Below are 94,247 nucleotides of genomic sequence, written 5' to 3'. Positions count from 1 at the left end.
CAGCAGCGTTTCGTCCACCGTCAGCGTCGGTTCCGTGCCGGTGGTACTGATGCTCGGCCCGTCGTCCTTGAACACCAGGTTCTGCCCGATGTTCAGGGTCGCTTGGGCGCTGTCGCCGTCCTTGTCGGTAATGGTCGCGGTCAGGGTCACCAGGTTGTCCGAAGTCAAACTCGTCGAGTCATCCGGATTGCTGGCGTTGGCATGCACCACGGCCCGGCTCTGGTCCAGCGTGACGCTGCCATTGGCGGCCACGCTGACCGTGAACACCAGCTGGTTGGTGAGGGCCGTACGCCCTTCCACCACCGCGCCATTGAGCGACAGGTTCACCGCCTCGCCCGTGGCCGTGTCGGTCAGCCCGGAGGCTCCCGCCACCACGCCCAGCGCATAGCTCAGCGTACCGGCCCCATCGGCACCAAACGCCGAGTTGAAGTTGGCGGCAAAGCTCTGGCTGGCGTTGGTCGCCAGTACCGTCTCGTCCACCGTCAGTGTCGGCTCCACGCCGGTGGTGGTGATGCTTGGCCCATCGTCCTTGAACACCAGGTTCTGCCCGATGTTCAGCGTCGCCAAGGCACTGTCGCCGTCCCTGTCGGTCTTGGTTGCCGTCAGTGTCACCAGGTTGTCCGAGGTCAAGCTCGTCGAATCATCCGGATTGCTGGCGTTGGCATGCACCACCGCCCGGCTCTGGTCGAGCGTGACGCTGCCATTGGCCGCCACGCTGACCGTGAACACCAGCTGGTTGGTGAGGGCCGTACGCCCTTCCACCACCGCGCCATTGAGCGACAGGTTTACCGCCTGGCCAGTCTCCGTGTCCGTCAGCCCGGAGGCTCCGGCCACCACGTTCAGCGCATAGGTCAGCGTGCCCGCCCCATCGGCGCCAAACGCCGAGTTGAAGTTGGCGGCAAAGCTCTGGGTCGCGTTGGTCGCCAGTACCGTTTCGTCCACGGTCAGCGTCGGCTCCACGCCGGTGCTGCTGATGTTCGGCCCGTCATCGTCGAAGATGATCTTGGAGCCGATTTCGGTTTTTGTAATAGAGGCCTGGACCAACTTGAAGCCACCGATATCGAAATCGGCGTGGTTATTGCCCTTGGCGTCGACGGCCGCTCCGTTCTCGACGAGTACGCGGTTGTGATCCGACGTTGTGGTGTACTGAATCTGGTAGCCGGCCAAAACGCCGGTGATGGTTGCAACCCCGCCAACAGTACTGATGACAATGCTCGGACTATTCACCGATCCGTCTGAGTTCTCGACCACCTGCCCGGTGCTTTTATTGATGACGCGAATATTGGTGATTGCAACCGACGTATCACCGGCATATCCGTTGATGAAATTCACGCCAGGTTCAGACGCGGTGCTGAATGCGCTGATTTTTACCACAGCACTCTTGCCGCTTTGCAACTGCACGACGTCGAAACTGGCCGATTTCGCATTGAAGACGCCGGTAAAGTCGACGTTGGATTCAACATCGGCTTCGTTCTGGTCCAGGTTGGGAATGGTCACATTCTGCCTGGCACCCGTGACGAACGAAAAACGGATACCCTCCTGTTCCGTGATCATCTGATTGTTGGTGCCGAAGGTGGTGGGGCCACCGGCCTGGCTGGTATTGATCGTGTCGCCAGTCGTGATATTGGCGCCGCTTGACTGGTCTGCAGGGTCCTTGCCGGTGGCGATGATGGTGGGGTCCGTGATCCGCAACACACCACCGTCGTTGACAACGGTCGGGGTCGCCGTCGTAAACATCAGAAAGAGGTTCTGACCCGAGGGCGCATTGGCCAGACTGAACTCCAGGTCCTGGCTGGCTCCGATGAAAACCTTATTCAGCAGATTGAGCGAATCATCGGCGTTCGTAGCATCTGTATGCCGCAGCGGTTGGTACTCCACGGTCCAGATCTTGCCGCCCGTGACCGGCGAACCGGTTTCTTCTATAAAGGCTGCGAACACGATCGCGCCGCTTGCGCTCCCGGCTCGGCCCAGAACGATGTTGTTGTTCGTATCCGTATAGAGAAGGATGCTGATGCCGTCGAGGGTAAACAGCCCGCTGACCACACCACTGAGCGGTGCGCCATTGCTGTCGACGAAGCTGACATCGGTAATGCTGGCTCCGGGTGCAGAGGTGATGGTGAACGCATTGCTGCCTGTATTGCCCACGGCACCAGTAAAGCCGCTCAAGGCCGCCCCCGTTGCGGTGCCTGCCCCAAGTCCGGTCAAACGGCTAGCGAAGGTCGTGGGCAGGGACGTCACCAGAATGTCGTTGTCGTCAGCGTCTCCCACTGGGCCTGGAGTGGCCGTGCCGTTCTGCAACCCGGCCGTTTCGTCCAGGGTCACGTCCTCGCCGGTCGCCACGACGCTCAAAACACTGTCCGTAAAGGACGCTGTCGCCACGGCGTCGTCACCGGTGCCGAGCACACCGTCGGCGCCCGCAGAGGTCGCGGTGAGCAGAAACGTCGCGCCTGCCGAGTCGTCGGGATTCACGTACCACGAGGTGGTGACGCTGCCGTTGACCTGGCCGTCGAGATCGCCGGCACCGCCGTCGGTCACGGACCAGGGCTCGTGCCCCGCGCCCATATTGGTATTGAGTACGTCGTCGGATGTACCCCACACACCATCCGCGCCGGCACCGACGGCGTGGTCCACTTCGAGCGTCACGGTGCTGCCGGCGGCGAAACCGCTGGCCGTGATGATGGCGGTACTGCCGGGTGCGTAGTCTTCAAGGTTGGTGGTGACGGTCGGAATGTAGGTAAAAGTCCAGTCGTGGCTGACCGGTGAAGGATGGTCACCGGCGTTATTGGCCAGGTCATTCGTTAGCGATGAGGTTTTCTTGCGCATAGTCATGACTTTCTCCTGAGCGGGTCCAGTCATCGGGGGTCGACCTTGGACCATTTTCTGATCTATTGGTCACAACTATGAACAAGCACCGCAGGATGCACATCGGCCGATACTCCCAGGTGGGATGGGAGTTTCAGACTACTTGGGAGAGGAGGAGGAGGTTGCGAAGGTAGAGTTGATGGCTTCGATAAATCCCGGGCACCAGGATTTGTCGAACTTTATCTACAGGTCATGAAAATGAAGTGTTGAAACAGGCGGGGGAGCTGCGAAATATGGTGTCCCAGGGCAGGTTCGAACTGCCAGCCTTCCCCTTAGGAGTTTGAGGGTCCATCAGATAACCATCCTTTACCAACGTTACTTAACCTATACAAAACAGGGGTTTCAGCCGATACTTGCCTTTATTGGCTATCACCAATATTCACGAGTTTTGATAGCCCATGCTAGCCGGGCGATAGCCCAGAACAGATAGCTATAGGCGCTGATGATCAATGGAAAGGTTCAAACTCACCAAGACCACCGTGACCGCACTCCCCCTCCCTGAAACCGGCAAGCGCCTAACCGTGTACGACACGCAAATTCCCAAGCTGGCGGTGCGAGTGACTGCCAGCGGATCAAAGTCGTTCTATGTCGTCAAACGCACAGGTACGTCGATGGCGTGGGTGAAGCTAGGCACATTCCCAGACATGACAGTTGAGCAAGCGCGCACAGAAGCCACACTAATCCTTGGTGAGTTCGCCGCCGGAGCCGACCCTGCAAAAGCCCGACGCGCCGTCCGGGGCGAACCTACATTCGAAGAAATGTTCGAGCGCTTTTTAGTTGAAAGAAAGAAGCGTGATGGCACTCCGCTAACCGAGAAAACAAAGCGCAATTATCGAGACGTAAGTCGTATCTACCTTGGCCCGATCAAGAACCGGAAACTCAGCGATGTATCACGGAGCGAAGTGAAGGCCATCCACACCAAGGCAAGCAAAGTCAGCCACGCGCAAGCGGACCGAGCGGCAATCTTGATCTCATCAATCTTCAACTTTGCTGCCGACCTCGAGATTTTCACAGGTCTAAATCCTGCCAGCCGCATTCAAAAAAACCCAGCACCTTCCCGCGATCGGTTTGCCCTCGCTGATGAGCTTCCCCAGCTTTTCACTGCTATTGATGAATCAACTTTGCGCGACTTCTTCCTGATCGCCCTACTGACTGGCGCTCGGCGGTCAAACGTACAGGCAATGACATGGCGTGATTTGTATCTCGATGAGGGCGTATGGCGCTTGTCGATGACAAAAAATGGCACACCGCAGAACGTCACTCTTTCACCTGAAGCCGTCGACATACTGCGAATGCGTCGAAAACACTCCGACACATCGCCCTTCGTTTTTCCAAGCACCGGCAAGACCGGTCACCTGGTCGAACCGAAAAAGGCCTGGGCCACCGTTCTTAAGCGAGCCAGCATTCGCCGCTTAATGGATCAGTTGCAAGCTGAAGGGAAAATACCTCCTGAAGAGCGTCAACATGCAGACCAATTGCTTGCAGCTGCACCTGCCAAAGCAGAAAAGCGCTACAGAGCTCTTGCTGACTCCCTTCAAATTCACCCAGCAAGCTATGACATGACCGATCTGCGCATTCACGATCTGCGTCGCACTCTAGGCAGCTGGCAGGCGAAAACAGGCGCATCGCTGGCGATTATCGGCAAGAGTTTGAACCACAAAACGCAACAGGCAACAGCGGTCTACGCTCGACTGGACCTTGACCCGGTACGGCAGGCGGTAAACACCGCAACCACTGCAATGCTTGATGCTGGACGCCCAAAAGAGATCACTAGTTCATCCCACAACCACCCAGCGGAGCCCACCAATTGAGTCGCCTTCCTGCGAAGTACCGACTGCTGAAACGACTGGACCAACAGCAGGCGACCCAGGCCGTCGCGGAGGTGACAGGCGTAGAGATTGACGTATTTACGTTGGCACAGAGTTGTTCTGATGCAGGCACGCCGGCTACGGTTGAATTGCCACTGATGGGAACCACAATGTGGCACGGCCCCCAACGTCGAGATTTCAGCGGTTTGCATAGAATCACTGCCGCTCGAAAAGGTGACCCATACTATGACTTCAAAGCCTCGATAACGATCGAGGCAGACGGCCTTTCTTGGGAAACATCAATCGATTTGATGCAACGCCCCATGTGGTTCACGCCACTGGCCTTGGAGGCGCTGATTGATCGACTGTCTGACTACAAGGCTCAGAGCTCCGGCCTGCTCCAACTGCAGGAGATATTAGAGCAGGAACGTATCGCGCGACGGGCACTGGAGGAAGAACGAGAAGCTCGACTTACTGCTGAGGCCCCTCCCAAGCCATCATACATTCTTGTAATCAGCGCATTGCTGGAACTGCTAAAAGATCCCGTTGAGCACGCCCGACCGAACGGGAGACCCCAGAGCGCAATTATTGGGGAAATTTTGGACAGATTCCCTTTACACGGGCTCAGCGAGCGCAATCTGGAGGAAGTTTTTTCAGAGGCAAATAAGGCTCGTAAAAAAATCGAGTGATACACCGCAAATAAGCATGGAAAAAATCGACTGCGGTAACGCCTACCGCAGTTGCGGTGTATTTCAGTCTCGATTTACCGATCATAGCCCCAGCACATTAATCAACATGGGGCTTTCCGAATGACCACCACAAACGTCGAAACGATCAAAATTGAAATTGCAGTAGCTCTCGGCTACGACCCCTCCAGGCCACCAAACCAGATTGACGACAAGCAGGCTGCCGTTGCCCTGGGGGTAAAGGCAAGCACGCTTGCGGTCTGGCGTTCCACCGGGCGGTACGACCTCCCCTTCGCCAAAGTTGGCCGCCTGGTGCGCTACCGCTTGGCCGACCTTGCTAAGTTCATCGACAGCCGCACTGCCGGCCACACCGCTTAACCATTCGTGGTGATATGACTCTAATTGGCAGCACTCTGCCAGCCCGATCTTGGCCGATCGGCCTGAATAGCAGGTCTCCATTATGTCGCCTGCGCAGCCCCTCATAAGGGTATCGACGAATCCCGGTCGATCAACCTCTGCGCAGACCGCGCCCTTATGGCCAAGGTAAGGAGAAACGACGTGCAATACCAATACCCCATAACTCACCCTCATGTCGCATCTGGCAATTCCCGCCAAGCGCCGCCCTCTACGCCGCCGATCGAAAGGCTCGTGCAGAAAGCGACGCTGAGCGGGGGTGCCAAATGAGCGACGATCGACTCCAAAAGATCGTGGATGCGGGGGCTCGTAATGACTGGCACGAGTATGACCGCCTGCTGGCCGAGCAAGAAATTGCAGACTGGGCTCCTGAGCTTCTGAACAGGGCTGTGGAAGTAGCTACACAGTTTGGCTGCATGCTGGAGCGCTCGGCCGATGGCATTGGCACCGGACCAAATAACATGGGTGGGATCCGGATCAAGGAGCGCAAGACAGGTCGCATCCTGGCTGGCCGGCGATACGAACTTGAACCTACTGGCGTGCTTGCGCATTTCGGGATCGGGTTGTGAACGCTTTGGCGGTCCTACGTCACGATGTGTCCACACTGCCCCGGCAAACATGCTGATCGAAAGCATGACCTAGCTGGCAGTTTTCGCACTGACGTTCGTAACGTTATTCCCAGAGTGGTCTTTTGCCTGAATTGCAAAATTCTAGACCGTCGTGACGCACACAATGCGACAGCTGATGAATCACCATCAAGCTCGCATGAGGATCCGCTATGAACCAATTTATTCGCACTGAGCAAGTCGCCACGATGATTGGTGTGTCTCGAAGAACGCTGGAGCGCATGGTCGCCGCCGGTAGCTTCATTAAACCGATCAAGCTGACAGCTCGCACATTGGGCTGGGAAAAGGCAACGCTGGAAGAATATCTGAAGGAACGCTCGAAATGCGCCCAACAATAATTCCAGGCAAAAAAAATCCGGCTGCGCGGCCGGATCCTTCGCTCAAATTCACCTCGGCAGAAACCTTGATGAATCTAACAAATTTGAATAACGATATTGGCACTACTACCAAACATGTGCAAGCCATTTTGGCTCCGCTCGCCAGCACCATTGATCAATGGTGCACCGCTCAACACCTTGACCATGTGCGCTGCGAGCCCGAAGAATTCGACTGCACCCACAGCGAGTTCCTACGCTATGCAATCAAATTGTGCGGTGGCCAAGATCTGGCACTTTGCGATGTTCGCGATACTGATGGACATCACTTTCAAGTCGCTGGGCCCTCATACGGCCTTACAAAAGCACTCCGGGACAAGCGTTCCGATGGTGTGGACACTGGTTTGCCCGTCGTATGGATCTGCCCCGTAACAGGGCGCGCATTTCCGATCAGCTCGCTCGGGCACCTTTTGGATGTGGTCGCCAGCTACGCACATCGTAGCGCTCGCAAGGCGGCGTCCGTATGAATGCCGCCATCGACGACCTGTTCACCACGATGCGTGAACGCGGTATTGAACCCTCCGGCCAGCTGAAAATGGATGGCACCCTTGAGCGGTTCCACATCCAGGGCGACCGCGTGGGTTCCACCAACGGTTGGGCCAATATCCATCTGGACGAAAACCCAGCCGGCGCCTTCGGTTGTTTTAAACGCTATGGCGACCATAAGTTTTCATGGAAGTCCAAGCAGCAAACAAAACCCATGACCGCCGCCGAACTGCAACAGCAGCGCGAGGAATGGGCACGCCGCAAGGACGAACAGAACGCTGCCGCCGCAAAGCGTCACGCTGATGCAGCTGCGCGTGCGCAGTCGATCTGGGACGCCGCCAAACCGGCTGGCGATGACTTCCCGTACCTGGTGCGCAAAGGCGTCAAGGCCCATGGCCTGCGCGTTGGCCGTTGGGAATTCATCAACGCCGAAACCGGCGAAATTCGCGTGCTGACCAACAATGCGTTGCTGGTCCCGCTGTGCGACAAGACCCGCAAGGTTCACAGCCTTCAGGGCATTTTCACCGGCAAGATCCTGGGCAAGGGCGAAGGCGCTCGCGACAAGGACTACCTGAAGCACGGCGCCAAACACGGCCTGTTCCACGCCATCGGCAAGCCGCAGCTGTTCGACGGTCGCCCGGTGTTCATCATCTGCGAAGGCTACGCTACTGGCGCGACCATTCACGAAGCGACTAATCACATTATTTTGGTCGCGTTCGACACAAGCAACCTGATGGCGGTCGCCGAGGCGATTCGCGAAAGCAAGCCAGACGCGATCATCCTGCTGGCAGCGGACAACGACCAGTGGACCACCACGCCGATCAACAACCCGGGCGTGCACTTCGCCCGCGCTGCGGTCAAGGCTGTTAACGGCCTGATGGCGGTGCCACCGTTCGCCAGTGCTTATGGCGTGCAGGATGACCGCGGCAAGTGGTCCGGCCCGACCGACTTTAACGATCTGGCCCAGCGCGACGGCAACGACGCTGTCGCGGCGATCATCGCCGCCACACTGAACGCCTTACTGGTGCCAGCCAATGAGCCGGAATACATCCCGGACGATATTGACCTGCCGTGGGATGACATGGGCACTCCGGTCGGCTTCGATCAGTCCAACATGGGCGCCGACTTGCCCCCAACCACTGAACTGCCGCCGGAAAAGCCGCAGCCACCCAGCACCCCGGAAAAGCCGGGCGATGAAGACCCGCTGACCAACAACGGCTATTTCACCATTCTGGGCTACGACCACGACCGTTACTTCGTGTACGTCCACGGCAAAAACCAAGTCATGGAGTACACGGCGGCCAAATTGTCGACGGCATCGAGTCTGATCGAGCTGGATAGCCTTCAGCACTGGGAGCTGGAATACCCGAAGAAAGGCGGCGGCATCAATGCCTTGGCTGCCGCAGACAAGATCATCCAGCTCGCTCAGCGCCGTGGGATCTACACTCCCGATCGCATCCGTGGCCGTGGCGTGTGGCTCGACAAAGGTCGGCTGGTGTTCCACCTCGGCAATCGTCTCAGCGTCGACGGCGAGGCCATCCGGCTCTCTAGCATCCAAGGCTCCCGCTTCGTGTACGAGGCCGGCGGCGAGATGCGCGCACCTGCCGAAGTGGCGTTGACAGACGAGGAAGGCGCATGGCTTGTCGAGACAGCTGAGCTGTACAACTGGGAACAGCGGGGCGCCGGCATCCTGATGGCGGGCTGGGCGTTTCTGGCGCCGATCTGTGGTGCCTTGGACTGGCGGCCTCACGTCTGGATCAGTGGTGAGGCTGGTACCGGTAAAAGTTCGCTGCAGAAGCAGTATCTACTGAGCCTGATTGATAAGGGCTGGGCTCTCAACGCCCAGGGCGACAGCACCGAGGCAGGCATTCGTCAGTCCCTGGGACTGGACGCTCGTCCGGTCTTAGTCGACGAGGCGGAAACCGGGGCAGAGAATAAATCCCGAATGCAGGGAGTACTGACCCTGATCCGCCAAAGCTCGTCCGAGGGCGGGGCACAAACGTTTAGGGGCACAGTTAGCGGCCGGGCCATGGCCTACCAGGTGCGCTCGATGTTTTGTCTGGTAGCCGTGGCACCGAACCTGACTCGTGCGACCGACATCGACCGCCTGACCCGCCTGGAGATGGTCAAGGGCGACACCTGGAAAACCAACGGCCTTTCCGACCGCCTGGCTAAGATGGATGCCGACGAGACACTGAGTCAGCGGGTTTTCGCACGAGCCATGAAGATGCTGCGGGTAGTGCGCGAGTCGGCCAAGGTTTTCGCCCGTGTGGCGGGTCAGCACTTCGGCCGCCAGCGTGATGGCGACCAGTTCGGTACGCTGATGGCGGGTGCCTGGTGCATGCAGAAGAGCTACGTGCCTTCCGAGTTGGAGGCCATGGTGATGATCAGAGGCTGCGACTGGGCCGCTCTGGGTGCTGGCGTATCGATCGACGGTAACGATGGTAGGGTCGCGCTGAACGCCATCCTCAGCTCGCACATCAAGGTCGACAACCGTCCCTACAGCGTGGGCCAGTTGCTGGAGATCATCTTCGCCAGCCCACCCACGAACCACTCAGGCGACCTGCCAAGCTACGAGATGGCGACCCATGCCCTCACCCTGCACGGGATCCGCCTCTCCGATGGAGAGTCACCGCGCCGGCTGCTGTTCTCGATGAATTGCCGCGAGCTGGTGGTGCTGGTCGAAGGAACCGACTTCGAAACCGACCTGATCGGCCGTCTGGCCCGCCTGCCAAGTGCGTGGAAATCGAAGGTCAAGAAGAAGGGCGAGCCAGGGCCAGTCGAGAAGGTCAGGTTTGCAGGTGCTCCGACGCGCTACGTGTCGGTGGCCTTGGATGTGGTCCTCGGCACCGATGAGCCAGAGGACGATGGCAAACCATTCTGATCAACAAGCTGCAGAATTGAGCCTGCCTCGTGCGGGCTTTTTTGCGCCTGGCGATCAGCCGTCACCTGGGCAGCGTCGGTGCCACCGAGCAGATCCATGTTGCCGGTGGACAAACAGCTCGCCAGTTGAGCGCATGGCCCTTTGGCAGGGGTCAATCATCAGACTCGGTGCAAAGTCGTAGCAATTCTCATTTGCGTGATTTAGGGGGCGTTTCTGTTCCCACTTCGAGACTTGTTCCCACACCTGCTCCCAACCCATGGGAACGCTGGAGACCGCGTATTACAAGGGATACGGCGATTTGTTCCCATGTTCCAATCAATCCTGAGGACAGACCTATACAAAATAGAAATATACCCTCCTAGCCAGAAATATAGATAGTAGGCTAACGGTATGACTCTCCTATACATCTATCTGTTTTTTTATATGGGAACATGGGAACAGGAGGGTGGAAAACCCCGTGTTCATTGGGCTTTGGCTGTTCCCATCTCCAAAAGCTTGATGGGAACAGGGTGGGAACATGGGAACAAGCCTTAGGGCAGCGATTGAAGGCCCAGCCACACACCTGGCGAATGGGGATTTCGCGCTGATGCGAGCCATATGGACACCAGCGGCCCTCTCCACAGAAGTTTTCCGGGTGACAAGGTGCCAGCGCTCCCTGGCGTGACGCTACGATCATGGGACGCCCACCATAGGCCCGCGAGACCATAGCCATGACCGCCGATACGCCAGGCCCAATCCAGCCAATCCAGATCCGCCGCGAGGCCGCACGAACCCTTTACGTAACCACACCAATGACCCTGGCGGAAGTAGCGGCCCAGGTCGATTGCAGTGAGCGCACGATGAAGCGCTGGAGCGCTGCTGATGGCGGTTGGAAGAAGGCTGGCGGGCCGAAGTTGACCGAGCGAGCCCATGGGATCGCCGATCGCATGGCAAAGGTTGCAGCGGAGTTGGAGGCCGCCCAGGTGCCGGCAGAGGATCGCCTAGCTGCCATGGCAGAGGCACGGGAGGATATAGCTGCCGATGATCGTGCTCAGTTGCTCGTGGCGCACCGAAATCAGCTTAAAGTCGTGGACGGCCTACTAAGCGAGGCGGTTCGATCCAGGAGCGATAACGGAGCTCGGCTGGCCTGGCGAGTGGCCCAGACGCTCGCTATCAAACAACGAGCCGAGCGCTTGGCCTGGGGCCTGGATAATGGCGAGCAGGACCAGACCATTGTGATCGAGCGCAGCTGACAGCCAACGAACTTCAATGACCCAAGACGATGAGACCATGAGCGTTTTACACACGCTGGGCCGGATGCCGTCCTTCGTGACAGGCAAAAAACGACCCAATATAGCCAGAAGCAGCCACTGGCGGAACGCCTAGCCAGACAAGAGCGTTCGCTCTTATAGCCTCGTTATCAGAGCCAGAAGATTCTACGCAAGGGCCAGCCCACTCACTGAGCGTAACAGTCTAAATATAATTTAAAATTTATATTTGCGGAGTTTTCCTCGCTTGTGTTGGAAATAGTTATTTCCCCTGATTTTATATATTGCAAATTGGTCCTTGGATGTTTCTCAAACCAAAACTCTCGCTCCCATTTGTGCTCAGAAAAGCTATGCAGCACCAAGTACGTTGTAGGCTCGCTCATTGGCTTGAGTTTTGATTTTAAATCCTCACTAATTCTCTTATCTTGTTTGTAGGTGTCTATCTGCGCTTGCGTTAGTGTGTACCAGTCATCCAGTGATACCATGACCAGGCTAGAGCGGGAGTCTGATCCATATAGGCCCGCCAAGTGGCAGTGCTGCTTTGCAAAGTCATGATTAACGGAAAACGGGATCGTCCTTGTAATCTCTGGCTGCAAAGATTCTTTGACTTCAGCCAGCATGCGTCGAGATACGATTTTAAGAGAGGGGTCAAGGCTAGTATAAATTTCTTTAATACCGCTGCCTGATAGCCTGATATCTTCATAATAAATAAAATACAGCGCGGTAGTTATTATGGCTGCCGCTCCAAGCAAGTTAAATGCGCGCACCCACTTTGGATTTGGCGTCGTTCGTGGCCTGCCATAGCTTGGCGTTTTTCCACCCACGAAAGAAACTATTAAATCAATCGCTTCCGGGTCTGCGTAGGAGGCGCTGTGTCTCAAACCTGAATAACCAGCAGAGGGCTTAAATAAGTAGCTCCCGCTCCCTTCGACGAGGGACGAGTCTGGTACGGCGCTTGGCAGTATCGAAATTAGGGTATTCATGAGCACCCCCTCACTGCCAAAACCAATTTTGTTTCCACGAATCAAAGGGGGGATAAGGTATCCGAGGAGGTATATCAGCAAGGAGAGCAGGCATCCAATAATATAGGGCATGATAATAAAATCTGAAGCGAGTTCTACACCGTAATCAGAGTTCCCATCCCGTATGTATGTGGCCAGAGCGATCCCCACGCTGCAAACTACCACTACCGGCCATAGTTTTGGAAGGATAGAAGTAATTAGGCTGCTTGAGTTTAAAGGAATAGCACTGATGAAATTTAGCGATTTAAGCCAAAGCAGCGCTTCGTCTCTGGATGTGTACAGTGCCAACCATTGGCATTGGACTTCCGGAGTGGAAACCGTGCGCAGATAAAATCTTGCTTTTCTCTCTAACGCCCTTGGCAACACCTTTGATAACCAACGACTAAGACTCGCCCTCCCCCCCTTATATGCATAGTACCATATTAATATGAGACTAATAATTAAGGACAATAAGGCCGCCGTGTCCGCACTGAAAAACAAGTATTCCAAGGAGAGCCTTAGCGCCATATCTCCAAATGGCATGTAAATCGGAAATATTAGCAGCCATGATATTGATGGCCCAAAAAAAGAAAACATGCGCATTGTTTCTCTTTTTTTTGCGTGAAAAAACGGGGTGCTTAAAAACACAATCTTGGTTACCGCAGATGCAACCAGTTTATTTCGCATTGCGTACAATGCGACATTTCCGCCATGACTATGCGCTATCAGTATGTGCTTTTTTTCCGGCTCTATAGAGAGCTGAGTCTCAAGGGTACTTGCTAATTCTAATCCTGCTAGCGTCCGTGCCCGATGTGAATTGCCCCCACTCCACTGAAACATATTCACCGATGCATTTGGGTATGTGGCAGACAATTTTTTATAGATCTCTGAAGTTGCGGTTATCCATTCCGCATTACTTGCAAAGGTTCCGTGAATCAAGGTAATAACACCAGAAAAAGACGTATTCATTCGCATCTTCCTTTGGGTAAACCTTCCTTGAATAAATTCCCCATAAGAAACTCTCAAGTCAGTTTACCTATGGCGCCGAAAAATTTAATATCTAGCATTAGCATCTATAAAGCTTGGTAGCCTGACCCATAATATGATCGGGTAATGTTCGCCATGTACACCCTCAATTGCATCATGCCTTAGGCCATTCATATATCAAAGTCATGAGCCATTCCTTATGCTTTCGGTGTGATTGTCGAAGCCTCCAGCAAAGTCCAGTGTAGCCTAAGTCCCTTACTATTTTGTCCAATAAAAATTTTTTACCACGACTGGCCTAGACACCGGCACGGTTGGCTATAACGTATAAACCGCAGTCGACGGCAAAACCATCTGATCATTGCCCATGAAGTGAACAACAATGGGAATGACCGGACATAACTCAGCCATATAGGGGGAGTACCCCACAAGCCCCCGTATGCGGAACGGTAAGGAGCACAAATTATCTGCAATGCGAGTCGCCATCCGTTGTAGCGCCGTGACAGTCCGCTTCTGGCTGGCTTTTGCCAGTACCACCGGCAGCTATTGGCCCAGAGTGTGTAAAAACGCCTCACCAAAATTGAAGTATGCGCATCTACGTTAAATCTGAAATTTATCGGCACGTCAGCCGATGTGGATTTCGCGTAGAAACGCGATTTCCAGTCCGATTTTGAGTACCTGTCTCGCTCAAAAACGTTTTTACACAGTCTCGGCCGTTCTCTGCCGGTCACGGCCACGAAGCGTGGTGGTCAAATTTGATGCAAATGGCTGGTCAGGTCGAATGCAAATGAATGGACAAGTCTGGGCGATTATCTAGCTCAAAAGGTACACCCTGAGACCCATGTATAAAGCGATGCGCTCAGACTAGCTCAAAGGTGTTGCTAAAATTTGAGCTACGCAACAAATTATGATCCATACATTACGAGCTAGGTCAGGGCAAAATGGCAGTCATCGGGTACATCAGGGTCAGCACGGTCGATCAGAGCGTCGAGTCTCAGCGTCATAACATCGAGCAGCTACACAAGGTCGAGGAGTGGTTTGCGGACGAGGGCGTTTCCGGTGCGGTGCGGGCTGCTGATCGGCCAGGGTTTGCCAAGCTGTTCGGCTACCTGCGCAAGGGCGATACCTTGATCGTCGGTGCCGTGGACCGCCTGGGGCGCGATACGCTGGACGTGCTTGCCACCGTCGAAGCGCTACAGAATAAGGGCGTAGCGATCATCAGTCAGCGCGAGGGCTTCGACTTATCCACATCGATCGGCAAGGCTATGTTGACCATGCTGGCGGCTGTGGCCGAGCTAGAGCGCTCCAACATCAAAGCCCGGCAGATGGCGGGCATTCAGCGTGCGAAGGCAGAAGGCAAGGCCCTGGGCCGGGTGAAGACCATCAACGACAACCAGGTTGTCGCCTGGAGGAAGGATAACGGGGCCAGCATCGCCGCCACGGCTGCGCAGTTCGGGATATCTGTCGCGAGTGTGAAGCGAGCATGTCGGCCGGTCCTCGTTCCCCTGTAGTGCGCTTGGCCTCGTGAAAGGTCCTAGACGCGTCAGCAAGGATGGTAGCAGTGGCCGCTGTGGATTACGCGTCAGTTGAGCATGCAGCCAGCCTTCTGGCTGCTATGCCCAGCGCTCCGGACTGAACAGCATCGAGCACCAGGCTGCCGTGCGGGTAGGTGTGCCTTTCACAGCGCCATAGCGCGTGCACATACCGACGCACCTCAGCCAGAGGCATCTGGCCCAACCGCTCGGCTGGTCGCGAGTGAATGCCTGCCATGTCGAACCCGTCCGCCGACAGATCACCGTGCACCAGCTGCAGTGCATAGGCCTCGTACAGTGCAGCGTCGTACTCCGGCAGGGAAAACCATGCATCCATCTCCATTGTATGCCCAGCCGAGCGAGAGGCCTTCTCGAGTTGGCTGATCGTTTCCGCATAACAGTTCAGCGCCTTGCTGCCTGGCAGCGGCGGAAGCTTGTCATTTTCCCCCATATTTTCCCCAAACAGATATTTGTGATGGCACGCTATAAGTGCGGGTTTAACGGACCAAAAGTGTAATACACCGTAATAAAACCCCTCGCTTCAGCCATACTACGACTGTATCTAGGAGTATGCACAACCTGAAGATTTGTTCAGAAATTTGCGATTTGGTTAAGCGAGCATCTTCGCGGGTAGGTATTACTCCACCCAAAAAACCACACTCGAATCCATTGTCCTCGTCGTCTCATTCGTCAACGGGGATCGCCCTAGCAAGGCCGGTATACCCTATTAGTTTCAGTCCACGTGCCCGCGTGGGGCGCGACACTCATTGTCTTCACTGTTGATCACTGCATGCATGTTTCAATCCGCGCGCCCGCGTGGGGCGCGACCAACCACCGCACCGATTATCGAATGAGGGAGGTTTTGGTTTCAATCCGCACGCCCCCGTGGGGCGCGACTGGGCATCGACATCTACCACACCAGTGGTGTCGAGTTTCAATCCGCGCACCCGCGTGGGGCGCGACGGGTGCCCCGCGTGGGTTCCGGCTGCATACCTGCTGTTTCAATCCGCACGCCCGCGTGGGGCGCGACTACTTGCGGTTGAAGTCCTCGCGCTTCATGTCGTCGTTTCAATCCGCACGCCCGTGTGGGACGCGACTTCCCGATTCCCTGACTTCCCTTCGTCTCGAAGAGTTTCAATCCGCACGCCCGCGTGGGGCGCGACCACAGGACATCGTCAAGTTCCTGCGCGAACGGTTTGTTTCAATCCGCACACCCGCGTGGGGCGCGACCAAGTCGCCTGTACGGCCTTTGCAGCGCCTCTGAGTTTCAATCCGCACGCCCGCGTGGGGCGCGACATCGTTCATCGAAAACCGCTCTCGCTGTGGAGTTGTTTCAATCCTCACGCCCACGTGGGGCGCGACTTTACGCAACAGGCCGCGAACGGTCTGGTTAAACATGTTTCAATCCGCACGCCCGCGTGGGGCGCGACCAGCACGCGCTGATGGTGATCAACGAGGCCAAGGAGTTTCAATCCGCACGCCCACGTGGGACGCAACTTCCGCAATTCATGGTGCAGGTCTTCGTCGCCGGGTCGTTTCAATCCGCACGCCCGCATGGGCGCGCGATGTTGGAACGCCTGCCTAGACAAGGTCAAGGAGCTGTTTCAATCCACGCACCCGCGTGGGGCGCGACTTTGCCAGGGCTTTTTAATGGGAGTCTGGATATGTCGTTTCAATCCGCACGCCCGCGTGGGGCGCGACGATCCCTTATAACTCGGCGACCGCCATAAGGAAAACTCTCCAGTTCCGCGAACCGCAGCGTACTGCCGCAAGCGGAACTTGCAGTTGCTCCTCAATAAAATTAAATCCAGTCAAATCAATTTGTTAAAGAACCGCGAACCTACCAGACTTTAGCCGGTCGCTTGTGGTTCGCAAAAACTAGAGAATTAGCGGGCCATTGAGATCCAGCACCGCCTTTGCGCCGATATGCTCGACTTTGCTTTGCCAGTTTTTGCCTAGGAAGTAGAAGCGCAGGCTGTCCTGCTCAGGGTCAATCAGGCCGCAGAGTCGTTGTTTGAGAAACGTCCATTGGGCTGCATCTACCTCAATCTCAAACACCGAATACTGCACGCATGGCCTCGAGGCACAGCCCCTGAGCGCAGAGCTGGACCTCATCGGCGCGGTGCTTTTTAGGGCGACCGCGCTTGTATTCCACCGGGTAAATGCGCTCGCCGCTGTCGGCGAGATGGAACTCAACCACATCGGCAACGCCCACGATACCTAGCGTCTGGTTGACCAACGGCATGGCGGTGGCCGTGCGCACACCATGGCGTTGTTCGGTGTGCGGCTGGTCTGCGCGCTCATGCAGCAGCCGCCCTTCGGCGGTATGGCGGTTTCAGCCCATAACTGCTCGATATGAATCAGGGCGCATTGCCGAGGGCAATACAGGTAATGCTGCAAGGCGGACAGTGGAATTAGGTCATCGTCGTCCATGCCCGCCTCTCTTCAGATCAACTCATATACGCTGACGCCTTGCGGTAGGGATTCACTGTCGATCGACACCCGGTAGTCGCCGAAGCTGCGGGCCGGCGTAGCGGCTTCGCCCTGTACACGCTCGACCTTCACCGTATCGAACAACACATGGGCCGGTGCATTGCCCATGGGATGTTCGTGTTTGAAGACGATCAACTTGCGGGCGGCCATTTCGCCACGGGCGGCTGAGCGGTCGTGCTCGAACATGTTGATCAGGCTGCTCCAGAGCAATTCGAGATCGCCCTCGGAGAAGCCGGTGCGCTCAGCCAGCTTGGCCGAGATAAAGCCATGGGCGCGGTAAAGGCCATAGGGAATGATGTGTTTACGGCCCATGGTGCGGTTATCGCCGCTTTGTTCTTCCGCTTCTTTCTGGGTGGTCACGGCCATGCGGGTGATGGAGATTTCCATCGGCACCACCGGGTCGATTGAGGTGGCGAAAGCCATTTGAATCGGACCACGCACCTGACCACAGTTGACCCCAGTGGTCATCACCGCACCGAAGGTACGCACGTCGAAGAAATTAGCGCACATCCAGTCGGTCAACTCCTTGGCCTTTGCCACGTCCTTGGGCAGCTTCTTGTAGCCATCCTTGGCATCGGCAGGTATATCCCGGGCTTTCCAGGCCAGCTCATGTTGATTGTTCAGCACGGATTTTTCCTGCATGTAGATGGCGTAACCGGCACCGCCCTCCTTGTCCAGGCTGACGTAGTTGCGGATCTTGCGCTTGAGACAAACGTCGGTGACCAGCCCCTGATTGGTTTCCGGGTCGAGGCGCGGCAGATTGCCGGCATCCGGATCGCCGTTGGGGTTGCCATTGCTGACATCGAACAGATAAACGAACTCGTAACGGTTGGCGATGGCACTCATTGCTCTGCTCCTAGCTCTGCTTTTTCTGTTCCAGCGGTGTCGGCTTCGGCGCTGCGGCCAAAGCGCGCCTGGGATTGATGGTAATAGCCGATAGCGAAACGACCTTGATCTTCAAGCTTCAAGCTGCGCGGGAACTGACTATCCAGGCCGTCGATGATTTCGCCGATCTCGCGCTCCAGGTGATGTGCCAGACCAGGCTTTTCTTTACGCACCTTGGCCAGATGGTTTTGCGTGTTGCGCAACAGCATCGGGAAAATGCTGGTGGGGGTTGCCGATGCCGCGCCGTAGTAACGATCACGAATGGTGGCGTTGACTTGCGTGCCCAAGGCAATGCGCTGGGCGCTTTCAAGTACAGCGAACAGCCGACCCAGGCGATAACCGGGGTTGCTGGCTTCCTTGTCGAGACTCACAGGCACCTCCTCATTGATTCCTTTAACGCCCAGGCGCATGTCGCGCGTCAGGACGGCCTTACACAACGCCACACGCACTCCAGAGATGTCTCCATCGGCGCGCATCCGCATGATTACGTTGGCTAACAGGCTGCGCGGGTAGCGGCTGCCGGTCAGAACGGCGCGGGTTATTTCACCGGCCAGTTGGGGTGAAATATCGTCTGCCTTGGTTTTACCGTCGCGGCTAGGGACAGTTGCATATAGCAAGCGCCAGATCGCCGGCTCGGTTTTCCACGGCAGCGGCTCGATATGCAGATCCTGGTAATGCTCGGCCAGACGCTGGGCGAAAAAACCCAGGCTACCGGTCTGCCAGAAGCGGATCGACAAACGCGAAGCATTCGGCGCCAGGCCCAGCACGAACAACTGAGTGCCCTGATCCAGCTGCAACCCCAGCTCGCGCAACGGTCTGCCCTTAGCTACGGCATCCAGTACCGTGCGCAGCTTGGCTGCTTCCTGGGCATCGTCGCTGGGTGGGCTCAGCAAATCGGCAAACAACAGCTCTGCGCTATTCGTCAGTTCCGGGGTTTCTGCTAACGCCCAGAAGACCACGCTGGCATCGCCGATCTGCAGACGCTGGCGGTTGTGTTCATCGCGGCGCAACAGGTGGTTAAGCACGGTGGTGTAAGCGAAAGCCACCGCCTCGGAAACGGGCGCATTGTCACCCTGGCTCTTGCCGTAGGAGCCGAAGGACTCCAGGTTGAAGGAGACTATGGAAGCACCAGAGCTCTGGGCACCATTCACCCCCTTGATCGCCGGATGCAGGCGCGCCAAAGGCAGTTTTTTCCCGGTCACCAGACACAACCCATCACGGACCTCGGCACTGGCCAGTAACTTGGCCCTGAGTAGTTGTGCGGCAGGTAGTTCGTGCAGGTATTTGTGTTCGCCATCGAGGCGGAAAACGAAGTTGGCATCGAGCATTTCTTCACTGAACATCGGCGCTTGAAACTGCTCCGGCGACCAGCGTCCAAGAAAAGCCGAAAACGCTTGCAGTGCGGGATCGATCTCGTCATCCAGGCACTGCTGATGCAAAGTCTTGAAAGCCTGATGCTCTTGAGCGGTGCGCTCGCCTACCTTGGCACTGACACCCAGCACATAGCTGGTTTTGTCCCAAAGAAAGTTGGATTTGATCCCGGCCGTGCGCTTTTCAGGCTGCGGAACGGTCAGACTTTTGGGCAGCGGCTTCTTGCCTGAGTTGTCACGTACATCCAGCACATCCACCAGCTCACCTTCGGCGGACAGCACCAACGCATAACTGATTTTTTCCTGGCTGTAGCCGAAGAGCGGCACCTTTTCGTCATCGCGCTCAACCAGTCGCAGATAGTAGCTATTGAGCGCCGAGAGGATCATGCCTTGACCTCCGCAGCCATAAACGGCGGCACTTCAATCAGACCATCACTCATCTGTGCACGGAAAAAATGCGGCGTCATGTCATTGGCAAAGTCGATGTCGTGCAGCATCCAGCCCAGGTCGAACCCGCCCTTGAGTGCTTCATCCACAATCGGCTCGTTACTGCCTGCTTCCAGTAACTGGAAGCAGGCGGGGAATTCGCGAACACCGAGGCAAGGTGCATGAAAATACTGCCCCTTGCGCGCACGCCGATTGAAGATATCCAGGTGTTTGCCTTCCGAGTCGTTGGCATCGGCCTTCTCGGTCAGCTCGAAGTGCGCCTCGATGACATAGGCCACATCCCGCAGGATGGTGGCCGCCCGTTGCTGGCGGTCTTCATCGACAAAGGTGATCAGGCCATCGGTGCGCCCGGCCTTCATCGCCTTGCCAACGCTGGCCGAGGACAACTTGCCGCCCACCTCGTTACGCCGCAGGGATTCGAAGCGGATCGGCTTGAGTACCTGGATACGATCCACCGCCCAGCGAATCGCCGGTTTCCAATGAATAGCTTCGAGAATGCCGCGCGCCGCGGAGGGTGTGATCACGTCATAGGAGACGCGCTCAACTTTCATCTCGGGTCGGGTAAAACACGCGCGCTCGCCCCAAACCAATAATCGAATTCCGTAGGCCATCTGGCCCTCCTTTTCTGTATTCCTTTACCCACGCCAACCTGGGTCGACGACCTAGTTACCAAAACAACCGCTCACTGCTGATAAAGGCTGGATTATCCCAATGCAGCCCGAACCGAGGGTGATACAGATCAGGATTGACCAAGACCATGAACTGCTCGCCATAGCGTTTTTCGCTTACCGCCTCAATAGCCCCAGCCTGCTGCAACGCGGCATAAGCCTGGCGTGGCACCTGCACCAGATAGGGTTGCAGGCGGCGGGCGATACCGGCGCAACCCTCAGCAAACTCCAACTCATGCAAGGCCGACTGGACTTCGTCGTCCCCAGGTAATGGAACGATCACCGGCATTTGCACACTGTCAATCATGCGGAACTTGCTGGCCAGCATTTCGAACGGCAGGCCGTCCAGCTTGCCATCCTCGATCTGCCCCAGGAGATTGTGTGCATCCAGCTCCTGCGGTCCCTTCTGCCAATACAATAGACGGAAATAACGCTGGATGGCGTCCAGACTCAGCGGATCATCCCCATGGTGGCGCAGCACCTCACGCGCCGCCTGGGCAAACTGCTTGAGCTCAGGTGGTGGTGCCCAATCCGAATTCTCAGTGGAAAAAATCAACACATCACTGTCTGCTATCGAGCGCTTGCCTTCCCGGTTGCAGCGCCCCGCCGCCTGGGCGATGGAGTCCAGCCCGGCCTCGGCGCGCAGTACCGCGGGGAAATCGACATCGACTCCGGCCTCGATCAAGGAGGTCGCGACTAAGCGACAAGGCTTGCCCTCCATTAACAGCACACGAACCTCAGCCAGCACCTGGCTGCGGTGTTTGGCGCACATCAGCGTCGTCAGATGGCGGGCGCCAGTACATTCGGCGATAGCCTCATAAAGCGCTCGAGCATGGCGACGGTTGTTGACGATGCACAGCACCTGGTCGCGCTCGACCAGCTGGCTCGCCAGTGCGTCATCACTCAAGCTCCCGACATGTCGTACCTGCACGCGCTTGAGTGCAGCGAGCAATTTACCCGGCTCGGGCGCCAACTCGCGGACGTTCTGCAAACCGCCAATAAAGTCCGGGGCTTCCAGGGCTGGTTGGGTTGCGGTACAGAGCACCGCACTGACCTTGTAGTTCAGCGCCAGCTCGTCGAGCGCAGCAACACAGGGGCGCAGCAATTTGAGCGGCAGGGTCTGAGCCTCGTCCAGCACCACCACACTGCTGGCGATATTGTGCAGTTTGCGGCAAGCGGACGGCCGGGCCGCGAAAAGGCTTTCAAAGAACTGCACCGCGGTGGTCACCACGATCGGCGCATCCCAGTTCTCCATCGCCAGGCAGATTTTTTCGCGAGACTGAAGACTTTTGCTCTTGTCGTCGACAAATGCGCTGTGGTGCTCCAGTACGGCATCGCCTAGATCGCCGAGCGCTTGACGAAAAACCGCTGCGTTCTGTTCCACGATGCTGGTAAAGGGGATGACGAAGACAAGCCGGCGCAAGCCATGGATTATCGCGTGATCCAGGGCAAATGCCAGAGAAGCCAGGGTCTTCCCTCCGCCGGTGGGCACTGTCAGCGAAAACAACCCAGGCGCAAGCTGCGCTCGATTCCGCACCTCGCCGAGAATTTCAGAGCGCAACTGGTTAACCGCTGAGTTGGCCTTGAATCGGCCAAGGTAGCCATCAAGCCGTGAGCGCAGTTCCATCAGACTGGGTTGCGGGCCACCGCGCAGCGTTTTGCGCTTCTCGATCCTGTGGTAGTAGGCCTCGGTATCGAGAAAGTCGCCGTCCACCAGACAGGAAAAAATCATCCGGGCGAGGAAGGCAAGTTGAAACTGCCCCCGCCCTTGGCAGGCCCGAAAGCCAGCGGGTGGGGTCAGCGAGTTTTCCGCGGGCAACTCGATTTCATCGCGCCAGGCTGACAACAAACTAGGCAGTTCCACACGCAATCGGTCATTCAAGGCCGTGCGCTCACCGGGATCACGGCCATTCGCCAAACCGGCGTGATGCCCTGCAATGCCATAAGCCAGTAGTTTGCCGAGCGGGCCATAGCGTTCACAGACAATCCGCGCGCCCCAAGTGGAGTGATCGACACGACCGTAGTCACCATTCAGACGAAGCTGAAATTCCTCGGTGTACTTGCCAAGGTCATGCAACAAACCCGCAACACGGGCTAGCTCCTCAGCAGAAAAAGCGACAGCGAAACTACCCGCCAAGCTACCTACTGCTGAGAGATGATCAGCCAGCAATTGCCAATCCAATCGATCGGAACGTTCGCTAGAGTGGGCGTAAAAAGATGGCATATGAGCACTCCTTTTCATGAAATGGAGCCTAGCCGAGTACAAAATGAACGAGCGCGAATAACCGTTTCAGCCTAAAAAATCTTTGCTCAAGGCGCGGGCGCAGAGTCACTATTCAAGAATTCGACGATGGCCAACCCCTCGGCCGCTAGTCGCTTCACCGCCCATAAGGATTCACCCATTGAAATAGCCGTGGCATGATTCTAAGTTGCCAGTACAAAGCTGAACGGACGGCACGATTATTAGGGCGCGCCTCGCATGCCCTTGCTTCTCATAGCCTTATAGTGTCCACGCGAGGGTGAATATGGTTTCGGTCATGGATGTAGCAAAACCACGCTTGGGTACCTGGACCCAGCATTTTCTGTCCAATCGCAGTCTCCTCGAACCTGATGGTAGACCTCTGTATGCCTACCGCACCTCAGACCAGGAATATGCAGCTCTTTCCGAACTGCTGAAAAATCACGAACTCAATCCCCGTGGATTAGACGGCACCGCGTTTGCCATGGCATGGCTGCTCTACGCTGCCGAATGGTGGAAACGCTCCTACGAGGGAGGCGCCTGGGCCTGGAATCCGGTATTCGCAAACCTGTCGCTGACTTTTCCTGGGTACGCAGCCTGTCAGCAGTACGTAATCGCCGGGAGGAAAGCGTGGCGCCTTTCGGCCGAGCTGGGGCGTGGTAAGCGTTATCTAGGCTTGGTTGCGATTCAGGGCGGCCTTCCATTGCGTTTGATCGAATCGTCCCACGGCAACCTGGTTCGCTTATTAAAGGCCGTACTCCGTCAAACCATCACCTTCCGCCTTGCCGAAGAAGTTGTTCAGGCAGAGATTCAGCACCATTGTGAGCTTCTTCCATCGAGCTATCGCCAGCCAACGATTTACCGTCTGCTAGCGGAAGTGGTTCAAGCAGTCCAAGGCTTGCACCACAGTTATTGTTTACATGAGACTCAAAACCCTGTTGAGGTTCTCGATTCACGCTACCCGCAATGGATGGACCACTTTCCGCTTCGTCTTGATGACGACTCGGCCCGAAGCCTACTCACTGGCCTGATCGAGGCAGCAGTTGACGCAAGCCGGAGTGGGTCTCGTATCCCTGTACAGATGCGGCGCTCCCTTCGATTTGGAACCGAGGGCAATTGCCGACTGGATGCTGCAATCGATATCGCGCCCCGAACCACGCCGCAGGCATTAGCTGAGTTGTTCAACGGCGCGTCAACAGATCTGCTGCCGCCATCGTTTGAGCTCACTGTTGAGGTTGGCGGCCGGGAGTTTCACCTCGCTGACGGTGTTTGCCGCGATGGTGCCGTAAGGCTTGTTGCCCGCCCGCTGCCCACTTCACTGGCCAACTCAACTGTTTCTGCTCGCCTCAGACTGATTCGTCTGGGTAAGACCCTGTTTGAAGCCCCGTTGTCAGGCAGCGACACGCTTGAGCCCGACATGCCATGGGTCTTTAAGGATGCAGCACCAAGTGCTCCACTGGTGGCCATGGGAAGCTGTAGTACGCGTGACGATAGCGTACTTTTGTGTCTTCCAACGCGAGCTACGGTCTTCAACGAAGATTCAAACTTTGATGAATTGTCATCCCCGGTGCCAGAGCGCAACCTTTACCGAGTCCACTCTGGGGTTACGCGTGCATCACTTGCAGATGGCGTCTACCGCATCCGATGCGCCCAGGAACGCGACGATGATGGGATGCTTTGTTGGGGTGGGCAACTCATAGTGGAACGGTCCGAGCCGGTACCAACTTACAGAGGTATGCCGTCTCTGCGCCGCATAGCTGAAAGTGGGACAGGCCCATCCATCGCACAAGGCGAATTTCTGTGGAAGACGAGCGGCAACCCATGCGTCGTTTCGTTTCGCTCACCGCCTGTGGGGATGGGGACCCTTCTATGGAAGTATGCCGATACGATACAGACTCGACTGAAAGTGGTTTGCCTACCCGCCGATGCTTCGGTCGAGGTAGGCGCGGAGAGCGACAGCCGCAGTGGTGTTCTGTGGCTCCGATCTTGGCCAGCTCTGGGCGTGGGTTGTGAAAATGACTCCTGCAATCTGGTTGCAGAGCAACTAGGACGCGACTGGAAGCTCACTTTGCGGGCACACGATCACTCCGTGCCCGCGGAGGTGACCCTCACCCTCGCTTGGCCGGGCAATCAAACGCAGCATCTGATAGTTCCCTTTCCGGCGACCGGAGCAGTCTTTCTTGATCCTGAAGGGAGACGGATGCAGTCTCATCAGCGGATTGATGTTAACGACCTACTCGGCAGCCGCCTTCGGCTACTACCCGGGAAGCATCGTCGGCATTGGCAAGTGTGCCTTTTGCTTCGAGACAGCGCGAAAGGCCGTCCGCTTCTGACCCGGACTTTCGAGTACGGTGTCTCCGAGGAAATCAGGCTTTTTGACTACATTCGGCCGATCCAGGAAATGCTCGCATGCATTGAGGCACTCGATGCGACAGTGACCATCGAATGCCAGGAGCTCAATACATCGGTGGCCTCCATTCAAGTGGGGCGTTACACAGCGAAACTTCAGCGCGACCTCGAAACGGGGGCAGTTTGCTTTCCGCACGCCGAGCGGATACCAGAGGGTGGGATTGAAGCGCTTGGCATTTTTACAGCCCCCATCTCACATCCGGACGTCGCTCCCGAACGGCTTAAGCAAGCTCGATCGGAAGACTCGTACTTGAGCCGCTGGTGGTTTAATCCAGGCAGCCGCGACTCGGGGCCTTGGCTGATTTTTCCTGATAACACTTCTAGGTCGGCGTTTCGCCCTTTCATTTGGGCCATTAGCCAACCTTACGGTCAACCTCAACCAAAGCTTTCAGGGCTTAGCTTGGCGTTGTCGCTGGCAACAACCGAGGAACGCTATGCCGCACTCTCGGCCGTGGCCGAACATCTAGCTGCGCACCCCGAGGACGACGATTGGTTCCTGCTCGAGGCGATCGTTGAAAATCTGGGTCATCTGCCCCTGTCCGGATTGGACGTTTGGCGCGTCTTCTCTACGAAACCACGGGCGATGATCATGACGTTGCTTCATTGCGAGGGCTTTGCCGAAAAACTTGCGGGGAGGGTCTCCGAGGAGCTTCCCTTCGAATGGCTACTAGGCTCCCCGGCCGACTGGGTAGCTTGCGTTCGTATACTTCAGTCATTCTGGCTTGCCGAAGGCAGATCCAAAGGGTTTGCACGCACCATTCTGGATTGCAGATCCTCAATGGGGATCGCGCAGCCAGGACTTCTGCTGGCGATTGATCTTGCACGCCATCTGGTAATGGGTGCAGATGATCAGTCCGCTAAGACGCTGATCACTTTACCTGGATCATTGCTGTTCCTACAGCAGCACGTTCTCAACGAGCCTGAGGGGAGTTCTTTCCATACGCTGCTCCGCCGTGAGGATGACAATTGGCCCAAGTTGTTTAAGCATGAAATAGCCGCTTTCCTAAATACAACAGCCGTTCAGGCGTTCTTTGAACCCTTCTCATTGGATCGCCGAGACTATAAATGGTCAGTCATCGGCTTTCCTCTTTGGCTTGGCTTCGAGGTTGCCCAAGGCAGGTCATACCAATGGCTGGCCAGCACGGACCGCCTTCACGCCCTTCGCCTTTACCGTGACTTCGATCGCGAATGGTTCGATACCGCGTACCGTCTCGGCCAAATTTTGGCTTTCAGTACTGAGAGTGCAGTGCTTAATTAATTGGAAGGACCCACATGACTTATTTCGAATCCCTGATTGGTGAGCTTCGCAATCGCAGTACCCGCGCCATTCAAAGCTTGCTGGCGCTTAAGCACCCAGCGCTTCGTGAACACCTCACTCAGCAGCTGATGGGAGAACCAGGGCAGAAAGGCGCGATTCTCGCCGACCCGGTGTTTGAGCCCACATTCGGTTGGCGAAAAAGCGAAGAGTCGCTCGGTACTCTAGAGGGCAACCTGCTCCACCCTAGTCTCGTTCGCAACATGGTTACGCCGCTGAGTTCCACGAATGTAGACCCGTTCCCTCGTGATCGAAAGGTCTACAGCCACCAACTCGAAGCTTGGCAGATCCTCGGGGGCGAGAAGCCAAAGTCACTCGTTGTCACAAGCGGCACCGGGTCGGGCAAAACCGAATGTTTTATGGTACCCGTACTGGATAGCCTGGCCCGGGACGCGGCGCGCAACGGCACTCTACAGGGCGTACAAGCGTTGATGATTTATCCCCTCAACGCCCTCATCAGCAGCCAGCAAAATCGGCTTGATGCATGGACCGACGGGTTTGATGGAAAGGTTCGTTACTGCCTGTATACCGGGGCATTGAATACAACGGTTAAGAAAGGTTCGTCGCAGACATCTAGGGGCCATGTTCCTGACCGCACGCGTTTGCGAGAAAGTGCTCCGCCCTTGCTGGTCACCAACGCAACCATGCTCGAGTACATGCTGGTGCGCAAAGACGACGCTCCGATTCTGGAGCAGTCGGCCGAGAAACTTCGCTGGATCATCCTCGACGAGGCGCACACGTACGTTGGTTCCCAAGCTGCGGAAATGGCGCTGCTGTTACGCCGCGTGATGTACGCGTTCAAGGTCGAGCCGAAAGATGTGCGTTTCATTGCTACGTCGGCAACTTTTGGTAGCGACCAAAAGACGATCGACTCACTCAAATTGTTTCTCGCTCATATGGCGGGTGTCGACATCAGCCAAATCGAGGTTGTGCAGGGCCATCGCGAGGTTCCCACCCTACCCCTTGCTTCCAGCGAGCACGATCTGAGCTTCAATGACATTGCCGCGATTGACGCTGGCCAAGTTGCTAGTCCCAAGCGCTACGAAGCACTGGCTAACCACCCATTGGCACGTGCCCTTCGGTCCGCATTCATCACAGAGTCCGGTACGCAAGTGAATAAGTTGAGCTCATTGAGCACGACATTCTCGGGGTCGGTGCCGTCTGAAAGACTGCTGGCCTGGCTTAGCATATTGTCGGGCACCCAAATGCCAGACGGCATTGATGATCCGTTCTTCCTGCCTCTTCGCCTTCATTTGTTCCACGATGTTCTCCAGGGGCTGCAAGTATGCGTTGATAGAGCATGCCCTGCTAAGGCGAACACACCCTTGGCTGACCCTGAATGGCCATATGGAATGGTGCACACCAGTGACCGCACAGAGTGCTCTTGTGGTGCGCCAGTCGTTAGTCTGGTGAGTTGCGGTTCATGCAATGAGGCGTTTCTGCTGGGTCGACAGACAAAGGACGGGAACGTTTCAAGTGTGCCGCGCGATGCTGTCGACGAATTCGCCCTGGATCTTGATCGGGAAACGGACGATGAAGATGAAGACCATGCGCCTCCTCCCAGCGGCAGAGGCCAGCGCTGGCTCATCGTCAACCGGAAGGCAGAGCTCGAAACGGAAGAACGATGGCTTGACAGGAAAGAGCAACGTCTCTGCGATCATCAGCCAGAAGGCGACGCAGCTCTTCTCGAAATTCTGGTGCTCGCCGGCTCGGATCAATGCCCTTGCTGCAAAGATGAAGCGCCCCAGAACGTCCTGTTCCGTAGCGCTGTCATCGGTACCCCCCTTCTGCTCAGTACTGTGATACCCGCATTGCTCGAGTTCTGTCCCGCCGACAAAGACGGTGCGCTCACTAAGCCCTTCAGCGGGCGGAAGATGATTTCATTCACCGATAGTCGCCAAGGTACCGCACGTATCGCAGCCAAGCTGCAGCAGGACTCCGAACGGCTACGAGTGAGAAGTCTGATCTATCACCATTTGCTCAACGAGGATACGGGTGGCCAACTCCCGCCTGACGAGGAAGCTGAGTTGGCGGAATTGATTGCCGACGAGGAAAGAGACCTCTTAAGCGTTCGAGACAAACGACAGTTGCAAAAGCTGCGGGATATTAAAGCCAAGCTGCAGTCAGGCGCGGTGCTTTCCTGGGATCAACTGCGCCGGATGCTCGCTATGTCCCAAGACGTTGGCGGAGGGATATTGACCTACTACACCAAGTTGGCTGACGAGTTATTTTCTGCCAATGTGGGTGCGACTGAGTTGGCAGGCATCTTTCTGGCCAGGGAGTTCATGCGCCGACCCAAGGCGCGAAACAACCTCGAATCGATGGGTCTGGTAGAAATTGTGTACCCACAGCTGGGCGCGGTCACCGCTCCGACTGGCTGGCCGGGCACTGATACCGATTGGCGTGCATACCTTAAGGTGCTGCTGGACTTCTTCGTCCGGGAAAATACCTATGTCCGCATTCTTCCCGAATGGCAACGTTTCATCGGCACGCGCTTCATGGCCAAGTCTCTCCTTTCTCCCCAGACCGAAGTGTTGGATGCGGGCTCGAAGCGGCTGTATCGCATCTGGCCAAGCGTCAAAGTCGGACGCAAGCGTCAATCCCGCCCGATTAATCTACTCTGCGACGCTTTCGGGCTATCTCCCGATATCAACTCGGATAAGCTGAATTACTTCCTTCAAGAGGCCTGGAAAGCTCTGACGGACACCACGAAGTTGCTCACCGGCGAGGCTCGAGGTGTTCAACTTGATCTAAACAAGCTCCACTTCAGGCTCAGCAGTACAGTGTGGCAATGCCCTGTCACCCGCAAATTCCTGGACACGGTTTTCGCTAACCTCAGTCCCTATGGTGCCGCCGGCTCACAAAGCCCTTCATTGCCCCTCACCCAGTTTCAGATACCGAAGTACCCGTACTCAAACGGTGGAGCAAAGACAGATGGTGAGCGCATCGCCGAAGCACGGCAGTGGCTGGTCACTGACCCCACAGTAAAAGCATTGCAAGACGAAGGCCTATGGTCTGATCTCCATGACCGCATCATCGAGAGCGCCCCCTATTTCCGTGCAGCTGAGCACTCCGCGCAGCAGAAAGACAAGACACTTCGGGACTACGAAAAACTGTTCAGCGAAGGTCAGATCAACTTGCTTAGCTGCTCAACCACCATGGAGATGGGCATCGACATAAGTGGGATTTCCGCCGTCGCAAACAACAACGTGCCCCCCCAACCTGCTAACTACCTCCAGCGTGCGGGGCGGGCAGGCCGTCGTGGTGAAGGTCGCGCCATCGCGCTCACCGTATGCCGCCGCACTCCTCACGACCAGCATGTATTTGCCAAACCCGATTGGCCATTCGTGACAGATATGGTCGTTCCCAAGGTGTCCCTGCGCAGTCCCGATCTAATCACCCGTCACCTGAACGCATTCTTATTGGCGTACTGGCTCAAGGAAGTGCTGGGCTACGAAGAACTACGCGGTATGACTGTCGGCTCATTCTTCACCTGTGACGTTCAAGAGTCAGGGCATAGCGTCTCGCTGGCAGAGAGGTTCAGCTACTGGTGCCGGCATGACGCGCCAACCCTGGAACCGGTATCCCACCAGTTGAAAGCCCTCGTGGACTGTACGGTGCTTGCCCTGACTACGCCTGAGGTGCTTAGCCGCAGGACAGCAGAGGGCATCGCCGATATCTCTGAAACATGGCTGAAGGATTACGAGTATGCCATGCAGGAGAAGGCCTACTTTGAGGGGTGCAATGAGGCTAAAAGTGCCGCCTTGCGTGCCCTGATGGCTCAGCTGGATTTATTGACGGGCGCCTACCTGTTGAAAGAGCTCGCCACACGGCGATTCCTGCCGGGCTATGGCTTCCCCACGGATATCGTAACGTTCAACCCTATCTACAAAGCACCGAAGGCGAAGGTCTATGGGGTAAGACAGCGCGAGGATAAATGGGGTCAAAGCCGGGACCTTCCTTCACGGGATCGGATCACAGGGTTGCGAGAGTATGCCCCCGGCGCCGAGATCGTGCTGGACGGACTGGTGTACCGCTCTCAGGGTGTAACCTTGAACTGGAAGCTGCCTGCTACCCAGGACGATGTGAAGGAGGCTCAGGTGTTCAAATGGGCCTGGCGCTGCAACGCCTGTGGAGCAACCGGAAGCACGTTCATGCTTGAGCCGAGCAATTGTGAATGTTGCGGCAGCGACCTCAAAAAAAGCGAAGTTTGGCGATACCTCATACCCAATGGCTTTGCCGTAGTATTCGGTGACCTGCCCCACACAGATGTCGACCATCCTACGTATGTCCCAATTCAGCCTGCCCGACTGAGCGTAAATGAGCCTTGGGTGCCTCTGGCAAACCCGGCGAACGGGTTTTTCCGCGCGAGCGACAAAGCCCACATGTTCCACCATACGGCCGGAGCGTTTAATGCAGGCTTCGCCTTGTGCCTCGAGTGTGGCCTGACGGAGCCGATGCTCTCGACTCCCGATCCTGACGTTCCCGAGGGCGAGTCAACCTTGCCGGGAATTTTCCGCTCGGCCTCAAGGGCGCATCGGAGGCTCCGCGGAGGAAAGTATGACGATAAGCCCGAGCCATGCCCAGGGCACACTAACAGGTGGAAAATTCAGTCAAATGTCAGACTTGGGCATGACGGCGAGACAGACGCGATCGAATTGCTTTTGCGCAATCCTACGACCGGCGCATGGCTGAGGGACAAGGTCGCGGCCTTTACCATTTCAGTTGCCCTGCGCGAGGCTATTGCCAAAGCCACCGGCGTTCTCCCTGAAGAGCTCGGGTTCAGCACCCGCCAAGTGGAATGGGAGGGGCAAGCTGTGCAGATCGTACAAGTATTTGATCAGCGCAGCGGTGGCTACGCGACCCAGGCAGCCTTGGAAATCAACACCGCCGACATTTGGAGCGACGTCGAGGAAACCCTAAATTGTCCGCATTGCCAAAGCGCATGCGAGAACTGCCTGATTGGGTTTGACACTCGATTTGACGCTGACAATCTTGACCGACTCAGGGCGCTGGAATGGATAAACTCCGTGTGGCGTCATGGCCTCTCGCTTCCTGATGATGAAAAAGCCTTTGGGCCAGACAGCGTAGCGGAGACCACAAGTCTGCTTGAAGCAGTTGCAATGCACCTCGCGAAGCACGGCTCAGGTACGGTCAACATTTACTTGCAGGGTAGCCCGGAGCAATGGGACCTACCGCTCGCATCTACCCTGCTCGACCGGGTAGCCTCCTGGTGCGCAGAGAAGCTGTCAGTACGCCTTATTGCAGCCGAGGGGACGTTAGAGCTGCTTGGTGAAGGCAATCGTTACCGCCTGGCCGCCCTTGTAGATAGCGGCGCGTCGTATGGTGAAGTCCCAAGGTCCCATACGCTTAGTGGAAACACGCATTTCAGCTTGGTATCCCTTGAGCTACCAGACTCAATGATTGCCTGGGCGAGTAAGGCTGAAGCCCTAGGCATTCCGGTGAACTCGTGGTCTCGAAACGTCGATGGCTGCCTGATCGTTCGAGGTAACCCAGATCACTCAGCAACTAGCCCACACAACTTTGCGGCAACTGAAATTCGGCCCGTGTCCGGCGATACTGAAATTGACATCGCACCGGCAGATGTGGGCGGCAAGCTGGTTGGGTTTGGCAAGCAATTCTGGTCGTTGCTGACTGAGCGCTCACCGGCCCTGCGCACTGCCTTCGCTCAACAGGACGTTCTGGAATGCATCGAATACTCCGATCGGTACATCCGCAACCCATTTACCGTGGCACTGTTCGTTGAGGTAGTCGATGCGCTGCGCCATGCTGTCACTGAGGCTACTTCAAGCCCGCGAGTGATTGTTACAGGCCAGCAGTATCAGTCCACGTTCCTAGCACCCACACTTCTATGGCACGACTGGCCCAGCCATGAGCAGCGCGATGAAGCGATGCAGGCAGCGTTGGAATACGTGGGTTTTTCCCCTGAGGTGCGAAGCGATCTGGCCATCGACCACGGGCGTATGCTGCGCTTGACGTTTACTTCTGGGCGCCAGGTTCGAGTCCGCCTCGATATGGGTTTCTCTTACTGGCGTATGGATCGGCAGCAAGGCCAACGGTATCGGAATGCGTTTGGGTTTTCAGAGGATGCGACAAGGCAGGGGGATGCATTGAACAGACTAGACGCCAGCGTTACGGTGACTGAGCGCTGGCACACCCAAGTGTTTGTTCGGGTGTGACATTGTGCGAGGAATTCCCTTCGCCAGAACTGTCGCAGCAGGTGCCCAGAATCTGGGCCCTGCGTCTTGCCACCGGCGCACGGCTAGCCTTCTTGGTCTATGGTTTGGCAGTGCGCCGGTGTGACGCCTTGCCCGGCACTCTTACCTGAGGATTCCCTTCGTGAAGAACCCTGCAATGGTCCACCTCACCGCTGTGTATGACTCAAAGACCGGGTGCCACAGTGAACGTCCGAGCAGGATTATAGTTCGCCCCTTTCATATCCTCAGCCTCCGCGAAATGCAGGAATCTGCAATGTACAAAGCCGTACTGAGGTAGTGCTGAACGAGGGGCTGGATGAGGACTGCGGAAAGCATGTGCGGCGCGATGGGTAATTGCACAGACCTGCCCACCCATTTGCACTCGACTTGACCAATCATTTGCATCGGATTTGACCGGCACGCTTCGTGGCCGTGACCTGCAGAGAACGACCCAAACCAACCAGTCGTGACTGGCAGATAACGGCCGAGGCTGTGTAAAAAGGCTGCCCCGCTTTGAAGTCTGCGTTGCTACGTACAATCTGTCAGCGCTTGGTTAGTCAGCAGACCTAAAATTTTCGGGTGAACGCGATTTTCGTTGCGGTTCTGACTGTCAAACCAGCTCTAAAACGTTTTCACACAGCCAGAACCCAAAGCTGCCACCTCCGCTTTCGAGCAAGAGACAAGGTAGTGACGCTGAATCAGGATCATAAAAGGGCTTTACCGAGACCACAGGTGGAGCCGTAGGTAGATCGTAGAGGATTTCAGTCTTAATGAGCGATGCCGAGTGATGCGTGTACAAAATACCCATACATAACGCAAGCTTGAGTATTTGATACAATGTGTATCACTTCTAGTACTCATCGAAAAAGATCTAAAAATCCCCAATAGACTTCTAGCTAGGGCCTTAAGGCGCATGCGGGGGAATTGGCATGGCTCATGCTTTCTGAAAACACTGTGATATATCAGAGTGTTTTTAGAGGTTTTCACCATGCTTGAACCTATCGATCTCGGAATGCAGTCCTCCTCCACTGCAAATACACCTGCCAACGGCGCGGCAAATCTGCGTGAACTGGCTTACTCGCAAATCAAGCAGCGAATCATTACCTGTGAGTTTCGCCCCGGTGAGCCGATCAATGAAGCGCACTTGACCAGCCTGCTGGGGCTCGGTCGCACGCCGATCCACCAAGCGCTTCATCGCCTGGAGATGGAGGGCATGGTGATCATCCTGCCGCGCAAGGGTGTGATGGTCACGCCGCTATCGCTCAACGACGTGCTCGACATGATTGAGGTGCGCGTGACCAATGAGCAACTGTGCGTGAAGCTGGCGCTGGAGCGTGCTCATGAAACCGACTTTCTCGCCATGCATGAAATTCTTGATCGCACTCCGGAGTTGCTGCGTCGTCGTGATGTACCCGGATTGATGTCAGTCGATCTTCAATTTCATCTGGCAATCTCCTCGGCTGCCCGCAACAAAGTGTTAGCCGATCTGCTGCGTAATCTGCATGAAAAACAAGCGCGCTTCTGGTTTTTGACCGTTTCTGATGCCAGTCACAGTGAGCGCATCTATCAAGAGCACATGCAGATATTGAGCGCTCTGGAGAGCCGTGACGCTGAGGGAGCGATCACGGCTATCCACGACCACATCGATGATTTCCGCCGCGCAATCATGCGCACACTCTGATCAAGGATCTCCCATGACACAACTGACTTTTCAAGTGGCCGACCATGGCAATCTGACGCTGCGGATCGACCATCTAATTATTGCCGGATGGGCAGGGCGCGACTTGGCAGCGGTCGAACACCACATCCTTGAGCTCGAGGCTATTGGCGTCCGTCGGCCGACGCAGGTGCCTTGTTTCTATCGGGTTTCTGCCAGCCTGTTGAATCCGGCAGAACGAATTCAGGTACCAGGAACTTTCTCTTCCGGCGAGACGGAGTTCGTGCTGATCCCCAGTGATGAAGGTTTGATGATCGGGCTGGGTTCTGACCATACCGACCGCAAGGTTGAAAGCTACGACGTCACCGTATCCAAACAGATGTGCGATAAGCCGATTGGTATTCAGGTCTGGCGGTATGCGCAAGTCGCACCGCACTGGGACCAACTGGTCATGCGCACCTGGCGCATCCGCGGTGGCCAGCGAGAGTTGTACCAGGAAGGTCCGGTCACGGGGCTACTGGCGCCTGAACAACTGCTGGCCAAGCTCAATGAACAGGCGCAGTTGCCTCCCTATACAGCTATGTTTTGCGGTACCCAACCGGTTCTCGGTGAGTTGGGTTATGGCGAAGCGTTTGAGATGGAGTTGCATGATCCGGTACTCCAGCGCAGCTTGCACCATCGTTACGCGGTAGACCCTTTGCCGATGGCGGAGTAACCCGCATGAAATCGATTGCTCAAATAGCCCAAGACCTGAGTGACGGGTTGACCTCTAGCCTGGCCCTGGTCGACGCGGCGATTGACCGTATTGTCGAGCACCGTAATGCAGGTGGCAGTGCTTACGTAAGCGTTGACTTCGAGAGCGCACGGGTGTGCGCGATCGCTAGCGACAAGGCCCGATCATCAGGAGCAGCATTGCCGCTATTGGCTGGGATACCGATCTCGATTAAGGATCTGTTTGACGTAGAGGGACAAGTCACCGCAGCTGGCTCGCGTTTGTTAGCGCAAGCAGAGCCGGCATCGACCGATGCAATTGTCGTGGCTCGATTGAAAGCCGCCGGCGCGATACTGCTGGGGCGCACCAATATGAGTGAATTCGCCTTTTCTGGCCTGGGCTTGAATCCGCATTTCGGTACGCCCGTGCTTCCGTGGGACCCGGCACGGATCGCTGGCGGTTCAAGCTCCGGTGCAGCGATCAGCGTGGCTGGGGACATGGCTGTGGCCGCACTCGGAACCGATACCGGTGGCTCGGTCAGAATACCGTCGGCGTTTTGCGGCTTGACGGGCTTCAAGCCAACCGCCAGGCGTGTTCCTGTCCAGGGCAGCTTCGCATTGTCCGAAAGTCTGGACTCCGTTGGCCCATTGGCGCGCAGTGTCGAAGATTGTGTGCTATTGGATGAAGTGTTGAGTGCTGAGCGGCTTAACCCCGTACCAATGCCGTTATCGGGTTTACGGTTACTGGTGACTGACGACTACGTGCTTGATGGCCTCGACGCCGCAACAGCCAGCGCTTTCGAGCGCACGCTCAAGCGACTCTCAAACGCCGGCGCCGAGATTGTGCGGTTCGGTTTTCCCGAACTCTATGAACTTCCCGGAATCAATGCCGCCGGCGGTTTGACCGCCGCAGAAGCTTGGCATTTGCATCGGCCTTGGCTGCAAGGGCCGGGTGCCGATTTGTATGACCCGCGGGTCGCACAGCGCATTCGGAGGGGTGAATCCTTGAGCGCCTACGACTACCTTGAACTGCAAAAGCACAGAGCCCGGCTTATTGCTTGTGCGCGAAAACACTTGGAGGCGGCTGACGCTTGGCTGATGCCAACGGTGGCGATTACCGCGCCGCAATTGAGCGAGTTGCAAGCCAATGACGAGCGTTTTTTTGCAACCAACGCCTTGGTGCTGCGCAACCCGAGTGTGATCAATTTTCTTGATGGGTGCGCGCTGAGCCTGCCATGCCACGGAGCAGGCGAGACCTTGCCAGTGGGGCTTTCAATTGCCGGATTGGCAGGCCACGACCGGCACATTCTCAGTGTCGGCCTGTCAATCGAGCGTTGTTTGCGATTCCCGCTGAACCTTTAGAACTGGCGCCTCTCGCAGGCAGATCCTGCGTTTTATTCCTGCCTGATTATCGTCGACAAAGGCGTCGTGGGCATCGTGCGCCTGAAATTTGGATGTGGAGACCGTGATGAACCGAACTGAGCTTTTACACATCGAGCCTCTGACCTCCCATGCATTTGCGCCTTATGGCCGAGTGCTGGGTGAAGCTTTCGATCCTGCGGGTGATCTGCCGGGATTCAGCAACCCGGATACCGACTTCTGGCATGCCCATTTGTTTGAACCGGGTGAGCAGGGCGCAACTGAAGTGCTCTGGGTCAATTATCGCAGCCGCGCAGCAATTACGACCCTTGAGGTCCATCGGTTGACCGAACAGGCGATTGTGCCGTTGACGGGCGAAGTCATCCATATCGTCGCACTCAGCCACGCGGATGGCTCAGTTGATAGCGGCACGATCAAGGCTTTCAGCATTGCCCCTGGCAAGGGCATCTGCATGCGACCTGGATGTTGGCATGCGTCCAGGGTCAAGGAGGGCCAGGTTACTTGCCTGATGTTGACCCGTAGTTCCACCACCGTTGAGTTGATTGATCACTTGCTTCAGGGCCATGTCATGGCAGAAAGCGCCCTTGAACCCATCGAGCCGCTAACCCTGGGCACCCCTGCACTCTAAAAAAACATCAGCCTGCCAAGGCGTCACTTTTAATCCTGCCAGTCTGTTTTCCATAAGAGAGAAACAAAATGAAAACGCTCGCTTCGATGTTCAAGAAAGCCACTGTTTCATTCCACTCAAACGCCGCAAGCAGGCACCGTGGGTTAGTTGCCGTCGCTCTGCTGAGCACCTGCGGATGGCTGCAGGCGGCACCATTGCCCACCTTGAAAGTAGCCGCGGATCCAAGCTTTCTGCCGTTTGCCTTCATGGACCAGAAAAGCCAGCAGATGCAAGGCTTTGACATGGATCTGATGCGGGCGTTGGGGCCGATTGCAGGTTATGAAGTGCAGGTTTTGCCTCTGGATTTCGCGGGGATTATTCCGGCCCTGCAAAGCGGCAACGTCGAAGCCTCGGCGTCTAGCATCACCATCACGGATGCGCGCAAGAAAGTGATTGATTTTTCGATGCCTTACTACGATTCCGGCTTGCAGATTCTTGTGAAGGAGAGTGGCCAGGGGATCAGTAATTTTGAGGATCTGAAAGGTAAAACCGTGGCGGCGCTGACGGGTTCCACGGGATACACCTTCACTCAGCAAACCCTCGGTAGCGACGTCAAGCTGGTGCCTTACTCGACTTACGCCACCGCGTTCCTGGCCTTGGCTGCAGGCAGCGCCGATGCCGTTGTGGGTGATCAGCCGGTGATCGCCAACTACGCCGCCAATGCGGGTAAAGGCAAGGCCAAAGTCGTGGGGCCGCTCTATCACGGCGAACAATACGGCATTGCTTTCACCAAGGGTAGCAAGTGGCTGGAGCCAACGAACAAAGCCCTGGAAACCGTCAAGGCAAACGGTACGTACGCCACGCTCTATCAAAAATGGTTTGGTACGCAGCCATCCAAGTCCGCTGACGTCACGCAGTAAGTCGTTCGAATCGGGTGCCGACAGTGCGCGGCACCGCTTTTGTGCAGAGGGTCAAAATGAATTTTCAGTTCGATTGGCAAGCAGCGTTCGATAGTGTCTCGGCGTTGCTTAACGGCCTGCCCATGACGTTGTTGATTTCGGTGATCGGTGTGCTCATCGGCATGGTGCTTGGCGTTATGTTTGGCATGCTTCGACTCGCGCCGCAGTGGTATCTGCGTGTGCTGGCCACGGTGTACGTTGAGATATTTCGTGGTACGCCGATCTTGGTGCAAGTGTTGTTCATCTTCTATGGCCTGCCGGCCATCATCGGTCACCCGCTGGACCCATTCACCGCGGCGGTCGCAGCGATTGCGGTGAACTCAGGTGCCTATATTTCCGAAGTCGTGCGTGGCGGTGTTGGTTCGATTGATCGGGGCCAAAGGGAGGCCGGGCTTTCTCTGGGATTGGGACCGTTGCAGACCTTCACCCACATCACCTGGCCACAAGCACTCAAGCGCATGGCGCCAGCACTCGGCAATCAGGCCATTACCAGCATCAAAGATACGTCACTGTTCTCTGTCATCGGCATTGGCGAATTGGTGCGTCAAGGACAGATCTACATCGCAGCGACTTTCAATGCCCTGGAGGTCTACTTGATGATCGGTGTGCTGTACCTGGCAATCACCTTGAGCCTGTCGGCGCTGATTAACTTCTATGAACGCACTCAACTCACGGGACGATCGCGCTGATGGCAACTTCACAAGTCATTGTTACAGTCGAAAATCTGCACAAGCACTACGGCAATGTACACGTCCTGAAAGGGATTGATATGCAGGTAGCCGTGGGTGAAGTGGTGGTCGTCCTGGGGGCCAGTGGTTCCGGCAAGTCGACCTTGATCCGTTGTATGAACGGCCTCGAAACCTACTCCGAGGGCAGTATCGAGGTGGACAACCTGATCCTTCCCGCCAAGCACCCGAAGTTGCGGTTACTCAAGGAGATCCGCAAAGAGGCGGGAATGGTGTTCCAGCAGTTCAATCTGTTTCCGCATAAGACCGTGCTTGAGAACATCACCTTGGCGCCTCGCAAAGTACGCGGCAAGAGTCGCGCTGACAGTGAGAAGCAGGCGCTGGAGTTGTTACAACGCGTGCGCATCGCCGAACACGCGCAGAAATATCCGGGGCAATTGTCAGGAGGCCAGCAGCAACGTGTTGCCATCGCTCGGGCTTTGGCCATGGAGCCGAAATTGATGTTGTTCGATGAGCCCACCTCAGCGCTTGATCCGGAGATGGTCAGTGAGGTCCTCGATGTGATGCGCGAGCTCGCCAATTCGGGGATGACGATGATTATCGTCACTCATGAAATGAACTTCGCTCGAGAAGTGGCGGATCGAGCTGTTTACATACATGAAGGACGAATCCTGGAGCAAGGATCACCAAAAGATCTGTTTGAAAATCCAAAACATGACCGGACCAAAGCGTTTTTTGCCAGTGTGCTGAAACAATCCTGAGCTCCTTAGTTTAGAAGTTTGACATGGCTCAGAGATTATCAGAGCCATGTCAAACAATGTGAGTCGGCTAATTTATGGCCAAATCTGGTTACAAAGCCTGCTGGTCAAATCCGATGCAATCGGTGGTCAGAACGAATGCAAATGACTGGTCAAGTCGAATGCAAACAGGTGGTCAAGTGGAGTGCAATTTCGCAGCGCGAACTGCGGACCGTGTTGGTTCTTGAAACCATCGACCAGACCGAACAGCTTATCGATCTGGCCAGCCGCGCGACACACTAGTGCGGAACATACAAAGAACCGTTGCTATGCCCATACGTACACCACCCTCCTCGACCAAAGGACGCATGGCTCGTTTCAAGCGCTTTGGCCAAGCTGGGACTAAAGCCTAGTGCTTAGGCAAAAAGGCCTTACCACAACTATTACAGCGATAGGTTCTTGTCCACTGGAGGTATTTCTTAGAGTTACCCTTCCTGCCTGAAAACTGCCCCAGGGCGCTGAACAATAAAAACACCGCAATCGCAATAGTGATGGGATGACGAATAAACAACAGAACACACGAAAGTAACAGCGTGACAATGCAGCTGACGATGCCAGGATTCGAAGGCGGCTTCAGCGCCTTATCCAGTTTCTCGACTCCAGCTTCGTGCAGAACCTGAAGGGAATCACAATCAGTGCTGCTGCACTTAGGGCAGGCGTGGAGCTTGGTCATTATTTCTACCAGTGATTGAGGTCGCCTAGATCAGGGGGGGGCCACAGCGACGAGCGGCTCAACTTTTCCCATTTGCTGCAACGTCATCCACATGGTCTTCTCGATCAGGACTACATACACGCACAGGTGCAGCCCTTGGCTATGGCTTAGCTGGCTACAGGATGCCTTCCCGAGCAGAGCTCAACCCAGGCCGATAATGGCACACTGAAAAGCGCCACCAGAGCTGTGAAGACCATTGCATTTAGGCGCTTTCGATTGGCCCCAGATGGCAGCCCCCCCCCCTAGGGACGCTAACCGTGACACTGCGACTGCTGTCTGATCGGAAGCGACAACTCAAGACCGAGCTGCGCGATGTAGACAGCCTCTTCAGTGATTTCATGGCGAATGATCCGATCCTCGCTTACCACCGGCTCAGTTACGAACTCCACGAAGCGATCGTTCGAGATCACCCAACAGTTGACCCCGGCTGCTTCCTTGAGGACCAAAGAGTCGGCCTTGGTACGCGTGGCCACAACATGTACCTTGACCTTGTCACTAAACTGGGCGCGGATCTCATCATCTCCCATGCCCAGTTTCCGTCGAATGGAAGCGTCAAAGACCACTGTGACCGGGTGCTTCTCGGCAAGGTGATTGGCAACGGTCGCCACGACCATGATGCCGATAAAATCGTTTCGTGAATAACACAGGTTGCTGCCGTCTATGACGATGCTGTCGACCATCATGGTATGACGCCTTACGATGGTGGTTGCATGCTTCGAGTGCTTCCGTAAATCACGCTCAAGAGGTTCGAGAGCTTTTCGCTTCTGCGTTACCACCGAGCTAGGATTGGCCTTGCCAAAGAGTTGCTCGCACTCCTTGCGCACCTCCCACTTGTCTTTAGAGGTCCTGGCATTGCTGCGAGCCGATTCGAGCCGTTCGGCCTTTTGTATGTCCCGGCGCAAATCGTTCATCTGCGAGCGCAGAGCATCCATAGCAGACACAGTGGGCTTCAGTTCTCTGTCCAGAGCCTCTTTGGGGGCACTGATTTTTTTCAGCTCCGCAAGCAACTCCTCGCGTTTTCTTTCGCACTCCGAAATTTCCTGGCGATAGGCTTCACGCTTTCCATAGTGCTCAATGGCAAACTGGAGCTGTTGCCGGCAACTATCAATATCCGTGAGTGCTGCGGCTTCATTTTCACGGGCACTCTTCAGCATCTTGTATTGATTGGCCGCATTCGCTACGGCCTGATCGCGAGCCCGGGACATTGCGGAATTACTACCGCTGAACCAACCTTTGACACTCCACTTGTTGTCCTCGAAGACGGCTTCCGCACGCTTCAGTTCAGCAACCAGTTTGCGCTGCTGCTCGGTATAAGCCTCAACCCGCGCCTTCTCCTCGGCATGCTTTTCCTCAGCCTTGAGGATTGCCTGGTCCAATGCAGGCCTCCGGGCCGGATCATAGCAATCGCACAAATTCTTGATTTCACTGATCTTGAGACCGAGTGTGCTGACTGAGGCAGTGAGCCGACTAAACTCTTTGTCGTATGGGTTTAGAGACAAGGCGGAATCCTTTCAAACTGTGGTGCGAAATTCGTGATGCAATTTTGCCACGACCAGTGCGCTGAACGTCTATGCGTTATTTCTTCCAGCGCTGCCAACGGCACCAGTGCTCAAATTTCACATCCGGGGACCGGTGAGAGTCACTGCCCACTGTGAGTGCGTGACCACGCTACTAGCCCAGTCGTGATTTTAACGTGGTCACGCCACCACGGCATGATCACCGAGATATGACTTTTGAGCATCCCCAAAACCCCAAAGCAGCGCCAGAGAAAGCGTCGAGACAGCCTGAAAACCGCTGGGATAACCCGAATGACGCTGTCCCTGGACAATGCCACCGCCAAGATCCTGCGATCGCTGGCAGTTAAGCACAAGGTGACCCAGCCCGAAGTACTTAAGATGGGCATGCTGCTGACCCGCAAAGCCCTAATGGCGACTGAGGAACACCAAGAAACTCTTAGCACTTCACTCGCACCTACGATCGCAATGGATGCCCAAGGCAATGATTGGCCACCAATGCGTGCATCAGAAGCTCGGGCCGTCAGGCTCGGCCTCGCTGTTGAGGCGCATCCGTGAGTACCGCGCCTCAACCCTGTGCCGATGGAATCGAGTACCTGCAGTGGGTGCCGGGCAAGCGACATTTCCGTTGCGAGAAGCTGAGCGCCACCATGAGCAGCGACGACTGCTCTGGTCGGTACACGCGGGCCATAGCCGGTGATGAGCGGGCATCGGCTTGCCGCTTCTGCCCGATCGGAGCCGTGCACGCTGGCAAAGTCGATCCCCTCCAGACCACATCGGCTTCTGCCAAGATCAAGATCACGGGACATCCGGATCAGGGCACCAGATGTACTCGCTGTGGCCGGTCCGACCTTCGGCTGATCCATGTTAGTGGCGACATCTGTGTGAGCTGCTGGAACCGGCAGCGCGAGTGGAAGCTTGGCAGGAATGCCAGAGGGAAGGCTCCAAAGACATACGTGCCGCTCCGTGCGCGTCGCGTCGGCATTATCGTCAATGGCGAGCCTGGCTATCGGCTGGTTACCGAAACTCAGAATGACACCGAGGCGCTGGCTAGGTGCATTCGAGAGGTGCCGGATGGCTTGGCCTTTCACGATGAGCAGCCTGGCATCGCCACCTGGAACGAGCAAGCGCAACGCTTCGAGTACCGCGATCGGATTGACTCAGGTAGCGTAATCCTTGAGCTGAAGCATGACGGTCTGATCCACTACGTCTCCGTGAAGGCGAACAGCCTTCGCCCTGGCGAAGTGGTCGCGGTACCGTGCATGCCGACGGTATGGATGAACGTGCACGCCGCAGCGACCTGGCTTGCCCTGGATGAGGACCGCAACGGCGCTACAATCACCCGCGAATGGCGTCCGCAAGCGATCGTGTGCTCGGCCTGTCGCGTCGCTCAGATCCAAGCCAGGGCCATTGCTGGCCGCGTCGACTGCCGCTGCCCGGCTTGTGAGGCAAAATCACTCTTCGCTTAGGATATCGATGCAGAGCGCCAAGCTAGCCCAGTGATAGCCAGCAAAATAAAGACAGAAGACCAAGGATGGTAAGCGCTTGAATTATATGGTGTCCCAGGGCAGGTTCGAACTGCCAGCCTTCCCCTTAGGAGGGGGATGCTCTATCCAATTGAGCTACTGGGACACAAGTCGGCCGCGAAGATACGCGGCGCGATGGACGGCGTGCATGTTAACGGCCGGGCCGGCTTTTGTCATGTCGTCCGTTGGGCTTTTTAAGTGTAGGCAGACGCCTCGGCAAGGCGCGGACTTGTTTACCGTGCAAATTGCATTACTGCAAAAAGCCATCATTGCAAAATGCAAGATCCGACTTTCGCGAAAATATCCTAATTCATTGTTTTTAAAGAATTTAATTGTCGATAGACTCTGGCATGCGAGCTGCTTCAGCTGTTCTCACAGAACTACGGAGGCCGCTCATGAACAGCGCCCTTTTACTCTCGAGTGCAATCGCTCTGACGGTTTTGCCGGGTTTTCATTTTACCCACGAGAGCGGTGCTACGCAGGTTGCCCAGCGAATGCCACATTACCTTCAACTGCAGAAAGCGCCGCAGTTGGCCGTGATGAGCAGCCAGCACGGCTTTGTCAGTCAGGAGGTCAGCCAGGAAACCATCCTGGTGCCAGCTCCGTCTGCGGAGCGCCTGGTATTTTGAATGACCCTCACCAAGGAGCACAGCATGTCCAAACCAGCCGCGAGTTTCTTCATCCTCGCCTTGTTGAGCGGCATTTTTCATCTGTCATTGACCCAGGACATGGTCGTTACCCTTCCCCTGATTGCCTGTGGTGTATTCAGCGCTCTGTTCGTGCTCGCACTGATTGCCGGACGCAAGATCAAGTTTGATCCGGTCCTGCGTTAATCCAGGTATGGCAGATCCGGCGCAAAGGCCTGCCATCCATCCTGAATTCCCCCCCTCCAGACGACGCTCCCTAGTAAATCGGCCATTTGCCACTATCCTGTAAAGGCAAGGAGCAGTGATCGAGTCCGCTTTTGCGGCCCGTCAGAAATCTTTCGTCGGGTGCAGACGCGTTAGACGATACGGCCCGGTCGAACTTTTCAAACTAATTCGCATTTCTGATAATTGGTGCTGGCAGAACGCCTTTATACAGTTCAATATTTGTCACAGAATTGACGCCAAGGATCTGGCTTGCTTGGGGCATGATGCGCACCTCTATCAATTCAGGTTGAACATTTGGTCAGAGCGCTTGTCCTACCAGACATCCTGCGGCCAATCCCGAAAACCGCTCCCCTGAACTAACCGGTTAAATATATGCGCCCATTGAAACAGGCAATTTATTCCAGCCGTACGGCTGACAAGTTCGTCGTACGTCTGCCAGACGGAATGCGTGAACGCATTGCCGAGGTGGCTCGCAATCATCATCGCAGCATGAACTCCGAAATCATCGCGCGCCTTGAGCAAAGTCTTATTCAGGAAGGTGCACTGGGAGAAGAGCTGAGCATGCGCCTGGACAGCCCGGAGCTTTCCTTGCACGAACGCGAGCTGCTACAGCGCTTCCGCCAACTCTCCCACAGACAGCAGAACGCCCTGGTTTCGCTGATCGCCCATGACGCTGAAATGGCCGCCGACGCGTCCTGATTCAGCCAGAAAGCGCAAGCCAGCCTGATCGCTGGCTTTTTTTTGCCTGAAATCCGGGCACAAAAAAACCGCCTGACGGCGTAATGCTGTGGTCCCTGTAGGAGCGAGCTTGCTCGCGATGGACTCAAGAGCGCCGCGTTTAGCCAGTAAATACGCGTTATCGTTGACGACCATCGCGAGCAAGCTCGCTCCTACAACAGCATTACGCCTGACGGCGGGTTTCAGTGAAACGGACTTTAGAGCAGGAAGATTGTCGCAAGCCCCAGGAAGATGAAAAAGCCTCCGCTGTCGGTCACGGCAGTAATCATCACACTGGCGCCCATCGCAGGATCACGCCCCATCTTCGCCAGGGTCATCGGAATCAAGACCCCCATCAATGCCGCCAGCAACAGGTTGAGCGTCATCGCGGCAGTCATCACCACGCCCAATGACCAACTGTGATAGAGCATGTAGGCAACCAGGCCAATCACCCCGCCCCAGATCACGCCGTTGATCAACGCGACGGCCAATTCCTTGCGCATCAGGCGCGAGGTATTGCCGGTGCTCACCTGGTCCAGCGCCATGGCCCGAACAATCATGGTGATGGTCTGGTTGCCCGAGTTACCACCGATCCCCGCCACGATCGGCATCAACGCCGCAAGCGCCACGAGCTTCTCGATCGAACCTTCAAACAAACCGATGACCCGAGAAGCCACGAATGCGGTAATCAGGTTGATCGCCAGCCAGGCCCAACGGTTACGCAGGGATTTCCAGACCGACGCAAAAATGTCTTCTTCTTCACGCAGACCCGCCATGTTGAGAACTTCGCTTTCGCTCTCTTCACGGATCAGGTCGACCATTTCATCGATGGTCAGACGGCCGATCAGCTTGCCGTTCTTGTCGACCACAGGCGCGGAGATCAAGTCGTAACGCTCGAAGGCCTGGGCCGCATCGTAGGCGTCTTCGTCCGGGTGGAAACTCACCGGATCGCTGGCCATCACCTCGGAAACCTGTTTATCCGGATCGTTGACCAGCAAACGCTTGATCGGCAACACACCCTTGAGGACACCGTCGTAATCGACCACGAACAGTTTGTCGGTATGGCCCGGCAACTCCTTGAGACGGCGCAGATAACGCAAGACCACTTCGAGGCTGACATCCTCGCGGATGGTCACCATCTCGAAGTCCATCAGCGCACCGACCTGCTCCTCGTCGTAGGACAGTGCCGAACGCACACGTTCGCGTTGTTGCTGGTCGAGGGTCTCCATGAGCTCATGGACGACGTCTCGCGGCAGCTCGGAGGCCAGGTCAGCGAGTTCGTCGGCATCCATGTCCTTGGCGGCTGCCAGGAGCTCGTGATCGTCCATGTCGGCGATCAGGGTTTCACGAACCGAATCGGATACTTCAAGAAGGATGTCGCCGTCGCGATCGGCCTTGACCAGTTGCCAGAGCGTCAGACGATCGTCCAGCGGCAAGGCTTCAAGGATGTAGGCGACGTCGGCGGAGTGCAGGTCATCGAGCTTGCGTTGCAACTCGACGAGGTTCTGCCGGTGGACCAGGTTCTCGACCCGGTCATGATGCGGGCCTTCCTGGCGGTGAGTCAGGTCTTCTATCACTCGCTGGCGCTGCAGCAACTCAACCACCTGAGCCAGGCGATCCTGCAAGCTTTCCTGCGTTTTCTTTACTTCAACTTCGGACATAGGCGAACTCCACTCCCAGCAGCGGGGCACGCCGGAAGGATCAATCAGTCAATTCATGATTGGTGAAACGGGGTACTGAGTAACTACTGGGTAAGTCCATGGAGGTATTCCACAAGCCCCGGCGGGGCTGACGGGCGCAATGATACACCGCCTGACGGTTTTAAACGTTAAAAAATCTCGGCTGAAACAAGCGCTTGCACAACAAACCTGAGCATCTCCTGATCCATGAAAATGCGACGACGTATTCTGAAAAGAAAACACACCCCCCTCGAAAATTGTAGCCGCTACCCTTGAAGAGGAACGTCATGGAGGACGCCTGATGCCATCAGTTGCACAATTCTTATTACTGCTCGGCCTGTTCAGCCCCCTGCCCCTGGCGCTCGCCATCACCGTTCAGCGCTGCGAGGCGGCCAATGGACGCATTACCTTCACCACACTGAGTTGTGCCACGGGAGAAAGCGTTTCACTTCAGGACGTCCGCGCCTTTACACCCGGCAGTGCGATGGCACTTATGCCGCCAGCCGAACCCCGTGAAACACCAGGAATGAAAATCCAGAGGAAAGAGCCGACCGTGGTCGGTCAGGCGCAGGACAAGTGTGGAAACCTGATCACTGCCAGGGAGCGCCGCGAAGCGATCATCAACCGGCGAGTGGTCGCCGGCATGAGCCAGCAAGACGTCGAAAGCGCCCTCGGTAAGCCGGACAAGATCAGTATTCGCAATTCAGCCACGAGCTACCGTTACGACACCCTGCGAGGTCGCAGTGCACAGGTGGAGTTCGACGAGAGGGGATGCACGAAAGGAAAAGCCAAATCCCGGACGGCAAAAAGCCCGCATTAAATGCGGGCTTTCTGTTGTATGGTGCACTCGACAGGATTCGAACCTGTGACCGCTCGGTTCGTAGCCGAGTACTCTATCCAGCTGAGCTACGAGTGCATTTTGTGTTTTTAGACCAGACCACAACTGGTTGAAACCAAGTTACTTGCATTACTGCAACCAACTCTTAAATGGTGCACTCGACAGGATTCGAACCTGTGACCGCTCGGTTCGTAGCCGAGTACTCTATCCAGCTGAGCTACGAGTGCATTTGTTGCCGCGCATTATAGGCCGTCTAATCTCTATGTCAAGCACTTTTTCTAGTAATTTCAACAACTTACCGAAGAAGCCAGATTACAACGTACTACGCAAATAATGGCGGAGAACGGGGGATTCGAACCCCCGACACCCTTTTGAGGTGTACTCCCTTAGCAGGGGAGCGCCTTCGGCCACTCGGCCAGCTCTCCGCAACACGGGGCGTATATTAACCAGCTTCTTCCCCGTTTGCAAACATAAAAAACGATAAAAATTAATGGCTTGGTTCTTCGTCCTTCTCTTTCTTGATACGCAGGTAAATTTCCTCCCGGTGAACCGCCACCTCTTTGGGGGCATTAACACCGATGCGCACTTGATTTCCTTTGACGCCGAGCACGGTCACGGTGATTTCGCCATCACCGATAATCAGGCTTTCTGCGCACCGACGAGTCAGAATCAGCATACCTTTCTCCTCACGCATTACATTTCAGGGACAACAGTCTGCAAAAAAAAGGCACTCGACCCACAACCGGAGCGGTCGCAGCCCTACATGCCTGAGTATTGACTAGCGCGAGCAAAAGAACAGCCTCGGGGGCCACGCCATTCAAAAAAACAAAAGGCGCGGTCAGACCGCGCCTTTTGGCAAACGCATCACTCGCCCTGGCGGGCCGGTGCGTCCAGTTCGAAAGCCGTGTGCAGAGCGCGCACAGCCAGTTCCAGATACTTCTCTTCGATCACTACGGAGACTTTGATTTCCGACGTCGAGATCATCTGGATGTTGATGCTTTCCTTGGCCAGGGATTCGAACATGCGGCTGGCCACGCCTGCGTGAGAACGCATGCCAACGCCGACGATCGACACCTTGGCGATCTTGGTGTCGCCCACGACTTCACGGGCACCCAGCTCGCCAGCGGTTTTTTCCAGCACGGCCTGCGCCGCCTGGTAGTCGTTGCGGTGCACGGTGAAGGTGAAGTCGGTGGTGTTATCGTGCGCGACGTTCTGCACGATCATGTCCACTTCGATGTTCGCGGCACTGATCGGGCCGAGAATCTTGAAGGCAACGCCCGGGATGTCTGGCACGCCACGGATGGTCAGCTTGGCTTCATCGCGGTTGAAAGCGATACCGGAAATGATCGGCTGTTCCATGGTTTCCTCTTCATCAATAGTAATGAGGGTGCCCGGACCCTCCTTGAAGCTGTGCAATACGCGCAGCGGAACGTTGTACTTGCCGGCGAACTCGACCGCGCGGATCTGCAACACCTTGGAACCGAGGCTGGCCATTTCCAGCATCTCTTCGAAGGTGATCTTGTCCAGGCGCTGAGCCACAGACACCACACGCGGGTCGGTGGTGTAGACGCCGTCGACGTCGGTGTAGATCTGGCATTCGTCAGCCTTCAGGGCTGCCGCCAGCGCCACGCCGGTGGTGTCGGAACCGCCACGACCGAGGGTGGTGATGTTGCCGTGCTCGTCGACGCCCTGGAAACCGGCGACCACCACCACACGACCTGCCTTCAGATCACCGCGAATCTTCTGGTCATCAATCTGCAGGATACGCGCTTTATTGTGTGCGCTATCCGTCAGGATCCGCACCTGGTTACCGGTGTAGGACACCGCCGGCACGCCACGCTTGATCAGCGCCATGGCCAACAGGGCAATCGTCACCTGCTCACCGGTGGAGACGATCACGTCCAGCTCGCGCGGAACCGGTTGGCCGTCGCCACTGATTTGCTTGGCCAGATCGATCAGACGGTTGGTTTCGCCGCTCATTGCAGACAGCACAACCACCAGGTCATCGCCGGCATCGCGGAATTTCTTAACCTTGTCGGCGACCTGCTCGATTCTCTCGACGGTGCCGACCGAGGTGCCTCCAAATTTCTGTACGATCAAAGCCATTTCAAAGCCGCCTCTGCCCATGAAGGGCGCCCAAATAATCACTCGAACAGTATGGCGGCCCACCACTAGACTGCGGGCCGCAAGTACTGCCTTATAGACCCTGCTCTACAAACGGAACGGTCAGGGCCAGTGCCGCATCCAGTGCGCCAGCGTCGGTACCGCCGCCTTGCGCCATGTCTGGACGACCACCACCCTTCCCGCCCACTGCCGCAGCGGCTTGCTTCATCAAATCACCGGCTTTGAGTTGGCCAGTCAGGTCTTTGGTTACGCCTGCAACCAGAACGACCTTTTCCTCATGGACACTGCCGAGCAGGATCACTGCGCGGCCGAGTTTGTTTTTCAGTTGATCGACCAGCGCCAGCAGCGCCTTGCCATCCTGACCGTCCAGACGCACGGCCAGCACTTTCACGTCCTTGACGTCCAGCGCCTGGGCCGACAGATCGTCGCCCGCGGCACTGGCAGCCTTGGCCTGCAACTGCTCGAGTTGCTTCTCCAGCAGACGGTTGCGCTCCAGCACAGCCGACAGCTTGTCGATCAGGTTGTCGCGGCTGCCCTTGACCAGGCTGGCCGCTTCCTTGAGTTGTTCTTCCGCCGCGTTCAAGTAGGCCAGCGCTTGCGCACCGGTAACGGCTTCAATACGACGCACACCCGATGCCACACCGCCTTCGCTGATGATTTTCAGCAGGCCGATGTCGCCGGTGCGGTTGGCGTGGATGCCGCCGCACAGCTCGACGGAGAAATCGCCCATGCTCAGCACGCGCACGCTGTCGCCGTACTTCTCGCCGAACAGCGCCATGGCGCCTTTTTGCTTGGCGGTTTCGATATCGGTTTCTTCGGTTTCAACTTCGGAGTTCTTGCGAATCTCGGCGTTGACGATGTCTTCCAGCGCTTTCAGTTGTTCAGGCTTGATGGCTTCGAAGTGGCTGAAGTCGAAGCGCAGGCGCTGACTATCGACCAACGAGCCTTTCTGTTGAACGTGATCGCCCAGTACCTGGCGCAATGCAGCGTGCAGCAAGTGAGTCGCAGAGTGGTTCAACGACGTGGCGTGACGCACCTCGGCGTCAACGTGGGTCTCGACCGGCGCACCAACGATCAGGCTACCCGAATCCAGGATACCGTGGTGCAGGAATGCACCGCCGGTCTTGGTGGTGTCACGCACGTCGAAACGCGCGCTGCCCGCCTGCAGATAACCGCAATCACCGACCTGGCCACCGGACTCGGCGTAGAACGGCGTCTTGTCGAGAACGATCACGCCCTCATCGCCTTCGCTCAATACGTCGACCGACTGGCCATCTTTATACAGCGCAACGATTTTGGCGGAACCGCTGTGAGCGATGTAACCGGTGAACTCGGTGGCCACGTCAACCTTGACCAGGCTGTTGTAGTCCATGCCGAAGGAACTGGCGGAACGGGCACGGACGCGCTGGGCCTCCATCTCACGCTCGAAACCTTCTTCGTCGATGGTCAGGCTGCGCTCGCGAGCGATGTCGCCGGTCAGGTCCATCGGGAAACCGTAGGTGTCATAGAGCTTGAACACTACGTCGCCGGGCACCACGTCGCCTTTGAGTTCGGCCAGATCCTGCTCGAGGATCTTCAAGCCCTGCTCCAGGGTCTTGGCGAATTGCTCTTCTTCGGCCTTCAGCACGCGCTCGATGTGCGCCTGCTGGGATTTCAGTTCCGGGAAAGCTTCGCCCATCTCGGCGACCAGGGCCGCGACGATCTGGTAGAAGAAGCTGCCCTTGGCGCCCAGTTTGTTACCGTGACGGCAGGCGCGACGGATGATCCGGCGCAGCACGTAACCGCGGCCTTCGTTGGACGGCAGCACGCCGTCGGCGATCAGGAAACCGCAGGAACGGATGTGGTCAGCCACCACTTTCAGCGAAGCCTGGGCGTCGTTGGTGCAGCCGATGGCCTTGGCCGACGCGCTCAGCAGGCTCTGGAACAGGTCGATTTCATAGTTCGAGTGAACGTGCTGCAGCACGGCACTGATCCGCTCCAGGCCCATGCCGGTGTCGACCGACGGCGCTGGCAGCGGATGCAACACGCCATCGGCGGTGCGGTTGAACTGCATGAACACGTTGTTCCAGATTTCGATGTAGCGGTCGCCGTCTTCTTCCGGCGAGCCCGGTGGGCCGCCCCAGATGTCGGCGCCGTGATCGTAGAAAATCTCGGTGCAAGGACCGCACGGGCCGGTATCGCCCATGGTCCAGAAGTTGTCGGAGGCGTACGGTGCGCCCTTGTTGTCGCCGATGCGCACCATGCGTTCGGCCGGAACCCCGATGTCCTTGGTCCAGATGTCGTACGCCTCGTCATCGCTGGCGTAAACGGTGACCCAGAGCTTTTCCTTCGGCAGGTTCAGCCACTTGTCGGACGTCAGGAAGTTCCAGGCGTAGGTGATGGCATCACGCTTGAAGTAATCGCCGAAGCTGAAGTTACCCAGCATTTCGAAGAAGGTGTGGTGACGGGCGGTATAACCGACGTTTTCCAGGTCGTTGTGCTTGCCGCCGGCGCGCACGCATTTCTGGCTGCTGACCGCGCGGGTGTACGCGCGCTTTTCCTGGCCCAGGAAGCAGTCCTTGAACTGGTTCATCCCCGCGTTAGTGAACAGCAGGGTTGGGTCGTTGCCCGGAATCAAAGAGCTGGAGGCTACACGGGTGTGGCCTTGCTCTTCGAAGAAGCGAAGGAAGGCTTCACGGATTTCTGCGCTTTTCATTAGGTTCTTCCACGGAGGCTGCGGCCAAAGGCCTGTTCGAAACGTCAACAGACGAAGCGACGGCAAAGGGCCGCATTATATCGGCGTTAGTGACTAGGTACAGTGTGTTTGTACGTTGCAAACACTCATTTAGACGGTTAACGCCGTCACTTGCCAGAAAAGTCGACGAATGTCGCGACGACTTGCTCGATTTGCCCACGGCTGACGTCCATGTGCGTGACCAAACGCAGACGGGCGGCGGCACTGAGCTTGATCCCGCGATCGGCGGCAAACACCTTGATCGCCTCGGCCTGGTCGCCCATCTGCACATAAACCATGTTGGTCTGCACCGGTTCGACTTCGAAACCCGCCCCCCGCAGGCCTTCGGCAAGGTACTGTGCGTTGGTGTGGTCATCGGCCAGGCGCTGAACGTTGTGATCCAGCGCGTACAGGCCTGCCGCCGCCAGAATCCCGGCCTGACGCATGCCGCCACCGACCATTTTGCGCAGGCGCCGCGCCTTGCCGATCAGCTCGGCCGAGCCGCACAGCACCGAACCCACCGGGGCGCCCAGCCCTTTGGACAGGCAGACCGAGACGGAATCGAAATATTGAGTGATTTCCCGGGCATCCACACCCAGCTTCACTGCCGCGTTGTACAAGCGTGCGCCGTCCAGGTGCAGCTGCAACCCGTGTTCGCGGGTAAAACTGCGCGCCCGCGCCAGGTATTCCAGCGGCAGGACTTTGCCCTGCATGGTGTTTTCCAGCGCCAGTAATCGAGTGCGGGCGAAGTGGAAGTCATCCGGTTTGATCGCTGCCGCGACCTGCGCCAGGTCCAGCGAACCGTCGGCCTGCACTTCCAGCGGCTGCGGCTGGATCGAACCGAGCACCGCCGCACCACCACCCTCGTATTTATAAGTGTGGGCCTGCTGGCCGACGATGTACTCGTCACCGCGTTCGCAGTGGGCCATCAATCCCAGCAGATTGCTCATGGTCCCGGTGGGCACAAACAGCGCTGCGGCAAAACCCAGCCGTTTTGCCAATTCAGCTTCCAGACGATTGACCGTCGGATCTTCGCCATACACGTCATCGCCGGTGGCGGCTTTGGCCATCGCGTCGAGCATGCCGGCGCAAGGTTGGGTGACGGTGTCGCTGCGAAGATCGATAACGCTCATGAATCCGGCCTCGGTAAGCAGGGGAAATCCCTTTCAGGAAAGAATTACTGCGGGCATGGTGCCGATTAATCAACCCTTGAACGAGGAAAAGACGTTTTACACCGTCGAGAAAACGCAATCCATGTGGGAGCGGGCCTGCTCGCGATAGCAGTGGATCAGCCAACATCGATGCTGAATGTACCGCCGTCATCGCGAGCAGGCTCGCTCCCACAGTTTCGTGACCTGCATTGGCCATGCATGGCTCACAAATATGTGATAAAAACGCTACGCCGCCAAACATTCCAGCGGCAAAAACGTTCTCAGGGCGGGGTGCAACTCCCCACCGGCGGTAATTGCGCGCAATGCGCATAGCCCGCGAGCGCTTGGTGACAGCACCGCTTCGGCGGTACCTGACAGCAAGGTCAGCAGACCCGGTGTGATCCCGGGGCCGACGGTCATAGTCCGGATGAAGAGAGAACGGGATTGACAGCAAAGGGCCGTCCGCCGGCATTCGTGCGAGCGTGCGTACCCTCAGATCCCCTTCGATTCATAACGCCCTGTTTTTCACACAAACAGGAGTCAGAACATGCAACCCACCGCAATCGACAGCAAAAGCAAACACCATCACGGCGAGCGCGTTGCGTTCATCCAGGCCTGCTGGCACAAGGATATTGTCGACCAGAGCCGTAAAGGCTTCGTCGCCGAAATGATTGCCCAGGGTTATCAGGAATCCGACATCGATTTCTTCGAAGTCGGCGGCGCCTTTGAAATGCCCCTGCACGCCAAGCTGCTGGCCAAGACCGGTCGTTATGCCGGCATCGTCGCGGCAGCCCTGGTGGTGGACGGCGGGATCTACCGTCATGAGTTCGTCGCCCAGTCAGTGGTCAGCGGCCTGATGCAGGTTCAGCTGGAAACCGAAGTGCCGGTATTCTCGGTATCCCTGACCCCGCACCACTTCCATGCCGGCGAAGAGCACCAGAAGTTCTTCTTCGAGCATTTCGTGCATAAAGGCCAGGAAGCGGCGAAGACCTGTGCGGATACGTTGCACAAGATTCGCGCGCTACGTCGCACCGAGCCGCGTGCGGTCGCCGTCTAAACACAAAACCCACTGTAGGAGCAGCCGGTCGACGCTCGATTGCTCGCGAAAAACTCAAGATCGCCGCGGGGCATCAATTTCCCCGCGTTATCGTTGACGACCTTCGCGAGCGAGCTCGCTCCTACAGGGATTCGCCGTCAGGCCAGGTTTTCGTCGGTGGTCGGCACGACCAGGATGCCGGCACGCAAACCGTTCTTCACCCTGGGGTTCGGGAAGATGATCCGGGCGCCCTCCTCCTCGATGATCCAGCGGGTGTTGGCGATGTCTTCCGCCAGCAGATAACCGACTTCCAGCTCCGAAAAGTTCTCGATGTCCGCCGGCAGGTTCAGGCGGAAGCTGTCGCTGTGCTTGATGATTTCCCGTGCCACGCTGTACAGCTGCAAACCGTCCAGTGCTTTGTCAGTCAATTCCGGCTCGGTACCTTCGATGATCTGCTTGAGACGCGCCTCCAGCAGCGAGACATTGACCCCGGCGTTCTGCCCGAATGGCCGCGCCTTGCCGAGCTCCAGGGTGAAAGCCTCGGCACCGAGCTTGTCGTAGGTGTAGGCGCTGAACACGATGGACGGCTTGTTCTGCAGCAACACCGCTTCCATGCCGGCGGCGCGCAGGCGCCCCAGTTCCTGGCGCGAATGCTGGCGGTCTTCTTTCCACGGGTACAAGGCGAACTGCTCGATTTTCGAGCCACGAATGGCCGTGTGCAGGTCGTAATGCAGGCGCTGACGATCAGGCAGGCTGAAGAAACTCGCCGCCAACCGCTCCAGCTCACAAGCACGCAAGGCTTCGCAGCCACTGCTTTGTTCATGACGGCCATTGAACAGCCGATTGACGTCCTGCTCGACGAAACGCTCGCCCTTGCGAATCGCCTCGGGGTTGCCGAACAGGAACAGAATACGTGCGCGCGGCTTCAAGTCGCCGCGGGCAATGTCGTGCAACAGGCGATCGAGCAGTTCGATCGGCGCTGTTTCATTGCCGTGGATCCCCGCCGACAGCAGCAGGTCCAGGCCGTTGTCACGCGCTTCAGGTGGCCGGACTTCCAGCGCACCTTCGCTCAACCAGCGCATGCGCACGCCTTCGACAGTCAGTTGAGTCTTCTCCGCCGGTTCGCGGCCGGCGAGGGTCAGTTCAAGCAGTTTGCCGAGGGCGAGCATAGAGCGGTTTCCTTAGTGATCGTGGTTACAATCCGGGCCGTGAACATGCTCCTCGTCGGTGAGGTCGGCAGGTTCCATCTCCAGTTGCAGACTTACCAGATTAGTCGCCAACGGGCGCAGCAGCAGGTTGGCGTATTCGGCATCGCCTTCTTCGACGTCCACACCGATCAGCAACTGGCCGCGGCCGTCCTGCTGGATCCACAGCTCTTTGCCTTGCCACATGACCGCGACGCGGGTGCAGGAAGTCTCCAGTTGCGTGCCGTCGGTGTCTTCAAGGATCAGCTGCAGGGTATCGCTCATGTCTTTACGCTCTCGTTTGAGATGAAGCAGCGCGCTGCCGTAGAAGGTGGCGCGCCGTCGATCAATTGATCTGGAATGGATAAACCGCGCCCAGTTTAAGGATTTGCGTCAGTTCATCCAGTGCCGTCCGGCACTCAAGCAGCAATTGCGGGTCCGCCAGATCGTTTTCGGTCATGCGGTCGCGGTAGTGCTTCTCGACCCATTCGGTCAGTGTGCCGTACAACGGCGCCGTCATGATAACCCCTTGATTGACCGCCGCCAGCTCGGTTTCGTTGAGTGCCACGCGCAACCTCAGGCAAGCCGGGCCACCGCCGTTCTGCATGCTCTGCTTGAGATCGAAGACTTTCACTTCGCGGATCAGGCCGCCGGAGCTGGTCAAACCCTGCAAGTATTGCCAGACACGCTCGTTGCCACGGCATTCTTCCGGCACGATCAATAGCATGGAGCCGTCAGGACGCGACAGCAGTTGGCTATTGAACAGGTAGGAACGAACAGCGTCTTCCACGCTGACAGCGGAACGCGGAACACAGACAGACTGAAATTTCCCACCGACTTTGGCGAGTTTGCTCTGCAGCTCCGCAAGCATCTGCTCGGTCTCGAGGAACGCGTCTTCGTGATAGAACAGCACTTCGCCGTTACCGACTGCGATCACGTCGTTGTGGAACACACCCTGATCGATCACCGACGGGTTCTGCTGGGCATAGACCACGCCGTCATCGCTCAAGCCGTGCAAACGGGCAACGGCCTGGGATGCTTCGAGGGTCTGGCGTGCCGGGTACTTCTGCGGTGCCGGGTAGCGGGTGTCGAACGCGCTACGGCCAAACACGAAGAACTCGACACCGGCTTCGCCGTATTCACGGCAGAACCGTGTGTGGTTGGCCGCGCCTTCGTCACCGAATTGCGCCACGGCCGGCAAGGCGGCGTGGTGGGCGAAGTGTTTCTGGTCAGCGAACATCGCCCCCACCACGCGGCTGGTGGTCGGGTGTTCGATGCTGCGGTGGTATTTGCAGTTGAGGTTGGCGGCGGTGAAATGCACGCGACCGTCAGCGGTGTCGGCGCTCGGGCTGACGGTGGCAGCGTTGGCCACCCACATGCTCGAGGCCGAGCAACTGGCCACCAGCAGAGGCATCGCGTCTTTGGCAGCGCGCTCGATCACTTGAGCGTCGGTGCCGCCAAACCCCAGGCGACGCAGAGCGGCCACATCCGGGCGCTCTTGCGGTGCCAGTACGCCTTGCTGGAAACCCATTTCCATCAGCGCTTTCATTTTTGCCAGGCCTTGCAGCGCCGCTTCCTTGGGGTTGGAAGACTGCTGACTGTTGCTCTGGGACGCGACGTTGCCGTAGGACAGGCCGCCGTAGTTATGGGTCGGCCCCACTAGACCGTCAAAATTGACTTCATAGGATTTCATCGGCGAGGCTCCACGAGAATCTGTTGTTATAGGCTTCAGTAACTAGATTTGAGACCGAGGCGCGGCCATCGCGAGCAGGCTCGCTCCTACAGGGTTTGTGTCGTACACCAAATGTGTATCCACCACCGAACCTGTGGGAGCCAGCCTGCTGGCGATGGGCATCACGCCATTTTCACGCCAGGCGTAAGGGCCGACGGCATCACCAGGCTCGGGGTTTCCAGCGAGGCCACCGGGTACGCGCAGTAATCCGCCGCGTAATAGGCACTGGCGCGGTGGTTGCCCGAGGCGCCGACGCCGCCGAATGGCGCGCTGCTCGCGGCACCGGTCAGCTGCTTGTTCCAGTTGACGATTCCGGCACGGCTTTCCAGCCAGAATTGCTGATAACGCGCTTCGGAGTCCGACAACAGACCGGCGGCAAGACCGTAGGCGGTGTCGTTGGCTTCAGCGATCGCCGCTGCAAAATCAGCGTAGCGAATCACTTGCAGCAACGGGCCGAACAGCTCTTCGTCAGGACGATCGGCGACAGCGGTCACATCCAGAATGCCCGGGGTCAGCAAGGCTGATTGAGCCTGAGGCTGCGTCATTTCCAGCAGCGCCACGGCGCCGTTGGCCAGCAGATGCTCTTGCGCATCCATCAACGCTTTCGCAGCGCCAAGGGAAACCACCGAGCCCATGAACGGCGCCGGTTGCTGATCGAAGGCACCAACTTCAATAGTCGCGCTGACCGCCACCAGGCGCGCCAGCAGCGAGTCGCCCCAGGCACCTTGTGGCACCAGCAAGCGTCGGGCGCAAGTGCAGCGCTGGCCGGCGGAGATGAACGCCGACTGAATAATGGTGTACACCGCGGCATCGAGGTCCGCGACCTGATCGACCACCAGCGGGTTGTTACCGCCCATTTCCAGCGCCAGGATCTTGTCCGGACGACCGGCGAATTGCTGGTGCAGGTGATTGCCGGTGCGGCTGGAGCCGGTGAAGAACAGGCCGTCGATGCCCGGGTTCGCCGCCAGGGCGATGCCAGTTTCGCGAGCGCCTTGCAGCAAATTCAATACGCCGGCCGGCAGACCGGCCTCGATCCAGCACTTGACCGTCAACTCGGCGACTTTCGGTGTCAGCTCGCTAGGTTTGAACAGCACGCTGTTACCGGCCAGCAGTGCCGGCACGATATGGCCGTTCGGCAGGTGACCCGGGAAGTTGTAAGGACCGAACACCGCCACCACACCGTGGGGCTTGTGGCGCAGCACAGCGGTGGCGTCGCCCAGCGGGCCGCTCTTCTCGCCGGTACGTTCGCGGTAGCTTTGCACCGAGATGGCAATCTTGTTGACCATGCTGGTGACTTCAGTCGCCGCTTCCCACAGGGGTTTGCCGGTTTCTTCACCGATGGTATGAGCCAGTTCGTCCGCGTGAGTCTTCAGGGCAGCAGCAAAGGCTTCCAGCACCGAAATACGTTCTTCCAGGGTACGCCGCGCCCAGCTTGGGAACGCCTGACGCGCCGCTTGCACAGCCGACTCGACCTGAGCGGCGGTGGCACCGGTGCCGGACCACAGCACCTGCTGGGTCACCGGGTTCAGCGACTCGAAGGCTTCGCCCCCACCTGCCAGCCATTCACCTGCGATGTAAAGCGACTTCATTATTTCGACTCCCGAGCTGCGGACAACGCCACGGCGCGCACTTGATCGCCAGCGTTGAGTTGAAGACGTTTGGCGGTCTTCGAATCGACCACCAGGGTGCCGGCGGCCAGACGTGCCGGAGCGGCAGTGATACGGCAGTCTTCGCGCTTGCGGTTGTGAATGATGAATGGCGTGGCGTCATCGCCCGGCGTGCCAACGGCCAGCACCAGTGCCTGGCTGTCACGCACCGCGCGGATCTTGCCGGTTTCGCATTCGATGGCCGGGCCTGCGTCGAAAATGTCGACGTAGCCCTGGTAGCTGAAGCCTTCGCTCTTGAGCATGGCCAGCGCCGGCTCGGTGTCCGGGTGAACCTGACCGATCACGTTGCGCGCATCCGGCGACAGGAAACAGGTGTACAGCGGGAATTTCGGCATCAGTTCGGCGATGAACGCCTTGTTGCCGACGCCGGTCAGGTAGTCGGCCTGGCTGAACTCCATCTTGAAGAAGTGCCGGCCCAGGCTTTCCCAGAACGGCGAACGCCCGGCTTCGTCGGAAACACCGCGCATTTCGGCGATGATCTTGTTGCCGAACAGCTGCGGGAACTCGGCGATGAACAGCATCCGCGCCTTGGACAGCATGCGACCGTTGAGGCCACTGCGGTAATCGGCGTGCAGGAACAGCGAGCACAGCTCGGAGTTGCCGGTCAGGTCGTTGGCCAGGAACAGCGTCGGGATTTCACGATAGATGTTCAGCTCTTGCGAAGCGCTGACCGTCAGACCGACCCGGAAGTTGTACCAGGGCTCACGCAGGCCGACGGCGCCGGCAATGGCGGAAATACCCACCACGCGACCGTCATCATCTTCGAGCACGAACAGATAGTCCGCATCGCCCCGCCCGGCTTCGCCGCGAAAGGTCTTCTCGGCCCAGCCGACCCGATGGGCCAGCCGCTCTTCGTTGGCCGGCAAGGTGGTCAGGCCGGTGCCGGTGCTGCGGGCCAGGTCGATCAGAGCGGGTAAATCGCTGCTGCGTACGGGACGAACGATCATGCTATCTCCTCAAACGGGCCGCTTGCGCCACCCGTGAAACTTCGCTGCTTTCCAGGCAATGCCTTAGGAATTAAAGCAGGCGTTAAACCGCCACCAGGCGCACGCTGGCACCCTCGCCGACGCCCAGGGCTTCGGCCGCTTCCTGGTCCAGGGTCACCGGTTTACCCGGCGCGTAGTCAAGCTCGAGCATGACCGCGCGGTAGTCCTGCAACTGGGCATTGGCAACCAGATACTGGCGACCGACGCCTTTGACCGGCTCGCCGATCTTCACCGGCACCACACGGCTCTGGGCGATCGAACGGATCCCCGAGACACGGGCATGCAGCGTCGGGCCGCCGTCGAAGATATCGATGTAGTGATCGGTCTCGAAGCCTTCGCGCATCAGGATGTCGAAGGTGATCTGCGCCCGCGGATGCACCTGGCCCATGGCTTCTTGCGCGGAGTCCGGCAGCAGGGGCACGTAGATCGGGTAATGCGGCATCAGTTCGGCGAGGAACGTCCGGCTCTTCAGGCCGCACAGACGCTCGGCTTCAGCGTAGTTGAGGTCGAAAAAGTTGCGACCGATGGCGTCCCAGAATGGCGAGTCGCCATTTTCATCGCTGTAACCGACGATCTCGGTCACCACCGAATCGGCAAAACGCTCCGGGTGGCTGGCGACGAACAGCAGACGGCCACGGGAATTGAGCTCAGCCCAAGGCGAACCCACCAGCTCGCGCTGCACGTAGAAGCTGGTCAGCAAACTGTTGCCGGTCAGGTCGTGGCACTGCGAGAGCACGTGGATCTTGTTGTGGATCTTCAGCTCGCGGGAAGCGTGCACGAAGGTTTCGTTGCGGAAGCTGTAGAACGGCTCGGAGTAACCGGCCGACGCCACGATGGCCGAGCAACCGACCAGCTTGCCGCTGGCAGAGTCTTCGAGGACGAAGAAATAGCTTTCCTCACCGTTGAAGCTCACTTCGGCGGCGAACGAGGCTTCGCTTGCCGCGATCTTGTCGCTCAGGCGCTCAACGTCATCCGGCAAGGAAGTGACACCAATCGGACTGTCCGCAGCCAGACGCTGTACCTCGCCCAGATCAGCCATTTGCGCGGGGCGCATCACCAGCATGGTGTCACTCCTTTTTCTAAAATTCTTTGAGGAAAATAGCCGGCCCCTTGTAGGAGCGAGCCTGCTCGCGATGGTGGATCAGCAACAATGATGTCGCCTGACACTCCATCGCGAGCAGGCTCGCTCCTACAGAAAAGCGGGGCCGGCATAAAAAATTGGGTTCGACGCTTGAAAAGGTCAGGCGTCGAAGGGTCTATCAGGCTTGCGTCAGTTTTGCTGCGGCACGCTCGAAGCGGTCCAGGCCGGCATCGATATCGGCGTCTTCCACCACCAGGCTTGGGGCGAAACGCACCACGTCCGGGCCGGCTTGCAGAACCATCAAGCCTTCTTGCTCAGCGGCGTTGAAGATGTCCTTGGCCTTGCCTTTCCAGGCATCGCTCAGCACACAGCCGATCAACAGGCCCATGCCGCGGACCTTGGTGAACAGCCCGTATTTCTCGCCGATCTGCTCGAGGCGCGCCTTGAACTTGTCGTGCTTGGCATTGACGCCGGCCAGCACTTCAGGGGTGTTGATCACATCGATCACGGCTTCCGCGACCGCGCACGCCAGCGGGTTGCCGCCGTAAGTGGTGCCGTGGGTGCCGACGACCAGGTGTTTGGCCAGGTCTTCGGTGGTCAGCATCGCCGCGATCGGGAAACCGCCGCCCAGGCTCTTGGCGCTGGTCAGGATGTCCGGGATCACGCCGTAATGCTGGTAGGCGAACAGATGGCCGGTACGGCCCATGCCGGTTTGCACTTCGTCGAAAATCAGCAGCGCGTTGTGCGCGGTGCAGAGTTCGCGGGCACCTTGCAGGTATTCCAGTTCAGCCGGGATCACACCGCTTTCGCCCTGGATCGGCTCCAGCACCACGGCGCAAGTCTTGTCGGAAATGGCAGCTTTCAACGCAGCCAGATCGTTGAACGGCACGTGGGTGATGCCGGTGATTTTCGGACCGAAGCCATCGGAGTACTTCGACTGGCCACCGACGTTCACGGTGAACAGGGTACGGCCGTGGAAGCTGTTGAGCGCGGCGATGATTTCGTACTTCTCGCTGCCGAAACGGTCGAAACCGACACGACGGGCCAGCTTGAAAGCGGCCTCGTTGGCTTCGGCGCCGGAGTTGCAGAAGAAGGCACGGTCGGCAAACGTGGCGTCGACCAGCTTATGGGCCAGGCGCAAGGCCGGCTCATTGGTGAACACGTTGGACACGTGCCACAGCTTGTTCGCCTGCTCGGTCAAGGCACCGACCAGCGCCGGATGCGCGTGGCCCAATACGTTAACGGCGATCCCGCCGGCGAAGTCGATCAGCTCGCGACCGGACTGGTCCCAGACGCGGGAACCGGCGCCACGCACAGGAATGAATGCGGCAGGCGCATAGTTGGGAACCATTACCTGATCGAAATCGGCGCGTTTTACCGCAGCGTGCTCAACGGACATCGGAGTCTCCTGAAAAGGAACACTCGCCTGAAACTGGCGAGCGATGGGGGGATTGTAAGGACAGTTTTCAGCCCGGCCTTGCCGCCAAGCGACAACTTCTTATAGCGCCAACCCCGGATTTTCCCGGGTTTACGGCAATGCGACATATAGGGTCGCAAAGGCGCAGTTTAACTGGCGCGGCGGTTTATAGGCAGTTAGCCGGTGCTGATAAAAATCTACCGCTCGCCCACCTTCCCTGTAGGAGCGAGCTTGCTCGCGATGGTCGTTAACGATAACGCGTGTTTACTGGCTAAACGCGGCGCTCTTGAATCCATCGTCGGAACGCCGCCCGGAGCAAGCTCGCTCCTACAGGTGACTAGCCGCGCTCGGCCGGCACCGATGACAATTCGAACGGGCTACTGCTGCGCCGCTGGTTGCGATCTTCCCGCGGCGTGGCGCCGAAGAAATTGCGGTAGGCGCTGGAGAAATGCGGCCCCGAGGAGAAGCCACAGGACAGGCCGATCTGGATGATCGACTTGCTGGTTTGCATCAACATCTGCCGGGCCTTGTTCAGGCGCAGTTCCAGGTAGTACTGGCTCGGCACACGGTTGAGGTATTGCTTGAAGATACGCTCCAGCTGCCGACGGGACACGCACACGTGCTGGGCGATTTCGTCGGTGGTCAGCGGCTCTTCGATGTTGGCTTCCATGAGCAACACGGCTTGTGTGAGCTTCGGATGGCTGGAGCCCAGACGGTTCTGCAACGGAATGCGCTGGCGTTCGCCGCCCTCGCGAATGCGCTCGACCACCAGTTCTTCGGAGACCGCACCGGCCAGTTCCGCACCGTGGTCACGCGCCAGCACCGCCAGCAACAAGTCGAGCACCGACAGGCCGCCGCACGCGGTGAGGCGATCGCGATCCCAGTCGAACAGGTGACTGGTGGCGATGACTTTCGGGAAGCGCTCGGCAAAATCGTCCTGCCAGCGCCAATGCACGGCCGCGCGATAACCGTCGAGCAAGCCCAAGTGCGCCAATGGATAAACACCGGCCGACAGACCGCCGATCACGCAGCCGGCACGCACCAGTTGTTTAAGCGCACTGCTGAGCGCCGGCGCCAGTGCGGTCGGCGGCTCGTCAGCGAGCAGGAACAGCTTCTGGAAATTTTCGAGCTTGCCGGTCCACGCTTCACCCGGCAACTGCCATTCGCCTTCGGTCGGCGGTTCGGCCTGCAGGAATGACAGTTCGTAGACCACGTCCGGATGCACACGCTGGGCAACACGCAAGGCCTCCTCAGCCAGCGTAAGCGTCAGTGCTTTAGTGCTGGGCCAAATCAGGAAACCAATTCGATGGGCAGTCATGGGCGAGCGATCCGAAGCGAAAAACAGTGATGAAGGCATGGGCCAATGCTAGCCCGTAAACGAACGCAAATCTCAGAACCGGCACAGATCAAATGTGGGAGCTGGCCTGTCGCTCCCCCCCTGTAGGAGCTGCCGAAGGCTGCGATCTTTTGATCTTGCTTTTAAAACCAAGATCAAAAGATCGCAGCCTCGTTTCACTCGACAGCTCCTACAGGGGTCCTACAGGGGGTGCGACAAGCCAGCACCCACGAGTTGACCGGGGCCAGCCTCCAAATTGCGAAGCATGCACTATCCCTGTGCACAACGGCAGTCCTGATTACTTGAGGCTGCCCGAGAGGAATTGTTGTAGACGTTCAGACTGCGGGTTCACCAGCACTTCGCGCGGGTTGCCGCTTTCTTCGACCACACCTTTGTGCAGGAACACCAACTGGTTCGACACTTCACGGGCAAAGCCCATTTCGTGGGTCACCACGACCATGGTCCGGCCTTCCTGAGCCAGGGCCTGCATGACTTTCAACACGTCGCCAACCAACTCTGGGTCTAGAGCCGAGGTCGGTTCGTCGAACAGCATCACTTCCGGTTCCATCGCCAGTGCACGGGCAATCGCCACGCGCTGCTGCTCGCCACCGGACATGTGGCCCGGATACGCGTCTTTGCGATGGGCCACGCCTACCTTGTTCAGGTAGTGCTCGGCTTTGTCGCGAGCCTCGGCCTTGGACATGCCGAGCACATGAACCGGCGCTTCCATGATGTTTTCCAGCGCGGTCATGTGCGACCACAGGTTGAAATGCTGGAACACCATCGACAGGCGCGAACGCATGCGCTGCAGCTGTTTCGGATCGGCCGCCTTCAGCGCGCCCTCCTTATTCGCCACCAGCTTGAGCTCTTCGTTGTTGAGCAGGATCTTGCCCGCGTGCGGCTGCTCCAGCAGATTGATGCAGCGCAGGAACGTACTTTTGCCGGAGCCACTGGAACCGATGATGCTGATCACATCGCCGGCTGCCGCTTTCAGGGACACGCCCTTGAGCACTTCGTGACTGCCATAGCGTTTATGCAGGTCTTGGACTTCAAGTTTGTACATGCTGTCGGTTCTCACAAAAACAGTCAGTCAGTGGTATTCAGTGCTTGCGCGGGGCCAGGTAGCCCAGCCAGCGGCGCTCGGCCATCTTGAACAGCTTCACCAGGATAAAGGTCAGGCACAGGTAGAACACGCCGGCGGTGATATACGCCTCGAACGGCAGGTAGAACTGCGCGTTGACCGTGCGCGCGGCACCCGTGATGTCGATCAGGGTCACGATGGACGCCAGACTGGTGGTCTGCAGCATCATGATCACTTCGTTGCTGTACTGCGGCAGCGCCCGGCGCAGGGCCGACGGCAGCAAGATGCGCTTGTACATCTTGACCCGCGACATGCCCATGGCCTTGGCCGCTTCGATCTCACCGTTCGGCGTGGCGCGCAGGCTGCCGGCGATGATTTCGGCGGTGTAGGCGCTGGTGTTGATCGCGAACGCCAGGCACGCACAGAACGTTGCACTGGACAGCCACGGCCAGAGGAAGCTTTCACGCACCGCTTCGAACTGCGCCAGACCGTAGTAGATCAAAAACAGCTGCACCAGCATCGGCGTGCCGCGGATCACATAGGTGAAGAGCCAGGCCGACATGTTGACGGCCGCGTTTTTCGAGACGCGCATCAAGCCCAGCGGCAAGGCGCACAGCAGACCGAAGAACAGCGACAGCGCGAGCAGTTTGAGGGTGGTCACCAGGCCGCCAAAGTACAGCGGCAAGGCCTCCCAAATGACGTTGTAGTCGAAGATCATAGATCAGCCGCCCTTACGCCTACCGAGTAGCGCTTCTCAAGGTGACGCAATGCCAGCAACGACACACTGGTGATCACCAGGTACATCGCCGCCACTGCGAGGAAGAAGGTGAAAGGCTCGCGGGTGGCATCGGCCGCCTGCTTGGCCTTGAACATCATGTCTTGCAGCCCCACCACCGAAATCAGCGCGGTGGCCTTGGTCAATACCAGCCAGTTGTTGGTGAAGCCCGGAATCGCCAGGCGAATCATCTGCGGCACCAACACCCGGAAGAACACCTGGAAACTGCTCATGCCGTAGGCCATGCCGGCTTCGGCCTGCCCCTTGGGGATCGCCATGAAGGCGCCACGGAAGGTTTCCGACAGGTACGCACCGAAGATGAAGCCCAGGGTGCCGATACCGGCGGCCAACGGGTTCAGGTCGATGTACTCGTCAAAGCCGAGCAGCGGTGCGACGCGGTTGAGCAGGTCCTGGCCGCCGTAGAAAATCAGCAGGATCAGCACCAGGTCGGGAATACCACGGATCACCGTGGAATACAGGTCGCCCAGCCAGGCCAGCCAGCGCACCGGCGACAGGCGCAGTGCCACGCCGATCAGGCCCAGAACGATGGCCATGGCCATGGACGACAAGGCGAGCTGAAGCGTCAGCCAAGCGCCATCGAGGATGACAGCCCCGTAGCCTTTCAACATGATTCAGGTCCTCGAAAGTTGGGATGAAAAAATGGCGCAAACCTCAGAGATCCTGTTGCTTGCGCCATTTCGGACTTGTCGCTTGGACGTGTTACTTGCCGTAGATATCGAAGGCGAAGTACTTGTCCTGGATTTGCTTGTACTTGCCGTTCTCGCGAATGGCCACGATGGCTGCGTTGAGCTTGTCCAGCTCAGCCTTGTCGCCCTTGCGAACCGCAATGCCTACGCCGTCGCCGAAGTATTTGACGTCGGTGAACGCAGGGCCGACGAAGGCGAAACCTTTACCGGCGTCGGTTTTCAGGAAACCGTCATCCAGCAGCGTAGCGTCTGCCACGGTGCCGTCGAGGCGGCCGGCGGCCACGTCGAGGTAAATTTCGTTCTGCGAACCGTATGGCTTGATCTCGGCACCCAGCGGGGCCAGGACTTCGCGGGCGAAACGCTCGTGGATCGAACCACGCTGCACGCCGATGTTCTTGCCCTTGAGCTCGGTCAGGCCTTCGCTGACCTGAGTGCCAGCCTTCATGACCAGGCGAGCCGGGGTGTTGTAGTACTTGTTGGTGAAGTCCACGGACTTCTTGCGATCTTCAGTGATCGACATGGACGACAGGATCGCGTCGATCTTGCGCACTTTCAGTGCCGGGATCAGGCCGTCGAACTCTTGCTCGACCCATACGCACTTGGTCTTCATCTCTTCACACAGTGCATTGCCGATGTCGTAGTCGAAACCAACGATGCTGCCGTCTGGCGCTTTCGACGCGAACGGAGGGTAAGCCGCTTCGATACCGATTTTCAGAGGTTTTTCATCGGCGAAGGTTGGCAGGGACAGCACGGACGACAGTGCCAGGGCGCCAAGCAGCACGAGTTTCTTCATCTTGGGACTCCATCGGTAAAGGGCAAAAACGGCAGAGTGAGCAACAGCCCAATATGCGAATGAGTGGAACCAGAAAGCAGTGCTGCGTCCTGGGAAGCCGGTGTTTAAATTCAACACGAGCAACGACGAGCGAGTGATCGGCATTCTAACGACAGGCCCGAGGCCGATATTTCTTCAATGCGACAACTAATTACAGATGCACCGAGAAAGCCGTTTTAGCGCGTTGACAGCCCTGCAAAATCATGCAATAGCAAAAGACATTGAACCGATCTCTGTTGCAAATTGCGGGCCTATTATTGGCAAACCCTTCTAATCCGGCAAGCGCAGCGTGGGGTCTTATTTTTCAGCGGTACTTTTTAAACCCTGATATGGGGTGTGGCGTTTCCCAATGCCCCGCATTGAAGCGATGCGGTTACACATTCAGTAACCTGAAAGATCGCGGGTAACAGTAGGAAGATGCCGACAGAGGAACCCGATAATTATTGGTAGATGTTGCTGTAGCGCCTGACAAACCGCTATCGCGAGCAGGCTCACTCCTACAGTCGATCGCGTTCGGGCGGACAACCCAGTCGAGTGTAGGAGCGAGCCTGCTCGCGATGAGGCCAGCCCAGCCAACACAAAAACCTCAGGCAAGAAAAAGCCCCGCCAGGCAAAACCAGGCAGGGCTTTTGATGACTCAGATCCGCCGCTTACGCGACATTCATGGTCTTGTGCGTATCAATCAAATGCTGCACCACACTCGGATCAGCCAAGGTCGAGATATCCCCCAACCCATCGTACTCAGCCGTGGCAATCTTGCGCAGAATCCGCCGCATGATCTTGCCCGAGCGAGTCTTCGGCAGCCCCGGCGCCCACTGGATCACATCCGGCGAAGCAATCGGGCCGATCTCCTTGCGCACCCAGTTTTTCAGTTCCAGGCGCAGTTGCTCGTTCGGCTCTTCACCGTTTTTCAGGGTGACATACACATAAATGCCCTGCCCCTTGATGTCGTGCGGCACACCGACCACCGCCGCTTCGGCGACTTTCGGGTGCGCGACCATCGCGCTTTCGATCTCGGCGGTGCCCATGCGGTGGCCGGACACGTTGAGCACGTCGTCCACGCGACCGGTGATCCAGTAGTAACCATCGGCATCGCGACGGGCGCCATCACCGGTGAAGTACATGCCACGGAAGGTCTTGAAGTAAGTGTCGACGAAGCGGTCATGGTCGCCAAACAGCGTACGCGCCTGACCCGGCCACGAATCGAGAATCACCAGATTGCCCTCGGCCTCGCCTTCGATGATGTTGCCCAGGTTGTCCACCAGGGCCGGCACCACGCCGAAGAACGGACGCGCCGCAGAGCCTGGCTTGAGCGCATGAGCACCCGGCAGCGGGCTCATCATGTTGCCGCCGGTTTCGGTCTGCCACCAGGTGTCGACGATCGGGCAACGGGACTTGCCGACATTCTTGTAGTACCAGTCCCAGGCTTCCGGGTTGATCGGCTCGCCCACCGAACCCAACAAGCGCAGGCTGCTGCCATCGGCGCCTTCAACGGCGGCGGTGCCCGAGGCCATCATGGCGCGGATCGCAGTCGGCGCGGTGTAGAGGATGTTGACCTTGTGCTTGTCGACGATCTTCGACACCCGGGTGATGTCCGGATAGTTCGGCACGCCTTCGAACAGCAGCGTGGTCGCGCCATTGGCCAGCGGGCCGTAGACGATATAACTGTGACCGGTGACCCAGCCGACGTCGGCGGTGCACCAGTAGACTTCACCCGGGCGGTAGTCGAACACGCGCTCGTGGGTCATGGCCGCGTACAACAGGTAACCGCCGGTGGTGTGCTGCACGCCCTTCGGCTTGCCGGTGGAGCCGGAGGTATAAAGGATGAACAGCGCTTCTTCGGCGCCCATCTCTTTCGGCGCACATACAGTGCCGGCCACTTTCATCAGGTCTTCGAACCAGATGTCGCGATGCGGGTTCCACTTGATGTCGCCACCGGTGCGCTGGCACACGATGACTTTCTGGATGCTGCTGGTTTCCGGATTGGTCAGCGCGTCATCGACGTTGGCCTTGAGCGGGATCTTCTTGCCGGCACGAATACCTTCGTCGGCGGTGATCACCACTTTGGATTTACAGTCGATGATGCGACCGGCCAGGGCTTCCGGCGAGAAGCCGCCGAACACCACCGAGTGAATCGCGCCGATCCGGGTACAGGCCAACATGGCGACCACAGCTTCGGGGATCATCGGCATATAGATAGTCACCACGTCGCCGCGGTGCACGTCCTGACCACGCAGGGCGTTGGCAAACTTGCACACTTGCTCGTGCAGTTCGCGGTAAGTGATGTGGCGGCTTTCGGCAGGGTCATCGCCCTCCCAGATGATCGCGACCTGATCGCCGCGCTCGGCCAGATGACGGTCCAGGCAGTTGTAGGACACGTTCAGGGTGCCGTCGGCGAACCACTTGATGTCGACATGGTGATCGTCGAAAGAAGTCTGCTTCACCGTGGTGAAAGGCTTGATCCAGTCGAGGCGCTTGGCTTGCTCGCGCCAGAAGCCGTCGGGGTTGACGACCGACTGCTGGTACATCGCCTTGTAGGTCGCCTCGTCGGTCAGCGTGTTAGCCAGAACCTCGGGACGAACGGGATACAGGGAAGCCGCACTCATCTTTCTTACCTCGGTGGAATAGTTGTTTTTGTATGACCACGTTTTAGCCGGGCCGGGCCTATAGAACCATTCGACGATGGTAGTAACAAGCCCCTACAAAATGTCATGAAAAACCTTCAAGCCCACTACCGCCGCGGTACCTGTGGGAGCGAGCCTACTCGCGATGGTCGTCAACGATAACGCGCCCAACCTGACACCCCGCGGCGCTCTCTGGCTCATCGCGAGCAAGCTCGCTCCCACAACCACCGCGGTACCTGTAGGAGCGAGCTCGCTCGCGATGGCCGTCAACGATAACGCGCCCAATCTGACACCCCGCGGCGCTCTCTGGCTCATCGCGAGCAAGCTCGCTCCCACTACCACCGCGGTACCTGTAGGAGCGAGCTCGCTCGCGATGGTCGTCAACGATAACGCGCCCAATCTGACACCCCGCGGCGCTCTCTGGCTCATCGCGAGCAAGCTCGCTCCTGCAAAAGAAGCGGCTATTCAGGGATTGTTACAGGATCTGTCAAAAGTGTTTATCAAATCCACGGCTATATGGACGAGGCGCGCCCACCTAAAATCAGCCACGCCAACAAGGCAACCTGATTAACCCAGTTGCAGCCCCCACGAAGGCAGTTAATCAAACACCCAGGTACTGAAGTTCCACACGCAATCCCAAAAGGATTGCGTGCCCCCTTTCGACCTTTAAAAGGTAAATATCAAATGAAAGCTTTATGGGTTCTGGCCCTCAGCAGCGTGTGCGTAACCGCCATGGCCGGCGAGGTCCCGGCTGATGTCGCCCAGCAACAACCGCCCATCGAGGAATACACTTACTCGATGAATCTGGACATCGCCAAAGTGATCTCCATGAGCGAAGCCCCGAATGTTTGTGAAGTTGTGCCGATGAAAATGGAATACGAAGATTCCCACGGTCAACGGCATATCCTGCGTTACAGCGCGATGGGCAACGGTTGCTCCAACGGCTGATCCCCTGCTTCACCCCTCCCCCAATAAGGTTCGACCCACCCGCCACGATCAGGCAGATGAAGCGCCGAACCTTAATGATCGATTATATCGATTGCTTTAAGCATTTATTTGCGCTTTTTAATCGAAATAGCAGGCGTAGAATCAACTGCAACCCAAGACAAACAACGCCTGCGAAACTGGAGCAACGACCATGAAAACCCAACTGATCCTCGCCCTGACCCTCTCCGTCCTGGCTGCCAACACCTTCGCCGCCGATGGTTACGACCGCACCGGCTCGGCCGCTTACACCACTGAAGCCGCTGTCGCTGCCGACGGTTACGACCACACCGGCTCCGCGTCCTTCGCCGCCGATGGCGCAGACCACATTGGCGCCGGCAAACTGGCTTCCGACGGCGCTGACCACACCGGTGCCGCCCGCCTCGCCGCCGATGGCGCCGACCACATCGGTGCCGCTCGCCTGAGCTGATCCGCCAGCGCGACTTCATAGCCCGACTTCGGTCGGGCTTAGTTGTGTCTGGAGCCTGAGAAAACCCCACCGAAACACAAGATGTAGTGAAAAATGCCTTTTTTGGTTATTTCTTGAGCAAAAATATTCCAGGGCAAAAAATCAGGAAAAAAAATCTTCCCCCGCCAACGTCGTTCAAAGCCCTGTAAACCCTCGCTCCGACCGAAATACGGCCCCTGTCGACCGATCCGCGAGCCATTTCCTCGCCCCACAGCACGCAAAACTTCCCTATAATGCGGCCTTAAACGGGACTGCAATATTCCCTTACAGGGATGAAAAGCCAGTCTGAAGCCCCGCACAAGCGATCAACGCTTGCTGCGCCCGTCAGTGGCTCTCGGAACCCCGTACAAAATTCTGTTTGATGCCTGCGCATAGCTGCTGCAAAAAACGATTCCTTTAGATCCAACGCGGCCAGTAAGGCCGTGTGAAAAACCAACTATCCATTTTCACACGGGCACACTGGCCCTCACGCAGGAGACGACACGTCATGCTGAGCTGGGACGAATTCGACAAAGAAGACACGGAAGTAGCAGTCAAGAGCGCCAACGCTGGCCACGCCACCGAAGCCAACATGGACCGTCTCGACAGCGCCGGCGGTGCCGCCGCCCTGGAAGCCCGCGCCGTGACCGCTTCTGACTCCGCCGCCGTTGCCCGCGCCAAAGCTGCACTGGATTCCCTCGACGTCGCCGAAGGCCTCGCCGAACTCGAAGGCGCCTCCGCCCGTGTCGCCGTTGACGAAAAGCGCATGATCAACTGCCGCGCCGACCTCAACCAGCTCGTGCCATTCAAATATGACTGGGCCTGGCAGAAGTACCTGGACGGCTGCGCAAACCACTGGATGCCGCAAGAAGTCAACATGACCGCCGACATCGCCCTCTGGAAAGACCCGGAAGGCCTGACCGACGACGAGCGCCGCATCGTCATGCGCAACCTCGGCTTCTTCTCCACCGCTGACTCCCTGGTTGCCAACAACTTGGTCCTGGCCGTATACCGCCTGATCACCAACCCGGAATGCCGTCAGTACATCCTGCGCCAGGCCTTCGAAGAGGCGATCCACACCCACGCCTACCAGTACTGCATCGAATCGCTGGCCATGGATGAAGGCGAAATCTTCAACATGTACCACGAGATCCCGTCGGTCGCGAAAAAAGCCACCTGGGGCCTGAAATACACCCGCTCGATCTCCGATCCGAAGTTCGAAACCGGCACCGTCGAAACCGACAAAGAACTGCTGCGCAACCTGATCGCCTACTACTGCGTTCTGGAAGGCATCTTCTTCTACTGCGGCTTCACCCAGATCCTCTCCATGGGCCGCCGCAACAAAATGACCGGCGTCGCCGAGCAGTTCCAATACATCCTGCGCGACGAATCCATGCACCTGAACTTCGGCATCGACGTGATCAACCAGATCAAAATCGAAAACCCGCACTTGTGGGATGCCGAGATGAAGGAAGAAGCTTCGCAGATGATTCTGCAAGGTACTCAGCTGGAGATCGAATACGCACGTGACACTATGCCTCGTGGGGTGTTGGGCATGAACGCGGCGATGATGGAGGACTACCTCAAGTTCATCGCTAACCGTCGTCTGTCGCAGATTGGGTTGAAGGAAGAGTATCCGGGGACTACGAACCCGTTCCCTTGGATGAGCGAGATTATGGACTTGAAGAAAGAGAAGAATTTCTTTGAGACGCGGGTTATTGAGTATCAGACTGGTGGTGCGCTTAGCTGGGATTGATTCCTGGGTTTATTAGCGACTTGCTAATCACCACTTAAATAACAAAACTAAAAAGCCCCGATCTAGTCGGGGCTTTTTAGTTTCGGCAGCAAATCTTCAAGCAAACTTAGGCGTAACTCTCTTCACCCTTCGCCTCTTCAGCAAAGCGTTGATCGTAATCCCTTACCTTGTCGAATAGGATACCAAACACCACCTTCGAGATCTTTGACGCCAGTAGTGGGGGCACTGCGTTTCCAACTTGGTGAAACTGGTCGGTCCTGCTGCCTTGGAAGAAATAGTTATCTGGAAATGTCTGGATACGGGCAGCTTCTCTAACAGACAAACTCCGGCATTGAGTTGGATCGTAATGAATAAAATAATGTCCATCTTTGGAGATATGACTTGTAATAGTTGTAGCGTACCGTTCTTCAATCTGAACTCTAAATCGATCGCTAAACTTTCCTGTTTCCCAGTTCTTATGGTCGGGTGCCAGACCCTTTAGGAAGAACCCCTCATGCCCTTTAGGCGAAGAACCATGAAGCTTTGCATACACAGCAGCAAATAGGTATCTACGTAGATCCGTCGGCATATGCCCACGAGACTCATGATTCAGCCAATAGTCTAAATTTTCGTCTAAATACCACTCGTCCAGGCTCGAACTATTGGTCGAGCCATCATCCTTCGCATCTTTTCTTTTTACCCTTTTCCCACCAGGACTCACCGGCACGTCTGGCCCCTCAAAGGCTCTAGACAGATCTTGAAACCCAGACCATAGCTCTACGTTGACAGGATTGGTCTGGCTTTGAAGATGATCCAGCTGCTCTGTAACAACATCAATCCAGCCTGCTTGGCTGTCCTCGGTTTTTGAAAGCCCACTGCGAAGTCTAGGCAGGTTATTTAGCACCTGACCTACTGAAACCTTTGACTCTTTGCATTTTTCAGAAGCCAGCTTTACCCAATCATTCGACGCTGGGAGACTATCTGTAGCAATACCTAAAAGGATTACCCGATGCCTTGCTTGGGGAATACCATAATCCTCTGCCCTAATGATGAAGGCTTTTGGGTCAATCTTTTCCACATCCTCACCAGGACCAAAAGAACTGCCAGTTACCAGTGAGTAGATACGGTACTGCTTGCCCACCCCATCTAGGTGAAGAGCTTGGCCAGGGTCCGAAAGGTCTTTCAAAATGTTCGAAAATATCCGCTCATTGTTAACCTTGGAAGAGAGAATTCCCTTTACATTTTCCATGACGAACATTGTGGGCTGCCTCTCCCGAATGATTCGCAGGTATTCCTTGTATAGGAAATGTCGGTGGTCTTCCTCTGCCTTGTAATCAACCTTGGACTGGTTCCGCGCACGCCCAACAATAGAATATGCCTGACATGGAGGTCCACCGATCAGCACCCACGGGCGCCTTTCGTTCAGTCCGTCGTTCAGGGCTTCATCCAGGGTTGTATTGCCTTGGTCACTCCCCAGTGTGATGCACTTGGCTTCCTTCCCCGCCAAGTCCCACAGGTACTCTGTATTAACAGATGGCTCAAATGTGTCTGGTGCTTTTGGATCGTTGCAGAAATTGTAGTATTCAAAAAGCAGGTCTGGTCTTCGCTTTTTGAGCAGTCGATAGAACGCACGTAACCGGAGGGTTTGCCAAGCTTTTGGGTCTTTTTCCGCAGAAACAACGATCTCGAAGCGCCCCCCTCCACCAGATGAAGTAAAACCCTCACCAAGCCCTCCAGGGCCGGCAAAGAGGTCTACGATCTGGATCGGCTCATTGAGAAACCCGATAGGCTCAGGGGTCACATCTTCTGGAAGATTCAGATTTATCTGGGAGTCATTCATGGACATAGTCAGCAAAGAAGTCAGGTCTCGCATGATGGCTGGCATCCGTGGTAGCGATACATCTCCGGAAATAAAAGTCCGGCGCATGCTGCATCGGTATGGTTTCAGGTATCGCTTGCATCAACGGAATCTACCTGGAAGACCCGACCTAGTGCTCTCGCGTTATCGGGTCTGTATTTTTGTTCATGGCTGTTTCTGGCATAGACACCCTGGCTGCCGTTACTCGACGATCCCTAGGACCAATGAAGAATTCTGGCGAAGAAAATTTGACCAGAACGTCGCAAGAGACGCTAGAAACAAGGAAAACCTACTCGCATCTGGTTGGCGGGTAATCGAGCTTTGGGAATGCGGCATACGTAGGCCAGAAACCGAAATGATCTGGATTCTGGATGCGATCAGGGATTGTAATCAAAAATCCATCTCTTGGCCTGACCTCTTGATAGGAACAACCTCAGAAACTGCCGACTCCGCGATACTTGGGTGAGAAAACACCCCGCGCCTCCTCCTTCCCCCCCCTGCCAGTTTACTTCCCTACGACCATCTGACTGCGCTCGCAACCATGCCTTCCGCTGAACGCGGTGGCGATCAGCAAAAAAAACTTGACCAATCTTCAAACATTTACTAAATATTCCATAAATGTTGTAAAAATAATCGTTGAAATCTGTAGGACATTTGAGGTTTTCATGTCGGATAAAAGAGAAAAATTCATACGCTTGGCAGAACAGAGAGTGAATCGCTCACTCAACGATATTCGACTGATCGGAAACCTTTCCAACCGAAATGCCTACAGTTTCACTGATGAGGACATAAAAAAGATCTTCAAGGCCCTACAGAAGGAGCTGGATCAGGCCAAAGCGCGCTTCTCTGACGCAGAAAACGCCTCTGGTGGCGACTTCAAGCTGTAGTCGACGATCACAGCAGCAATCGAACCTGATTTACTGAGTCTGCCCTTAGAGAGAGATAAAAATGACCGATCATCAACCGCAGTGGAGTTTTTTGGAAAAGCCGCCTGGGGCCAAGGCCCGCGACCCTATGCAGGAGGAGTTTTTCCAGGATCAGTCGATTGATGGAATCGATCACGCATTGGTTCGCGAGACAATCCAGAACTCCTTGGATGCACGTATTGGTGAAGATCCAGTAAGAGTCGTCTTTTCATTGGGCCGCCTATCGGCAGAGTCGGCCAAATTCTGGTTCCCAAAGCAGGTGCAGGCTCACTTCTCTGCAAAGGAGATTCGCCTCAATAATCTTCCGAACTGGGGAGTGGAGGATTGTGCCTATCTCACTATCGAGGACTTCGGTACGAAAGGACTTGAAGGGAAAATTGATTCTGCTGACCCGAAAACCGGGGGCAATTTTTATCATTTCTTCCGTGCCGAAGGAGTCTCCAACAAGAGGCCAGGTGAACGTGGTAGCTGGGGCGTCGGCAAGATCGTAATTCCCCGCTCTAGCCGAGTCCGGTCCTTCTATGCGGTTACTCGTCGAGCCTCCGAGCCGAGACTACACCTAATGGGGCAGGCGATCCTTCGCCATCATGATGTCAACGGGACGATGTACACTCCGGATGGTTGGTTTAGCGATGATTTCAATGGCCTCCAGACTCCGTATACCGATAACTCCATCACGAAACGCTTGAAATACGACTTCAGACTGAGTCGCGACAACGAGCCAGGCCTGGGATTGGTCATTCCTTGGATTTACGAAGAGCATCTGACATTCGAGAGATTGGCCGCTGTGATCGCGCGTGAGTACTTCATCCCCATCCTCTCTGGGGATCTGGTCATCGAGCTCAGGGATTACGGAACCGACCAGTTTGCTCGATTTGACGCAGGCAGTCTCAGTGAGATGAAGAGTGCAGCTCCGGACGATGATGAATTTCAGGACTCCATCTATCTAGCTGGTAGTTTGCTAGGTCTGGAGCAGTTTGGAGCGATGAGGGTAAATGTCGAACATACCGCAGACTATGGTGCGCCAGACTACGACTGGTCCAGTTACATCACCGATCTCCCACCGCAAGAAATAGAAGCTGCCCTCGATCAAGGATGTGTGGTGCATTTCAAGGTGCCCATGGTCATACAGCCGTCGAAGGGTACCCCCGAAACAGGCTACTTCGATGTTCTTCTCAGGAAGAAAACTGGACGTCATTACCCCATATTTGTAAGGGACGGGCTGCTCATCCCCAATCATCCCACTCGCAAGAAAACGCCAGACCACATAGCCCTCATCTGCGCGTCGGCAAATGTTGTTGCTGAAACACTAGGAAAGGCTGAGTGCCCTGCGCATACAGACTGGAAGGCCAGCCGCGACAAGTTCAAGGAACAGCAGTATCGCGAGGCAAACAGGCTTATTCCTTTCGTTCGCGATAGCGCACATAGGCTAGTTGGCAAATTATCTAGTGACGAAGGCAAGCCGGATCACAGCCTGCTGGCAGAGTTGCTGCCCCTCCCATCTCCGGAGGCATCGCCCAAACCTGCACCGGGTAAGGAAATGGGCGACCTCGAAAAGGAGAAGAAAAGGACCCTCAAGCCTGATGTTCCCGACTTACCTTCATCTCATTCACGATGCTGGAAACTGCAGCAGGTAGGAAAGGAAATCCATCTGCGCGGGAATCCCGATGGTTTCGACAATGAGCAGGGATACAGACTTACCCTCCAAGCCGCCTATGACCTTCATGGCCGCAATCCCTTCAAGGCTCACTCGGAATATGACTTTGATTTAATCCGGGCAGCCAAGAGAGGTATCGATGAGAGGAGCGATTTCCGACTCGACTTAAATGAGTTTGTACAGATTGTGGACGGTGATCATGGGCGTCTTAGCGTTATGGCGACTGGCCCGGAATTCGAAATGATATTCCGACCAGCAGATCTGAATCGCGACCTGATCATGAAAGTCGGTTCAGCCCCCATTGGGGAGCCGTCAGAGGATGAAGAGGGGATAGCAGAATGAGCCGCCGTTTCAATTTTACCGGTCGCACCAAGATTCTCAGAGAGAACGTGAGAGCTATCGTCGAACAACGTGATGGGGGACTCTTTTGCAACATAGACCTCATGTTGACGGACTACCATCTGAGGCCAGACGCATTGGTCGTAATCGAGGCTGAGCGCGGTAGAGTGCTACGTCTGCGACATGAATCGGGAAAGGCAGGTGTAGCGTCCTCCGATTGGAAGCGGGGCTCGGAGTTTGACATCAGCTCTATGGGTGACCCCGAGGATATCCGTTTTCGTGTGCTTGTTGTCGAGCCACAGACTTGTCGCCTTCTTGCAGTCGCCGAAGGCATCCAGGCCTGTAACAACGAAGACTCACAGGTACCTCAACGCTCTCTCCTACCGATCAGGATGGAGGATCTTGCCGGTGGAGTCTGGGAGCTTGAGATGGGTGACACACCTACTCTTATTCTAGATAGCGGCCTCGGCACTAAGCAGGAGTTGAAGTCCAGCCCCATACTGTTCGCCATTCTTCCAGGCGTAATCAGAGCCATCTTGGTGAATCTAGCGCATGAACACGGCATAAGTAGCGATGACGAAGTAGCTCTTGGCGAAGAGGATGATTCCGGTATGTGGCTGAGTTTGGGAGTGAAATGGGCCGGTGACCCGCTCCCCAACACGGGGACCTACGTGGACATAGATGACTGGGCGCAGAAAGCAACCATTGGCTTCTGCCGCGAAAAGAAATTGCGCAACCGTCTTGCCAACTTCATGAGTGAGGAGGAGTGAATATGGAAATGTTACAAATGCGATCCTTCAATTCAGAAGGAATTGAACAGATGCGAGATTGGCTAGCTCAGGCACGGAGCAATTCCACCATTCCGATTCCCGTACAACTACTTGAAAGCCCGTCTTTCTCCGCCGAAATAGGAGTCCCGATTCAATCAGAAATTTTCAGTGCCGCGGCGTTTCAGTCAAAGCTGACACTGGCAGAGGCAATAGATAAAGCGGTCCGAGCTGCGGCGTTGGATGAAACATCTCTGGAGAATGATCAAGGGTTCTGGAGTTGGTTGACTTTGCGGTTTGCAGATAAATTCATCACCAATAAAGGCAAAATTGGTGAAGACGCGCTGTGGATCTATATGCCCGGAAACTGGCGGAAAGTTTATAGGCAAAAAATGGCCCCGCTTTGGTTGGCCTACCTAGCCCACCAACATGACTTGAGTCGTCTGAACGGTGTTCTAGGAATTCCGGTGAACAAGACTGGAGAAGTATTTGAGCAGGCAATGTCTAGAAAATCCATTGTACTCAGCCCCGGTATAATAGAGCTATTTACAAAACTTTACTTCGATGTAGTGCAGGGTGGACTTAAGCGTGGCAGTGGCGGAAAAAGCGCCGGTTCACCTAGACGGCTCTCAACCGTTCTTGATCAGCTGAGTCTGACCTACGATATCGAAACCTTGGGTTGGAGTGTCTTGGCTAGCATGCTTCCGAATGATTTCAAAAAATTTATTCCAGAAGTTTAACAACGCCAACATAGCTCTCAATCTATTTATATGGAATTATGCATGTGGATTTTTTCTCCGACAGGCAAAAAAGCATACTTGGAATATCTGAGAAACCTCACACCGCAAGCTGTACTACTTAGCCTGTTTCTTGTTGTTGGAGTTACCACACAAAGAAACTATGAGAATGGGGATATCTGGTGGACAGGCTGGATTTCCTGTACGCTTCTGATGTTGATGTGGTTGCTCTCTTTCTATGCAAACGGAGCAATCCTTTATGAAGGGATTCTTGAGGGTCGATTTGGGATATCAAGAATCCGCAGGTATCAGGGGCACTTGAAGCGAAGCTCGCTGCGCCTCGTTTGGACAACTTTAGTCTATTGCTTGAGACGCCATAGATTAATGACCCTAGAAATTACTCTCTTCATCATGGTAACCAGCATGGCTGCAATCATCACACTGCTTGCAGGATTCTCAGCAGCCAGAACGTTACTAAGTGCGATTAAGGGCGGATGAATCACTTTCTCCTAGTGATCAGCGCCCGACTAGGACTCCTCCATGATGTTTAAGCCGCTGGATTATCCCGCGGCCCTTTTCTTTCGCTGTGATTGCGGTTACGAGATCACCTCCCCAACCTACTTATCCGCCACGGACACACCGCCGCCCTAACCCCGCTCGGCCCAACAATCTCCGGCGTCTGCCCCAACGACCTCGCGCTCAACACACTCCCCACCCGCTCAATCAACTGATCAAACCCCAACGTCGCATCGTAAGCGCTTCATGAACACTGCATTCAAAGCGCTTAGCTGATCCCGGATGCTGTGCTCCCGATTCCCTCAGGAGTCAGCCCGCCATGATGCGACCCGATGCCAAAGTCGAAAAAGTCTATCTCTACCCCAAGCCCGTCGACTTTCGAAAATCCATTGATGGCCTGGCTGCGCTGATCGAACTGGATATCAAAGTCGCGGTATTCGACCCTGTGCTTTTCGTTTTCCTCAACAAGCCGCGCAACCGCGTGAAGATTTTGTATTGGGAACGCAACGGCTTCCGCCTTTGGCTCAAGCGCCTCGAATCCGAACGACTTAAAACATCGCCCGATGCCAATGATGAAGCGATCATCCTGGCCGTCCAGGAACTGAACTGGCTACTTGATGGTTTTGATCTGTGGCGCAACCGTCCTCATCAGGTTTTGACGCCTCGATACGTGGCCTGATTCGGTATAATCCAAGGCATGATTTCCATGCCCGAAAACCTCCCCGATGATCCTGAATTGCTCAAGCAGATGCTTGCGAAGATGCACTCCAGAGTCGGTTTCCTCGAAGAAGAAAATTCGCTGTTGCGTCAGCGCCTGTTCGGACGCAAGTCCGAGCAAACGGCTGATCCGGCAAGGCCGCAGTTGGCCCTGTTCAATGAGGCGGAAAGCGTCGTCGAACCCATTGATGAAGCCGCAGAAGAAGAGGCTGTTGCGCCGACCCAGCGGCGTGGCAAGCGCAAGCCACTGCCGGCCGATCTCCCCCGCATCGAAATCATCCACGAACTGCCCGAGCGTGAACTGACCTGTGCCTGCGGCTGCCGCAAACATGCCATCGGCGAGGAGGTCAGCGAGCAGCTTGAAATCGTGCCGATGCAAATCCGCGTGATCAAACACGTCCGTAAGGTCTACGATTGCCGTGCCTGTGAAACGGCACCGGTCACTGCGGACAAACCCGCTCAGTTGATTGAAAAAAGTATGGCCAGCCCAAGCGTGCTGGCGATGCTGCTGACCACCAAATACGTGGACGGTTTACCGCTTCACCGTTTCGAAAAAGTGCTGGGCCGCCATGGCATCGATATCCCGCGCCAGACCTTGGCCCGCTGGGTTATCCAGTGCGGCGAACACTTGCAACCACTGCTGAATTTAATGCGCGACCAGTTATTGAAAAGCCGCGTCATCCACTGCGATGAAACCCGCGTGCAGGTGTTGAAAGAGCAGGATCGGGAGCCCAGCAGCCAGTCCTGGATGTGGGTGCAAACCGGCGGCCCACCCGACAAACCAGTGATCCTTTTCGACTACTCCACCAGCCGGGCTCAGGAGGTGCTGACGCGTCTGCTTGATGGCTATCGCGGCTACGTGATGATCGATGATTATGCCGGTTACAACGCGCTGGGTGCGCAGGCGGGGGGTTGAGCGCTTAGGCTGCTGGGCGCATGCACGACGCAAATTCGTCGAAGCGCAAAAAGTGCAGCCCAAAGGCAAGACAGGACGTGCCGACATCGCGCTGAACCTGATCAACAAGCTTTATGGCATCGAACGCGATCTACAGGCCGGCAATGACGGCGAGCGTAAAACCGGTCGTCACGCGCACAACCTGCCGGTGCTGGCTCAGTTGAAAAACTGGATGGAGAAGACGCAGCCTCAGGTCACCGCTCAGAACGCACTGGGCAAAGCCATCAGTTATCTGGCCAACAACTGGAACAAACTTGCGCGGTATGTCGAGGAAGGCTACTTGCCGATCGACAACAACCCTGCCGAACGCACCATCATGCCCTTCGTGATCGGAAGGAAGAACTGGTTGTTCAGCGCACGTCCAAAGGCGCGACGGCCAGTGCTCAGCTTTACAGCCTGGTCGAGACAGCCAAAGCCAACGGCCAAGAGCCCTATGCGTGGCTGCGCCACGCACTTGAGCGCCTGCCGACGGCTTCTTCGGTTGAGGATTACGAAGCCTTACTGCCCTGGAACCGCTCGCCGGTATCGCGTAGTTAAACGCGCTATCCATCTTGATGGCTGGCGGGGTTTACGGTGAGCTTAAAGAGTACGAACGGAGCAACGATCATGGAATACGACGATAAACTGATTGAAGAAGCCGTGCTTGCCCTGTTGGCAACCTTCAGTTTCGATAACGGCAATACTTGGAAAGGGTTCGACTTCGAGACCATGAACCGATTGCATGAACAGGGTTTCATCAGTAATCCGGTGAACAAGAACAAATCGATTTGGTTAACGGCTGAAGGGCTGGAGCGAGGTCGGCAGATAGCCGACCGGTTGTTTGGGGTAAGAACTCAAGTGGAGTATATATCCGACTCGGATACCTGACTTCATACCCCGGCCATACGGTAGGTGGGGTTTATGGATCGCTTACAGTTAAAGTGCTCCACGGGAGAAATCGATATACCTCTAACCAAGCTTGGAGCCAACAGTCAAAAAGCGGCATTAGGTGTACATCTTGCGGATCTAGCAACGTATATCGATAGGCAACGAAAAAAACGGAACGAGAGCAAAATCAATTGATAGGCAGACAGTAATATCAAAAATCGGGGTCAACCGACCCCGATTAATGAAACAGTTAAATGCTACCTCATGCAGATTGATCCCAAAGAGCTATCGAATTAGAACGATACCAAACAACATCATTATCTTCAGCCATAGCTAGGAAGACAAACTCCTCCAACACCGGCAGTAAATACTTCTCTATAACCAAGCCACATCCAACACTATATGTCTCACTGGATATATGAAATTCTGTCTCCTTATTGTGAACTATCGAATTCCTAACTCGATAAAGAAGAGTAGAAAAATACTCAAAAAAGTTACCCGCCACATTGCTAGCCTGATTAGGAGGCATGAAATTCGCTAAAAATTCCTGAATTTTAGCTAAATTCGCATTCTCAACTTGCAAAAACGTTTGCCAACTAGAAAAGGCAAAAGTCCCAAATGGCGCTCCGTTGTGGAGCAGCGAAAAAACCGACCTAACCAAATTTTCGACGGCTTTCGTCTCAAAGACATTAACAACATTATATAGCCGCTTGAAGTCTCTTATTGAAAACATCGACCCTACAACTTTACGTTCAAGCTTAACTATCTGACTCTTAAACATAAAATTTTCTATCACATGATACATCGAAAGATATTTAGCCAAAACATCTTTCCTATCGACATACTCCCCCAAAATATGAATAACATCATTAAATTGAGCGTACGTGTTCGATGGAACATACCGTTCGATCGACGAATTACTTGGAGGCAAAGTATAAACATTCGAACGCGTTATTTTATTTCCAGCACTCAGCATATGCAGTTTAAGAAGCGAAATCACATTCGAGCTCTTTATCTCCCTACTCTCGACGCAAGCAGCCGCACATAAAACTATTGAGCGAGCAGAGGAAAAGTCAATTTCCCCACCAAAAGAAATCAAGCAGTACAACAACTCAAGCCCAACAGTCTTATTTACAAGCTCCAGGAGAGATTCTTTCGAACCCGGATTAATCCAAACCATATTACTATGCAAGGCATTCAAATTTGTTGCAAAGGCCTTGCACTCAAATGTCAGATCGCAGTAAAAAAAATCAAAGCCAGAATCAACATCTTCAGAGGGGATAGTCGAGCTCACATTCTGTAGAATTCGTGTCGCTATCATTAAAGCATATATACATTTTCGATAATCGAAACCTGGATACTGGCTATACTTTTCATTAAAATTTGTTAGGAGCGCTTCTAAAGCGGCAAGATTGTCATGTACTTCTAAACCATCTTTACAAGCAATAAGCTTTTCCTTCTCAACAGAAAAAGCTAGAAAAATATCATCAAAAAAATCTCGATCTGAATCGTTAGTCAGCTGTGCTGAAAACCTCTCGGCTTTTTCATTATCATCGCATATCACTCCTACTTGATCTATTAGTAGAGAATAAACGGCATCTACCTTTTTCATTGCGGTTCCCTCGCAAACACCGACGCCCAATCAATGCCTCTATTATACTTCGACTGAATGAGTTGTTCGAACCCTTTAAATATCGAACGTTTGTTTATATTTCCGACATTCACTTTTGCAAGGTCAACACTGTTCCTAGCTTCCTCATACCCAATCAGATTCGACAGTCCGAAGTTTTTTGCCAACTCCTCCGAAACTTCTAACATACTTCCAGAGGACTCCGCAGACGAGCCTATAGCGGCAAAAATCGCAGCTAACGATACCTCACGTCCAAACCATTGAACTCCGTCTTTTCCAAAAGCATCATAGGCTGCAACATCAAGCGTATACAATGAGTGTATGAAATGTTCCAAGAACTGGTAGGAAAACATTTCAACAAAGGCCTCTAATTTACCTTGGTCATTTTGCATGCTTTCGACAAACATCGTATTCGTTGTAATTGGCGCCCGCTCAACATATGAAACAAGAGCTGCAATCAGCTGCGAAAACTGATAATCACCAACCCCTCTTGTCTTACTAAACGATGTAGCCGAAACGTCTTTCTCCCTAACAATAGTAACCTTCTGACTTTTAATTTCAGATATTACCGGCAACACATTAAGAAACAACAGTTCCAGCTGGTGCTTTATATTTACCGGCTTATGACCAGCATTTAGCATCAACATCTTTCTTATTTCTTCTTCAGGAGTAAGTCCGACCCAAATCTCAAACCACTGAAAGTTTTCAGAAAAGCACTGTTCCAAATGCTCTTTACCGTTTCTCTCGAAATAATCTTTTATCGCGATAAGGATGCTACCGGCGGAGCCAATGGAGAGGAGTTCCTCTCTGAATTTACGTTTTATCTGAAAATCGCTAAGGCCATCAACCTGCCCCATGACCTTTTCTAAAAAAAGATCTTTAGTATCGCTTATTAACTTCAGCCGAAAAGTTCTCTGCAGCCCATCCAATATTTTGAATTCATGCGTTGTATGGTCACTGGATCCTATGTCTACGTCTGCCGAAATTAACGTTATAGAAGGAATATGACCTTTATTCAAAACTGTATCGATCATCCGATCCAAATACACATTACTAACAATAGACCGCTGCACACTGTACTTATCGTAGTCCTCCGGCAGGGAGGAAAGATACTCCTGCAGGCTGGACCTAATTAAAAAACACTTGTTACTCCCTTCAGACTTGAAATCCAAGACACTGTAGTACATGTTCCCTCCAAACCCAACCGGGCAAAAACCTTCCATTTAAGATTCAGAAATAACTTCAAGCCAGCGCCAACTTTTATAGAGATCGCCCCGCCCTTTCAAATGAGTATATCGACGCAATAAGTTCCAGTCTCGATGCCCCGAAACGCTGGATACCCTCCGAATGTCCCAGTCCATTTCAAACAATCGACTCACTCCATCATGCCGCAGATCATGAAAATGTAGGTCATCGATACCAAGAAATAGGCATGCCTTGGTAAAAGACGCGGAGACCGACGTTACATTGTAGGGAAAGATCTCCTTTTCCGCCTTGGGCATGGAGTGGAGGATCGCCTAGGCCTCATCCGGTAAATGACACCACACGTTATTGCCGATTTTCTGCCCGGGATTTTTCATGTCGCGCACTAGGACCGCCTGCCGGGTTTCGTCGAGATCCTCCCAGCGGATCCGCGTAATCTCCTCCTGCCGGCGCGTCGAGAAGATCGCGAAGGCGATCAGCTTCGGCATGTCGATCTGGGCTTTACGCCGGGCCTGCATCTCGAAAAAGTGCTCCATCAGCTTATCCAGCTCTTCCAGGGTCGGCCGACGATTGCGCTCCTTGCTTTTGCTGACCATGCCGAGCTTGCGCAACACCTTACGCGCGTCTGGCATAGCCAGCGGATCGACCGCATAGCCCCACGCCGGCCGCGCCACGGAGAGCACCGCGCCCAGGTGCGACAGATCGTTACCGACCGTCTGCGCCTGGACACCACCGCCCTTCTTCCTCATTCGCCATTGCGCGAACTCCACTAGCTTCTGGCTGGTCAATGCCGAGTCGTCAAGCTCGCCCAGCCAAGTGTCCTTGATCGCGTTCAAGGTCGCGGGGTGAAACGTCGGCGCAGGGTTTCGATTTCTTCTTGGTGGGCGCTATCAAAGTATTGCGGCATGGCGTTGCTCAGATCGGGACCAGTCCCTTTCTGTGCAATAGCCTTGGGAAATCTTGCAGATTATTTTCCGGAGGATCGCTCCCATGATGGATTAGATGTAGCAATCCGCCACAGTCCCGGCCCACCTAGCCCGCCTTGCCTTGCCTTGCCTTGCCTTGCCTCTTCACCTTGTAGCAACTTTCAAGCAAGCATCTGTACGTGATTGTTGCGGGCATTGCCCCTGTCCCATTGGCTAGCAATAAACCCATTTTCTCGTAGAACTACCCCCCTTTCCTCACTCGCTCAGCATCAGATCGAATATGATCACCGCCCTCAGCGACGCCACCGCCTATTTCGACGGTCATGCAGCAAGACATCTGACGAGTGGAAAAAAGCCCCCCGTTTGCTCGGAGGCGACGCCCGCGGCAGTCGTACGATACCTCTCTGACACACCTCAATCGCTTGATTCCTCGGGCTGCTCTGAAAGAGCGCCAGACCGAAAGCCATAGTCCAACGGGCATGTGAGCCTTCGGCCCGATACCCCCTACCGGGTTCGAAAATTTCGAACCCATGCTCGTTCGGATCGATTACCAAGCAGTTCCGAAAAATTAGATAGTGGCAATTTGATTTTGTAAAGGATGCTCGCTATCTTGAACGAGGGCAAATTAGGCCCACTCAGACAGCGTGGAAAACAAAATCATTCTGACTGCAACAATCGCGTACAAGGGCGGTAGCGGCATGATCACCAAATTGATAGTTACCTACCTGTTGAGTTTCGATTTCACCTCTTTTATGTATTTTATTATTGGATTGCACTTTGCACTAGTTTTGAAAGCGCCTCTCAGAAAGTCGAAAAAAAATAGTGTGTCATTTAGCACGTCCCGAACGGAACTTCAGTTTCAGACTCCCCCACCGCAATTAAAAGCGCTTACCAAACAGTTCGAGATCAGAGCACTAGGAAATTATACCGCAACGTACCCTCTATAATATCCTAAATAACTCCAATTACATTTGCGCTAAAGGGATGATTGAACTTGACTAACTACAACCCTGTGCCAGATCTAAAAATCATTGAAACCATCCCAATTAGTCCTCACGCGGGAAAGGTAACGGATGCTTTATCAAGAATTGGTTACACCATTGAAGAAGCGATAGCGGATTTAATCGATAATTCAATAGATGCTTCAGCAAGCTCAATTCTTGTGCGTTTTGTTCATGATGGAGAGGAGATAAGGCGCATAGTTATCGGCGATAACGGATCTGGCATGAGCAAGGACCAGCTATTATCTGCGATGCAATTTGGCTCCGCTCGAGAGCGCGCTTCCGACGCATTAGGTAAATTTGGCATGGGCCTAAAAACTGCCGCGTTTAGCCAAGGACGAAGCCTTACCGTTGTTTCTAAGCAAAACCGAAAAGTAGCATCATGTCGCTGGACGGCGAACTCAATTGCTTCTGGATGGAACTGCGAGATCCTTGACTCGAAGGGAGCGAAGACTTGGCTGGATGAGATTCGTCATCCATTCACCATTGACATTAGTGGAACTCTTATTGTAATAGACGGCCTTGACCATGCACTTAGTGGAACTAAAGGGCTAGAAGCAACATTACAAAAATTACACAAAAAACTTAGTGTGCACCTAGGTTTGGTTTTCCACCGATTTATTGACGCTGGTATCAATCTATATCTCGATGCGGCCAATATCAATGGAGGTGATACGGGCTTTAGTGTACCTATTAAAAGTCTCAATCCATTCAACTATGCAGTTACAGGACACAAAGATTACCCATTAAGTTTCTCTATTAAATTACGCGGGCTTCCAGCATTAAAATGCAACGCGCATATCTGGCCCCCTAATCAAACGTCACAAAGCTATTTTTTAAGTAGTGCGAATGTAGCAACCCGACAAGGTTTCTACTTCTATAGAAATGGAAGACTCATACAAGCAGGTGGTTGGAATGGCTGGAGAGAACATATCAATGATCACCATCTCACGCTTGCACGAGTAGAAATTGAACTTCCACCACAATTTGATACTGAGTTCCGCTTAAATGTCCAAAAATCTGGACTAGATGTTCCTGAAGGTTTTAGGTCAGCTTTAAGTTCTGCAAGCAACCCTATGGCGCAATATATTAAAAAATCAGAAGAAGTCTATCGAAAAAAAGTAGAATTTGAGGAAAATTTCGTTCCCATTCCAGGCCGTGGATTCGGAAGCACCGTACGACGCAGAGCAAAAGCTTACCTTGCGGGAAAAAAATCTCCAACACGAGAAATTAACATTCTGTGGGGAAAGCTCCCCCAACATAAATTTTTCCAGATCGATAGAACTGTTGGTAACGTTGTTTTAAATTCACTATACCGACAGGATCTTTTACAGGGCAGCACAGCAACCCTCAATGACACCCCAATCATAAAAACTCTACTTTTTTTACTGCTACGAGATGATTTGCTTCGTGAGCGCGGGAGCAAACGCTTTACAGAAAGGTTAGAAGAGGTCAATGAACTTCTGATGCTTGCAGTTAAAGAAGAGCAGTCGAGACAAACTGAATGAGCGAAAATCTGCAAAAAGAATCCCGCCACATTACTTGGGAGCAACTGAAAGAGCGCATCCAAGTAGGCATTCCATTCGTTCATCGCATACCCTCTCCTGACGGAGAAGGCACTGCACTCGACATTCTGGTTTCCGAATATGGAGCTGAACTCTCTCTAAGAGTAGCATGTCGAAATACTGATAAACCGGAATTATCAAAGCTCGAAGAATTAGAGGTTCGAAAAATCAGCACCATATCGGGTCCGATGTTAGAGGTGCAAACACGCGCTCGAATACTTTATCAGGAAATTTATGGTTTCTTCGTATCAGTGGCAGATAAGGTACAACTCGATAACAAAGAAGCCCTCGAGGCGATTGAAGAAACTTTAGAAGGGTGGAGAGAGCTAATAAAAACCCAGGCAGTTCTGAGTGAAGAGGCGCAACTGGGATTACGAGGCGAACTATATTTTCTTCGTGGCTTATTGAAAGCTGCTGGCAGCAAAGCATTAATTGCCTGGATTGGTCCTGAAAGACAACCGCATGACTTTCGTATCGGCACACTCGAATTCGAAGTTAAGACAACTCGGGGCACGAGCCACACCCACATAATAAATGGACTTACACAGCTGGAGGCATCACCAAACCATTCTCTATTTTTATTTTCCATGCGACTGTCTCCAGCAGGAGCTAATGCAGGAACTACACTCCCAGAAGACATCGAAAAAACCCGAGAGTCATTAGATCAAAAAGAAAAGAAACAGTTTGATCGGATACTCAGAACACACTTCAATTACCGCCCAGAACACGCTGGCTATTATACACTCCGATTACAACTCGCTGACACTCCTCTTCTTGTACCCGTCGATACCGCATGCCCTCGATTGACTAACGACCTACTTTCTTCCGTCCCTCTCCGCAGTAGAATATACAATGTAAGTTATTTTGCAAATTTAGATGACTTAGGGTATGCAGAAAATTCAGAAAAATTTACGACTCTGATGGCAAGTGCCATTCCTTCACTACATCATCAAATATTGAATGAGCCAAAACAATGAACATCAGCGACGTTATTAAAAACACTCTAAGCGGGATGGCCTCAGGCCCCAAAAACTTCACCCGAGCGCTAAACTACCACTCGGATGATTATCCCGCCATTGAAACCATGTTCATGGAGCACATTAAATCTGCTGCGTCTTCAGACTTAGTATTCAACTTACTAAATCAGAAACTCAGCTCTTGGGATTATGAAGCTACTGCGGACTGGATATCCGACACACAAAAAAACACAATCGCGCGCCGCCATAAAATCTATGAGCTATTAAAAATTGATTCCGTTCTTCAATCGATTCTCGATATAAAGCTACCACCAAATCTCGATTATGAAATGCCCATTGTCATTGCACGAAAACATGAACCTTGGTACGACTTAAATAGGCAAACTAAACGATCATTTTACCGAGACGCCTATTCTCAATATTTAAGGGAAAATAAAGGCTGGAATGAGAGCCAGATTCAAAACCTGGAAGAGAGCACCAGACTTATTACTGAGCGTCTTTCAGATCCAGAAAGAGATGAAGTTCACCCAACAAAAGGATTGGTTGTAGGGTATGTACAAAGCGGTAAAACAGCTAATTTTACGGGGGTTGTCGCAAGGGCGGCGGATGCAGGATATCGCCTTATAATTATCTTAGCAGGGACTATGAACATTTTACGCGCCCAGACCCAGCGCAGAATAGATCGTGAGTTGATTGGAAAGCCATTTATTACCGCTGAAGACGAAGCAAGTTACGCAGCGGATCTAGACAACTTTATCGATCATGGCGTGTTACCTTCAGACATAGGAGAGTTTGACTGGCACAGGCTGACAAATATCGAAGGAGATTATCAGAGGCTCAAACAAGGCATTCAGTCATTAGAGTTTCGCAAGACAGATAAAGGCCTTCCATTTAATCACCCAAAAAACCTGCACACTGAGAGTGTAAGGTTGCTAGTCGTAAAAAAAGTTCCAGCGATATTAAAAAAAGTCGCGGCAGACTTAGACGCAATCCGAACACGACTAGCTGACATCCCAACATTAGTGATTGACGATGAATCAGACCAAGCATCTGTAAATACAAAAAAACCAACAAAAAAAGAAGTAGAAGATCGCACAGAAACCAACTCGGCAATTGTATCCCTTCTCCAAAAATTACCGCGAGCTCAATATGTCGGATATACGGCCACTCCATTTGCAAACGTATTTATCGACCCAAACAACGAGGAGAATCTTTTCCCGCGCGACTTCATCATCAGTCTTCCACGCCCTGACAACTACATGGGGGTAGCCGACTTTCACGACCTAGAAAGACCAGACAAAGACTCCGCTGGTCCTAATGAACTGATGTTCGTTCGTAATGTAATTGGAGCAGATGACTTACCCAAAAACCTTCCAAGCGCAATCGATTCCTTCATCCTAACTGGCGCAATAAAGCTCTATCGCCAAAGCGTTCAACCCTCTCTGACTAAAAAATTTCGCCACCATACAATGTTGGTTCACGTGTCAAATCTGACAAGCAATCATACCGACATCGCAAATGAAGTTAATTTATGCCTCGACAAAGGAGGTTATATAGCTGGCACGGCATGGAAAAGATTAGAACAATTATGGAAAACCGATTTCGCCAAGTTTTGTAACGTCGGTGTCGATACTTTTCCAACCCCCAAAAAGTTTGAGGAAATCAAACCCTTCCTTGGCAAATGCTGGAGCCGCTTGATAGACGGCGAAAAGCCAGTACTAATAGTAAATGGAGAAAAAAATGACAACCCAAATTTCGAAAGTGATGATATTTGGAAAATAGTCGTCGGCGGGGCTAAGCTTTCACGAGGATACACAATTGAAGGATTGACTATAAGCTATTACCGGAGACGGGCTGGGGCTGCGGATGCTCTTATGCAAATGGGCCGTTGGTTCGGTTTCCGTGATGGGTATCGAGATTTGGTTAGACTTTTTATTGGACGTGAGGAAAAAACTGGAGCAAAGGGGTCAATTGACCTATTCGAAGCATTTGAAGGTGTTTGCAGAGACGAAATTGCGTTTCGTTCAGAGCTGCAAAAATACGCCTATCCCGAGAGTGGCGAACCCATTCTCCCTATTCAAGTCCCCCCATTGGTTCCATCACATCTACTGCGTCCAACGGCTGGCAACAAGATGTACAACGCCGTAGTAAAGTTTAAAAACTTCTCAGAGGCTTGGAAGGAGCCTACTTTGGCCCCTGTTAATGACCTAGAAATAAAGGCAAACCAAAAACAACTCGAAATCTTGTTATCCAAGGCCACATCACCAATTGCTGATAACTTACTATCGATCACACCAAAAGGTGGAAAAGCAATTGACTTTCACACAAAATCGACAAGCCTTGGCTCTGCAGATATGATTAAATTTTTGCGCACCTACAAGTGGGCAAATGGCGATCGCAGCGTACTAATCAATGAAATTGAGTTTTTAGAGCACAGTGACTCAAACATAGATAAATGGTTATTTTTGTATATTAATGGCCCCAAAGACTCAAAGGATTACAATATTTTTGACCTGCACTTTAGTTGCTATAGACGCTCTCGCACGGACAGCCTTTCGGAACGCTTCAATGTGTATTCTGAAAGCCTACATAGGAGCCTAGCCCGTTACCTATGTGGACTTGATGATGCTAGCACTAACAATAAAGCCACCAAAAATCTTCGGTCATCAAGCCAAGGTATTTTTATTTTCTACCCGACGATTGATAAAAACAATACCGACTCGAGTATAACTCCCGGATTCACACTGCAATTCCCACACAACAATAACAAAACTCAGATTCGGTTTGGGGTAAACTCTCCAAAAAATCCAGACCGCCTAACCATCGATAAGACTGCCAACTAAAAATCTAATACATCACCACGGAGGCCACATTAATTTTTTTCTATGTGGCCGTTCGTTTTCAGCATATACTTAAGCTACTTTAACATGTGCTTGATATACCACTTTCCCTTACGGTGACGCATGAAATCATGCCATGTGCCCGTAGTTATAAAATGGAAAGTCAACACCATAACGGGCGGTCTGCCAGTACGGCGGATCCATGTAGTGGAAGGTATGGGCGCGGTTGTAGCGTTCCGCACAGTCCAGCCAAGGCAGTTGCTCGACCTAGGTGCCGGACAAACGCTGCCAGGCTGCTGAGAGGTTTTCCTGGATCCGCAGCAGGTTTATGGCCGCGCCGGTGGTGGTGGCGCCGAACGTCTGCCCGGTCACTTTGCCTGTAAAGACATGGTGCTGCAGGTAGAAGAATCGCGCAGATTGTCCCGCGGCCCTTTTCTTTCGCTGTGATTGCGGTAACGAGATCACCTCCCCAACCCACTAATCCGCCACGGACACACCGCCGCCCTCACCCCACTCGGCCCAACAACCTCCGGCGTCTGCCCCAACGACCTCGCACTCAACACACTCCCCACCCGCTCAATCAACTGATCAAACCCCAACGTCGCATCCTCCTGATGCAATTTGCGCAGTTGCTCAACCAGGGCGTAGGTGAAGGCGCCGTAGTGGTTGGAACCCGCCACATATTCGCTGGCTTTTTCGTTCTCCCTAGCGGCATAGAGCATCAGGGGCATGTAGGGGCCGTGGTGGCCGTAGAGTTTGCCTTGGCGCAGCAGTTGGGTTTTTTTCTCGGGGCGCAGGCCGGTGGCGGCGCCTTGGGTGGTGCGGGTGCGGGTGAGGCCGCGGGTTGTGTGGTCTTGTTCGCTGAAGTCGCGGCGGTCGGTGTCGACGGCGTAGACGCGGCGGTCCCAGTCGCCGGCGTAGGGGTCCCAGCGCAGCATGCGGTGGCGGATGTCGCTGGGTGGGGTGATGCCGCGCACGCGGCCGTTGCCGCGGGTCATGCCGCCGGCGTAGCAGCAGTCGAACATGACGGTGAGTTTGGCGCCGTGGCCGTCCGGGTCGAATGGTAGGTGGCTGTAGAACTGGCGGAACAATTTGTCGGTGAAGTGGGTGCTTTCGTTGTCCCAGTCGAAGTCGTGGAGTACCAGGGTTTCGTCCATGCAATCGGCTTCGCCGCTGCTGCTGTAGACCGGCAGTTGGGTGCCGTGGCCGGAGTAGAACAACACGCGCTCGTCGCCGGCGCGGGCGCCTTCCACCAGCCATTCGAGGCGTTCGACGAAGTTGGCCCGGGTCGCTCGGGCGTCGTGCAGCAAACGGATGTCGCCGGCGTCGTAGCCGCTTTCCTGGAGCATGCGGCTGATCAGGTAGGTGTCGTTGATGCAGCCGTCGAGGCGTGCGCTCGGGTCGGGGTAATCGTTGATGCCGACCACCAGGGCGCGGCGTTTGCGTTGGCCGCTGCGGGACAGGAACGCCGGCACCTCCAGCGCCCGCGCTGCCACCACGTCGCGGGCCAGTTGCGGCCACAGGCCGGTCTGGCTGGTGGCTGACGACAG

Annotated in this window: 74 protein-coding genes, 4 tRNA genes, 4 pseudogenes and 1 riboswitch (1 of these 83 running past the window's edge); of the genes and pseudogenes, 43 read left to right on the top strand and 39 right to left on the bottom strand. The window is 55.5% G+C overall.

Annotated elements, in window-relative coordinates; translation table 11 throughout:
• The coding region (locus C8K63_RS02570; protein ID WP_256594882.1) for a DUF5801 repeats-in-toxin domain-containing protein at window positions 1-2,829 on the bottom strand (2,829 nt) is incomplete at its 3' end.
• Between the two features lie 482 nt (window positions 2,830-3,311).
• Between C8K63_RS02570 and C8K63_RS02565 the strand changes: the two genes are divergently transcribed.
• From C8K63_RS02565 to C8K63_RS02530, 8 genes are all read left to right on the top strand, one after another.
• Complete coding sequence (locus C8K63_RS02565; protein WP_108215246.1) at window positions 3,312-4,673, top strand: tyrosine-type recombinase/integrase; 1,362 nt, start codon at window positions 3,312-3,314, stop codon at window positions 4,671-4,673.
• Window positions 4,670-5,359, top strand: coding sequence for a hypothetical protein (locus C8K63_RS02560; protein ID WP_108215245.1), 690 nt, complete (start codon window positions 4,670-4,672; stop codon window positions 5,357-5,359). The genes C8K63_RS02565 and C8K63_RS02560 overlap by 4 nt, the downstream gene beginning before the upstream one ends.
• A 120-nt stretch (window positions 5,360-5,479) precedes the next feature.
• Window positions 5,480-5,734, top strand: coding sequence for a helix-turn-helix domain-containing protein (locus C8K63_RS02555; protein ID WP_108215244.1), 255 nt, complete (start codon window positions 5,480-5,482; stop codon window positions 5,732-5,734).
• Between the two features lie 302 nt (window positions 5,735-6,036).
• Window positions 6,037-6,339: a hypothetical protein gene (locus tag C8K63_RS02550; protein WP_108215243.1), complete on the top strand. Its 303-nt coding sequence runs from the start codon at window positions 6,037-6,039 to the stop codon at window positions 6,337-6,339.
• A gap of 209 nt (window positions 6,340-6,548) precedes the next feature.
• A complete protein-coding gene (locus tag C8K63_RS02545; protein WP_108215242.1) occupies window positions 6,549-6,734 on the top strand; it encodes an AlpA family transcriptional regulator in 186 nt (61 codons plus the stop codon).
• Complete coding sequence (locus C8K63_RS02540) at window positions 6,719-7,237, top strand: hypothetical protein (protein ID WP_108215241.1); 519 nt, start codon at window positions 6,719-6,721, stop codon at window positions 7,235-7,237. The genes C8K63_RS02545 and C8K63_RS02540 overlap by 16 nt, the downstream gene beginning before the upstream one ends.
• On the top strand, window positions 7,234-10,140 hold the full coding sequence (locus C8K63_RS02535) for a toprim domain-containing protein (protein WP_108215240.1): 2,907 nt from the start codon (window positions 7,234-7,236) through the stop codon (window positions 10,138-10,140). The genes C8K63_RS02540 and C8K63_RS02535 overlap by 4 nt, the downstream gene beginning before the upstream one ends.
• A 710-nt stretch (window positions 10,141-10,850) precedes the next feature.
• The gene (locus tag C8K63_RS02530) at window positions 10,851-11,372 is read left to right on the top strand and encodes a hypothetical protein (RefSeq protein ID WP_108215239.1); all 522 of its coding nucleotides are present in this window, start codon (window positions 10,851-10,853) and stop codon (window positions 11,370-11,372) included.
• Window positions 11,373-11,575: 203 nt separating this feature from the next.
• Here C8K63_RS02530 and C8K63_RS02525 read toward each other — a convergent pair whose 3' ends face one another.
• On the bottom strand, window positions 11,576-13,357 hold the full coding sequence (locus tag C8K63_RS02525; protein ID WP_146176365.1) for a triacylglycerol lipase: 1,782 nt from the start codon (window positions 13,355-13,357) through the stop codon (window positions 11,576-11,578).
• A 956-nt stretch (window positions 13,358-14,313) separates the two neighbouring features.
• Here C8K63_RS02525 and C8K63_RS02520 point away from each other — a divergent pair.
• Window positions 14,314-14,883: a recombinase family protein gene (locus C8K63_RS02520; protein WP_108215237.1), complete on the top strand. Its 570-nt coding sequence runs from the start codon at window positions 14,314-14,316 to the stop codon at window positions 14,881-14,883.
• Window positions 14,884-14,947: 64 nt separating this feature from the next.
• Here C8K63_RS02520 and C8K63_RS02515 read toward each other — a convergent pair whose 3' ends face one another.
• From C8K63_RS02515 to C8K63_RS02485, 7 genes are all read right to left on the bottom strand, one after another.
• On the bottom strand, window positions 14,948-15,355 hold the full coding sequence (locus C8K63_RS02515) for a hypothetical protein (RefSeq protein WP_108215236.1): 408 nt from the start codon (window positions 15,353-15,355) through the stop codon (window positions 14,948-14,950).
• Between the two features lie 1,427 nt (window positions 15,356-16,782).
• Window positions 16,783-16,974, bottom strand: coding sequence for a CRISPR-associated endonuclease Cas2 (gene cas2 / locus C8K63_RS02510; protein WP_256594881.1), 192 nt, complete (start codon window positions 16,972-16,974; stop codon window positions 16,783-16,785).
• On the bottom strand, window positions 16,955-17,149 hold the full coding sequence (locus tag C8K63_RS30680) for a hypothetical protein (RefSeq protein WP_371920723.1): 195 nt from the start codon (window positions 17,147-17,149) through the stop codon (window positions 16,955-16,957). Before C8K63_RS30680 ends, cas2 begins: the two co-directional genes overlap by 20 nt.
• Window positions 17,150-17,349: 200 nt before the next feature.
• On the bottom strand, window positions 17,350-18,243 hold the full coding sequence (cas7c, locus tag C8K63_RS02500; protein WP_108215234.1) for a type I-C CRISPR-associated protein Cas7/Csd2: 894 nt from the start codon (window positions 18,241-18,243) through the stop codon (window positions 17,350-17,352).
• A complete protein-coding gene (gene cas8c, locus C8K63_RS02495) occupies window positions 18,240-20,039 on the bottom strand; it encodes a type I-C CRISPR-associated protein Cas8c/Csd1 (protein ID WP_108215233.1) in 1,800 nt (599 codons plus the stop codon). The genes cas7c and cas8c overlap by 4 nt, the downstream gene beginning before the upstream one ends.
• Window positions 20,036-20,710: a type I-C CRISPR-associated protein Cas5c gene (cas5c, locus tag C8K63_RS02490; protein WP_108215232.1), complete on the bottom strand. Its 675-nt coding sequence runs from the start codon at window positions 20,708-20,710 to the stop codon at window positions 20,036-20,038. The genes cas8c and cas5c overlap by 4 nt, the downstream gene beginning before the upstream one ends.
• Before the next feature lie 55 nt (window positions 20,711-20,765).
• Window positions 20,766-22,991 (bottom strand): CRISPR-associated endonuclease Cas3'', encoded by a 2,226-nt coding sequence (locus tag C8K63_RS02485; RefSeq protein WP_108215231.1) that lies wholly within the window; start codon window positions 22,989-22,991, stop codon window positions 20,766-20,768.
• 313 nt (window positions 22,992-23,304) lie between these two features.
• Between C8K63_RS02485 and C8K63_RS02480 the strand changes: the two genes are divergently transcribed.
• The 10 genes from C8K63_RS02480 to C8K63_RS30290 all read left to right on the top strand — a co-directional run bounded on the left by C8K63_RS02480 (window position 23,305) and on the right by C8K63_RS30290 (window position 39,988).
• The gene (locus C8K63_RS02480) at window positions 23,305-26,673 is read left to right on the top strand and encodes an STY4851/ECs_5259 family protein (protein ID WP_146176364.1); all 3,369 of its coding nucleotides are present in this window, start codon (window positions 23,305-23,307) and stop codon (window positions 26,671-26,673) included.
• Window positions 26,674-26,687: 14 nt separating this feature from the next.
• Window positions 26,688-32,930, top strand: a complete 6,243-nt coding sequence (locus C8K63_RS02475; RefSeq protein WP_108215229.1) for a DEAD/DEAH box helicase — start codon at window positions 26,688-26,690, stop codon at window positions 32,928-32,930.
• Window positions 32,931-33,936: 1,006 nt separating this feature from the next.
• Window positions 33,937-34,629 (top strand): GntR family transcriptional regulator, encoded by a 693-nt coding sequence (locus tag C8K63_RS02470; RefSeq protein WP_108215228.1) that lies wholly within the window; start codon window positions 33,937-33,939, stop codon window positions 34,627-34,629.
• Window positions 34,630-34,642: 13 nt separating this feature from the next.
• A complete protein-coding gene (locus tag C8K63_RS02465) occupies window positions 34,643-35,320 on the top strand; it encodes a DUF2848 domain-containing protein (RefSeq protein WP_108215227.1) in 678 nt (225 codons plus the stop codon).
• A 5-nt stretch (window positions 35,321-35,325) separates the two neighbouring features.
• Window positions 35,326-36,678 carry an amidase gene (locus C8K63_RS02460; RefSeq protein ID WP_108215226.1) on the top strand — a complete coding sequence of 451 codons (1,353 nt, stop codon included), beginning with the start codon at window positions 35,326-35,328 and terminating at the stop codon, window positions 36,676-36,678.
• Between the two features lie 106 nt (window positions 36,679-36,784).
• The gene (locus C8K63_RS02455; protein ID WP_108215225.1) at window positions 36,785-37,324 is read left to right on the top strand and encodes an ureidoglycolate lyase; all 540 of its coding nucleotides are present in this window, start codon (window positions 36,785-36,787) and stop codon (window positions 37,322-37,324) included.
• Window positions 37,325-37,392: 68 nt separating this feature from the next.
• Entirely contained in the window at window positions 37,393-38,223 is an 831-nt protein-coding gene (locus C8K63_RS02450; protein WP_256594877.1) for a basic amino acid ABC transporter substrate-binding protein, read from the top strand.
• A gap of 56 nt (window positions 38,224-38,279) precedes the next feature.
• Window positions 38,280-38,951: an amino acid ABC transporter permease gene (locus tag C8K63_RS02445; RefSeq protein ID WP_108215224.1), complete on the top strand. Its 672-nt coding sequence runs from the start codon at window positions 38,280-38,282 to the stop codon at window positions 38,949-38,951.
• Window positions 38,951-39,709 carry an amino acid ABC transporter ATP-binding protein gene (locus tag C8K63_RS02440; RefSeq protein WP_108215223.1) on the top strand — a complete coding sequence of 253 codons (759 nt, stop codon included), beginning with the start codon at window positions 38,951-38,953 and terminating at the stop codon, window positions 39,707-39,709. Before C8K63_RS02445 ends, C8K63_RS02440 begins: the two co-directional genes overlap by 1 nt.
• Window positions 39,710-39,850: 141 nt before the next feature.
• The gene (locus C8K63_RS30290) at window positions 39,851-39,988 is read left to right on the top strand and encodes a hypothetical protein (RefSeq protein WP_158273920.1); all 138 of its coding nucleotides are present in this window, start codon (window positions 39,851-39,853) and stop codon (window positions 39,986-39,988) included.
• A 106-nt stretch (window positions 39,989-40,094) separates the two neighbouring features.
• Here C8K63_RS30290 and C8K63_RS30030 read toward each other — a convergent pair whose 3' ends face one another.
• Window positions 40,095-40,418, bottom strand: coding sequence for a hypothetical protein (locus C8K63_RS30030; protein ID WP_146176363.1), 324 nt, complete (start codon window positions 40,416-40,418; stop codon window positions 40,095-40,097).
• Between the two features lie 290 nt (window positions 40,419-40,708).
• A complete protein-coding gene (locus C8K63_RS02435; RefSeq protein ID WP_146176362.1) occupies window positions 40,709-41,833 on the bottom strand; it encodes a hypothetical protein in 1,125 nt (374 codons plus the stop codon).
• A gap of 432 nt (window positions 41,834-42,265) precedes the next feature.
• Here C8K63_RS02435 and C8K63_RS02430 point away from each other — a divergent pair, with 432 nt between their 5' ends.
• Window positions 42,266-42,529, top strand: coding sequence for a hypothetical protein (locus C8K63_RS02430; RefSeq protein ID WP_108215221.1), 264 nt, complete (start codon window positions 42,266-42,268; stop codon window positions 42,527-42,529).
• Window positions 42,530-42,621: 92 nt separating this feature from the next.
• A complete protein-coding gene (locus C8K63_RS02425; RefSeq protein ID WP_146176361.1) occupies window positions 42,622-43,440 on the top strand; it encodes a hypothetical protein in 819 nt (272 codons plus the stop codon).
• An 86-nt stretch (window positions 43,441-43,526) separates the two neighbouring features.
• Here C8K63_RS02425 and C8K63_RS02420 read toward each other — a convergent pair.
• Window positions 43,527-43,603: transfer RNA gene (locus tag C8K63_RS02420), tRNA-Arg, on the bottom strand.
• 289 nt (window positions 43,604-43,892) lie between these two features.
• Here C8K63_RS02420 and C8K63_RS02415 point away from each other — a divergent pair.
• From C8K63_RS02415 to C8K63_RS02405, 3 genes are all read left to right on the top strand, one after another.
• Entirely contained in the window at window positions 43,893-44,126 is a 234-nt protein-coding gene (locus C8K63_RS02415; protein ID WP_108215219.1) for a hypothetical protein, read from the top strand.
• A 24-nt stretch (window positions 44,127-44,150) separates the two neighbouring features.
• Window positions 44,151-44,330 (top strand): PA3371 family protein, encoded by a 180-nt coding sequence (locus tag C8K63_RS02410; protein ID WP_108215473.1) that lies wholly within the window; start codon window positions 44,151-44,153, stop codon window positions 44,328-44,330.
• Window positions 44,331-44,741: 411 nt separating this feature from the next.
• Window positions 44,742-45,068 carry an Arc family DNA-binding protein gene (locus C8K63_RS02405; RefSeq protein ID WP_003178899.1) on the top strand — a complete coding sequence of 109 codons (327 nt, stop codon included), beginning with the start codon at window positions 44,742-44,744 and terminating at the stop codon, window positions 45,066-45,068.
• Between the two features lie 236 nt (window positions 45,069-45,304).
• On the opposite strand, the gene mgtE is transcribed toward C8K63_RS02405, so the two are convergent.
• Window positions 45,305-46,747 (bottom strand): magnesium transporter, encoded by a 1,443-nt coding sequence (gene mgtE, locus C8K63_RS02395; RefSeq protein WP_108215218.1) that lies wholly within the window; start codon window positions 46,745-46,747, stop codon window positions 45,305-45,307.
• A gap of 319 nt (window positions 46,748-47,066) precedes the next feature.
• On the opposite strand from mgtE, the gene C8K63_RS02390 reads away from it, so the two are divergent.
• Complete coding sequence (locus tag C8K63_RS02390) at window positions 47,067-47,585, top strand: cell envelope protein SmpA (RefSeq protein ID WP_108215217.1); 519 nt, start codon at window positions 47,067-47,069, stop codon at window positions 47,583-47,585.
• A 19-nt stretch (window positions 47,586-47,604) separates the two neighbouring features.
• Here C8K63_RS02390 and C8K63_RS02385 read toward each other — a convergent pair.
• From C8K63_RS02385 to ltaE, 7 genes are all read right to left on the bottom strand, one after another.
• Window positions 47,605-47,681 (bottom strand) — tRNA-Arg (locus C8K63_RS02385).
• Between the two features lie 72 nt (window positions 47,682-47,753).
• A tRNA-Arg gene (locus C8K63_RS02380) sits at window positions 47,754-47,830 on the bottom strand.
• Between the two features lie 107 nt (window positions 47,831-47,937).
• Window positions 47,938-48,028 (bottom strand) — tRNA-Ser (locus tag C8K63_RS02375).
• Between the two features lie 62 nt (window positions 48,029-48,090).
• Window positions 48,091-48,279, bottom strand: a complete 189-nt coding sequence (gene csrA, locus C8K63_RS02370; RefSeq protein ID WP_002554426.1) for a carbon storage regulator CsrA — start codon at window positions 48,277-48,279, stop codon at window positions 48,091-48,093.
• A 188-nt stretch (window positions 48,280-48,467) separates the two neighbouring features.
• Complete coding sequence (locus C8K63_RS02365) at window positions 48,468-49,709, bottom strand: aspartate kinase (protein ID WP_007971040.1); 1,242 nt, start codon at window positions 49,707-49,709, stop codon at window positions 48,468-48,470.
• A 91-nt stretch (window positions 49,710-49,800) separates the two neighbouring features.
• Window positions 49,801-52,422 carry an alanine--tRNA ligase gene (alaS, locus tag C8K63_RS02360; RefSeq protein ID WP_108215216.1) on the bottom strand — a complete coding sequence of 874 codons (2,622 nt, stop codon included), beginning with the start codon at window positions 52,420-52,422 and terminating at the stop codon, window positions 49,801-49,803.
• A gap of 146 nt (window positions 52,423-52,568) precedes the next feature.
• Window positions 52,569-53,573, bottom strand: a complete 1,005-nt coding sequence (gene ltaE, locus C8K63_RS02355) for a low-specificity L-threonine aldolase (RefSeq protein ID WP_108215215.1) — start codon at window positions 53,571-53,573, stop codon at window positions 52,569-52,571.
• Between the two features lie 291 nt (window positions 53,574-53,864).
• Window positions 53,865-54,035, top strand: a riboswitch (FMN riboswitch).
• Window positions 54,036-54,138: 103 nt separating this feature from the next.
• On the opposite strand from ltaE, the gene C8K63_RS02350 reads away from it, so the two are divergent.
• Window positions 54,139-54,648 carry a 6,7-dimethyl-8-ribityllumazine synthase gene (locus C8K63_RS02350; RefSeq protein ID WP_060539740.1) on the top strand — a complete coding sequence of 170 codons (510 nt, stop codon included), beginning with the start codon at window positions 54,139-54,141 and terminating at the stop codon, window positions 54,646-54,648.
• Window positions 54,649-54,785: 137 nt separating this feature from the next.
• Here C8K63_RS02350 and astE read toward each other — a convergent pair whose 3' ends face one another.
• The 13 genes from astE to acs form a co-directional block, all read right to left on the bottom strand.
• On the bottom strand, window positions 54,786-55,796 hold the full coding sequence (gene astE, locus C8K63_RS02345; RefSeq protein ID WP_108215214.1) for a succinylglutamate desuccinylase: 1,011 nt from the start codon (window positions 55,794-55,796) through the stop codon (window positions 54,786-54,788).
• Between the two features lie 12 nt (window positions 55,797-55,808).
• Window positions 55,809-56,096, bottom strand: a complete 288-nt coding sequence (locus C8K63_RS02340) for a topoisomerase II (protein WP_108215213.1) — start codon at window positions 56,094-56,096, stop codon at window positions 55,809-55,811.
• 61 nt (window positions 56,097-56,157) lie between these two features.
• The gene (gene astB / locus C8K63_RS02335; protein WP_108215212.1) at window positions 56,158-57,504 is read right to left on the bottom strand and encodes an N-succinylarginine dihydrolase; all 1,347 of its coding nucleotides are present in this window, start codon (window positions 57,502-57,504) and stop codon (window positions 56,158-56,160) included.
• Window positions 57,505-57,665: 161 nt separating this feature from the next.
• On the bottom strand, window positions 57,666-59,135 hold the full coding sequence (gene astD / locus C8K63_RS02330) for a succinylglutamate-semialdehyde dehydrogenase (protein WP_177413215.1): 1,470 nt from the start codon (window positions 59,133-59,135) through the stop codon (window positions 57,666-57,668).
• Window positions 59,132-60,157 (bottom strand): arginine N-succinyltransferase, encoded by a 1,026-nt coding sequence (gene astA, locus C8K63_RS02325; RefSeq protein ID WP_108215210.1) that lies wholly within the window; start codon window positions 60,155-60,157, stop codon window positions 59,132-59,134. The genes astD and astA overlap by 4 nt, the downstream gene beginning before the upstream one ends.
• A gap of 82 nt (window positions 60,158-60,239) precedes the next feature.
• A complete protein-coding gene (gene aruF, locus C8K63_RS02320) occupies window positions 60,240-61,259 on the bottom strand; it encodes an arginine/ornithine succinyltransferase subunit alpha (RefSeq protein WP_108215209.1) in 1,020 nt (339 codons plus the stop codon).
• A gap of 196 nt (window positions 61,260-61,455) precedes the next feature.
• The gene (locus C8K63_RS02315; protein ID WP_108215208.1) at window positions 61,456-62,676 is read right to left on the bottom strand and encodes an aspartate aminotransferase family protein; all 1,221 of its coding nucleotides are present in this window, start codon (window positions 62,674-62,676) and stop codon (window positions 61,456-61,458) included.
• Between the two features lie 355 nt (window positions 62,677-63,031).
• On the bottom strand, window positions 63,032-64,012 hold the full coding sequence (argR, locus tag C8K63_RS02310) for a transcriptional regulator ArgR (RefSeq protein ID WP_108215207.1): 981 nt from the start codon (window positions 64,010-64,012) through the stop codon (window positions 63,032-63,034).
• Window positions 64,013-64,328: 316 nt separating this feature from the next.
• Complete coding sequence (locus C8K63_RS02305) at window positions 64,329-65,093, bottom strand: ABC transporter ATP-binding protein (RefSeq protein WP_108215206.1); 765 nt, start codon at window positions 65,091-65,093, stop codon at window positions 64,329-64,331.
• 37 nt (window positions 65,094-65,130) lie between these two features.
• On the bottom strand, window positions 65,131-65,829 hold the full coding sequence (locus C8K63_RS02300; RefSeq protein ID WP_108215205.1) for an ABC transporter permease: 699 nt from the start codon (window positions 65,827-65,829) through the stop codon (window positions 65,131-65,133).
• Window positions 65,826-66,515, bottom strand: a complete 690-nt coding sequence (locus C8K63_RS02295) for an ABC transporter permease (protein WP_015096506.1) — start codon at window positions 66,513-66,515, stop codon at window positions 65,826-65,828. The genes C8K63_RS02300 and C8K63_RS02295 overlap by 4 nt, the downstream gene beginning before the upstream one ends.
• A gap of 91 nt (window positions 66,516-66,606) precedes the next feature.
• A complete protein-coding gene (locus C8K63_RS02290) occupies window positions 66,607-67,386 on the bottom strand; it encodes an ABC transporter substrate-binding protein (protein ID WP_108215204.1) in 780 nt (259 codons plus the stop codon).
• 689 nt (window positions 67,387-68,075) lie between these two features.
• Window positions 68,076-70,031, bottom strand: coding sequence for an acetate--CoA ligase (gene acs, locus C8K63_RS02280; protein WP_108215202.1), 1,956 nt, complete (start codon window positions 70,029-70,031; stop codon window positions 68,076-68,078).
• 163 nt (window positions 70,032-70,194) lie between these two features.
• Here acs and C8K63_RS31170 point away from each other — a divergent pair, with 163 nt between their 5' ends.
• The 4 genes from C8K63_RS31170 to C8K63_RS02260 all read left to right on the top strand — a co-directional run bounded on the left by C8K63_RS31170 (window position 70,195) and on the right by C8K63_RS02260 (window position 73,237).
• Window positions 70,195-70,620, top strand: a complete 426-nt coding sequence (locus tag C8K63_RS31170; RefSeq protein WP_371920722.1) for a hypothetical protein — start codon at window positions 70,195-70,197, stop codon at window positions 70,618-70,620.
• Between the two features lie 113 nt (window positions 70,621-70,733).
• A complete protein-coding gene (locus C8K63_RS02270) occupies window positions 70,734-70,997 on the top strand; it encodes a DUF2790 domain-containing protein (RefSeq protein ID WP_108215201.1) in 264 nt (87 codons plus the stop codon).
• 190 nt (window positions 70,998-71,187) lie between these two features.
• Complete coding sequence (locus C8K63_RS02265) at window positions 71,188-71,463, top strand: hypothetical protein (RefSeq protein WP_108215200.1); 276 nt, start codon at window positions 71,188-71,190, stop codon at window positions 71,461-71,463.
• Between the two features lie 526 nt (window positions 71,464-71,989).
• Complete coding sequence (locus C8K63_RS02260; RefSeq protein ID WP_108215199.1) at window positions 71,990-73,237, top strand: ribonucleotide-diphosphate reductase subunit beta; 1,248 nt, start codon at window positions 71,990-71,992, stop codon at window positions 73,235-73,237.
• A gap of 106 nt (window positions 73,238-73,343) precedes the next feature.
• Here C8K63_RS02260 and C8K63_RS02255 read toward each other — a convergent pair whose 3' ends face one another.
• On the bottom strand, window positions 73,344-75,056 hold the full coding sequence (locus tag C8K63_RS02255; protein ID WP_178086776.1) for a DNA cytosine methyltransferase: 1,713 nt from the start codon (window positions 75,054-75,056) through the stop codon (window positions 73,344-73,346).
• Between C8K63_RS02255 and C8K63_RS02250 the strand changes: the two genes are divergently transcribed.
• The 10 genes and pseudogenes from C8K63_RS02250 to C8K63_RS02205 all read left to right on the top strand — a co-directional run.
• Window positions 75,055-75,540 carry a very short patch repair endonuclease gene (locus C8K63_RS02250; protein WP_108215198.1) on the top strand — a complete coding sequence of 162 codons (486 nt, stop codon included), beginning with the start codon at window positions 75,055-75,057 and terminating at the stop codon, window positions 75,538-75,540. The genes C8K63_RS02255 and C8K63_RS02250 overlap by 2 nt on opposite strands.
• Window positions 75,541-75,739: 199 nt before the next feature.
• Window positions 75,740-75,961 (top strand): hypothetical protein, encoded by a 222-nt coding sequence (locus C8K63_RS02245; protein ID WP_108215197.1) that lies wholly within the window; start codon window positions 75,740-75,742, stop codon window positions 75,959-75,961.
• Between the two features lie 61 nt (window positions 75,962-76,022).
• Window positions 76,023-77,999: a hypothetical protein gene (locus C8K63_RS02240; RefSeq protein ID WP_108215196.1), complete on the top strand. Its 1,977-nt coding sequence runs from the start codon at window positions 76,023-76,025 to the stop codon at window positions 77,997-77,999.
• The gene (locus C8K63_RS02235; protein ID WP_108215195.1) at window positions 77,996-78,766 is read left to right on the top strand and encodes a hypothetical protein; all 771 of its coding nucleotides are present in this window, start codon (window positions 77,996-77,998) and stop codon (window positions 78,764-78,766) included. The genes C8K63_RS02240 and C8K63_RS02235 overlap by 4 nt, the downstream gene beginning before the upstream one ends.
• Window positions 78,767-78,768: 2 nt before the next feature.
• The gene (locus C8K63_RS02230) at window positions 78,769-79,503 is read left to right on the top strand and encodes a hypothetical protein (RefSeq protein ID WP_108215194.1); all 735 of its coding nucleotides are present in this window, start codon (window positions 78,769-78,771) and stop codon (window positions 79,501-79,503) included.
• A 42-nt stretch (window positions 79,504-79,545) separates the two neighbouring features.
• The gene (locus tag C8K63_RS02225; protein WP_108215193.1) at window positions 79,546-79,998 is read left to right on the top strand and encodes a hypothetical protein; all 453 of its coding nucleotides are present in this window, start codon (window positions 79,546-79,548) and stop codon (window positions 79,996-79,998) included.
• A 337-nt stretch (window positions 79,999-80,335) separates the two neighbouring features.
• Window positions 80,336-80,695: an IS66 family insertion sequence element accessory protein TnpB gene (gene tnpB, locus C8K63_RS02220; protein WP_256594876.1), complete on the top strand. Its 360-nt coding sequence runs from the start codon at window positions 80,336-80,338 to the stop codon at window positions 80,693-80,695.
• Window positions 80,696-80,713: 18 nt separating this feature from the next.
• Window positions 80,714-82,225, top strand: a pseudogene (locus C8K63_RS02215) (IS66 family transposase).
• A 69-nt stretch (window positions 82,226-82,294) separates the two neighbouring features.
• Entirely contained in the window at window positions 82,295-82,555 is a 261-nt protein-coding gene (locus C8K63_RS02210) for a DUF6429 family protein (RefSeq protein ID WP_108215192.1), read from the top strand.
• A gap of 57 nt (window positions 82,556-82,612) precedes the next feature.
• A pseudogene (locus C8K63_RS02205) lies at window positions 82,613-82,764 on the top strand (pyocin activator PrtN family protein); the annotation flags it as partial.
• A gap of 53 nt (window positions 82,765-82,817) precedes the next feature.
• Here C8K63_RS02205 and C8K63_RS02200 read toward each other — a convergent pair.
• The 3 genes and pseudogenes from C8K63_RS02200 to C8K63_RS02190 form a co-directional block, all read right to left on the bottom strand.
• Window positions 82,818-84,167 (bottom strand): hypothetical protein, encoded by a 1,350-nt coding sequence (locus C8K63_RS02200; protein WP_108215191.1) that lies wholly within the window; start codon window positions 84,165-84,167, stop codon window positions 82,818-82,820.
• The gene (locus C8K63_RS02195; RefSeq protein WP_108215190.1) at window positions 84,164-85,372 is read right to left on the bottom strand and encodes a hypothetical protein; all 1,209 of its coding nucleotides are present in this window, start codon (window positions 85,370-85,372) and stop codon (window positions 84,164-84,166) included. The genes C8K63_RS02200 and C8K63_RS02195 overlap by 4 nt, the downstream gene beginning before the upstream one ends.
• 36 nt (window positions 85,373-85,408) lie before the next feature.
• Window positions 85,409-86,224, bottom strand: a pseudogene (locus C8K63_RS02190) (site-specific integrase).
• A 1,084-nt stretch (window positions 86,225-87,308) separates the two neighbouring features.
• Here C8K63_RS02190 and C8K63_RS02180 point away from each other — a divergent pair.
• From C8K63_RS02180 to C8K63_RS02170, 3 genes are read left to right on the top strand one after another with little or no spacing between them, the layout of a single operon-like run.
• On the top strand, window positions 87,309-88,823 hold the full coding sequence (locus C8K63_RS02180) for an ATP-binding protein (protein ID WP_158273919.1): 1,515 nt from the start codon (window positions 87,309-87,311) through the stop codon (window positions 88,821-88,823).
• Complete coding sequence (locus tag C8K63_RS02175) at window positions 88,820-89,857, top strand: PD-(D/E)XK motif protein (RefSeq protein ID WP_108215187.1); 1,038 nt, start codon at window positions 88,820-88,822, stop codon at window positions 89,855-89,857. The genes C8K63_RS02180 and C8K63_RS02175 overlap by 4 nt, the downstream gene beginning before the upstream one ends.
• Window positions 89,854-92,700, top strand: a complete 2,847-nt coding sequence (locus tag C8K63_RS02170) for a Z1 domain-containing protein (protein WP_108215186.1) — start codon at window positions 89,854-89,856, stop codon at window positions 92,698-92,700. Before C8K63_RS02175 ends, C8K63_RS02170 begins: the two co-directional genes overlap by 4 nt.
• A gap of 101 nt (window positions 92,701-92,801) precedes the next feature.
• On the opposite strand, the pseudogene C8K63_RS02165 reads toward C8K63_RS02170, so the two are convergent.
• Both C8K63_RS02165 and C8K63_RS02160 read right to left on the bottom strand, forming a co-directional pair.
• Window positions 92,802-93,117 (bottom strand): annotated as a pseudogene (locus C8K63_RS02165) (DNA adenine methylase); the annotation flags it as partial.
• A 41-nt stretch (window positions 93,118-93,158) separates the two neighbouring features.
• Window positions 93,159-94,247 carry the end of an alkaline phosphatase family protein gene (locus tag C8K63_RS02160; RefSeq protein WP_108215185.1) on the bottom strand. The gene runs 2,415 nt beyond the window's last position, so 1,089 of the gene's 3,504 nt are visible here — the last part of the coding sequence; its start codon lies beyond the right edge, outside the window — the gene reads right to left on this strand; it ends in the stop codon at window positions 93,159-93,161.

This window comes from Pseudomonas sp. GV085 (assembly GCF_003050925.1).
Lineage (GTDB): Bacteria > Pseudomonadota > Gammaproteobacteria > Pseudomonadales > Pseudomonadaceae > Aquipseudomonas.
The sequence above is the reverse complement of the archived record's forward strand: the minus strand, read 5'-3'. Positions and strand labels throughout refer to the sequence as shown.

Excerpts from the sequence above, each read along its gene's own strand:
- C8K63_RS02340 (WP_108215213.1), bottom strand. The coding sequence starts at position 56,096 with ATGAGCGATACCCTGCAGCTGATCCTTGAAGACACCGACGGCACGCAA.
- C8K63_RS02210 (WP_108215192.1), top strand. The coding sequence starts at position 82,295 with ATGGAATACGACGATAAACTGATTGAAGAAGCCGTGCTTGCCCTGTTG.
- C8K63_RS02295 (WP_015096506.1), bottom strand. The coding sequence starts at position 66,515 with ATGTTGAAAGGCTACGGGGCTGTCATCCTCGATGGCGCTTGGCTGACG.
- astA (WP_108215210.1), bottom strand. The coding sequence starts at position 60,157 with ATGATCGTTCGTCCCGTACGCAGCAGCGATTTACCCGCTCTGATCGAC.
- C8K63_RS02225 (WP_108215193.1), top strand. The coding sequence starts at position 79,546 with ATGTGGATTTTTTCTCCGACAGGCAAAAAAGCATACTTGGAATATCTG.
- C8K63_RS02170 (WP_108215186.1), top strand. The coding sequence starts at position 89,854 with ATGAACATCAGCGACGTTATTAAAAACACTCTAAGCGGGATGGCCTCA.
- C8K63_RS02555 (WP_108215244.1), top strand. The coding sequence starts at position 5,480 with ATGACCACCACAAACGTCGAAACGATCAAAATTGAAATTGCAGTAGCT.
- C8K63_RS02250 (WP_108215198.1), top strand. The coding sequence starts at position 75,055 with ATGGACATAGTCAGCAAAGAAGTCAGGTCTCGCATGATGGCTGGCATC.
- cas8c (WP_108215233.1), bottom strand. The coding sequence starts at position 20,039 with ATGATCCTCTCGGCGCTCAATAGCTACTATCTGCGACTGGTTGAGCGC.
- C8K63_RS02290 (WP_108215204.1), bottom strand. The coding sequence starts at position 67,386 with ATGAAGAAACTCGTGCTGCTTGGCGCCCTGGCACTGTCGTCCGTGCTG.
- C8K63_RS30030 (WP_146176363.1), bottom strand. The coding sequence starts at position 40,418 with ATGACCAAGCTCCACGCCTGCCCTAAGTGCAGCAGCACTGATTGTGAT.
- C8K63_RS02200 (WP_108215191.1), bottom strand. The coding sequence starts at position 84,167 with ATGAAAAAGGTAGATGCCGTTTATTCTCTACTAATAGATCAAGTAGGA.
- C8K63_RS02535 (WP_108215240.1), top strand. The coding sequence starts at position 7,234 with ATGAATGCCGCCATCGACGACCTGTTCACCACGATGCGTGAACGCGGT.
- C8K63_RS02350 (WP_060539740.1), top strand. The coding sequence starts at position 54,139 with ATGCAACCCACCGCAATCGACAGCAAAAGCAAACACCATCACGGCGAG.
- astB (WP_108215212.1), bottom strand. The coding sequence starts at position 57,504 with ATGAAATCCTATGAAGTCAATTTTGACGGTCTAGTGGGGCCGACCCAT.
- C8K63_RS02315 (WP_108215208.1), bottom strand. The coding sequence starts at position 62,676 with ATGTCCGTTGAGCACGCTGCGGTAAAACGCGCCGATTTCGATCAGGTA.
- C8K63_RS02425 (WP_146176361.1), top strand. The coding sequence starts at position 42,622 with ATGAGCAGCGACGACTGCTCTGGTCGGTACACGCGGGCCATAGCCGGT.
- cas5c (WP_108215232.1), bottom strand. The coding sequence starts at position 20,710 with ATGGCCTACGGAATTCGATTATTGGTTTGGGGCGAGCGCGCGTGTTTT.
- tnpB (WP_256594876.1), top strand. The coding sequence starts at position 80,336 with ATGATGCGACCCGATGCCAAAGTCGAAAAAGTCTATCTCTACCCCAAG.
- C8K63_RS02245 (WP_108215197.1), top strand. The coding sequence starts at position 75,740 with ATGTCGGATAAAAGAGAAAAATTCATACGCTTGGCAGAACAGAGAGTG.
- C8K63_RS02565 (WP_108215246.1), top strand. The coding sequence starts at position 3,312 with ATGGAAAGGTTCAAACTCACCAAGACCACCGTGACCGCACTCCCCCTC.
- C8K63_RS02470 (WP_108215228.1), top strand. The coding sequence starts at position 33,937 with ATGCTTGAACCTATCGATCTCGGAATGCAGTCCTCCTCCACTGCAAAT.
- C8K63_RS02480 (WP_146176364.1), top strand. The coding sequence starts at position 23,305 with ATGGATGTAGCAAAACCACGCTTGGGTACCTGGACCCAGCATTTTCTG.
- acs (WP_108215202.1), bottom strand. The coding sequence starts at position 70,031 with ATGAGTGCGGCTTCCCTGTATCCCGTTCGTCCCGAGGTTCTGGCTAAC.
- ltaE (WP_108215215.1), bottom strand. The coding sequence starts at position 53,573 with ATGAGCGTTATCGATCTTCGCAGCGACACCGTCACCCAACCTTGCGCC.
- C8K63_RS02545 (WP_108215242.1), top strand. The coding sequence starts at position 6,549 with ATGAACCAATTTATTCGCACTGAGCAAGTCGCCACGATGATTGGTGTG.
- C8K63_RS02430 (WP_108215221.1), top strand. The coding sequence starts at position 42,266 with ATGACGCTGTCCCTGGACAATGCCACCGCCAAGATCCTGCGATCGCTG.
- C8K63_RS02485 (WP_108215231.1), bottom strand. The coding sequence starts at position 22,991 with ATGCCATCTTTTTACGCCCACTCTAGCGAACGTTCCGATCGATTGGAT.
- C8K63_RS02445 (WP_108215224.1), top strand. The coding sequence starts at position 38,280 with ATGAATTTTCAGTTCGATTGGCAAGCAGCGTTCGATAGTGTCTCGGCG.
- C8K63_RS02440 (WP_108215223.1), top strand. The coding sequence starts at position 38,951 with ATGGCAACTTCACAAGTCATTGTTACAGTCGAAAATCTGCACAAGCAC.
- C8K63_RS02235 (WP_108215195.1), top strand. The coding sequence starts at position 77,996 with ATGAGCCGCCGTTTCAATTTTACCGGTCGCACCAAGATTCTCAGAGAG.
- C8K63_RS02270 (WP_108215201.1), top strand. The coding sequence starts at position 70,734 with ATGAAAGCTTTATGGGTTCTGGCCCTCAGCAGCGTGTGCGTAACCGCC.
- C8K63_RS02515 (WP_108215236.1), bottom strand. The coding sequence starts at position 15,355 with ATGGGGGAAAATGACAAGCTTCCGCCGCTGCCAGGCAGCAAGGCGCTG.
- C8K63_RS02465 (WP_108215227.1), top strand. The coding sequence starts at position 34,643 with ATGACACAACTGACTTTTCAAGTGGCCGACCATGGCAATCTGACGCTG.
- C8K63_RS02530 (WP_108215239.1), top strand. The coding sequence starts at position 10,851 with ATGACCGCCGATACGCCAGGCCCAATCCAGCCAATCCAGATCCGCCGC.
- C8K63_RS02390 (WP_108215217.1), top strand. The coding sequence starts at position 47,067 with ATGCCATCAGTTGCACAATTCTTATTACTGCTCGGCCTGTTCAGCCCC.
- C8K63_RS02195 (WP_108215190.1), bottom strand. The coding sequence starts at position 85,372 with ATGTACTACAGTGTCTTGGATTTCAAGTCTGAAGGGAGTAACAAGTGT.
- C8K63_RS02365 (WP_007971040.1), bottom strand. The coding sequence starts at position 49,709 with ATGGCTTTGATCGTACAGAAATTTGGAGGCACCTCGGTCGGCACCGTC.
- C8K63_RS02450 (WP_256594877.1), top strand. The coding sequence starts at position 37,393 with ATGAAAACGCTCGCTTCGATGTTCAAGAAAGCCACTGTTTCATTCCAC.
- aruF (WP_108215209.1), bottom strand. The coding sequence starts at position 61,259 with ATGCTGGTGATGCGCCCCGCGCAAATGGCTGATCTGGGCGAGGTACAG.
- C8K63_RS02410 (WP_108215473.1), top strand. The coding sequence starts at position 44,151 with ATGTCCAAACCAGCCGCGAGTTTCTTCATCCTCGCCTTGTTGAGCGGC.
- C8K63_RS31170 (WP_371920722.1), top strand. The coding sequence starts at position 70,195 with ATGGTCGTCAACGATAACGCGCCCAACCTGACACCCCGCGGCGCTCTC.
- C8K63_RS02460 (WP_108215226.1), top strand. The coding sequence starts at position 35,326 with ATGAAATCGATTGCTCAAATAGCCCAAGACCTGAGTGACGGGTTGACC.
- argR (WP_108215207.1), bottom strand. The coding sequence starts at position 64,012 with ATGACTGCCCATCGAATTGGTTTCCTGATTTGGCCCAGCACTAAAGCA.
- C8K63_RS30680 (WP_371920723.1), bottom strand. The coding sequence starts at position 17,149 with ATGCCGTTGGTCAACCAGACGCTAGGTATCGTGGGCGTTGCCGATGTG.
- C8K63_RS02415 (WP_108215219.1), top strand. The coding sequence starts at position 43,893 with ATGAACAGCGCCCTTTTACTCTCGAGTGCAATCGCTCTGACGGTTTTG.
- C8K63_RS02550 (WP_108215243.1), top strand. The coding sequence starts at position 6,037 with ATGAGCGACGATCGACTCCAAAAGATCGTGGATGCGGGGGCTCGTAAT.
- C8K63_RS02305 (WP_108215206.1), bottom strand. The coding sequence starts at position 65,093 with ATGTACAAACTTGAAGTCCAAGACCTGCATAAACGCTATGGCAGTCAC.
- C8K63_RS02255 (WP_178086776.1), bottom strand. The coding sequence starts at position 75,056 with ATGAATGACTCCCAGATAAATCTGAATCTTCCAGAAGATGTGACCCCT.
- C8K63_RS30290 (WP_158273920.1), top strand. The coding sequence starts at position 39,851 with ATGACTGGTCAAGTCGAATGCAAACAGGTGGTCAAGTGGAGTGCAATT.
- C8K63_RS02265 (WP_108215200.1), top strand. The coding sequence starts at position 71,188 with ATGAAAACCCAACTGATCCTCGCCCTGACCCTCTCCGTCCTGGCTGCC.
- C8K63_RS02175 (WP_108215187.1), top strand. The coding sequence starts at position 88,820 with ATGAGCGAAAATCTGCAAAAAGAATCCCGCCACATTACTTGGGAGCAA.
- C8K63_RS02300 (WP_108215205.1), bottom strand. The coding sequence starts at position 65,829 with ATGATCTTCGACTACAACGTCATTTGGGAGGCCTTGCCGCTGTACTTT.
- C8K63_RS02455 (WP_108215225.1), top strand. The coding sequence starts at position 36,785 with ATGAACCGAACTGAGCTTTTACACATCGAGCCTCTGACCTCCCATGCA.
- C8K63_RS02260 (WP_108215199.1), top strand. The coding sequence starts at position 71,990 with ATGCTGAGCTGGGACGAATTCGACAAAGAAGACACGGAAGTAGCAGTC.
- mgtE (WP_108215218.1), bottom strand. The coding sequence starts at position 46,747 with ATGTCCGAAGTTGAAGTAAAGAAAACGCAGGAAAGCTTGCAGGATCGC.
- cas7c (WP_108215234.1), bottom strand. The coding sequence starts at position 18,243 with ATGAGTGCCATCGCCAACCGTTACGAGTTCGTTTATCTGTTCGATGTC.
- C8K63_RS02405 (WP_003178899.1), top strand. The coding sequence starts at position 44,742 with ATGCGCCCATTGAAACAGGCAATTTATTCCAGCCGTACGGCTGACAAG.
- C8K63_RS02475 (WP_108215229.1), top strand. The coding sequence starts at position 26,688 with ATGACTTATTTCGAATCCCTGATTGGTGAGCTTCGCAATCGCAGTACC.
- csrA (WP_002554426.1), bottom strand. The coding sequence starts at position 48,279 with ATGCTGATTCTGACTCGTCGGTGCGCAGAAAGCCTGATTATCGGTGAT.
- C8K63_RS02230 (WP_108215194.1), top strand. The coding sequence starts at position 78,769 with ATGGAAATGTTACAAATGCGATCCTTCAATTCAGAAGGAATTGAACAG.
- C8K63_RS02525 (WP_146176365.1), bottom strand. The coding sequence starts at position 13,357 with ATGAATACGTCTTTTTCTGGTGTTATTACCTTGATTCACGGAACCTTT.
- astE (WP_108215214.1), bottom strand. The coding sequence starts at position 55,796 with ATGCTCGCCCTCGGCAAACTGCTTGAACTGACCCTCGCCGGCCGCGAA.
- C8K63_RS02240 (WP_108215196.1), top strand. The coding sequence starts at position 76,023 with ATGACCGATCATCAACCGCAGTGGAGTTTTTTGGAAAAGCCGCCTGGG.
- C8K63_RS02520 (WP_108215237.1), top strand. The coding sequence starts at position 14,314 with ATGGCAGTCATCGGGTACATCAGGGTCAGCACGGTCGATCAGAGCGTC.
- C8K63_RS02540 (WP_108215241.1), top strand. The coding sequence starts at position 6,719 with ATGCGCCCAACAATAATTCCAGGCAAAAAAAATCCGGCTGCGCGGCCG.
- alaS (WP_108215216.1), bottom strand. The coding sequence starts at position 52,422 with ATGAAAAGCGCAGAAATCCGTGAAGCCTTCCTTCGCTTCTTCGAAGAG.